119 protein-coding genes, 2 tRNA genes, 1 other RNA gene and 2 pseudogenes are annotated in these 109,123 nt (G+C 64.4%); 58 read left to right on the forward strand and 66 right to left on the reverse strand.

Features of this window, described 5'->3' with window-relative positions; genetic code table 11:
• Positions 1-5 precede the first annotated feature (5 nt).
• On the forward strand, positions 6-911 hold the full coding sequence (locus tag VSX77_RS00005) for an RcnB family protein (protein ID WP_338425662.1): 906 nt from the start codon (positions 6-8) through the stop codon (positions 909-911).
• A 62-nt stretch (positions 912-973) separates the two neighbouring features.
• Here the strand turns inward: VSX77_RS00005 and VSX77_RS00010 are convergent, their stop codons facing one another.
• Genes VSX77_RS00010 through VSX77_RS00020 form a run of 3 tightly spaced genes read right to left on the reverse strand, consistent with a single transcriptional unit; the run spans position 974 to position 2,789 of the window.
• Complete coding sequence (locus VSX77_RS00010) at positions 974-1,375, reverse strand: ribose-phosphate pyrophosphokinase (RefSeq protein WP_338425663.1); 402 nt, start codon at positions 1,373-1,375, stop codon at positions 974-976.
• Positions 1,351-2,160, reverse strand: coding sequence for a DUF1295 domain-containing protein (locus VSX77_RS00015; RefSeq protein WP_338425664.1), 810 nt, complete (start codon positions 2,158-2,160; stop codon positions 1,351-1,353). The genes VSX77_RS00010 and VSX77_RS00015 overlap by 25 nt, the downstream gene beginning before the upstream one ends.
• On the reverse strand, positions 2,157-2,789 hold the full coding sequence (locus tag VSX77_RS00020) for a lysophospholipid acyltransferase family protein (RefSeq protein WP_338425665.1): 633 nt from the start codon (positions 2,787-2,789) through the stop codon (positions 2,157-2,159). The genes VSX77_RS00015 and VSX77_RS00020 overlap by 4 nt, the downstream gene beginning before the upstream one ends.
• Before the next feature lie 123 nt (positions 2,790-2,912).
• On the opposite strand from VSX77_RS00020, the gene VSX77_RS00025 reads away from it, so the two are divergent.
• On the forward strand, positions 2,913-4,325 hold the full coding sequence (locus tag VSX77_RS00025; RefSeq protein ID WP_338425635.1) for a M20/M25/M40 family metallo-hydrolase: 1,413 nt from the start codon (positions 2,913-2,915) through the stop codon (positions 4,323-4,325).
• A 114-nt stretch (positions 4,326-4,439) separates the two neighbouring features.
• Here VSX77_RS00025 and VSX77_RS00030 read toward each other — a convergent pair whose 3' ends face one another.
• The 12 genes from VSX77_RS00030 to VSX77_RS00085 form a co-directional block, all read right to left on the reverse strand.
• Entirely contained in the window at positions 4,440-5,255 is an 816-nt protein-coding gene (locus tag VSX77_RS00030) for a ferredoxin--NADP reductase (protein ID WP_338425636.1), read from the reverse strand.
• A 618-nt stretch (positions 5,256-5,873) separates the two neighbouring features.
• On the reverse strand, positions 5,874-7,172 hold the full coding sequence (locus tag VSX77_RS00035) for a sensor histidine kinase (protein WP_338425666.1): 1,299 nt from the start codon (positions 7,170-7,172) through the stop codon (positions 5,874-5,876).
• A gap of 184 nt (positions 7,173-7,356) precedes the next feature.
• Complete coding sequence (locus tag VSX77_RS00040) at positions 7,357-8,022, reverse strand: response regulator transcription factor (protein WP_011541111.1); 666 nt, start codon at positions 8,020-8,022, stop codon at positions 7,357-7,359.
• A 115-nt stretch (positions 8,023-8,137) separates the two neighbouring features.
• A complete protein-coding gene (locus tag VSX77_RS00045) occupies positions 8,138-8,446 on the reverse strand; it encodes a hypothetical protein (protein ID WP_338425638.1) in 309 nt (102 codons plus the stop codon).
• Positions 8,447-8,541: 95 nt separating this feature from the next.
• Positions 8,542-8,616: transfer RNA gene (locus VSX77_RS00050), tRNA-Val, on the reverse strand.
• 163 nt (positions 8,617-8,779) lie between these two features.
• On the reverse strand, positions 8,780-9,052 hold the full coding sequence (locus tag VSX77_RS00055; protein WP_037510426.1) for an HU family DNA-binding protein: 273 nt from the start codon (positions 9,050-9,052) through the stop codon (positions 8,780-8,782).
• A 168-nt stretch (positions 9,053-9,220) separates the two neighbouring features.
• On the reverse strand, positions 9,221-11,563 hold the full coding sequence (gene lon / locus VSX77_RS00060; RefSeq protein ID WP_422397256.1) for an endopeptidase La: 2,343 nt from the start codon (positions 11,561-11,563) through the stop codon (positions 9,221-9,223).
• A 154-nt stretch (positions 11,564-11,717) separates the two neighbouring features.
• Entirely contained in the window at positions 11,718-12,053 is a 336-nt protein-coding gene (locus tag VSX77_RS00065) for a YbaB/EbfC family nucleoid-associated protein (RefSeq protein ID WP_338425640.1), read from the reverse strand.
• Positions 12,050-13,741: a DNA polymerase III subunit gamma/tau gene (locus tag VSX77_RS00070; RefSeq protein WP_422397255.1), complete on the reverse strand. Its 1,692-nt coding sequence runs from the start codon at positions 13,739-13,741 to the stop codon at positions 12,050-12,052. The genes VSX77_RS00065 and VSX77_RS00070 overlap by 4 nt, the downstream gene beginning before the upstream one ends.
• A gap of 43 nt (positions 13,742-13,784) precedes the next feature.
• Positions 13,785-13,882, reverse strand: an RNA gene (gene ffs, locus VSX77_RS00075) — signal recognition particle sRNA small type.
• Positions 13,883-14,133: 251 nt separating this feature from the next.
• Complete coding sequence (locus VSX77_RS00080; RefSeq protein WP_338425641.1) at positions 14,134-14,472, reverse strand: 2Fe-2S iron-sulfur cluster-binding protein; 339 nt, start codon at positions 14,470-14,472, stop codon at positions 14,134-14,136.
• Positions 14,469-15,560, reverse strand: coding sequence for a cysteine desulfurase family protein (locus tag VSX77_RS00085; RefSeq protein ID WP_338425667.1), 1,092 nt, complete (start codon positions 15,558-15,560; stop codon positions 14,469-14,471). Before VSX77_RS00085 ends, VSX77_RS00080 begins: the two co-directional genes overlap by 4 nt.
• Before the next feature lie 186 nt (positions 15,561-15,746).
• Here VSX77_RS00085 and VSX77_RS00090 point away from each other — a divergent pair, with 186 nt between their 5' ends.
• Positions 15,747-16,403 carry an alpha/beta hydrolase gene (locus VSX77_RS00090; protein ID WP_054588059.1) on the forward strand — a complete coding sequence of 219 codons (657 nt, stop codon included), beginning with the start codon at positions 15,747-15,749 and terminating at the stop codon, positions 16,401-16,403.
• 106 nt (positions 16,404-16,509) lie between these two features.
• On the opposite strand, the gene VSX77_RS00095 is transcribed toward VSX77_RS00090, so the two are convergent.
• Positions 16,510-16,674: a hypothetical protein gene (locus VSX77_RS00095; protein WP_338425642.1), complete on the reverse strand. Its 165-nt coding sequence runs from the start codon at positions 16,672-16,674 to the stop codon at positions 16,510-16,512.
• 112 nt (positions 16,675-16,786) lie between these two features.
• Between VSX77_RS00095 and rpiB the strand changes: the two genes are divergently transcribed.
• From rpiB to VSX77_RS00120, 5 genes are read left to right on the forward strand one after another with little or no spacing between them, the layout of a single operon-like run.
• Positions 16,787-17,239: a ribose 5-phosphate isomerase B gene (gene rpiB, locus VSX77_RS00100; RefSeq protein ID WP_338425643.1), complete on the forward strand. Its 453-nt coding sequence runs from the start codon at positions 16,787-16,789 to the stop codon at positions 17,237-17,239.
• Positions 17,236-18,543 (forward strand): serine hydroxymethyltransferase, encoded by a 1,308-nt coding sequence (gene glyA / locus VSX77_RS00105; protein WP_338425644.1) that lies wholly within the window; start codon positions 17,236-17,238, stop codon positions 18,541-18,543. The genes rpiB and glyA overlap by 4 nt, the downstream gene beginning before the upstream one ends.
• Before the next feature lie 6 nt (positions 18,544-18,549).
• Positions 18,550-18,768, forward strand: a complete 219-nt coding sequence (locus VSX77_RS00110; protein WP_338425645.1) for a hypothetical protein — start codon at positions 18,550-18,552, stop codon at positions 18,766-18,768.
• A gap of 3 nt (positions 18,769-18,771) precedes the next feature.
• Positions 18,772-19,239, forward strand: coding sequence for a transcriptional regulator NrdR (nrdR, locus tag VSX77_RS00115; protein ID WP_338425646.1), 468 nt, complete (start codon positions 18,772-18,774; stop codon positions 19,237-19,239).
• Positions 19,236-19,988, forward strand: a complete 753-nt coding sequence (locus VSX77_RS00120; protein WP_338425647.1) for an RNA methyltransferase — start codon at positions 19,236-19,238, stop codon at positions 19,986-19,988. Before nrdR ends, VSX77_RS00120 begins: the two co-directional genes overlap by 4 nt.
• Before the next feature lie 10 nt (positions 19,989-19,998).
• Here VSX77_RS00120 and VSX77_RS00125 read toward each other — a convergent pair.
• A pseudogene (locus VSX77_RS00125) lies at positions 19,999-20,312 on the reverse strand (chorismate mutase).
• Positions 20,313-20,512: 200 nt separating this feature from the next.
• Between VSX77_RS00125 and rpsD the strand changes: the two are divergent.
• The 4 genes and pseudogenes from rpsD to aguB all read left to right on the forward strand — a co-directional run bounded on the left by rpsD (position 20,513) and on the right by aguB (position 24,969).
• Positions 20,513-21,124, forward strand: a complete 612-nt coding sequence (rpsD, locus tag VSX77_RS00130; RefSeq protein ID WP_338425649.1) for a 30S ribosomal protein S4 — start codon at positions 20,513-20,515, stop codon at positions 21,122-21,124.
• A gap of 157 nt (positions 21,125-21,281) precedes the next feature.
• Positions 21,282-22,930: pseudogene (locus tag VSX77_RS00135) on the forward strand (M28 family metallopeptidase).
• Between the two features lie 110 nt (positions 22,931-23,040).
• On the forward strand, positions 23,041-24,024 hold the full coding sequence (locus VSX77_RS00140) for an agmatine deiminase family protein (protein ID WP_338425650.1): 984 nt from the start codon (positions 23,041-23,043) through the stop codon (positions 24,022-24,024).
• A 93-nt stretch (positions 24,025-24,117) separates the two neighbouring features.
• On the forward strand, positions 24,118-24,969 hold the full coding sequence (aguB, locus tag VSX77_RS00145; protein ID WP_338425651.1) for an N-carbamoylputrescine amidase: 852 nt from the start codon (positions 24,118-24,120) through the stop codon (positions 24,967-24,969).
• A gap of 14 nt (positions 24,970-24,983) precedes the next feature.
• Here the strand turns inward: aguB and VSX77_RS00150 are convergent, their stop codons facing one another.
• Positions 24,984-25,607, reverse strand: a complete 624-nt coding sequence (locus VSX77_RS00150) for a PilZ domain-containing protein (RefSeq protein ID WP_338425652.1) — start codon at positions 25,605-25,607, stop codon at positions 24,984-24,986.
• A gap of 487 nt (positions 25,608-26,094) precedes the next feature.
• Between VSX77_RS00150 and VSX77_RS00155 the strand changes: the two genes are divergently transcribed.
• Positions 26,095-27,231 carry a sensor domain-containing diguanylate cyclase gene (locus tag VSX77_RS00155; protein WP_338425653.1) on the forward strand — a complete coding sequence of 379 codons (1,137 nt, stop codon included), beginning with the start codon at positions 26,095-26,097 and terminating at the stop codon, positions 27,229-27,231.
• Positions 27,232-27,303: 72 nt separating this feature from the next.
• On the opposite strand, the gene VSX77_RS00160 is transcribed toward VSX77_RS00155, so the two are convergent.
• The 11 genes from VSX77_RS00160 to coxB all read right to left on the reverse strand — a co-directional run bounded on the left by VSX77_RS00160 (position 27,304) and on the right by coxB (position 37,626).
• Positions 27,304-28,599, reverse strand: coding sequence for a sugar MFS transporter (locus tag VSX77_RS00160; RefSeq protein ID WP_338425654.1), 1,296 nt, complete (start codon positions 28,597-28,599; stop codon positions 27,304-27,306).
• Between the two features lie 259 nt (positions 28,600-28,858).
• A complete protein-coding gene (locus VSX77_RS00165) occupies positions 28,859-29,737 on the reverse strand; it encodes a class I SAM-dependent methyltransferase (RefSeq protein WP_338427178.1) in 879 nt (292 codons plus the stop codon).
• A gap of 4 nt (positions 29,738-29,741) precedes the next feature.
• Positions 29,742-31,139: a threonine synthase gene (gene thrC / locus VSX77_RS00170; protein ID WP_338425655.1), complete on the reverse strand. Its 1,398-nt coding sequence runs from the start codon at positions 31,137-31,139 to the stop codon at positions 29,742-29,744.
• Positions 31,140-31,166: 27 nt separating this feature from the next.
• Positions 31,167-31,817, reverse strand: a complete 651-nt coding sequence (locus tag VSX77_RS00175) for an SURF1 family protein (RefSeq protein ID WP_338425656.1) — start codon at positions 31,815-31,817, stop codon at positions 31,167-31,169.
• Positions 31,810-32,250, reverse strand: a complete 441-nt coding sequence (locus VSX77_RS00180) for a DUF983 domain-containing protein (RefSeq protein WP_338425657.1) — start codon at positions 32,248-32,250, stop codon at positions 31,810-31,812. The genes VSX77_RS00175 and VSX77_RS00180 overlap by 8 nt, the downstream gene beginning before the upstream one ends.
• Positions 32,210-33,085 (reverse strand): cytochrome c oxidase subunit 3, encoded by an 876-nt coding sequence (locus tag VSX77_RS00185; RefSeq protein WP_338425658.1) that lies wholly within the window; start codon positions 33,083-33,085, stop codon positions 32,210-32,212. Before VSX77_RS00185 ends, VSX77_RS00180 begins: the two co-directional genes overlap by 41 nt.
• Before the next feature lie 80 nt (positions 33,086-33,165).
• Entirely contained in the window at positions 33,166-33,735 is a 570-nt protein-coding gene (locus VSX77_RS00190) for a cytochrome c oxidase assembly protein (RefSeq protein ID WP_338425668.1), read from the reverse strand.
• Positions 33,732-33,881: a hypothetical protein gene (locus VSX77_RS00195; RefSeq protein WP_338425659.1), complete on the reverse strand. Its 150-nt coding sequence runs from the start codon at positions 33,879-33,881 to the stop codon at positions 33,732-33,734. The genes VSX77_RS00190 and VSX77_RS00195 overlap by 4 nt, the downstream gene beginning before the upstream one ends.
• A complete protein-coding gene (locus VSX77_RS00200; RefSeq protein ID WP_338425660.1) occupies positions 33,878-34,804 on the reverse strand; it encodes a heme o synthase in 927 nt (308 codons plus the stop codon). The genes VSX77_RS00195 and VSX77_RS00200 overlap by 4 nt, the downstream gene beginning before the upstream one ends.
• Positions 34,805-34,848: 44 nt before the next feature.
• Entirely contained in the window at positions 34,849-36,516 is a 1,668-nt protein-coding gene (gene ctaD, locus VSX77_RS00205; protein ID WP_338425669.1) for a cytochrome c oxidase subunit I, read from the reverse strand.
• 15 nt (positions 36,517-36,531) lie between these two features.
• Positions 36,532-37,626, reverse strand: a complete 1,095-nt coding sequence (gene coxB / locus VSX77_RS00210) for a cytochrome c oxidase subunit II (protein ID WP_338425661.1) — start codon at positions 37,624-37,626, stop codon at positions 36,532-36,534.
• A 231-nt stretch (positions 37,627-37,857) separates the two neighbouring features.
• On the opposite strand from coxB, the gene pyrE reads away from it, so the two are divergent.
• The 5 genes from pyrE (at position 37,858) to VSX77_RS00235 (ending at position 41,688) form a co-directional block, all read left to right on the forward strand.
• Complete coding sequence (gene pyrE / locus VSX77_RS00215; RefSeq protein ID WP_338425670.1) at positions 37,858-38,448, forward strand: orotate phosphoribosyltransferase; 591 nt, start codon at positions 37,858-37,860, stop codon at positions 38,446-38,448.
• Entirely contained in the window at positions 38,445-39,191 is a 747-nt protein-coding gene (locus tag VSX77_RS00220; RefSeq protein WP_338425671.1) for a pyridoxine 5'-phosphate synthase, read from the forward strand. The genes pyrE and VSX77_RS00220 overlap by 4 nt, the downstream gene beginning before the upstream one ends.
• Before the next feature lie 121 nt (positions 39,192-39,312).
• Positions 39,313-39,714 carry a holo-ACP synthase gene (gene acpS, locus VSX77_RS00225; protein ID WP_338425672.1) on the forward strand — a complete coding sequence of 134 codons (402 nt, stop codon included), beginning with the start codon at positions 39,313-39,315 and terminating at the stop codon, positions 39,712-39,714.
• Positions 39,715-39,721: 7 nt separating this feature from the next.
• Positions 39,722-40,558 carry a signal peptidase I gene (gene lepB / locus VSX77_RS00230; RefSeq protein WP_338425673.1) on the forward strand — a complete coding sequence of 279 codons (837 nt, stop codon included), beginning with the start codon at positions 39,722-39,724 and terminating at the stop codon, positions 40,556-40,558.
• Positions 40,559-40,578: 20 nt separating this feature from the next.
• The gene (locus VSX77_RS00235; protein WP_338425674.1) at positions 40,579-41,688 is read left to right on the forward strand and encodes an AI-2E family transporter; all 1,110 of its coding nucleotides are present in this window, start codon (positions 40,579-40,581) and stop codon (positions 41,686-41,688) included.
• Positions 41,689-41,775: 87 nt separating this feature from the next.
• Here the strand turns inward: VSX77_RS00235 and VSX77_RS00240 are convergent, their stop codons facing one another.
• Complete coding sequence (locus VSX77_RS00240) at positions 41,776-42,321, reverse strand: FKBP-type peptidyl-prolyl cis-trans isomerase (protein WP_338425675.1); 546 nt, start codon at positions 42,319-42,321, stop codon at positions 41,776-41,778.
• Between the two features lie 165 nt (positions 42,322-42,486).
• Here VSX77_RS00240 and VSX77_RS00245 point away from each other — a divergent pair, with 165 nt between their 5' ends.
• From VSX77_RS00245 to VSX77_RS00265, 5 genes are all read left to right on the forward strand, one after another.
• Positions 42,487-43,758 carry a metal-dependent hydrolase family protein gene (locus tag VSX77_RS00245; protein WP_338425676.1) on the forward strand — a complete coding sequence of 424 codons (1,272 nt, stop codon included), beginning with the start codon at positions 42,487-42,489 and terminating at the stop codon, positions 43,756-43,758.
• 56 nt (positions 43,759-43,814) lie between these two features.
• Positions 43,815-46,553 carry an ATP-dependent DNA helicase gene (locus tag VSX77_RS00250; RefSeq protein WP_338425677.1) on the forward strand — a complete coding sequence of 913 codons (2,739 nt, stop codon included), beginning with the start codon at positions 43,815-43,817 and terminating at the stop codon, positions 46,551-46,553.
• Between the two features lie 57 nt (positions 46,554-46,610).
• Positions 46,611-47,162, forward strand: a complete 552-nt coding sequence (locus tag VSX77_RS00255) for a SixA phosphatase family protein (RefSeq protein ID WP_338425678.1) — start codon at positions 46,611-46,613, stop codon at positions 47,160-47,162.
• An 87-nt stretch (positions 47,163-47,249) separates the two neighbouring features.
• On the forward strand, positions 47,250-47,708 hold the full coding sequence (locus VSX77_RS00260) for a MerR family transcriptional regulator (protein ID WP_338425679.1): 459 nt from the start codon (positions 47,250-47,252) through the stop codon (positions 47,706-47,708).
• Entirely contained in the window at positions 47,701-48,069 is a 369-nt protein-coding gene (locus tag VSX77_RS00265) for a carboxymuconolactone decarboxylase family protein (RefSeq protein WP_338425680.1), read from the forward strand. Before VSX77_RS00260 ends, VSX77_RS00265 begins: the two co-directional genes overlap by 8 nt.
• A gap of 27 nt (positions 48,070-48,096) precedes the next feature.
• Here VSX77_RS00265 and VSX77_RS00270 read toward each other — a convergent pair whose 3' ends face one another.
• Complete coding sequence (locus tag VSX77_RS00270; protein WP_338425681.1) at positions 48,097-48,723, reverse strand: TetR/AcrR family transcriptional regulator; 627 nt, start codon at positions 48,721-48,723, stop codon at positions 48,097-48,099.
• A gap of 76 nt (positions 48,724-48,799) precedes the next feature.
• On the opposite strand from VSX77_RS00270, the gene VSX77_RS00275 reads away from it, so the two are divergent.
• Positions 48,800-49,408, forward strand: coding sequence for an NAD(P)H-dependent oxidoreductase (locus VSX77_RS00275; RefSeq protein ID WP_338425682.1), 609 nt, complete (start codon positions 48,800-48,802; stop codon positions 49,406-49,408).
• 10 nt (positions 49,409-49,418) lie between these two features.
• Here VSX77_RS00275 and VSX77_RS00280 read toward each other — a convergent pair whose 3' ends face one another.
• The 5 genes from VSX77_RS00280 to rpmF form a co-directional block, all read right to left on the reverse strand.
• Positions 49,419-49,811 carry a MerR family transcriptional regulator gene (locus tag VSX77_RS00280; protein WP_338425683.1) on the reverse strand — a complete coding sequence of 131 codons (393 nt, stop codon included), beginning with the start codon at positions 49,809-49,811 and terminating at the stop codon, positions 49,419-49,421.
• A 14-nt stretch (positions 49,812-49,825) separates the two neighbouring features.
• Complete coding sequence (locus VSX77_RS00285) at positions 49,826-50,119, reverse strand: integration host factor subunit alpha (protein ID WP_338425684.1); 294 nt, start codon at positions 50,117-50,119, stop codon at positions 49,826-49,828.
• A gap of 178 nt (positions 50,120-50,297) precedes the next feature.
• A complete protein-coding gene (locus VSX77_RS00290) occupies positions 50,298-51,263 on the reverse strand; it encodes a beta-ketoacyl-ACP synthase III (protein ID WP_338425685.1) in 966 nt (321 codons plus the stop codon).
• Complete coding sequence (gene plsX, locus VSX77_RS00295; protein WP_338425686.1) at positions 51,260-52,294, reverse strand: phosphate acyltransferase PlsX; 1,035 nt, start codon at positions 52,292-52,294, stop codon at positions 51,260-51,262. The genes VSX77_RS00290 and plsX overlap by 4 nt, the downstream gene beginning before the upstream one ends.
• 22 nt (positions 52,295-52,316) lie before the next feature.
• The gene (rpmF, locus tag VSX77_RS00300) at positions 52,317-52,496 is read right to left on the reverse strand and encodes a 50S ribosomal protein L32 (protein ID WP_011541714.1); all 180 of its coding nucleotides are present in this window, start codon (positions 52,494-52,496) and stop codon (positions 52,317-52,319) included.
• Between the two features lie 325 nt (positions 52,497-52,821).
• Here rpmF and VSX77_RS00305 point away from each other — a divergent pair, with 325 nt between their 5' ends.
• On the forward strand, positions 52,822-53,259 hold the full coding sequence (locus VSX77_RS00305) for an MAPEG family protein (protein WP_338425687.1): 438 nt from the start codon (positions 52,822-52,824) through the stop codon (positions 53,257-53,259).
• Positions 53,260-53,358: 99 nt separating this feature from the next.
• Here the strand turns inward: VSX77_RS00305 and VSX77_RS00310 are convergent, their stop codons facing one another.
• A complete protein-coding gene (locus VSX77_RS00310; protein WP_338425688.1) occupies positions 53,359-54,030 on the reverse strand; it encodes an MBL fold metallo-hydrolase in 672 nt (223 codons plus the stop codon).
• A gap of 101 nt (positions 54,031-54,131) precedes the next feature.
• Between VSX77_RS00310 and VSX77_RS00315 the strand changes: the two genes are divergently transcribed.
• Entirely contained in the window at positions 54,132-54,437 is a 306-nt protein-coding gene (locus VSX77_RS00315; RefSeq protein WP_338425689.1) for a YdeI/OmpD-associated family protein, read from the forward strand.
• Between the two features lie 14 nt (positions 54,438-54,451).
• On the opposite strand, the gene VSX77_RS00320 is transcribed toward VSX77_RS00315, so the two are convergent.
• The 3 genes from VSX77_RS00320 to VSX77_RS00330 are packed head-to-tail and all read right to left on the reverse strand — an operon-like array spanning position 54,452 to position 56,417.
• Positions 54,452-54,988, reverse strand: coding sequence for a retropepsin-like aspartic protease family protein (locus VSX77_RS00320; protein WP_338425690.1), 537 nt, complete (start codon positions 54,986-54,988; stop codon positions 54,452-54,454).
• Positions 54,989-55,044: 56 nt separating this feature from the next.
• Positions 55,045-55,659, reverse strand: coding sequence for a hypothetical protein (locus VSX77_RS00325; RefSeq protein ID WP_338425691.1), 615 nt, complete (start codon positions 55,657-55,659; stop codon positions 55,045-55,047).
• A gap of 32 nt (positions 55,660-55,691) precedes the next feature.
• Positions 55,692-56,417 (reverse strand): YgfZ/GcvT domain-containing protein, encoded by a 726-nt coding sequence (locus tag VSX77_RS00330; protein ID WP_338425692.1) that lies wholly within the window; start codon positions 56,415-56,417, stop codon positions 55,692-55,694.
• A gap of 58 nt (positions 56,418-56,475) precedes the next feature.
• Here VSX77_RS00330 and pyrC point away from each other — a divergent pair, with 58 nt between their 5' ends.
• A complete protein-coding gene (gene pyrC / locus VSX77_RS00335; RefSeq protein WP_338425693.1) occupies positions 56,476-57,498 on the forward strand; it encodes a dihydroorotase in 1,023 nt (340 codons plus the stop codon).
• 178 nt (positions 57,499-57,676) lie between these two features.
• On the opposite strand, the gene rarD is transcribed toward pyrC, so the two are convergent.
• Complete coding sequence (gene rarD, locus VSX77_RS00340; RefSeq protein WP_338425694.1) at positions 57,677-58,594, reverse strand: EamA family transporter RarD; 918 nt, start codon at positions 58,592-58,594, stop codon at positions 57,677-57,679.
• 19 nt (positions 58,595-58,613) lie between these two features.
• Positions 58,614-58,835: a hypothetical protein gene (locus VSX77_RS00345; protein WP_338425695.1), complete on the reverse strand. Its 222-nt coding sequence runs from the start codon at positions 58,833-58,835 to the stop codon at positions 58,614-58,616.
• A gap of 183 nt (positions 58,836-59,018) precedes the next feature.
• Between VSX77_RS00345 and VSX77_RS00350 the strand changes: the two genes are divergently transcribed.
• From VSX77_RS00350 to VSX77_RS00360, 3 genes are all read left to right on the forward strand, one after another.
• Positions 59,019-59,408, forward strand: coding sequence for a glycine zipper 2TM domain-containing protein (locus VSX77_RS00350; protein ID WP_338425696.1), 390 nt, complete (start codon positions 59,019-59,021; stop codon positions 59,406-59,408).
• Between the two features lie 159 nt (positions 59,409-59,567).
• Complete coding sequence (locus tag VSX77_RS00355) at positions 59,568-60,119, forward strand: GNAT family N-acetyltransferase (RefSeq protein ID WP_338425697.1); 552 nt, start codon at positions 59,568-59,570, stop codon at positions 60,117-60,119.
• 164 nt (positions 60,120-60,283) lie between these two features.
• Positions 60,284-61,033 (forward strand): hypothetical protein, encoded by a 750-nt coding sequence (locus VSX77_RS00360; RefSeq protein ID WP_338425698.1) that lies wholly within the window; start codon positions 60,284-60,286, stop codon positions 61,031-61,033.
• A 70-nt stretch (positions 61,034-61,103) separates the two neighbouring features.
• Here VSX77_RS00360 and VSX77_RS00365 read toward each other — a convergent pair whose 3' ends face one another.
• The 3 genes from VSX77_RS00365 to thiS form a co-directional block, all read right to left on the reverse strand.
• A complete protein-coding gene (locus tag VSX77_RS00365; RefSeq protein ID WP_338425699.1) occupies positions 61,104-61,286 on the reverse strand; it encodes a CsbD family protein in 183 nt (60 codons plus the stop codon).
• Between the two features lie 151 nt (positions 61,287-61,437).
• Positions 61,438-62,208, reverse strand: coding sequence for a thiazole synthase (locus VSX77_RS00370; RefSeq protein WP_338425700.1), 771 nt, complete (start codon positions 62,206-62,208; stop codon positions 61,438-61,440).
• The gene (gene thiS, locus VSX77_RS00375) at positions 62,205-62,408 is read right to left on the reverse strand and encodes a sulfur carrier protein ThiS (protein ID WP_338425701.1); all 204 of its coding nucleotides are present in this window, start codon (positions 62,406-62,408) and stop codon (positions 62,205-62,207) included. Before thiS ends, VSX77_RS00370 begins: the two co-directional genes overlap by 4 nt.
• Before the next feature lie 81 nt (positions 62,409-62,489).
• Between thiS and VSX77_RS00380 the strand changes: the two genes are divergently transcribed.
• The 4 genes from VSX77_RS00380 (at position 62,490) to VSX77_RS00395 (ending at position 66,400) form a co-directional block, all read left to right on the forward strand.
• Positions 62,490-62,930 (forward strand): type II 3-dehydroquinate dehydratase, encoded by a 441-nt coding sequence (locus tag VSX77_RS00380; RefSeq protein ID WP_338425702.1) that lies wholly within the window; start codon positions 62,490-62,492, stop codon positions 62,928-62,930.
• A 68-nt stretch (positions 62,931-62,998) separates the two neighbouring features.
• Positions 62,999-63,484, forward strand: coding sequence for an acetyl-CoA carboxylase biotin carboxyl carrier protein (accB, locus tag VSX77_RS00385; RefSeq protein WP_338425703.1), 486 nt, complete (start codon positions 62,999-63,001; stop codon positions 63,482-63,484).
• Positions 63,485-63,492: 8 nt separating this feature from the next.
• Positions 63,493-64,854 (forward strand): acetyl-CoA carboxylase biotin carboxylase subunit, encoded by a 1,362-nt coding sequence (accC, locus tag VSX77_RS00390; RefSeq protein ID WP_338425704.1) that lies wholly within the window; start codon positions 63,493-63,495, stop codon positions 64,852-64,854.
• 187 nt (positions 64,855-65,041) lie between these two features.
• Complete coding sequence (locus tag VSX77_RS00395; RefSeq protein WP_338425705.1) at positions 65,042-66,400, forward strand: L,D-transpeptidase family protein; 1,359 nt, start codon at positions 65,042-65,044, stop codon at positions 66,398-66,400.
• 159 nt (positions 66,401-66,559) lie between these two features.
• On the opposite strand, the gene VSX77_RS00400 is transcribed toward VSX77_RS00395, so the two are convergent.
• On the reverse strand, positions 66,560-67,306 hold the full coding sequence (locus VSX77_RS00400) for a murein L,D-transpeptidase catalytic domain family protein (RefSeq protein WP_338425706.1): 747 nt from the start codon (positions 67,304-67,306) through the stop codon (positions 66,560-66,562).
• A gap of 170 nt (positions 67,307-67,476) precedes the next feature.
• Between VSX77_RS00400 and VSX77_RS00405 the strand changes: the two genes are divergently transcribed.
• The gene (locus tag VSX77_RS00405) at positions 67,477-67,821 is read left to right on the forward strand and encodes an arsenate reductase family protein (protein ID WP_338425707.1); all 345 of its coding nucleotides are present in this window, start codon (positions 67,477-67,479) and stop codon (positions 67,819-67,821) included.
• 7 nt (positions 67,822-67,828) lie between these two features.
• Here the strand turns inward: VSX77_RS00405 and VSX77_RS00410 are convergent, their stop codons facing one another.
• Complete coding sequence (locus VSX77_RS00410) at positions 67,829-68,116, reverse strand: 4a-hydroxytetrahydrobiopterin dehydratase (RefSeq protein WP_338425708.1); 288 nt, start codon at positions 68,114-68,116, stop codon at positions 67,829-67,831.
• Positions 68,117-68,167: 51 nt separating this feature from the next.
• On the opposite strand from VSX77_RS00410, the gene VSX77_RS00415 reads away from it, so the two are divergent.
• From VSX77_RS00415 to VSX77_RS00430, 4 genes are all read left to right on the forward strand, one after another.
• Positions 68,168-68,587, forward strand: a complete 420-nt coding sequence (locus VSX77_RS00415) for a metallopeptidase family protein (protein ID WP_338425709.1) — start codon at positions 68,168-68,170, stop codon at positions 68,585-68,587.
• Positions 68,584-69,168 carry a heme ABC exporter ATP-binding protein CcmA gene (gene ccmA, locus VSX77_RS00420; RefSeq protein ID WP_338425710.1) on the forward strand — a complete coding sequence of 195 codons (585 nt, stop codon included), beginning with the start codon at positions 68,584-68,586 and terminating at the stop codon, positions 69,166-69,168. The genes VSX77_RS00415 and ccmA overlap by 4 nt, the downstream gene beginning before the upstream one ends.
• A 115-nt stretch (positions 69,169-69,283) precedes the next feature.
• On the forward strand, positions 69,284-69,931 hold the full coding sequence (locus VSX77_RS00425; RefSeq protein ID WP_338425711.1) for a heme exporter protein CcmB: 648 nt from the start codon (positions 69,284-69,286) through the stop codon (positions 69,929-69,931).
• Entirely contained in the window at positions 69,928-70,338 is a 411-nt protein-coding gene (locus VSX77_RS00430; protein ID WP_338425712.1) for a VOC family protein, read from the forward strand. The genes VSX77_RS00425 and VSX77_RS00430 overlap by 4 nt, the downstream gene beginning before the upstream one ends.
• A gap of 204 nt (positions 70,339-70,542) precedes the next feature.
• Here the strand turns inward: VSX77_RS00430 and rplA are convergent, their stop codons facing one another.
• From rplA to VSX77_RS00460, 6 genes are all read right to left on the reverse strand, one after another.
• Complete coding sequence (rplA, locus tag VSX77_RS00435) at positions 70,543-71,241, reverse strand: 50S ribosomal protein L1 (RefSeq protein ID WP_338425713.1); 699 nt, start codon at positions 71,239-71,241, stop codon at positions 70,543-70,545.
• A gap of 2 nt (positions 71,242-71,243) precedes the next feature.
• Entirely contained in the window at positions 71,244-71,675 is a 432-nt protein-coding gene (gene rplK, locus VSX77_RS00440; RefSeq protein WP_136173998.1) for a 50S ribosomal protein L11, read from the reverse strand.
• Positions 71,676-71,828: 153 nt separating this feature from the next.
• Positions 71,829-72,770 carry an acyl-CoA thioesterase gene (locus VSX77_RS00445; RefSeq protein ID WP_338425714.1) on the reverse strand — a complete coding sequence of 314 codons (942 nt, stop codon included), beginning with the start codon at positions 72,768-72,770 and terminating at the stop codon, positions 71,829-71,831.
• Positions 72,771-72,869: 99 nt separating this feature from the next.
• Positions 72,870-73,406 (reverse strand): transcription termination/antitermination protein NusG, encoded by a 537-nt coding sequence (gene nusG / locus VSX77_RS00450; protein ID WP_011541737.1) that lies wholly within the window; start codon positions 73,404-73,406, stop codon positions 72,870-72,872.
• Between the two features lie 35 nt (positions 73,407-73,441).
• Positions 73,442-73,639, reverse strand: coding sequence for a preprotein translocase subunit SecE (gene secE, locus VSX77_RS00455; protein WP_338425715.1), 198 nt, complete (start codon positions 73,637-73,639; stop codon positions 73,442-73,444).
• Between the two features lie 429 nt (positions 73,640-74,068).
• Positions 74,069-74,695 carry a TetR/AcrR family transcriptional regulator gene (locus tag VSX77_RS00460; protein ID WP_338425716.1) on the reverse strand — a complete coding sequence of 209 codons (627 nt, stop codon included), beginning with the start codon at positions 74,693-74,695 and terminating at the stop codon, positions 74,069-74,071.
• A 92-nt stretch (positions 74,696-74,787) separates the two neighbouring features.
• On the opposite strand from VSX77_RS00460, the gene VSX77_RS00465 reads away from it, so the two are divergent.
• On the forward strand, positions 74,788-75,585 hold the full coding sequence (locus VSX77_RS00465; RefSeq protein ID WP_338425717.1) for an SDR family oxidoreductase: 798 nt from the start codon (positions 74,788-74,790) through the stop codon (positions 75,583-75,585).
• The gene (locus VSX77_RS00470; protein ID WP_338425718.1) at positions 75,566-75,988 is read left to right on the forward strand and encodes a cupin domain-containing protein; all 423 of its coding nucleotides are present in this window, start codon (positions 75,566-75,568) and stop codon (positions 75,986-75,988) included. Before VSX77_RS00465 ends, VSX77_RS00470 begins: the two co-directional genes overlap by 20 nt.
• Positions 75,989-76,171: 183 nt before the next feature.
• On the opposite strand, the gene VSX77_RS00475 is transcribed toward VSX77_RS00470, so the two are convergent.
• Positions 76,172-76,245 (reverse strand) — tRNA-Gly (locus VSX77_RS00475).
• Between the two features lie 101 nt (positions 76,246-76,346).
• On the opposite strand from VSX77_RS00475, the gene dinB reads away from it, so the two are divergent.
• On the forward strand, positions 76,347-77,474 hold the full coding sequence (gene dinB, locus VSX77_RS00480; protein ID WP_338425719.1) for a DNA polymerase IV: 1,128 nt from the start codon (positions 76,347-76,349) through the stop codon (positions 77,472-77,474).
• Here the strand turns inward: dinB and VSX77_RS00485 are convergent.
• Together VSX77_RS00485 and VSX77_RS00490 are read right to left on the reverse strand one after the other, a co-directional pair.
• Positions 77,467-77,904, reverse strand: a complete 438-nt coding sequence (locus tag VSX77_RS00485) for a hypothetical protein (protein ID WP_338425720.1) — start codon at positions 77,902-77,904, stop codon at positions 77,467-77,469. The genes dinB and VSX77_RS00485 overlap by 8 nt on opposite strands.
• Before the next feature lie 77 nt (positions 77,905-77,981).
• A complete protein-coding gene (locus VSX77_RS00490; protein ID WP_338425721.1) occupies positions 77,982-79,574 on the reverse strand; it encodes a peptide chain release factor 3 in 1,593 nt (530 codons plus the stop codon).
• Positions 79,575-79,651: 77 nt separating this feature from the next.
• Here VSX77_RS00490 and VSX77_RS00495 point away from each other — a divergent pair, with 77 nt between their 5' ends.
• Positions 79,652-80,290 (forward strand): hypothetical protein, encoded by a 639-nt coding sequence (locus VSX77_RS00495; protein ID WP_338425722.1) that lies wholly within the window; start codon positions 79,652-79,654, stop codon positions 80,288-80,290.
• Between the two features lie 216 nt (positions 80,291-80,506).
• Here the strand turns inward: VSX77_RS00495 and VSX77_RS00500 are convergent, their stop codons facing one another.
• From VSX77_RS00500 to VSX77_RS00515, 4 genes are all read right to left on the reverse strand, one after another.
• Complete coding sequence (locus tag VSX77_RS00500) at positions 80,507-81,820, reverse strand: amidohydrolase (protein ID WP_338425723.1); 1,314 nt, start codon at positions 81,818-81,820, stop codon at positions 80,507-80,509.
• Positions 81,821-81,837: 17 nt separating this feature from the next.
• The gene (locus VSX77_RS00505) at positions 81,838-82,482 is read right to left on the reverse strand and encodes a DUF4893 domain-containing protein (RefSeq protein WP_338425724.1); all 645 of its coding nucleotides are present in this window, start codon (positions 82,480-82,482) and stop codon (positions 81,838-81,840) included.
• Positions 82,483-82,554: 72 nt separating this feature from the next.
• Positions 82,555-83,340 (reverse strand): 3-hydroxybutyrate dehydrogenase, encoded by a 786-nt coding sequence (locus VSX77_RS00510; RefSeq protein WP_338425725.1) that lies wholly within the window; start codon positions 83,338-83,340, stop codon positions 82,555-82,557.
• Between the two features lie 28 nt (positions 83,341-83,368).
• Positions 83,369-84,526: a patatin-like phospholipase family protein gene (locus VSX77_RS00515; RefSeq protein ID WP_338425726.1), complete on the reverse strand. Its 1,158-nt coding sequence runs from the start codon at positions 84,524-84,526 to the stop codon at positions 83,369-83,371.
• A 148-nt stretch (positions 84,527-84,674) separates the two neighbouring features.
• Between VSX77_RS00515 and VSX77_RS00520 the strand changes: the two genes are divergently transcribed.
• Both VSX77_RS00520 and VSX77_RS00525 read left to right on the forward strand, forming a co-directional pair.
• Positions 84,675-85,580 (forward strand): KPN_02809 family neutral zinc metallopeptidase, encoded by a 906-nt coding sequence (locus tag VSX77_RS00520; protein WP_338425727.1) that lies wholly within the window; start codon positions 84,675-84,677, stop codon positions 85,578-85,580.
• On the forward strand, positions 85,553-86,839 hold the full coding sequence (locus VSX77_RS00525; RefSeq protein ID WP_338425728.1) for a metal-dependent hydrolase family protein: 1,287 nt from the start codon (positions 85,553-85,555) through the stop codon (positions 86,837-86,839). The genes VSX77_RS00520 and VSX77_RS00525 overlap by 28 nt, the downstream gene beginning before the upstream one ends.
• A gap of 37 nt (positions 86,840-86,876) precedes the next feature.
• Here the strand turns inward: VSX77_RS00525 and VSX77_RS00530 are convergent, their stop codons facing one another.
• Positions 86,877-87,401, reverse strand: coding sequence for a PilZ domain-containing protein (locus VSX77_RS00530; RefSeq protein WP_338425729.1), 525 nt, complete (start codon positions 87,399-87,401; stop codon positions 86,877-86,879).
• A 174-nt stretch (positions 87,402-87,575) separates the two neighbouring features.
• Between VSX77_RS00530 and VSX77_RS00535 the strand changes: the two genes are divergently transcribed.
• From VSX77_RS00535 to VSX77_RS00555, 5 genes are all read left to right on the forward strand, one after another.
• Positions 87,576-89,642: a S9 family peptidase gene (locus VSX77_RS00535; RefSeq protein ID WP_338425730.1), complete on the forward strand. Its 2,067-nt coding sequence runs from the start codon at positions 87,576-87,578 to the stop codon at positions 89,640-89,642.
• Positions 89,643-89,790: 148 nt separating this feature from the next.
• Positions 89,791-92,682: a valine--tRNA ligase gene (locus VSX77_RS00540; RefSeq protein ID WP_338425731.1), complete on the forward strand. Its 2,892-nt coding sequence runs from the start codon at positions 89,791-89,793 to the stop codon at positions 92,680-92,682.
• Positions 92,679-94,142, forward strand: coding sequence for an MATE family efflux transporter (locus VSX77_RS00545; RefSeq protein ID WP_338425732.1), 1,464 nt, complete (start codon positions 92,679-92,681; stop codon positions 94,140-94,142). Before VSX77_RS00540 ends, VSX77_RS00545 begins: the two co-directional genes overlap by 4 nt.
• A 97-nt stretch (positions 94,143-94,239) precedes the next feature.
• Positions 94,240-95,412, forward strand: coding sequence for a sensor histidine kinase (locus VSX77_RS00550; protein ID WP_338425733.1), 1,173 nt, complete (start codon positions 94,240-94,242; stop codon positions 95,410-95,412).
• On the forward strand, positions 95,412-96,143 hold the full coding sequence (locus VSX77_RS00555) for a LytR/AlgR family response regulator transcription factor (protein ID WP_338425734.1): 732 nt from the start codon (positions 95,412-95,414) through the stop codon (positions 96,141-96,143). Before VSX77_RS00550 ends, VSX77_RS00555 begins: the two co-directional genes overlap by 1 nt.
• A 73-nt stretch (positions 96,144-96,216) precedes the next feature.
• Here the strand turns inward: VSX77_RS00555 and VSX77_RS00560 are convergent, their stop codons facing one another.
• Entirely contained in the window at positions 96,217-96,573 is a 357-nt protein-coding gene (locus VSX77_RS00560; protein ID WP_338425735.1) for a UrcA family protein, read from the reverse strand.
• 241 nt (positions 96,574-96,814) lie between these two features.
• Between VSX77_RS00560 and VSX77_RS00565 the strand changes: the two genes are divergently transcribed.
• The gene (locus tag VSX77_RS00565) at positions 96,815-97,300 is read left to right on the forward strand and encodes a hypothetical protein (RefSeq protein ID WP_338425736.1); all 486 of its coding nucleotides are present in this window, start codon (positions 96,815-96,817) and stop codon (positions 97,298-97,300) included.
• Here VSX77_RS00565 and VSX77_RS00570 read toward each other — a convergent pair.
• A complete protein-coding gene (locus tag VSX77_RS00570; RefSeq protein ID WP_338425737.1) occupies positions 97,281-97,682 on the reverse strand; it encodes a hypothetical protein in 402 nt (133 codons plus the stop codon). The genes VSX77_RS00565 and VSX77_RS00570 overlap by 20 nt on opposite strands.
• 127 nt (positions 97,683-97,809) lie before the next feature.
• Between VSX77_RS00570 and VSX77_RS00575 the strand changes: the two genes are divergently transcribed.
• The 6 genes from VSX77_RS00575 (at position 97,810) to VSX77_RS00600 (ending at position 105,676) form a co-directional block, all read left to right on the forward strand.
• Entirely contained in the window at positions 97,810-99,342 is a 1,533-nt protein-coding gene (locus VSX77_RS00575; RefSeq protein WP_338425738.1) for a BCCT family transporter, read from the forward strand.
• 103 nt (positions 99,343-99,445) lie between these two features.
• Complete coding sequence (uvrA, locus tag VSX77_RS00580; protein ID WP_338425739.1) at positions 99,446-102,340, forward strand: excinuclease ABC subunit UvrA; 2,895 nt, start codon at positions 99,446-99,448, stop codon at positions 102,338-102,340.
• Positions 102,341-102,386: 46 nt separating this feature from the next.
• Positions 102,387-102,830: a nuclear transport factor 2 family protein gene (locus VSX77_RS00585; protein ID WP_338425740.1), complete on the forward strand. Its 444-nt coding sequence runs from the start codon at positions 102,387-102,389 to the stop codon at positions 102,828-102,830.
• Positions 102,830-103,288: a Holliday junction resolvase RuvX gene (ruvX, locus tag VSX77_RS00590; RefSeq protein WP_338425741.1), complete on the forward strand. Its 459-nt coding sequence runs from the start codon at positions 102,830-102,832 to the stop codon at positions 103,286-103,288. Before VSX77_RS00585 ends, ruvX begins: the two co-directional genes overlap by 1 nt.
• A gap of 178 nt (positions 103,289-103,466) precedes the next feature.
• A complete protein-coding gene (locus VSX77_RS00595) occupies positions 103,467-104,462 on the forward strand; it encodes an aspartate carbamoyltransferase catalytic subunit (RefSeq protein WP_338425742.1) in 996 nt (331 codons plus the stop codon).
• A complete protein-coding gene (locus tag VSX77_RS00600) occupies positions 104,453-105,676 on the forward strand; it encodes a dihydroorotase (RefSeq protein ID WP_338425743.1) in 1,224 nt (407 codons plus the stop codon). The genes VSX77_RS00595 and VSX77_RS00600 overlap by 10 nt, the downstream gene beginning before the upstream one ends.
• Before the next feature lie 18 nt (positions 105,677-105,694).
• Here the strand turns inward: VSX77_RS00600 and VSX77_RS00605 are convergent, their stop codons facing one another.
• Both VSX77_RS00605 and VSX77_RS00610 read right to left on the reverse strand, forming a co-directional pair.
• A complete protein-coding gene (locus tag VSX77_RS00605) occupies positions 105,695-106,267 on the reverse strand; it encodes a peroxiredoxin (protein ID WP_338425744.1) in 573 nt (190 codons plus the stop codon).
• A gap of 128 nt (positions 106,268-106,395) precedes the next feature.
• On the reverse strand, positions 106,396-107,067 hold the full coding sequence (locus VSX77_RS00610) for a lysoplasmalogenase family protein (protein ID WP_338425745.1): 672 nt from the start codon (positions 107,065-107,067) through the stop codon (positions 106,396-106,398).
• Between the two features lie 75 nt (positions 107,068-107,142).
• Between VSX77_RS00610 and trmFO the strand changes: the two genes are divergently transcribed.
• The gene (gene trmFO, locus VSX77_RS00615) at positions 107,143-108,492 is read left to right on the forward strand and encodes a methylenetetrahydrofolate--tRNA-(uracil(54)-C(5))-methyltransferase (FADH(2)-oxidizing) TrmFO (RefSeq protein ID WP_338425746.1); all 1,350 of its coding nucleotides are present in this window, start codon (positions 107,143-107,145) and stop codon (positions 108,490-108,492) included.
• Positions 108,493-108,601: 109 nt separating this feature from the next.
• Here trmFO and VSX77_RS00620 read toward each other — a convergent pair whose 3' ends face one another.
• The gene (locus VSX77_RS00620; RefSeq protein WP_338425747.1) at positions 108,602-109,069 is read right to left on the reverse strand and encodes a hypothetical protein; all 468 of its coding nucleotides are present in this window, start codon (positions 109,067-109,069) and stop codon (positions 108,602-108,604) included.
• Positions 109,070-109,123 lie beyond the last annotated feature (54 nt).

Consider the following 109,123-nt stretch of genomic DNA (forward strand, 5'->3'; position numbering starts at 1 on the left):
GGTGGATGTTTGGAGGGTTGCTGATCGCTGCGACGATCCTGACCCCGATCGCCCCCGCCGCCGCGCAGGCGACGGGCGAGCGGGTGCAGATCGCGCAGCGTGGCGACCGAGGCGACCGTGGCCCGCGCGGTCCGGAGGCGCGCGGCGGCGACCGTAGCAACGAAGCCCGCCCGCAGCGCCAGCAGCGAAGCGAAATGCGCGCCGAGCGCCGCAACGATCAGCCGCGCCGTGCGGACCGCCCGCAGCGCGGCAATGATCAGCAGCGCCAGCAGTGGCAACAGCAGCGCGCTGCGCAACAGCAACGCCAGACCCAACAGCAGGTCCAGCGCCAGCGCGGCGGCACCTATGATCGCAACCGCGACGGTCGCACCGACCGCCAGTGGGACCGCAACCGCGATGGCCAGGTCGATCGCCAGTGGGATCGCAACAATAACAACCGTGTCGACCGGCGCTATGACCGCAATCGCAATGGTGACCTCGATCGCCGCTGGGATCGTAACAACAACGACCGCGTCGATCGCCGTTACGACCAAAACCGCAACGGCTATGTCGATCGCCGCTATCGCGATGGGCGCCACGACCGTTACGACCGCAACCAGAGCCGCTGGAACCGCGACTGGCGCAGTGATCGCCGCTACGACTGGCGAAACTACCGCGAGCGGAACCGCAGCTATTACCGGATGCCGCGCTACTACAACCCCTATCGCGGCTACAATTACACGCGGTTCAGCATCGGATTTACGCTCGGTTCGCTGTTTTACAGCCAGCGTTACTGGATCAATAACCCGAGCTATTACCGTCTTCCGCCCGCTTATGGGGGGTACCGCTGGGTCCGCTATTATGACGATGCGCTGCTCGTCGATACCTATAGCGGCGAGGTGGTCGACGTCATCTACGATTTTTTCTGGTAATATTCCTTTCGGTTACCGGAATGACAAACTGGGGCCGGTCCGCCGGCCCCTTTTTTTGCCGTTCAGCGGCTCTTCCAATAATCGAACACCGCCTGCTGCTGTTCGCGGATGAATCGCGCCGCGGCCGCGCCTTCCCACGGCCCGTCATAACCGAGCAGCAGCGCCGTGCCGCCGACCCACCACCCCTGCCCCGGCAGCCGGTCGCTTTCGCGCACCACCAGCACGGCAAGGTCAGGCTCGCCGTCCATCGCGCAGAGCCTGTCGACTTCGGCCAGCGTCTTGCACACGGCGCGCATCTTTGGCCGCGTAAAGCGGAATCCCAGATCGCCAAGCAGTTCGGAATAGCTCACGCGCCCCGCGCGCGCCGCGTCGGTCAGGATCGCGCGGATACGCGGTGCATCGCCCAGCGCGCCTGCGTCGGCGGCGGTGGCTGCACCGCCTAGGCCTTCGTCTTTGGCGGCCATGGCAGAAATCCCGACGTGCGCTCGACATAGGCGGCATAGTCGGGCCGCGTCTTGTGCAGCCCCTTTTCGAGCAGCGCCTTGCCCGACCATTTGGTGAGGGTGAAGGTCAGGAAGACGGGACCAATTACGCTCGCCAACGCCGGCTGCCAGCCGATGTCGAGTACGACGATCCAGATGCCCCACCAGGTCAGCGCGTCGCCGAAATAATTGGGATGACGCGTATAGCGCCACAGCCCCGTGTCGAGCACCCGGCCCTTGTTCGCGGGATTCTGGCGAAAGGCGTGAAGCTGCGCATCGCCGATACTCTCGAACGCGATTCCCGCCAGTGCCGCCGCTGCGCCGAGCCAGCCGAGGATACCCACGCCCCCGCCCGCGCTCGCCCAGATGCCGAGTTGCGCGGGCAGGCAGGTGATGAACAGCAGCGGCGCCTGCGTCAGGAACACGGTGAGCAGCGCGGTCTTGCCCCAACTCCAGCGCCGCGCCTCCATCGTTGTCGCGAGTATCTTGCGATAACGCGGATCTTCGCCCTCGCGCACCCAGCGGAGCGCGAGGTGGATCGCCAGCCGCAGCCCCCAGAGCGACGTCAGGCCGAGCAGCAGTTTCGCATGTACGCCGTCGATCCCTGCCTGCCACGCCATCCCCCAAGCGAGCAGCACCATGCCGCACCCCCAGAAGGCGTCGATGAAGGACACATCGCGGATCGTCATCGCAAACGCCCACAGCAGCAGGATTACCGCCAGAAGCCCGGCAAAATTGACCGCCAGAAGCCAAAGCGCGTGGCTCATGCCGCCCCGTTTCCTTTTTCGTCGACCCCGACGATGTCGTGGATCGAGCGCACCGCACGCTCGGGAATTTTGGGAATACAGCTTTTATAAACCTCGAACACCTTTTGCATGTCGGCGCGAAAATCGCCCGTCGGCCAGATCAGCGGCCCCAGGCCGCCCGTCTTTGTGCCATAATCCATCAGCCCGACGACCAGGGGCACCTTGGCGCCCAGCGCGATCTGATAAAATCCGGTACGCCATTTCGCCGTTTTGCCGCGCGTCCCCTCGGGCGCGACAGTCAGCATAAATTCCCTGCGCCGCGCAAACTCATCGATCATCTGCGTGACGACATCACCGCCGCCACGCCGGTCGACCGGTACCCCGCCCATCTGGCGGATAAAGCCGCCGATCGGCCAGCGGAACAGCGACAGCTTCGCCATGAAATAGGGTCGGACTTTCAGGTCCGCGGTCAGCCCCAGGAAATTGACAAAATCCCAATTGCTCGTGTGCGGCGCGGCGATGATGATGAAGCGCCGCGGTTCGGGCACGGCCCCGACCGCCTTCCATCCGCGCATCCGGTAAAGCAGCAGCAACAGGCGGCGCACACCGCGCGCCACCAGCCCCGGCGGATTGTCGTCGATCCTTGTCACGCCGGCTCCTCTCCCCAGCCGAATTGCGCGAAAGCCGCGCACAGCGCAAGAGTGCGCGCATCGCGGCTTGCTCTCCCCGCCGGTTTCTGCTCCCTTTGGCGGTACCAAACGGGGGGAAATCGCATGAAGTCACTATCCGCGCTGCTGTTGTCCGCCACGCTGTTCGCCGCGCCGGCGATCGCCGCCGAGGCGCAGCCACGCGCCGATCAGCTCGCCTTCCGCGAAATCTACAAGGAGCTGGTCGAAACCAACACGACGCTTTCGGCGGGCAGCTGCACGCTGGCCGCCGAACGCATGGCCGCGCGGCTGAAAGCGGCGGGCTTTGCGGATAGCCAGCTCACGCTTTTTGCGACTCCGGAAAAACCGAAGGAAGGCGGCCTCGTCGCCGTCTATCCGGGCACATCCAGGACCGCAAAGCCGATCCTGCTCGTCGCGCACATCGACGTCGTCGAGGCGAAGCGCGAGGATTGGGAGCGCGACCCGTTCATAATGGTTGAGGAAAACGGCTATTTCTATGGCCGCGGCACCGCCGACGACAAGGCGCAGGCGGCGGTATGGGTCGATACGTTGATCCGCTTTCAGCAAGAAGGCTATAAGCCGAAGCGCACCGTGAAGATGGCACTGACGTGCGGCGAGGAAACGAACGGCGCGTTCAACGGCGTCGAATGGCTCGCCGCGAACCGGCGCGACCTGATCGACGCCGAATTCGCGCTGAACGAAGGCGGCGGTGGCGACAGCGACGGCAAAGGCAAGGTGCTCGGCCAATCGGTGCAGGTCGGCGAAAAGACCTTCGCCAATTTCCGTTTAGAAACGCGCAATCCCGGCGGTCACAGCTCGGCGCCGGTGCCCGATAATGCGATTTACCAGCTCGCTGCCGCGCTGATGAAAATCCAGAGCCATCAATTCCCGGTCGAGATGACCGACACGACGCGCCGCTTCTTTGCCGAGGCGGGCCCGGTGCGCGGCGACGAAACCGGCAAGGCGATGGTCGCGCTCGCCAAAAACCCCGCCGACAAGGCGGCCGAGGCGATCGTCAACAAGGACCCGTTCCTGCACAGCAATTTGCGCACGACCTGCGTCGCGACGCTGCTCGACGGCGGTCACGCCCCGAACGCGCTGCCGCAGCGCGCGGGCGCGAACATCAATTGCCGCATCTTTCCGGGTCATAGCATCGAATCGATCAGGGACGAACTTGCGAAGATCATCGGCGATCCCGGCGTCACCATCACCCAGCTGCCGCCCAAGCGTCCCGCGCCGCCGGCGCCACCGCTCGACCCGAAGATCATCGGACCGATGCAGACGCTCGTCGACAAATATTGGCCGGGGCTGAAGGTGATTCCGTCGATGGCGAACGGATATACCGACGCGACATTCCTCGGCGCGGTCGGCATCCCGACCTACGGCATTCCCGGCATGTGGGGCGACCCCGACGGCAACGGCGCGCACGGCGTCAACGAACGGATGGAGGTGCGCTCCGTTTATGTTGGACGCGACTATATGTTCGATCTGGTGAAGGCTTACGCCGACAAGCCTTGAATATCGTAGGTCATTGCGAGCGTAGCGAAGCAATCTCCCGCCATCGGTATGGCGCAAGGTTGTTCGCTGGAGATTGCGGCGTCGCTTCGCTCCTCGCAATGACGACTGCAAACCCTAACCCACGAACGCGCGCTCGATCACAAAATCGCCTGGCGCCGCGTTCGATCCTTCCTCGAAACCCAGCGCCTCGAACCGCACTTCGAGGTCGCGGATCATCGCCATGCTGCCGCACATCATGACGCGGTCGGTCGCCGGATCGAAATGCGCGGGGCCGGTCAGCGGATGGCCGAACAGCCGCCCGCCGTCGATCAGGGCATCGATACGCCCCGCGGTGCGGAACGGCTCGCGCGTCACCGTCGGCAGATAGTGGAATTGCAGCAGCGCCTGATCCTGCACCAGCGGGTCGCCCGCAAGCTGGCTTTCCAGCGCGTCGCGGAACGCGAGATCATTGACCTGTCGGACGCAATGGACAAGCTGGATCTGACTGAACCGCTCGTAAATGTCGGGATCGCGCACCAGGCTCAGGAAAGGCGCAAGCCCTGTGCCCGTCGACAGCAGGAACAGGCGTTGCCCCGGCAACAGCGCGTCGGCGACCAGCGTCCCCGTCGGTTTGCGCCCAAGGTAAACCGGATCGCCCGGCTGGATTTTCTGAAGCCGCGAGGTCAACGGCCCATCGGGCACCTTGATCGACAGAAATTCCAGCTCATCCGCATAAGCAGGACTCGCGATCGAATAAGCGCGCAGCAGCGGCCGTCCCTCGCCCGGCAGCCCGATCATCACAAACTCGCCCGACCGGAAGCGGAAACTCGGCGGCCGCGTGATCGTGAAGCTGAACAGATGGTCGTTCCAGTGGCGCACCGAACGCACCTCCTCGACGGTCAACGAGGCGGAGGGGGCCAGCTTGGCGGCGGCGGCAATACGGTCACTCATTCTCTTCGGCTTTCCTGATATGTCATCGCGCGCACCGACCAGATCGGCGCCGCAAACCTCTGCGATCTCCCGAAGCGGAATCGCGGGCCCCAGTCCAAGCAGAATTGCTTGCGTCCCTTAAATCCCCAGCCACGGCGAATCTTCACCATTTGCTCAGATCAAATCTATATCATATTGAGACGCATTTGCAATAATAGTCTAAATGCGGGATTGCGGACTCGTTCCGCCCTCGGACTCCTTTTCGTCAACTACGATAGATTGTCGGCTAACGGCCGATAGTAGCGTTACCGCCTCCCCCAAACCCATTCGCATCGAGCGAAGTCGAGATGCCCCATCGGGCGGGGCGTAGCGTCGATGGGTGTCTCGACTTCGCTCGACACGAACGGAAAACGGGGATGGTCCGCTCCCCACTCCAAGGCAGACATTTAGAAAAAAACGCTGTCCTACATGACCCCGCTGTGCCAGCCTTCATCCCACCTCTTTCAAGATATGGAAAAAAAATGGGTCGTTCCCGCCCCTACGCGGGCGCAGAAGCGCGGCGCGGCATGTACCGGGGGAATGCAGATCGGCAATCAAACAGGGCTGACTTTTCCTGACCTTTGACTTGAGCCCGCAGCCCTACCCTGCTGGCAACCGCAACCTTACCAGCACTCCTCCCAAATCCTCGCTCTCTTCGAGCGCGATGCTGCCGCCATAGATTTCGGCCACATCGCGGACGATCGCGAGGCCGAGGCCGGTCCCCGGCTTGCCGCTGTCGAGCCGCACGCCGCGATCAAAAATGCGCGTACGATCCTCGGGTGAAATACCCGCCCCGTCATCCTCGACAATGATTTCCGCCATATTGCCGTCGCGGCCGATCGTGACGAAGACGCTGCCTCCACCATATTTTGCGGCATTTTCGAGGAGATTGCCGACCAGCTCGTCCAGATCCTGCCGCTCGACTTTCGCAACCACCGTCCGGTCGCCCGCGGCATCGAGCCGCGCGTCGGGATAGAGCGCGGCAACCGCGCGCAACACGCTCTGCACGCTGTCCCACACCACCGCGCGCGCCTGCGCCGCGCCGCGCCCCCGACAGCGCGCGCGCGCAAGATGATGATCGACCTGCCGCTGCATCGTCGCTGCCTCGCGCCGCACCGTGTTCGCCAGTTCTGAATCCGAACTGGTCGCGCTGTTGACCAGCACGGTCAGCGGAGTTTTGAGCGCGTGCGCGAGATTGCCCGCGTGGAGCCGCGCCTCCTCCGCCTGTTTCTCGTTATGCGCGAGCAGCGCGTTGAGCTCATCGACCATCGGCTGCACTTCCAGCGGCAGCGGCGCATCGACGCGGCGGTTCTGCCCGCCGCGCATCGCCGCGATCGCGCGCCGGATGTCGCGCAGCCAAAGGCCGTAAAAAGTCTGGAGCGCAGCCATGATGATGAGACCGAGGCCCAGCAGCGCGAGACTGGGGATCAGGGTCCGGCGCACGGCGCCCACCTGCACGTCCAGCGCCTCGCGCGACTGCGCAATCTGGTAGCGCCAACTGGTCCGGCTCCCCGGCAGGATCACGTTGCGTTCAAGGACGCGCAACTCTTCGTCGGGAAACTGATTGCTGTCATAGGTATGAATCTGATCGTCAATGTGCGGCGTCGGCGCCTTCAGCGTGCGCTCCCAGAGCGATCGCGAACGATAGGGTTCCTGCTCACCGCCGCTGATCTGCCAATACAGGCCGCTATAGGGTTCCAGAAAACGCTGATCGCCAAGCGGTTCGATCAGCCGCACCTCGCCGTCGGGGCCGATCTCCGACGAGCGGATCATCGCGATCAGCACATATTCAAGGCTCGAATCGAAATTGCGCGTGATCGCGCTCGTCAGCACGCGGTCGAGCGCAAAACCGCCGCCGATCAGCAGCACCGAAATCCACAGCGCGGCGATGGCGATCATACGCCGCGCAAGCGAGCCGGTGATGCGGCCGCGAGGCGCTGGATTCGACGGGGCGGCCGAGCTCTCCAACCTTTTTGTATCCGTCATCCCGGCGAAGGCCGGGATCTCACCCTGTCGTCACCCCGCACCGGCGGGATCCCGGCCTCCGCCGGGATAACGACAAGGAAACAGCGACGGCGCATGGTCAGCCTTGCGGATCGTCGAGCTGATAACCAAGACCGCGGATCGTGGTGATGATGTCGGCGCCCAGCTTTTTGCGGATGCGCGTCACGAACACCTCGATCGTGTTCGAATCGCGATCGAAATCCTGGTCGTAAATATGTTCGATCAGCTCGGTGCGCGACACGACCTTGCCCTTGTGATGGAGCAGGTATGACAGGAGCTTATATTCCTGCGCGGTCAGCTTCACCGGCTCGCCGGCGAGCGTAACGCGTCCCGAGCGCGTATCGAGGCGGACGTCGCCCGCGGTCAGCTCGCTCGACGCATTGCCCGACGCGCGGCGGATCAGCGCGCGCAGGCGCGCAATCAATTCCTCGGTCTGGAACGGCTTGGCCAGATAATCGTCGGCGCCCGCGTCGAGCCCCGCCACCTTGTCCGACCAACTGTCGCGCGCCGTCAGCACGAGCACAGGAAAATTGCGCTTTTCGCGCCGCCAGCGATCGAGCACGGTCAGCCCGTCGATTTCGGGCAGGCCGAGGTCAAGGATCGCGGCGTCATAGGTTTCGGTCGAGCCGAGGAAATGCCCGTCCTCGCCATCGGTCGCAAGGTCGACCGCATAACCCGCTCCCTCCAGCGTCGCTTTGAGCTGCGGACCCAGCGTGGGTTCGTCTTCGACAATCAAAATCCGCATTCAGGCGCCTTTCCTTTGCGCGCCGACGGTATCGGCCGCATGTTTCGACTATGTATCAAGTCCGGACGCCCATCGCAAAAAATGGTTGCGGGACGCGCTCGCCTTGCCTGCGATGTCAGGGGTTGCGGCCGACGATCCGGCCGGTGCGCGCATCGACATAGACGACGACGACCTGGCTGCCGTCCATGAATTTGAGCTTGTAGATCATCCGCTCCGCATCGAACTGCGGCCCGCCGAGATAGGTCATCCCGCTATAGGGCGGGCGCGAACGGACATCGGCGATCAGCTTGCCCAGCGGCACCACCTGACCCTCGGCCGCGGCCTGGCGCAGATGATTCTGGTCGCGGTCGCCACGCGCAGCCGTCGGCACGGCCGCCGAAAGCAGCAGCGCGGAGCAAAGCGAAAAGGTCAGCGTGCGGATCATGGCCGTTCCCTACCGCGATAGCATTGAATAGCCGATGAATGGCCGCGTCAGCCGCGGTTCGGGTTTCGGGACCGGTTGCCATGGCAGCGAGGCCATGGTGGGCGCGACAGGGATTGAACCTGTGACCCCACCCGTGTGAAGGGTGTGCTCTACCGCTGAGCTACGCGCCCGTCCCGGTGCGAACCTAGGTCCGCCGTCCGAAAGCCGGACGTCCAATAGCCGCTGATGCAGCGAATGCAACGCCCATTTCTCCGAAAACCCGGCCATCCATGCAAAACGGGCCGCAGCTTGCGCCACGGCCCGAGATGTTCGTATCAAAAGGCGCGGGCCAACTTAGTTGACGGCGTCCTTAAGGGCCTTGCCGGCCTTGAACTTCGGCTGGTTCGACGCCGCGATGGTCATCGTTTCGCCAGTGCGCGGGTTGCGACCGGTCGACGCCTTGCGCTTGCTGACGGCAAAGGTGCCGAAGCCAACGAGACGGACTTCGCCGCCCTTCTTGAGCGAGCCCGTGATCGCGTCGAAGACGGCTTCCACGGCCTTGCTGGCATCACCCTTGGTCAGGCCGCTCGAATCGGCGACGGCGGCGATCAGGTCTTGTTTGTTCATGCCTAAGGAACCCCTGCATTATGGTTGAATGATTCTCATGGCCCGAAGCCATGGCGCGCCACTAACGATGTTTGACCCCGGCTTGTCAAAGCAAAAAAGGGAGAAAATCGCCCCAAAACGCCGATTTTGCGACGAACTTGGGGCGAATGGTCGTCCATTCGCGACGAGTCAGTGGCGAATCGCCGTTTCGTGATCGCCGCCGGTGCCGATCGGCGGCGAGGCGGCGAGTTCGTCAGCCTCGGTCCATTCGATCGGCTCGACCGGCGAAACCAGCGCCTCGGCAAGCACTTGGTCGACATGACTGACCGGAATGATCTTCAGCTTGCCGGTGATGTTCGACGGGATTTCGACCAGGTCCTTTTCATTCTCTTCGGGAATGAAAACCGTAGTGATCCCGCCGCGCAGCGCCGCGAGCAGCTTCTCCTTGAGGCCCCCGATCGCGAGCACGCGGCCGCGCAGCGTGACTTCGCCGGTCATCGCGACATCCTTGCGCACCGCAATACCCGTCAGCGTCGACACCATCGCCGTGACCATGCCGACACCCGCCGACGGGCCATCCTTCGGAACTGCGCCTTCGGGCAGGTGGATGTGAATGTCCTTGCGCGCGAACAGGCTGGGCTTGATGCCGTAGGCCGGCGCGCGCGCCTTCACGAACGACAGCGCGGCCTGCACCGACTCGGTCATCACCTCGCCGAGCTTGCCGGTCGTCCTGACCTGACCCTTGCCCGACGCGGTCACCGCCTCGATCGTCAGCAATTCACCGCCGACCTCGGTCCAGGCAAGGCCGGTAACCGCGCCGACCTGATCCTCACGATCCGACACACCGTGGCGGAATTTCCGGACACCGGAAAATTCGGCCAGATTTTCGGGCGTGATGATCACACTTTCCGCCTGGCCCTCGAGGATCTTGCGCAGCGCCTTGCGCGCCAGACGCGCAATCTCGCGCTCGAGCGTGCGGACGCCGGCCTCACGCGTATAATAGCGGATGAGGTCGCGCAAACCGTCTTCGGTCAGCTCGAACTCGCCGTCCTTCAGGCCATGCGCCTCGACCTGCTTGGCGATCAGGTGACGCTTGGCGATCTCGACCTTCTCATCCTCGGTATAGCCCTCGAGCCGGATGATCTCCATGCGGTCGAGCAACGGCTGCGGAAGGTTGAGCGAGTTCGCCGTCGTCACGAACATGATGTCTGAAAGATCGACGTCGATCTCCAGATAATGGTCCTGGAACTTCGCATTCTGTTCGGGATCGAGCACCTCAAGCAGCGCCGACGCCGGATCGCCGCGGAAATCCTGGCCCAGCTTGTCGATCTCGTCGAGCAGGAACAACGGGTTCATCGCGCCGGCCTTTTTCAGGTTCGTCACGATTTTGCCAGGCAGCGAGCCGATATAAGTGCGGCGATGGCCGCGAATTTCGGCCTCGTCGCGCACGCCGCCGAGCGACTGGCGCACGAACTCGCGTCCCGTCGCCTTGGCGATGCTGCGGCCGAGCGACGTCTTCCCGACGCCCGGAGGGCCGACGAGGCACAGGATCGGGCCTTTGAGCTTGTTGGTGCGCGCCTGGACGGCGAGATATTCGACGATCCGGTCCTTGACCTTTTCCAGCGCATAATGGTCGTCGTCGAGGACGGCCTGCGCCTTCGCAATATCCTTCTTCAGCTTCGATTTCTTGCCCCACGGCAGGCCGATGAGCGTGTCGAGATAGTTGCGCACAACCGTTGCCTCGGCCGACATAGGAGCCATCGCGCGCAGCTTTTTCAGCTCGGCATTCGCCTTAGCCTTGGCTTCCTTCGACATTTTGAGGCTGTCGATCTTGAGCTGCAGTTCGGCCAGGTCGTCGCCGCCTTCGCCATTGTCGTTGCCGAGCTCGCGCTGAATCGCTTTCAGCTGTTCATTGAGGTAATATTCGCGCTGGCTCTTTTCCATCTGGCGCTTCACGCGGCCGCGGATCTTCTTTTCGACCTGCAATACGCCGAGTTCGCCCTCCATGAAAGCGAACACCATTTCGAGACGCTTCGACGGAGCATCCTCGACGAGCAGCGCCTGCTTTTCGGCGACCTTGATGTTGAGATTGCCCGCGACCGAGTCGGCGAGGCGCGAGGCGTCGTCGATCTGCGACAGCTGCACCGCGGTTTCGGCGGGCATCTTCTTGTTAAGCTTGGCGTAGCTTTCGAACTGATCGACGACTGATCGCATCAGCGCGGCGGTATCGACACTGTCGTCGACCGTATCGGCGATCGGCTTGACGCTCGCCATCACCGCCTTGTCTTCATCGGTGAGCGCCAAAAGCTTCGCCCGCTCCTTGCCTTCGACAAGCACGCGCACCGTACCGTCGGGCAGCTTCAGCAGCTGAAGCACTGTCGCAATCACACCGACGTCATACAGGTCATCGCGCTGCGGATCGTCCTCGCCGGGATCGAGTTGCGCGACGAGAAAAATTTCCTTGCCCGCTTCCATCGCCGCTTCAAGCGCGGCAACCGAACGGTCACGTCCGACGAACAGCGGCACGATCATATGCGGGAAAACGACAATCGCGCAGCGGCAAAAGGGGATAGGATTGCGTCATTACGGCTCCTGAACGCGCGCCGCGACCGGCGCACCGTCCTTCTTATAGGGTGGTCAACGCTAATATGGCGTAACTTGCGCTGCGTTCAATGGTGCCGCCTTTTCAAAACGGCAGCTTAAAGCCCGGTGGCAACGGCAAGCCGCTCGTCATTTTGCCCATTTCTTCGTTGCTTGCCGCGTCGGCCTTTTCGCGCGCGTCGTTGAAGGCGGCGGCGAGCAGATCTTCGAGCATCTGCTTGTCGGCGGGGACGATCAGGCTGTCGTCGATGTGAATCGCTTTGATCCGGCCCTTGGCCGTCGCCTTGATCTTCACAAGACCGCCGCCCGATACGCCTTCTACCTCGACGCTGTCGAGCTTCGCCTGCGCCTCCTGCATCTGCGCCTGCACGGTGGCGGCGGCTTCCTGCGCCGCCTTCATCATTTCTTCGATCGATTTCATGGATTGGACCTATGCTGATTGTTATCGCTCTCGACAAGCCGCGCGTCGGGAAAAGCCGCCAGGGCGGCCTTCACAACGGGCAGTTCGCGAATACGTGCGTCATTGTCGGCGAGCTTCGCCGCCTTCATCTGCCCGAGGCTCGGCCGTCCCTCGCCGGTGCCCTCGTGCACTTGCCACCGGCTGCCGGTCTGGCTGAACAGCGCCTCGCCAAGCCGCCGCGCGAAATCGCCGTCGAGTTCGGGAACTGACGCATAGACAAGCCGTCCCGGCTCGAGCTCCAAAAGCCTGACATCATCATAAACCTGCCGCGCAAGCTGATGGTGTCCGCTGCTTTCGAGCAGCTGATGAATTTGTGCGATATTAAGTGCGCCCGCCTGAGGTTCGGCCGCCGGCGCCGGGTCCAGCGCGGCAGTCCCCTGCTCCGTCACCGGCGCCGCGATCGGCATCGCCGGCACCCCGCCGGTTTCGAACAACTTTGCCAGTTCGCCGGGATCGGGGAGCGACGCGGCATAGATGACGCGCAGCAGCAGCATTTCGAGATGCTCGAGCGGATTATTCGCGCGGAGCACCTCGTCATGGCCCTTCAGCAGCAATTGCCACAGGCGATTGAGCGGCGCGAACCCAAGCTTTTGCGCCCAATCGCCGATGCGTTCGCGATCGGCTTCGGCGAGGGCGGGATCGTCATGGCGTGACACTTTCGCGAGCGTGATGGCATGGGTCAGATCCATCAGCCCGCGCACCATCGCGACGGGCTCGAACCCCAACGCATATTGTGCCCGCGCAAGGTCGATGGCGCCGCCGCTGTTGCCTTCAAGGATCGCCGCCATCAGTGCGGCAATCGACGTGCGGTCGGACAGCCCCAACATCGCCCGCACCTGATCGGCGCCGATTTTGCCGCCGCCGTCGAGGTCTGCGTGCGCGATCGCTTGATCGAGAATCGACAGGCCGTCGCGCACCGACCCTTCGGCGGCGTTGGCAATCAGCCAGATTGCGGGCGCCTCGGCCTCTACCCCTTCCTTCTGCAAAATTGCGCTGAAATGCGCGAACAGCATGTCGGGAGTGATGCGGCGAAGGTCGAAGCGCTGGCAGCGCGACAGCACCGTCACCGGAACCTTGTTGACTTCGGTGGTCGCGAACAGGAATTTGACGTGCGGCGGCGGCTCTTCGAGCGTTTTCAACAGCGCATTGAAGGCGTTACGCGACAACATATGCACTTCGTCGATGATGTAGATTTTGTAGCGCGCCGAGACTGCGGCATAGCGTACGGCCTCAATAATCTCGCGGACATCGTCAACACCGGTGTTCGACGCAGCGTCCATCTCGATCACGTCGATATGGCGGCCCTCGGTGATCGCGCGGCACGGCTCGCACACCCCGCACGGGTCGATCGTCGGCCCACCCTGCCCGTCGGGGCCGATGCAATTCAGCGCCTTGGCGATCAGGCGCGCGGTCGATGTCTTGCCGACCCCGCGCACCCCGGTCATCAGAAAGGCGTGGGCCAGCCGGTCGCGCGCGATGGCATTGCCCAGCGTCTTCACCATCGCGTCCTGCCCGATCAGCTCGGCAAAAGTCTGGGGGCGATATTTGCGCGCCAGGACGCGGTACGGGCCGGAGGACGCCGCCGGTGTGGGCGCCTCGGGCAGGTCCATGCCCAGCATCGGGGGTTCGTCGTCGGCGGAATCGCTCATGGCCCCGTCTTAGGGGGCGGCGCCGGTCTTGTCGAAGGGGGAAATGGGTGGGAGCCGGAACGACCCGCAGCGAATTCGTTGCGGCTGCTTCCTTCCGGACCTGACCGGGTTGGCGAAGACTGCGTCCGCCCGACTCCCGGGGCGCATATGGCGGGGACGCACGCGAAATGCAAGGTCGGCGCCGTATAGCACAGTTATCTCGGCTTTGGGGTGGTGAGCTGCCGCTAAATCCTCCCTGTGGCGAAGCCATGGGGAGGGGGACCGCTCGCGCAGCGAGTGGTGGAGGGGCCGCGACGGCAGCGCCAAAGCCCCTCCGTCAGCGCTTCGCGCTGCCACCTCCCCATCGCTGCGCGACAGGGAGGATTTTATTGTCCGCTTTCGGCCGGAACCAGTCAGCGCGGCCCCTGCATGTTCCGGCTCTCCGCCGGGATATGCACCGTCAGACCGTCCAAGGCCTCGGTCAGCACGATCTGGCACGACAGACGGCTCGTGCGCCGCACCCCCGCGGCGAGGTCGAGCATATCCTCTTCCTCCTCACTCGCCGGCGGCAGACGATCGAAATCTTCTTTCGCGACGATGACATGGCAGGTCGAGCATGCCATTTGCCCCTCGCATGTTCCCTCCAGCGGCATCAGATGCGCCTGCGCGACGTCGAGCAATATGTCACCGGGCTGCGCCTCCGCCTCGATGCGCCCCTTGCCGTCGGCGTGGATAAAGGTGACACGCATCAATTGACCCCTTGCAACCGCGCTGCGGCTTTGATCGCGTTCAAACCATCGCGCAATTCCTGTTCGCTGGTATAGCGCCCCCAGCCGAGGCGAATCGACGCGCGCGCATCAGCTTCATTCACGCCCATCGCGCGTAGCACATGGCTGACCTTGCCCGACCCGCTGCCGCACGCACTGCCGAGCGAAAAAGCGACGTCGCGGGCGTCGGACATCAAGCGGAGGCCGTTCACGCCGTCGCGGCGAATATTGAGATTGCCGTGATAGCGGCGCTCCGCATCACCGTTGAGCGTCCATTCGCGAAGCATCTCCATCGCCAGCGACCACAGCCGCTCGACATGTGCCACATCCTGATCGAACCGCTCGGCCGCGAGCGCCGCCGCGGCGCCCAACCCGGCGCATAATGCGGGCGATACGGTGCCCGACCGCATCCCCTGTTCCTGTGCGCCGCCGAACATCAGCGGCGGCAGATCGATGCCGTCCCTGATCCACAACGCGCCGATGCCCTTGGGCCCATGGATCTTGTGCGCCGACAGCGCAATGAGGTCCGCGCTGTCGGGGATGGGAACGCGGCCATAGCCCTGCACCGCATCGCAGAGCAGCAGGCTATTCTTCGCATGAACAGCGGCGGCGAAGTCGGCGACCGGCTGGATCGTCCCCACTTCGTTGTTCACGAGCATCACGGCGACGATGCCGTTTTCAGGGATCAGAGCCGGGTCAGGCGATCGGGCCAGTCCCGCGCCATCGACCGGCAGGACCGTAGCATTGAGACGTTCAAGGCATTGCAACGAAGCCGCATGTTCAATGCTAAGCCCCGCCACGCCGCCGGGCATCAGTTCCGCGCCGCGCAACAATGCCCAGTTGAGCGCCTCGGTCGCGCCCGAGGTGAAAAAGACGCGCCCGCCCTTTGGCAGCAGCGCCGCAACCTGATCGCGGGCGACCTCGACCGCCGCCGCGGCGGCACGACCCGCCTTGTGCGTGCTCGACGGGTTCGCAAAGCCGTCCCCTCCCCCCGGTCCTTCGAGCCAGCGCAGCATCGCCTCGCGCGCCTCGGGAGCGAGCGGCGTCGTCGCTTGGTAATCAAGGTAGATCATGGCGGGCTTGGCCGTCCTCAAATCCCGTTCGGGTTAAACGGAAAACAAAGAAAATAGCGCCTTATTGCGAACAATTCGCAAAAGTTGCAAGTCGAGACCGGTTTTCTATATAGGCACCAATCCCGCTCCGCCACCCCGCCCCTCGGCGAATCACTGGCAAGCCCAAGACATATAGAAGGTGCGCCCATGCCCGACGTCATTTTTCCCGGCCCCGAGGGCCGCATCGAAGGGCGATTCTCGCCTCCTCCGCGGCCGCGTGCGCCGGTTGCGCTGATCCTGCACCCGCATCCGCAGGGCGGCGGCACGATGAACGACCGCATCACGCAGGCGATGTACAAGAGCTTCGTCGCGCGCGGTTTCGCGGTGCTGCGCTTCAACTTCCGCGGCGTCGGCCGCAGCCAGGGCACGTTCGACAACGGGATCGGCGAACTCTCCGATGCCGCCTCGGCGCTCGACTGGGTGCAGTCGATCCACCCCGAAGCGCAGACGACATGGATCGCAGGCTTCAGCTTCGGCGCGTGGATCGGGATGCAGCTTTTGATGCGCCGCCCCGAAATCCGCGGCTTCCTGTCGGTCGCGCCGCCGGCGAACATGTATGATTTCAGCTTCCTCGCCCCCTGCCCCTCGTCGGGAATTATCGTCGCGGGCGGGCAGGACGAGATCGTGCCGCCGGGCGCGGTGCAGAAGCTGGTCGACAAGCTGCGCACCCAAAAGGGCATCACGATCCATCACGACGAGATCCCGCGCGCGAACCACTTTTTCGAGCATGAGCTCGATCAGCTGATGAAATCGCTCGATAACTATCTGGATATGCGCCTCGCGCCCGATTCGCCGATTCGGTGACATCACCGTCATTGCGAGCGAAGCGAAGCAATCTCCAGCTATCGGCTGACATGGACGCACGCTGGAGATTGCCGCGTCGCCTTCGGCTCCTCGCAATGACGAAATGCTATGTCACCGGCGCCAGCCACACCGCGACATTGGCGAACATGACCAGCGCGGCGATCAGCATCAGCAACGCGCGGCGGCGATCGCCCTTGCGAAACACATAGGCCGCGCCGCCGGTCAGCACGACGCCGGTGAGCATCAGGATCGAAATGATCGTATCGGACATGACGCGGCTTTATCGGCGCCGTCACAAATTTGCCACCTCGCTTATGGTCAATCCGCGCGGCTTGGCCTAAAGCGCGCTCATCGATTCCCTTATGCCCCGCGGGAGCCGCACCATGCGCATCGCCATCGCCTCCGACCATGCCGCTTACGACCTGAAAGCCGTGCTCGCCGACTGGCTGCGCGACAAAGGGTATGAGGTCGAGGATCTGGGCACCAACGGCCCCGACAGCGTCGATTATCCCGATTATGGCTATCGGCTGGGTGGCGCGATCGCCGATGGCCGCGCCGACCGCGGCGTTGCGCTGTGCGGATCAGGCATCGGCATCTCGATCGCGGTCAACCGCAACCCGGCGGCGCGCTGTGCCCTCGTGTCCGAACCCTTATCGGCGAAGCTGGCGCGCGAGCACAATAATGCGAATGTCATCGCTATGGGCGCGCGCCTGACCGGTATCGACATGGCGAAAGCCTGCCTCGATGCCTTCCTTACCACCGACTTCGCCGGCGATCGTCACGCGCGCCGCGTCGACAAACTTTCCAATCCGCCCCAACTGGAGACCAGCCGATGACCATAGAAACGCTCGACAAGCCCATCAAATCGGCCGGCTATTTCACCGACGGTGTCGGCACCGCCGACCCCGCAGTCGCGGCAGCGATGAAGCATGAGCTGGAACGCGAACAATATCAGATCGAACTGATCGCGTCGGAAAATATCGTTTCAAAGGCGGTCCTCGAAGCGCAGGGCAGCGTCTTCACCAACAAATATGCCGAGGGCTATCCGGGCCGCCGCTATTATCAGGGCTGCGCACCGTCGGACGAGGTCGAACAGCTCGCGATCGACCGCGCCAAACAGCTGTTCGATTGCGGTTACACGAACGTCCAGCCGCACTCGGGCGCGCAGGCGAATGGCGCCGTGATGCTGGCGCTGACCAAGCCCGGCGCGACGATCCTCGGCATGAGCCTCGACGCCGGTGGGCACCTGACCCACGGTGCCCCGCCCGCGATGTCGGGCAAATGGTTCAATGCCGTCCAGTACGGCGTGCGCGCCGACGATCATCTCGTCGATTTCGATCAGGTCGAGGCGCTGGCGAAGGAACATCGCCCTTCGCTCATCATCGCGGGCGGTTCGGCCTATCCGCGCACGCTTGATTTTGCACGCTTTCGCGCGATCGCCGATGACGTTGGCGCGCTGCTGATGGTCGATATGGCGCATTTCGCCGGGCTGGTCGCCGGCGGCGTTCATCCCTCGCCGCTCCCGCACGCGCATGTCGTCACCACGACGACGCACAAGACGCTGCGCGGCCCGCGCGGCGGCATGATCCTGACCAATGACGAAGCAATCGCCAAGCGCATCAATTCGGCGGTCTTTCCGGGGCTGCAGGGCGGCCCTTTGATGCACGTCATTGCCGCGAAGGCCGTGGCGTTCGGCGAAGCGCTGCGCCCCGATTTCAAGGATTATGCGAAAGCGACCGTCGCCAACGCACAGGCATTGGCAGCGCGCCTCAAGGCGCGTGGCGCCGATCTCGTTGCGGGCGGCACCGACACGCATCTCGCGCTGATCGACCTCCGCCCGCTCGGCATCACCGGCCGCGACGCCGACGAGGCGCTCGAGCGGAGCGCGATCACCTGCAACAAGAACGGGGTGCCCTTCGACCCGCTGCCACCGGTCAAGACCAGCGGCATCCGCGTGGGATCGCCCGCGGGGACGACGCGCGGTTTCAGCATCGCCGAATTTGAGGAGATCGGCGACATGGTGGCCGACGTGCTCGAGGCACTCCGCGACAAGGGCGAGCATGGCGACGCCGATGTCGAGGCCGACGTTCGTGGCCGCGTCCGTGCCTTGTGCGAACGCTTCCCCATCTATCAAGGTTAAGGGGCAATGGCGCGCCAACACCCCGAGGAGCCGACGCTGGTCGAGCTGACGATCGAAGAGGTCAAGGCGATGGGTCGGCAGGGGATGGACCATCCCTCGACGCCCACCGTTCTGACCGGCGGGGTGATCGGCGCGGTTGCCGGGGCGGTGCTCCCCGTCATCAGCTGGCCTGTCGGACTGCTCGCCGGCGCCGCGATCGCACTCTACACTCGGGTGAAACGCTAACCAATGCGCTGCCCCTATTGCGGACATGAAGACAGCCAGGTGAAGGACAGCCGTCCGACCGAGGACGGTGCGGCGATCCGCCGCCGCCGCCAGTGCGAGGATTGCGGCGCGCGCTTCACGACGTTCGAGCGCATCCAGCTGCGCGAAGTTGCGGTGCTCAAGGCGGGCGGCGGACGCGAACCCTTCGACCGCGAAAAACTGATGCGCAGCGTCCAGATCGCATGCCGCAAACGCCCGATCGACGGCGCGCGGATCGAGCGGCTGGTGTCGGGAATCCAGCGCCAGCTCGAAACCTCTGGCGACAATGAAGTCCAGGCACAGCAAATCGGTGCGATGGTGATGGAGGCGCTGAAGGGCTTCGACAATGTCGCCTATATCCGCTTTGCCAGCGTCTATCGCGACTTCACCGAAGCCAAGGATTTCGAGGAGTTCGCCTCGACGATCACCGAGGCGGCGCGGCCGAGCAAATGACCGCGGCATCTCCGCCCCCCGTCATCGTCCTGGTCCGTCCGCAGCTTGGCGAAAATATCGGCAAGGCGGCGCGCGCAATGCTCAACTTCGGGCTGACCGAGTTGCGACTGGTGTCCCCGCGAGACGGCTGGCCCAATCCCGACGCCGGGCCGGCGTCGGCCGGAGCCGACGTGGTGCTGGCGAACGCGGCGGTCTTTGAAACGCTGACCGATGCGGTCGCCGACTGCACGACCATTTATGCGACAACGGTACGCAAGCGCGGCGTGACCAAGCCGGTTCTGACCCCCGAAGCTGCGGCACAGGAGGTCCACGCGAGCGCCGGGCGCTCCGCCTATGTCTTCGGACCCGAGCGGTCGGGGCTCGAAACCGACGATGTCGCGCTCGCGCATACGATCGTCACCGTCCCGATCAACCCCGAGTTCGGTTCGCTCAACCTAGCGCAAGCGGTGATCCTGCTCGCCTATGAATGGTCGAAGCATGTCCCGAATGATGTGGTGGGTGGTACCGCGCTCACAAGCCCGCCCGACGTCCCGCTCGATCCGCCGGCGCCGCACGGCGAACTCGAGGAGCTGATCGGGCACCTCGTTCGCGACCTCGACAAGAGCGGCTATTTCTTTCCGCCCGAACGCCGGGACGCGACACTCCGCACGCTGCGAACCACGCTCACCAAGACCGGCTGGTCGCACAACGACATCCGCATGATGCACGGGATCGTCACCGCGCTAGGCCGGGCACCGCGGTCGCGCTGAACGAAACGCGTCAGCTGTCGGCGCGCAGGCGGTCCCACTGGATCGCTTCGTAAGCGATCGATTGTTCGACGAGTTCGTCCCACACCGCGCGAACGCGTTCGAATCCAACCCCGCCGCCGCGGCTGCGCGCGCTACGTTATCGAGCACTTCGGCCTTGCGCGCTTCATCACGAACGGTCCCGCGGTCGGTCTTGATCCGCGCCGCGGCGTCCATATAGGCAAAGCGGCGGACGAGCAGCGCGACGAGTTCGCGGTCGACCTGATCGACCCCGGCGCGAACGTCGGTCATCGTTTCGCATTGGTCGGGAAGTTTGGCGCTCGTCATGCGCGCAGCCTTTAGCGGCTTTTTCGCCGCTGTCGAGCGCGCGGCGTACCGCTTGACTTTGCGCCCTCTCCCGTCTAACCGCGCGCCTTCGCAATGGACTCCGCACCCCGGTGAAGCGGCAGTCGCGTACGGAAACCTTCCGTGCGGTGCGACCCGGGAACCGCCGAAATTCCTCGGCACACAGCAAATTGGAGACGCATATGTCGAAGCGCCAGAGCGCCAAGTATAAACTCGACCGCCGGATGGGCGAAAACATCTGGGGTCGCCCGAAAAGCCCGGTCAACCGACGCGAATATGGCCCCGGCCAGCACGGCCAGCGCCGCAAGGGCAAGATGTCCGACTTCGGCATCCAGCTCCGCGCCAAGCAGAAGCTGAAGGGCTATTACGGCGACATCACCGAAAAGCAGTTCAAGAAGAACTATATCGAAGCGTCGCGGATGAAGGGCGATACCGGCCAGAATCTGATCGGCCTGCTCGAACGCCGCCTCGACGCGGTGGTCTATCGCGCCAAGTTCACCCCTACGATCTTCTCGGCGCGCCAGCTCGTCAGCCATGGTCACGTCTACGTCAACGGCGTGAAGTGCAATATCGCGAGCCGCCTCGTGAAGCCGGGCGACGAAGTGACCCTCGGCAAGAAGGCGCAGGAAATGGCGCTGGTCGCCGAAGCGCAGAGCCTGCCCGAGCGCGACCTGCCCGAATATCTGGCGGTCGACGGCACCAAGGCAACCTATGTCCGCGTCCCGACGCTCGACGAAGTCCCCTATCCGGTGAAGATGGAACCCAATCTGGTCGTCGAATTCTATTCGCGCTGATCGGTTTTCTACCGAAAGGATTTCAGAAGGGCGGTCCGCAAGGGTCGCCCTTCTTGCATCGAGGGAGCGCGGCTGGCACAAGCCCGTAATCAAACAGGAAAACTCAAGGAATTTCCATGCTTCGTTTCCCCGCTCGACCGCAGCCTTTGCGGTTCTTCTGACCGTTGCCGCGTGCAACGCTTCCGACAAGGCTGCGAGCGATACGTCCGCCCCCGCCATCCCCGATGTCGAGATTCCCGAACTGTCGCTCGCAACGCTTCAGGAAGTGACCAAGGAATTGTCGTCGGACGCCTACGAGGCCGTGCGCCCGGCACGGCTGGCGAGGAAAAGACGGTCGCTTACATTATCAAGAAATATCAAGAAGCGGGGCTGAAGCCCGGCAACAACGGCAACTGGACGCAGGACGTGCCGCTCATCGAGATCACGGCCAAGAACGCCACCCCGCTGACCTTCACGGGCGGCAAGACGCCAGTAACCGCGCAATATGCCAAGGACTATGTCGCGTTCAGTTGGCGCGTGCAGCCCAAGACCGAGGTCAAGGACAGCGACGTCGTCTTTGTCGGCTATGGCATCAATGCCCCCGAAAAGGGTTGGAACGACTATGCCGGGCTCGATGTAAAGGGGAAGACGGTCGTCGTCCTCGTCAACGATCCCGACTGGGAAACCAAGGAAGCCAAGGGCGAGTTCAATGGTCGCGCCATGACCTATTATGGCCGCTGGTCGTATAAATATGAAGAAGCCGCGCGGCAGGGCGCGGCGGCCGTGCTGATCGTCCACGACACCGAACCCGCCGCTTACGGCTGGAATGTCGTCGAATCGAGCAATACGGGGACGCAATATCTGGCCGAGAGCAAGAATGGCGGCGCCGACCAGACCGTTGCAAATGGCTGGATCCAGCTGCCCAAGGCGAAAGAAGTTTTCGCAAGCGCAGGGCAGGATTTCGATGCAATGCGCGCGGCCGCGAAGAAAAAGGGCTTCAGGCCAGTTCCGCTGACCGGGGTGAAGGCAAACTTCGGCTTCGACAACGAAATCGCGAAGAAAATGTCGCGCAACGTCATCGGCGTTCTGCCGGGCGCCAAGCGGCCCGACGAATATGTTCTCTATACCGGCCACTGGGATCATCTCGGCCGCTGCACGCCGGTCGATGGCGACGACATCTGCAATGGTGCCGTCGATAACGCGAGCGGCATCGCGGGTCTCGTGACGCTGGCGCAAGCCTTTCACAAGGCCGGTGCGCCCGACCGCAGCATCGTCTTTCTCGCGGTGACCGCCGAAGAATCGGGGCTGCTCGGATCGAAATACTACGCCGAAAACCCGGTCTTCCCGCTTTCACAGACCGTCGGCGGCGTGAATATGGACGCGCTCAATTCGGTCGGCCCGGCAAAAGACATTGTCGTTGTCGGCGGCGGCAAGTCCGAACTCGATGCCTATGTCACCAAGCTCGCGCAGATGGAGGGCCGCACGGTCAAGGCCGAACCGACGCCGGAGAAGGGCTTCTACTATCGCTCGGACCATTTCAGCTTTGCAAAGCTCGGCGTGCCGATGTTCAACTTCGGCAGCGGCGACGATCTGGTCGATGGCGGCGTCGAGGCCGGCCAGAAAGCAGCGGAAGATTATGAAAAGAACCGCTATCACGCCCCCGGGGACGAATTTGAGGCTATTACCAACTGGGACGGCATGATGTCGGACCTGCGCCTCTATTACGCCGCCGGCCGAATGCTCGCGATGACCAGCGCATGGCCGAACTGGGTCGAGGGCGATGAATTCCGCGCCGCCCGCGACAAGTCGCGTAGCGCGGCGAAATAGGGTTTCGTCATTGCGAGCGGAGCGACGCAATCCAGGGCGGTTTACGCTACTCCAGATTGCCGCGTCGCTCCGCTCCTCGCAATGACGGAGCTGAACAGGATCGAGACCCGATGCCCCTGCACATGCCTGCCGAATGGGCACCGCACGATGCGGTGTGGATCGGCTTTCCCCATTTCGCCGAGGAATGGTCGGGGCAGATAGACGCCGCGCGGCGCGACGTCGCGGCATTCGCCAATGCCGTTCACGACGAGGGCCGCGGCGAGACGGTGCGACTGGTGGTGCGCGATCACGCGAACGCCGATCTGGCCGAAACCATGGTCGATCCGGGTGTCGAGCTGCACATCATGCCGCTTGGCGACATCTGGCTGCGCGATACCGGACCGATCGTCGTCGGTACCGGCGGTGCGCGAGCCGCGCGCAATTTCGATTTCAACTGGTGGGGCAATAAATTCGTCATGCCGGGCGACCGCGAGATCGGTTCAATCATCGCAGCCTATATGGCTTTTCCGACACGCGATTGTGACTGGGTGCTGGAGGGCGGCGGCATCGACGTCGACGGCTCCGGGCTCTGCGTCACGACCGAGGAATGCCTGCTCAACCCGAACCGCAACCCGTCGCTGACGCGCGCCGACATCGAGACGCGGCTGCACAAGTCCCTCGGCATCGATCGCGTCCTGTGGCTGGGCAACGGCCTGATCGGCGACCACACCGACGGCCATGTCGATAATCTGGCGCGCTTCGTCGGCGAAGGGCGGCTGGCGTTACCCGTTGCGGCAGGTAACGACGATCCCAATGCGCATGTCTATGCTGACGCCCGCGCGCGCGCCAAAGCTTTTGACGGGGTCGAGATCGTCGATCTGCCCTCACCCGGCCGCGTGGAAATCGACGGAGAGGTAGCGGCGGCAAGTTATATGAACTTCTATATCGGCAATAGCACCGTCGTCGTGCCCACCTATGGCGCGCCGAACGATCAGGCTGCGATCGAGACGCTCGCGGCGCTGTTCCCTGATCGCCGCGCGGTGGGCGTGCCCGCGCGGGGGATCATCGTCGGCGGCGGAAGCTTCCATTGCTCGAGCCAGCAAGTGCCGCGCTAATTCTTTGCGTCGTCCCGGCGAAGGCTGGGACGCCGAGGGTGAGGGTGCAGCTTTTGCTCTGGCAAGATGCGCTGTCCGGCCTATATCCGGCCCATGACCCGCACCATAACTATCGCAGCATTACAGCTCCCCCTGCCCGGCCCCGTCCAGCCCAATATCGAGGCCGTGATCGCGCTTATCGAGGAAGCGGCCGCCCAGGGTGCGCAGGTCATCCTGCCGCCCGAACTTTTCGAAGGCCCCTATTTCTGCCAGGTTGAGGATGAGGCGCTGTTCGCGGCGGCGCGGCCGACGTCCGAACATCCGAGCGTCATTGCAATGCAGGCATTGGCCGCAAAACTGAAGGTGGCGATCCCGACGAGCTTTTTCGAGAAGGATGGGCCGCATTATTACAATACGCTCGCGATGATCGGCCCCGACGGCGCGATCATGGGGACGTATCGCAAAAGTCACATTCCCGACGGGCCGGGGTATGAAGAGAAATATTATTTCCGCCCCGGCAACACCGGCTTCAAAGTGTGGGACCTGTTCGGGACGCGCATCGGCGTCGGCGTCTGCTGGGACCAATGGTATCCCGAATGCGCGCGCGCGATGGCCCTGATGGGCGCCGAACTGCTCTTCTATCCCACCGCGATCGGATCGGAGCCCTATGACGCCGACCTCGACACCAGCCGCATGTGGCGCCGCGCGATGCAGGGCCATGCCGTGTCGAACTGTATGCCGGTCATCGCCGCAAACCGGATCGGCACCGAGGGCGACGCCAGCTTTTACGGCCACAGCTTCATCACCGACGAGTGGGGCGACATGACGCAGGCGTTCGGCGCACACGAAACCGGCGCGCTCGTCGAGACGATCGACCTCGATCGCGCTGCGAAACACCGGGCCGGCATGGGCTTCTTCCGCGACCGGCGACCGCAGCTTTACGGCCGACTGGTCGAAGACGTCTGACCTTGAACCCGCGCTCAGTTTTCGAAGCGGTGGATGCTTTCAAGGTCCGCCCGGTCGAGCGGCTGCGTCAGCCATAGCCCGCCGCGCCCTCCGCGCGACCAGCGCACGATCGCGTGCCGCTTAACTCCGCCGGCGAGTATGAGGTCGAACTCTTTGCCGACCTCGAAATGCGTACCGTGGACAAAGCCCGCGCCATGTTGCGACAGATCAACCAGCTCAATGTCGCTGGCGGTTCCGTCGTCGGCGACAATCTGCGCCTGACTGTGAACCGGCAAACGCGGCTGGCGATAGCCCATCGCGCGCTGTTCGGCCGCCAGTTGTTTGAGCACTTCGGCGACATCGACCTCGGTATCGAATGACACCCCGCATCGGCCGCCGTCGGACCAGACGACCTTTCCGCCGAGCGTAACCGTGTCCGACAACGCGATTTCTAAATGTTCACCGACCGTGATCGGGACGTCGGCTGCAAGCATCATGCCGCGATCGGACATGTTCCGCACGCGCCACAGCCCCGCGTCACCGTTGCGGATGACTTTGGCAATCCGCCACACCGTGCGATAGCGATCGCCGCCGCGGCGGTCGTCCGCCGCGGAATGACTCGGCTCCTCAGCCGGATCGGATAAGCGACGTTGGCTCATGTCTTTTACCTTGCCGACAGCAACACGCCGGGATAACCCGTTGTATATGCTGAAAAAACGCCCCACACCATTTGAACTACTACTAGATTTTTCGTTAAAATTCAATTATATTGCAGATATATAGTTAACGTCGCTTATATGATATAAGCGCCGATCAGGATGGCCCGGTGATTTGGAGACTCGTCCTGTTTTTAACGGTTCGTCGCCCGAACCCGCGCGATTGAACAAGGCTCCGCGCGCTCATGACGCCTAACCGTCAAGGCTCTGGCTCTCAGCATGTCAATCGGTAGGCAATCATCTGATGCAAGGTAACGATGGCGATGTGCGCGAATGGGCGCCACACCAAAGAACGGGATGAAGCTAAACCGCTGATTTACCGGCTATATAATGGTTATGGCCACGAAACCGTTAAACGACGCGAAAAAAATCGCGCCAAAACGGCGTGAATCCCCTTTAAATCAGGGCCGGCCCGCTCGTTAAAGCTCGCATGACCACAAAAGCGACAGCATCGAACGAGCCGGTTGGGCGGCTCATGGGTTGGCTCGGGCTTCGCCGCACGCGCGGCGGTGCCTCCGACGGCGGTTATCCGCCCGTCGACCCCGGGGGGCCCCGCGACTTGGCGCGTGAATCGCGTTACGAGCTAGCCGCGTCGATCACCTCTTTCCTCGTCGATAATGATCTGGAAATTTCGCCTGCAAACCTGCTGATCGCACATGGCGCCTTTTCGGGCCGCAACCCGCGCCTCGCGCGGCAGATCGTCGCGCAGGCGCAAAGCCCACAGGGCATCACGCAAAAATGGCTCGACGAGGTGGAGCAACAGGAAAGCGGCCAACCGGACCGCGTCGAACTCGACAAGCTGATGAGTCGGCTCGAGGCCAATCTTGAGGCTTTTCACGCCAACACCAAGGATGCCCGCACCGCCACCAGCGATTACGGGATCGAACTGGAACAGCATGTCTCCGATCTTGAGCAGCTTCAAAAGACAGGACGCATCGTGTCGAGCCTCGCCGACCTCGCCAAGGTCATGCTCGAACGCACGCGCAAGGCCGAAGAGGACATGCGCAAGAGCGAGGATGAGGCAAAAGCGCTGCGCCGCAGCCTCGACCGCGCCAAGCGCGATGCCGAGCTCGACTATCTGACCGGGCTTCCGAACCGCCGCGCATTCGAAAACCTGCTCGACCGGCATTATAAGGAAGCGCGCGCGGCGATCGAGCCGCTGAGCGTAGCCTTCTGCGATATCGACGAGTTCAAGAAGGTCAACGACACCCACGGCCATGAGGCGGGCGACCGGGTCATCAAGGCCATCGCCGACACGCTCGCGCGCATTTCGAACGACAAGTGCCATGTTGCGCGCCACGGCGGCGAGGAATTCGTCATGCTGTTCCGCGGTCTCACCCCGACCGAAGCCGCCGAAAAGCTGGACGATGCGCGCGAGGCGCTTGCCGACCGGCGCCTCATCAACCGCAAGACCGACGAACCGTTCGGACAGATCACCTTTTCGGGCGGGGTGGCCGATGTCTTTGGTTATGGCGATGCGCGCGCCGCGCTGAAGGCGGCCGACGCGGCGCTCTACAAGGCGAAGATGAGCGGCCGCAACTGCATCCGCATTGCTGAGCCGTCCTGATTACCGGCTTTCCGCGAGGGGGCGGGCGCCGCGGACAATTGGCATGATCGCCCGTTGTCCGCGGCCTTGCCGTCAAACGGCCGGACGCCGCGCGTAATAGCCGAACGCGGCAATCACCGCATAGCATAGAGCGGGAAGCAGCAGCGCCGTGGCGAGGCTACCCGTGACATCGGCAATCACCCCGGTGGCGAGGGGGACGACCGCGCCGCCGAAGATCGCCACGTTGATGATCCCCGACCCGTCGGCTGCGCGCGGCCCGAGTTTCTCGGACGCGAGGCTGAAAATCGTCGGGAACATGATTGCGTTCATCAGCCCGATTGCGAGCAGGCTATATCCAGAGACGACCCCGCTGCTGTTGGTCGAAATCAAGATCAACGTGATCGCGCCGATCGCAACGCAGGCGAGCAGCTTGCCCGGGCTGACGACGCGCATCAGGCCCGAACCGATGAAGCGGCCGACCATCGCGCCACCCCAGTACAGCCCGATCAACTTGCCTGCGGCCTGTTCCGGCAGTGCCATCACGCCCGGCTGCATCAGATAACTGACGACGAGCGAGCCGATCGACACCTCCGCCCCCACATAAAGAAAGATGCAGAGCGCACCGAAGCCGAAACGCGGGCGCTTCAGCAGGTCGAAACCCGCAAGGCCCGCGCTTGCTTCATGCCTTTCACCCTGAAGCCGGTTGCGGAACAGCCATACCGCGCCTGCGACTACGGCGAGCGCGACGGCAATCCCCAGATACCCGTGAACGATCGCCTGGCTTTCGGCGGTTCGATAGGCATCGAGTTCGGCGCCCGACAGCTGGTCGGCGCTGACCGTCGCCAGGCTGCCGAGGATCAGTATCGATCCAACGATCGGAAAAACGGTGGTCCCCAGCGAATTGAACGCCTGCGCAAAGGTCAGGCGGCTATGCGCCGTTTCGGGTTTGCCGAGAAGCGAGATCAGCGGGTTGGCGACGACCTGGACAATCACGACGCCGCTTGCGAGCACGAACAGCGCAAGCAGGAAGAGCCCATAGACCGCCTGTTGCGATGCAGGAATGAAGAGCAAGCATCCGGCAAGCATCGTCAGCAATCCCGCGACTGCGCCGCGCATATAGCCAATCTTCTTGACCAGCTTGGCCCCTGGAATGCCGATCACTAGGTAAGCGGTAAAAAAGCAGAACTGGATCAGCATGGCCTGCGTATAGTTGAGCGTGAACAGTTCTTTGAGTTTTGGGATCAGCACGTCGTTCAGCGACGTGATGCCTCCGAAAATGAAGAACAGTCCCATGACGAACAGCCGCAGCTCGGGCGCATCGACGTGCGCGCCCTGCCCTTCGACCGCAATCGGGTCGCTGCTCGACGAATTATCCGGCGCCAAAGCCATGCCATCCCCCAATATTTTCTGATCGGGTCGTGCCCTACACGGGTCATGTCATATTGGCGGCGGCGAGCAAGCCTATTTGATACTGCGCCGTCGCGACATTCGTATGCATAGGCACGGACGCCGTTTGGCGGATGAACGGCGCCTGCCCCTTGGCCTAATCGGAATGGGAGCATCGGATAGGCGGTCCCGTGAGGGCCATAGACCCTACGGACACAATCGTCGGTACGTTAGGGTGTCTGTCGCGGGCGTAGCACGCCAGTCAGCGGCTCCAGCGCGCGAAGATCGCCGTCGGCAGCAGCAGGGCGCGCGCTTCTTCGCGCACGGCAAGCTCGCCGCATTCGACCTTGCCCGGCAAGTCGGCGAAAAGCTGGGCGAGCAGTTCGCCGATCGCGAGCGCCGACATGCGCACGGCATAGACGGTCAGGAACAGCGCGCGGCTGTCCCCGTCGAGCAACTGGCGGCAATCGGCGAGCAGCGGCGCCAGCCCCTCCTCGATCTGCCAGCGCTCACCGCCGGGACCGCGCCCGAATTTGGGGGGGTCGAGCAGGATCGCATCGTAACGCCGCCCGCGTCGCACCTCGCGCGCAGTGAATTTGCCGGCATCGTCGACGATCCAGCGCACCGGCATGTCGGCCATGCCTGCAAGCGCCGCATTTTCGCGCGCCTGCCCCACCGATTTTTTGGAGGCATCGACATGCGTCACCGACGCGCCCGCCGCCGCGAGCGCCTGGCTGCCCACGCCGGTGTAGCCAAAGAGATTCAGAAAGGCTGGGTCGGGCTTGTCGGCAACGCGTTCGCGCAGCCAGTCCCACACCGGCGCCATGTCGGGAAAGAAGCCGAGATGACGAAAGGGCGTGCAGGAGGCCGTGAAGCGCGTCTCGCGCCAGCCAAGCGGCCAGCCCTCGGCGGGCACGGGTTTATGGTAATACCAGCGGCCGCCGCCATCATCGTCGGACGCGGGCACGAACTCGCCATCAGCCGCAGCCCATTCGCTTTCGGGCAGCGCGGGTGCCCACATCGCCTGTGGTTCGGGGCGGATGAAGCGATAGCGGCCATAGCGTTCGAGCTTGCGGCCGCCGCCGCTGTCGACCAGCCCATAATCATCCCACGCCTCGCCAACGAGCGTGACGAGGGGCAACAGATCAGCCACGCGAGGCTTCCGCAAGGATGAAGGCCTTGACCGCGTCATAGTCGCCGGGAAGCTTCGTGTAACGTTCCTCGCGCTCGAACAGATTGCCCAGCCGCGCGGGCAGCGGCGGGCGCACGCCCGTCGCGCGCTCGACCGCCTCGCGGAATTTCGCGGGATGTGCGGTGGCGAGCGTGATGACCGGAATGTCGGCGTCGATGTCGAGCGAGCGCGCTGCGGCGAGCCCAACCGCGCTGTGCGGGTCGATAATCTGCCCCCCGCGTTCCTGCGCCCAGCGCAGCGCGAGCGTCATCGCGTCGCCGTCGATGCGGGCACTCGAGAACAGGTCGCGCGCGCCGCCGAGCATGTCGGCGGGGATCGTCATTGCGCGCTTGGCATCGAACTCGGCCATCATGCCCGCGATCGCGCCGCCGTCGCGGCCTGCGAGGTCAAAGAGCAGCCGCTCGAAATTGCTGCTGACCTGAATGTCCATGCTGGGCGTCGCGGTCGGCGTCACTGTACCCGCGCTATAGTCGCCGCTGGTGAGCGCGCGGTGGAGGATGTCATTGACGTTGGTCGCGACCACCAACCGAGCGATGGGCAGCCCCATCTGCGCCGCGACATAGCCCGCGAACACATCGCCGAAATTGCCGGTCGGCACGCTGAACGCCACCGGACGATCGGGGCCGCCAAGACGGACGGCCGCGTAGAAATAATAGACGATCTGCGCCATCAGCCGCGCCCAGTTGATGCTGTTGACCGCCGACAGATTGACCTGGCTCCGTGCGTCGGCATCGCCGAACAGCCGCTTCACCATCGCCTGCGCATCGTCGAAACTGCCGTCGATCGCGATATTATGGACATTGGGGGCAAGCACCGTCGTCATCTGGCGCCGCTGGACATCGCTGACGCGGCCCTCGGGATGAAGCATGAAAATCTGGATATGCTCGCGCCCCGCGACCGCCTCGATCGCCGCCGATCCGGTATCACCCGACGTTGCGCCGACAATCGTGATGTCGGTGTCGCCGCCGCTCAGGAACGTCTCGAACAATTCGCCGAGCAATTGCAGCGCGACGTCCTTGAACGCCAGCGTCGGCCCATGGAACAGTTCGAGCAGCCAGTGGCGATGGTCGAGCTGGACCAGCGGCGTCACGGCATCGTGGCTGAAGCGGCCATATGCGGCCTTGCACAGCCCGCGCAATTCATCCTCGGTCAGCGCGCCTTCGACAAAGGGTCGCATGACGCGGACCGCCGTTTCGACATAATCCAGCCCGGCGAGCGCCCGAATTTCGTCGGTCGACATCTGCGGCCATTTCGCGGGCACGTAAAGCCCGCCGTCGCTGGCGAGGCCCGCGAGCGTGGCGGCACGAAAGTCGAGGGTCGGCGCGGAGCCGCGGGTGCTGATATAGTCCATGACGCAGACGCGCCTAGCGGCGACGGCTTACGGCCGCAAGCGGCGACGGACGGCGAGGAAATAGATGACGAGCGCCGCGGCGGCGAAGAGGAACCACTGAACTGCATAAGCGAGATGATTGTTCGGCGTGTCGTCGGCCGACGGAACGGCGCTCGGCCGCAACCCCGCGACCGGCGTATCGGCGACCAGCATCGCGCGTGCTGGCGCCGCCTTGCCCATCGCCCGCGCGATCATGCTCGGCTGCTCGGGGCCGGGCACGATCGTCCCCTGGACAATCCCGCCGGTCCACTTGGGTGGCGCAAAACCGTCGCCGATACCGACATCGACCAGCACGCCCGGCCCTTCGGCGCCGGTGCGGCAGTCGGCGATCATGCGAAAGCCCGTACCGCCCTTGCGGTCGGTGCCGCTGCGCGGATCCCAGCGCACGGGTTCGAGGCAGACGACGCTGCTCTTGCGATAGAGCACAGCATCGGGCACCGGCGGCAGCTCGGGATAGGTGACGAGCGACGACATCGCCATATTGCGTTCGTACAGCGCGATCAGCGCTTCCTTGTCGGCCTTGCGCTGGAGCTGCCAGACGCCGAGGCCGATCATCGTCGCGACCGCGGCAAGTACGAGCAGCGTCGGGATCAGCGGCCAGCGGGGCGGCGGCGGCGGCGGCGAAACCGGGTCAGTCATCCTCATCCGTTCCGGCGAGTCGACCCTCCGCGGCGCTGCGCTGATGTTCTGACGCGAGCAGCGCCGCTTTGGCAACGCGCAGCCCATAGACCACCGCCGCAGCGGTCAGCGGCACCCACAGCAGGGCATGGATCCATAGCGGCGGCTCGAACGCGAAATCGAGCGCGAGCGCCAGCACGATCAGCAGCGCGCCGATGATCATCGTCAGGAAGGCTGCGGGCCCGTCGCCGACGTTATAGCGCTGGAAATCGAGCGCGCAGACGCGGCAGCGCGGCGCAAACTTCACCGGCCCGTCGAACAAGGTCTGCGCACCGCATTCGGGACAGAGGCCAAAAAGGGCAGCCCGCGCGATTGGTGGCTGCCCCTTTGGTGATGGTTCCTTGCCGGTCAAATCAGTGCGCGGCGATCGGCGCGCCCCAGCCGCCCCAGACATAGACGATGATGAAGAGGAACAGCCACACAACGTCGACGAAGTGCCAGTACCACGCCGCCGCTTCGAAACCGAAATGCTGCTGCGGGGTGAAATGCCCCTTATAGGCGCGAACAAGACAGACGATCAGGAAGATCGTACCGACCAGCACGTGGAAGCCGTGGAAACCCGTCGCCATGTAGAAGGCCGAGCTGTAATTGCTGCCGCCGAAACCCCAGGGCGCATGCATATATTCATACGCCTGGATCATCGAAAAGATCGCGCCGAGGATGATCGTCGCCCACAGGCCTTTTTTCAGGCCTTCGCGGTCGCCGTGGATCAGCGCATGGTGCGCCCAGGTGATCGTCGTGCCCGAGCAGAGCAGGATCAGCGTGTTGAGCAGCGGGAGCGAGAACGGATCGATGACCTCGATGCCCTTGGGCGGCCACATGGTGATCGCATCGGCGCCTTCTTGTCCGAAAAGCGACGTGATCGCGCCATCGGCATATTCGATCGGCACCGGAAAGAGCGAGAAGTCGAACCAGGCCCAGAACCAGCCGACGAAGAACATGACTTCGGACGCGATGAACAGGATCATGCCATAGCGCAGGTGCAGCTGCACGACGGGGGTATGATCGCCGGCATGCGCTTCGTTGATGACGTCCGACCACCAGCTGAAAAAGGTTGCGATCACGCCCATGAAGCCGAGCCCGAGCACCCATTTGCCCGCGGCACCGAAATAATCCTCGTGCATGAACATGACGAGGCCGAAGAACATCACGAGCGCCGCGAACGAGCCGATGAGCGGCCAGACGCTGGGGTTTACGAGGTGATAGTCATGATGTTTGGCACCGGCCATGTCACAATTCCCGTTTTTGCTGCCCCAGCGTGACGATTCCCCATCACCCGCCGGTCCTTGTTAGACTCTTGGATGCGGCCTTAGCTCGCCTTTTTGCCCTCGTCTACCGCCTCTACAGGGTGGAAGGTGTAGCTCAAGGTGATTTCCTGGACGTCGCGCGCGTCGGGGTCATCGACGATCGCCGGATCGACGAAGAACAGCACCGGCATCCGCATCTGCTGCCCCGGTTCCAGCCGTTGTTCGGTGAAACAGAAGCATTGGATTTTGGTGAAATATTTGCCCGCCTGCGTCGGCGTAACGTTGAAGCTGGCGGTACCGACGACCGGCGCGGCCGAATTATTCTCGGCGATGAAAATCGCCATGTCGCGCGCGCCGACGCTGACCGTGTCACGCGGATGTTCGGGATAGAATTTCCACGGCAGCGCGGGCGACACATTCGCGTCGAAACGCACCGAGATCGTCTGGTTCAGGATCTCGGGCTCGGCCGCAGCCGCGACCGCGTCGTAGCGCTGCGTCGTGCCGCCGAAACCCGTCACGCGGCAGAAAAGATCATAGAGCGGCACCGCGGCGAAGCCGAGACCGGTCATCGCGAGCGCGAGGATGCCGGCAAGGCTGGCGGTCTTGGCTTTCGGGGACAGGCTCCGGATCATGCGAAAATCTGCATTTTGGCAATGGTGATGAAGAAGAACAGGATAGCGAGCGCGCCGAGCATCCACGCCATCATATTCGCGCGGCTGCGCTGGCGCCGGCGATATTCGGCCTCATCGAACGGCTGCTGGTCGGATTCGTCGGTCATAGCGGCCACCAATGATCGGCGACGACTGCGCCGAAGAGAATGAAAAGATAGGCGATCGAAAAAGCGAACAGCCGCTTTTCAGGCTGCATCCGATCGCCCTCGCCCGCAGTGCGCGTGCCGACCCGAACCGATAGCAGGACGAAGATTGCCGACAGCAGGATCGCCGTCCAGCCATAGAGCGCGCCGGTGTAGCCGAGCGGCCAGGGCGCGATCGCCGCCGCCGCCATTACGATCGCATAGAAAAGAATCTGCCGCCGCGTCGATGTCTCGCCCGCGACGACGGGCATCATCGGAATGCCTGCGTCGGCATAATCCGAGCGGACGAAGAGCGCGAGCGCCCAGAAATGCGGCGGGGTCCACAGGAAAATAAGCAGGAACAGCATCACCGGCAGCGGCGCGATCGATCCCGTCGCCGCGACCCAGCCGATCAGCGGCGGAAACGCCCCCGCCGCGCCGCCGATGACGATATTCTGCGGCGTGCGCGGCTTCAGCCACATCGTATAGACGAAGACATAAAAGAAGATCGACACGGCGAGCAGCAGCGTCGCCTGCCAGTTCGATGCGAACAGCATCAGGAACAGCGAAAAAGCCGCGAGACCAATCCCGAACTGCAACGCAGTCTGCGGATCGAGCCGCCCGGCAGGCAGCGGGCGTCCCGCGGTGCGCTTCATCTTGGCATCGAGCCCCGCTTCATACCATTGGTTGAGTGCGCCCGACGCGCCCGCCCCGAGCGCGATGGCGAGGATCGACGAAAAGGCGAGGACCGGATGCACGTCACCCGGCGCTGCGAGCAGTCCGCAGAGCGCAGTGAACACCACCAGCGACATGACGCGCGGCTTGGTCAGCGCGAACAGGTCGCGCCAGTCCGCGGGAAGCGTCATCATATCATGGGTCAGGCTCTGCGCCATAATCACTCCGGCCATCAGGGCGGCGCCCTCTGCCGAAGGTCAGCAGAGGGCGCGGCCTGTCAGGCGATACGCGGCAGTTCGTTGAACTGGTGGAACGGCGGCGGGCTCGACAGCGTCCATTCGAGCGTCGTCGCACCCTCGCCCCACGGATTGTCGGCCGCCTTCTTGCCCGCGACCAGCGAGTAGATGATATTCACGAAGAAGATCAGCACGCCCACGCCCATGATGACATAGCCATAGGACGAGATGAGGTGCCAGAAGGCATAGGCGTCGGGATAGTCCGGATAACGGCGCGGCATCCCCTGCTGCCCCAGGAAATGCTGGGGGAAGAACAGGACGTTCACGCCGATGAAGAAGATCCAGAAGTGCAGCTGGCCCAGGACTTCGCTGTACATCCGGCCCGACATTTTCGGGAACCAGTAATAGAAACCGGCGAAGAGCGAGAAGACCGCCCCGAGCGACAGCACATAGTGGAAGTGCGCAACGACATAATAGGTGTCGTGCAGCGCCGTATCGACACCACCGTTCGCGAGAACGACACCCGTGACGCCGCCGACAGTGAACATGAAGATGAAGCCGAGCGACCAGACCATCGGGGTCTTGAAGCTCATCGATCCGCCCCACATCGTCGCGATCCAGCTGAAAATTTTGATGCCCGTGGGAACCGCGATCACCATCGTCGCCGCGGTGAAATACATCTTCAGGTTCACGCTCATGCCGACCGTGAACATGTGGTGCGCCCATACGATGAAGCCGACGACACCGATCGCGACCATGGCGTAAGCCATGCCGAGATAGCCGAACACCGGCTTGCGGCTGAAGGTCGAGATGATCTGGCTGACGATGCCGAAGCCCGGCAGGATCATGATATAGACTTCGGGGTGGCCGAAGAACCAGAACAGATGCTGGTAAAGCACGGGATCGCCGCCGCCTGCCGCATCATAGAAGGTGGTACCGAAATTGCGGTCGGTCAGCAGCATGGTGATCGCCGCAGCGAGCACGGGCAGCGCGAGCAGCAGCAGGAAGGCGGTGACGAGCACCGACCACACGAACAGCGGCATCTTGTGCAGCGTCATGCCCGGGGCGCGCATGTTGAAGATGGTGGTAATGAAGTTGATCGCACCGAGGATCGACGCCGCGCCGGCAAGGTGGAGCGAGAAGATCGCCATGTCGACCGCGGGTCCAGCCGAGCCGCTCGTCGACAGCGGCGCATACACCGTCCAGCCGGTGCCGGCACCCAGGCCACTGCCGCCCGGCACGAACATCGACCCGACGAGCATAATGAAAGCGACGGCGGTGAGCCAGAAGCTGACGTTGTTCATGCGCGGGAACGCCATGTCGGGGGCGCCGATCATCAACGGCACGAACCAGTTGCCAAAGCCGCCGATCATCGCCGGCATCACCATGAAGAACACCATGATCAGACCGTGCGCGGTGATCATCACGTTCCAGAAGTGCTTGGCCTGCACCTCGCTCGCCGAAGCGTCGAAGAATTGCGCCCAGCCGGTCAAATGCTGGATGCCGGGCTCCGCCAGTTCCCAGCGCATCATGCCTGACAGCACACCGCCGACGATCCCCGCGACGATCGCGAAGATCAGGTAGAGCGTGCCGATGTCCTTGTGGTTCGTCGACATGAACCAGCGGACGAAAAAGCCGGGCGTGTCGTGATCGTCGTGCGCATGATCGGCATGGCCGTGCGCGGGTGCAGTCGCTGCAATATCGGTCATCTGTCGGACCCCTTGTTAATTCTTGGCGGCCGGGATGGCGGCGGGAGCCGCTGCCGGCGCTGATTCGGTCGTGGCGGCAGGCGTTGCGGCCGGTGCCGGCGCCGCAGCGGCGGTCTCGTCCACCGGGCCATTCGGATTGCCACCCTTCGAGCGGACCCATGCTTCCCACTTATCCACCGGCAGCACTTCGACCGCGATCGGCATATAGCCGTGATCGACGCCGCACAGTTCCGAACATTGGCCGTAATAAACGCCGACCTTGTTCGCGGTGAAGGTCGTTTCGTTGGCGCGGCCGGGGACGGCGTCCATCTTGGTCCAGAAGGCGGGAACGGCAAAGCTGTGGATCACGTCCGCGCCGGTGATGATGAGCTTAACCTGGCGGCCAACGGGAACGACCATGCGGTTATCGACCGCCAGCTGGTGCGGCTCGCCCGCGGCGTCGGCTTGTTCCTTGCTCAACATCTTCGACACATATTCCCCGATGCCCTGATCGGGATAGGCATAGCCCCAATACCATTGGTATCCGGTGACCTTGATCGTCAGTGCGTCGGCCTTCGGCGGTTCATATTGCGCTGCCAGCAGCCGGATCGACGGCACCGCGATCACCGCGAGAATCAGCACCGGGATCGCGGTCCAGATGATTTCGATGAAAGTGTTATGCGTCGTCTTCGACGGCACCGGGTTCGCCTTGGCGCGGTAGCGCACGATCACCCAAAGCAGCAGACCAAGAACGAAGAGCGAGATGATCGTGATGATGGGCAGCAGCATCACATGGTTGAACCAATAGGCTTGCTCGCCTATCGGGCTGACCTGCGGCTGGAAGTCGATGCCGCGGTCGATCGGCTGGCCGACACCCGGGGTCGGCTTCATCGGCACGTAGGTCGCATCACCCGCGGGCGCAGCAGCGTCGGCGGTAGCCGGCGCGGCGGTGGGCGTCGCAGCAGGGGCTGCGACCGGAGCGGTCGCAGGCGCGGGATTCGCGGCGACCGTGGCCGCAGGCGCTTCCGCCGGAGCCGTTGCGGCGGTCTGTGCCTGTCCGGCGCCGACTGCGCCAAGCGACAAGGCTGCCGCAATTAACACCTTGATTACAGGGGTTTTCAAGCTCTTCATAAGGATAATGCCGCCCGTTGCCTGTTGTTCTTATGATCCGCCAGCCCACCCTTCCTTGCTGCCGAACATGCGTCCGCGCAGCCATCGGACAGGCTGAATCTCGCGGGCGCTATAGACCCGCTTGCCGCTTGCCTCAAGCATCTCTAACACTATTTTGCGGTCGGCAAATCTGCGCCGCCAAAACCCGGTCGCCCGCCGCGGGCGACGCTATGGACAAAAGACCGACCTTTCATGACCGACGATGAAATCCTGGCCGAATTTCGTGCCGCCGACGCCCTGCTCCAGGGCCACTTCCTTCTCTCCTCCGGCCGCCACAGCGAATATTATCTGCAGTGCGCGCGCGTGCTGATGGACACGAACCGCGCCGGACGCCTCGCCGCTGCGCTCGCCGCCAAGCTGCCGCGAGAACTGCGACAGTCGATCGACCTGGTCGTCTCGCCCGCGATGGGCGGCGTCATCATCGGGCATGAAATGGGCCGCGCGCTTGGCAAGCCCGCAATCTTCGTCGAACGCCCGACCGGCACTTTCGAGCTGCGCCGCGGCTTTACGATCGATCCGGGTTCGAAAGTTCTGATGGTCGAGGATGTGGTGACGACGGGCCTGTCCTCGCGCGAAGCGATGGAAGCGGTGCGCGCCGCGGGCGGCGAAGTGGTCGCCGAAGCGGCGCTCGTCGATCGCTCGGGGGGTAGCAACATCGACCTCGGTGTGCCCTTCTATCCGCTCGTCGCGATCAACTTTCCGACTTACGCCGCCGACGACCTGCCCCCCGAACTCGCGGGCACTGAGGCGATCAAGCCCGGTAGCCGGAGCGTCGCGGCTTGACCGCCGCGCCTTCCGCGCAGCGCCTGCGGCTCGGCGTCAATATCGACCATGTCGCGACGATCCGCAACGCGCGCGGCGGCGAGCATCCCGATCCGGTGCGCGCCGCCGAAATCGTTGCGGCGGTCGGCGGCGACGGCATCACCGCGCATCTGCGCGAGGACCGGCGCCATATCCGCGACGACGATCTCGCGCGCATTCAGGCGGCGACCGACCTGCCGCTCAATCTGGAAATGGCGGCGACCGACGAGATGGTCGAAATTGCGCTACGCCACAGTCCGCACGCGGCATGCATCGTTCCTGAAAAGCGCGAGGAGCGCACGACCGAGGGCGGGCTCGATGCGGCGGGCCAGCATAATCACCTTGCGCCTATCGTCGCGCGTCTGGCCGACGCGGGCATCCGTGTCAGCCTGTTCATCGAACCCGATCCGCGCCAGATCGAGGCGGCGATGCGCCTCCGCGCGCCCGTGGTCGAATTTCACACCGGCCGCTACGCGCATGTCGAAGGCGAGGCACGCGCCGCCGAACTACGCCGCCTCGCGGATGCCGCCGCGCTCGCGTGGAAGAACGGCATCGAACCGCACGCCGGCCATGGCCTCACCTATGAGAATGTCGTCCCCGTCGCCGCGATCCCGCAGCTCGCCGAGCTCAACATCGGCCATTATCTGATCGGCGAAGCGATCTTTACCGGGCTGGAAGATGCGGTGCGACGGATGCGGGCGCTGATGGACGAGGCACGGGGATGAAGAGTTTCGCCATTGCGAGCGAAGCGAAGCAATCTCCAGCCTTCGGGATTGCGCAACGACGATGGCTGGAGATTGCCGCGTCGCCTTCGGCTCCTCGCAATGACGACCCGAGGGATTTGGCGTGATCATCGGCCTCGGCTCCGATCTCTGCAATATCGAGCGCATCCAGAATTCGCTCGACCGTTTCGGTGAGCGGTTCGAGAATCGCGTCTTCACCGACGTCGAACGCGCCAAGGCCGCCCGCCGCCCCTTCACCCGCGCCGGCACCTATGCCAAGCGGTTCGCCGCGAAGGAGGCTTTCTCGAAAGCCGTCGGCACCGGCTTCAAGCGCGGCGTGTTCATGAAGGACATCGGCGTCGTCAACGCCCCTTCGGGCGCGCCGACGCTGGCGCTGACCGGGGGCGCAGCCGAGCGGCTCGCGCAGATGGTCCCGCCAGGTCATACCGCGCATATTCACCTGACATTGACCGACGACCACCCCTGGGCGCAGGCGTTCGTCATCATCGAAGCAATCAAGGACTGACGGACTAATGGCGAAGGACAAGACAAGGGATGACGGCGGCTGGGGCAAGCTGATCCGCGACATTGCGGTCATCCTGCTACTCGTGCTCGGCATCCACAGCTGTGTCGCCAAGCCCTTCTACATCCCATCCGATTCGATGATGCCGATCCTGCGCAACGGCGACCGGCTGATCGTCAGCAAATATCCCTATGGCTGGTCCTATGCCTCGGTCAGTTTTCATCTTGCTCCCAAGCGCGCGGGCCGCCTGTTCGGAAAGCTGCCCGAGCGAGGCGACATCGTCGTGCTCGAACATCCGGTGACGCGCGTCGATTATATCAAGCGCGTGATCGGCCTGCCCGGCGATACGATCCAGCTGGTGAACGGCGAACTCAGCATCAACGGGAAGCCGGTGAAGCGCGAGGTTCAACCGATGCTGGCGATCCCCGTCGATCCCAACACCCCTGGCCCCGATTCCAGCCTGTTCCGTTTCGTGACCCGCGGCGCCGACGGCAAGGAGACGCTTGAGATCCCGATCGTCCGCGAAACCCTGCCCGGCGGCGCCAGTTTCGACACGATCGACATGGGCCCCGGCTATGCGACCGACGATTATGGACCGTATGTCGTGCCCGCGGGCCATCTGTTCCTGATGGGCGACAACCGCGACGGCAGCGCCGACAGCCGCGTCGCTGCCGAGCTGAAAGGCCTGGGCGGCGCGGTGCCGTTCGATGCCATTGCCGGGCGCGCGGAGATCATCAGCTTTTCTACCGACGGGACTGCCATATGGTATAACCCGCTGAGCTGGTTCACCGCGCTGCGTTCGGGACGCGCGGGAACCGACCTTCGGCCCGTGCGTCCAAGCGAATAGCGCAGCAGGAAGGCATCGGGATGGCGGAGGAGAGCAAGGCAAGCCAGATACGCCACTCCGCGGCCTATGACGCGACCAGCGAAGCCCCCGGCCCCACCGAAATTCGCAGCCAGCTCGTCCGCACCGAATTGCTGAAAGCGGGCGCATGGCTGGGTCTCGCGCTGCTGATCGGCTTGTGCATCATCCTCATTCAGCCGATCCTGCTGATCTTTGCCGGCATTGTGCTGGCGTCGATGCTCGACGGCGGCACGCGCCTGCTCGGCCGCGTGCTGCCGATTGCGCGCGGCTGGCGGCTGCTGATCATCTGCCTGACGCTACTCGCCTTTCTTGCGTGGACGATTTTGTTTGCCGGATCGCAAATCGCCAGTCAGGCGGCGACGCTGCAAAGCGTGATCATGGTGCAGATCGAACGCATTGCCGCGTGGGCGAGCGATCATGGCATGGGCAACTTCCAGCTCGACACCAAGACGATCACCGACAATATCGCCGGCACCGTCGGCCGTGTCACTGCCGCGGTCGGCACCGTCCTCGGCGCGCTGACCAGCCTCGTGATGATCGTCGTCCTCGGCATCTTCATCGCGATCGAACCGCGGCTTTACGAACGCGGCGTCGCGTGGATGCTGCCGATGAAGGCGCGCGAGAATTTCTATATTACCACCGCGCGCATGGGCTTCACACTTCGCCGCCTGATGGCGGGGCGACTGCTTGGCATGTTTGTCGAAGGCATCGGAACGTGGCTCGCCTGCCTCGCGGTCGGCATTCCCATGGCCGCGCTGATGGGGCTGCTCACGGGCCTGCTCGCCTTCATCCCCAATATCGGCGCGATCCTATCGGGCGTGCTGCTCGTCCTCGTCGGCTTTTCGGCGGGGACCGACACGGGGCTGTGGGCAATTGCCATTTATCTGATCGTCCAGACTGTCGACGGCTATCTGATCGTGCCGATGGTGGCGAAAAAGACCGTCGATCTGGCGCCCGCGCTCGTGCTCGGCGCTCAGATTTTGTTCGGCGCGCTGCTTGGCCTGATGGGCCTGTTCCTTGCCGATCCGATCGTCGCGATGATCAAAGTCGCGCTGGAGCGCGAGGCCGAGCGCAATGCGGGGGCGGCGGACGGAAAAGCTGTGGCGAATTGATATCACGTCGCCCCCGCGAAGGCGGGGCCGCTGGCAAACCTTGCGCTATGCCGGTTGCGCCCCCCGCTTTCGCGGGGGCGACGGTTATCAGGGTTGCGGCGCGCCCGATTGCGGCGCCCCGGGCGCAGGTGCGCCACCGGGACCGCCCTGCATCTGTTGCTGCTGCATCTGTTGCATTTGCTGCATCTGCTGCTGCATCGCGCGAACCTCGGCCTCCGAACGGAAATCGAGCAGGGTGACGGTGAAGTGCAGCGTGCTATTCGCCGGTATCGGCCCGACCGCGCGGTCGCCATAACCAAGCTGCGGCGGGATGGTGATCTTGTATTCGCCGCCCTTCTGCATCCGCGTCAGCGCGTCCGAAAAGCCGGGAACGACCTGCGCAACCTGCATCGGCGCCTGTTCATTGGCGTCGAAGACGGTGCCGTCGGCAAGCTTGCCTTCATATTTGACGAGCACGACGTCGGCCTTGGTCGGGCTGGGGCCGCTGCCTTCCTTGACGACTTCGAAGCCGATGCGCGGCGTCATATGCCATGCGAAGGCAGCACCAGCCACGATCAGCGCGATCACGCCCAGCCACATCAGCCACAGTCCGCCCTTGTTCACCGGGCGCAATGGAACCGTCGTCACGCTCATCTCAGCTGATCCTTCCGCACGCGCCGTCGGCGCAAACTGTCGGCGAGGCCTATAGGCGGAGCGGTGTCGCACGGTCCAGAGGCAAATGCGCAAGGCTGGCACCATTCCCCCTTGCCCTCCCCCATGCGGCGCGCCACGATGGCTCAATCATACAGGGGAGATTCCATGCGCAAATTCGGATTGGTCGCGGCCGCGACGCTCGCGTTGCTCGGTACGGCGGCGCACGCCAAGACCACCATCGTCTATGCCGGCCGCGTCATCACCGATGCAGGCAAGGCCGCACAAGGCCCCTCGACGATCACTATCACCGACGATCGCATCACAGCGATTGCGCCGGGCCGCACCGAGCCGCCGGCGGGGGCCGAGGTCGTCGACCTTGGCGACAAGACGCTGCTCCCCGGTCTCATCGACCTGCACGTTCATCTGACGGGCGATCCCGGCGGCGACTATCGCAGCGAAGCGGTCGATCCCGCCGAGTGGGGCGTCGTTGTCGGCGCAAAGAACGCCGCGCTGACGCTCCGCGCGGGCTTTACGACGGTGCGCGAGGCGGGATCGGGGCAATATAGCGCCTATGCGCTGCGCCGCGGCACTGCCGAAGGCTTTATCGAGGGGCCGCGGATCGTCGCCGCGGGCCCGGCGCTCTCGATCATAGGCGGGCATGGCGACGTGACGGGCTTCCGCGAGGATGTGCACGATGTGCTCGATCAGGGGTACACGTGCACCGGCCCGCTCGAATGCGCCGAGAAAGTGCGCAAGGCGTCGCGCGCGGGCGCCGACGTCATCAAGATCACCGCCACCGGCGGCGTCCTGTCGCAGCAGGCGCGCGGGCTGGAGGGCCATTTCACCAGCGCCGAACTGCAAAGCATTACCGACACCGCGCATTCGCTGGGGCTGAAAGTGATGGCGCACGCGCACGGCGCGGGCGGGATCACCGCGTCGGCCGCGGCGGGGATCGACAGCATCGAACATGGCACCTTTGCCGACGATGCGACGCTGAAGGTGATGAAGGCGAAGGGGACATATCTCGTTCCCACGCTGATGGCGTTCGAAGGCATTCGCGAGAGGCTTGGCAAAGGCATTTATACGCCCACGGTCGAGGACAAGGTGCGCATGACGCTGAACGATGTCGGCAAGGCGGTGACGCGCGCCAAGGCGCTGGGCGTACCCGTCGCTTTCGGCACCGACGCGGGCGTGTTCGAACATGGCCGCAACGGGCAGGAGTTCGCGCTGCTCGTCAAATATGGGCTGACCCCGGCAGAGGCGCTGGCAAGCGCGACCACCGTGGCGGCGAAGCTTTTGTCGATGGAGAACGAGATCGGCCGCATCGCGCCGGGCATGTCCGCCGACATGATCGCGGTGGCCGGCGATCCGCTCAGCGACGCCCGCGCGCTCGAAAAGGTCGACTGGGTGATGGTGCGCGGACGAATCGCCGATTGAGGCCGTTCGCCGCGCGGCACCTTGCCGCGTTCGCCTTTTGTCCCTAGCGTGCGGGCATGGCGCCCGATCCGCTCTCCCTGCCCGCGATCCATGCGAGCCATGTCGGCATCTGGATCGCCGATGCAAAAGGGCGCGTGCAGCGCGTCGGACGCGGCGAGGCGATCGCGGCGGTCGCGGCGACGCCGCACCTGCTGCTCAACGCGACGCTGACAGGCGACCGGCTGGGCTATCCCGAATTGTCGGGGCTCGACCTGCTCGAGCTGTTCGCCTTTCTATATCCGGCGCGCTTTACGGTGCCGACGCCTGCGGGCATCGCCACCGCCCTAGGTTTGGCGGCGCCGGGGAGCGAGGAAGAAATCGCGTCATTCCTGCCGAGCGCGACTGCCGCGATGTTGGCGAGCCTCGACGACCGCGACTGGCCCGAGCGCGAAGGCGCGTGGCACGCGATTCAGGCGCTGACACGCCAGCGCTGGCCGTGGGCGCCGCTGATCCAGCCGCGACTGCCGCAGCCAAAGAGTGATGAGCGCTGGCTCTTCGCGCGCCTTCCAGAATGGGAAGAAACATCGCCGCGCCCCGCCCCGCGGCAGACGACGATCGCCGAGGCCGACGTCACGGCGCGGCTCGACCGGCTGACCGGCGACGGCGCCGAACGGCGGCCGGGGCAGCAGGATTATGCGCGCGCCGCCGCCGCGATCTTTGCCCCGCGCGAACGCAAGGATGCGCCGCAGATGCTCGTTGCCGAGGCGGGAACGGGAATCGGCAAGACGCTGGGCTATCTCGCGCCCGCGAAGCAATGGATCGACCAGTCGGCCGGCAGCGTCTGCATCTCGACCTATACCAAGGCGCTGCAACGCCAATTGGCGCGCGAGACCGAAAAACTCTACCCCGACCTCCAAACGCACCGCGAAAAGGTCGTCGTGCGCAAGGGGCGGGAAAACTACCTCTGCCTGCTCAATCTCGAGGATGCGTTGCAGGGCGGCTTTACGGGGCGGGCGGCGATCTTGGCGCAGCTCGTCGCGCGCTGGGCCGCCTATAGCCGCGACGGCGACATGGTCGGGGGCGACCTTCCCGGCTGGCTTCCCGCGCTGTTCCGCCGCAACGGCACGACGGCGATGACCGACCGGCGCGGCGAGTGCATCTATGCGGGCTGTCCGCATTTCCGCAAATGCTTCATCGAGCGCTCGGCGCGCGCAGCGACGCAGGCCGACATCGTGATCGCCAACCATGCGCTGACGATGGTGCAAGCGGCGCGGCCGCGCGAGGGTGCGGGCGCAGCGCCAAGCCGCCTGATCTTCGACGAAGGCCATCACCTGTGGGATGCGGCCGATTCGATGTTCGCCGCGGCGCTGACGGGGCAGGAAGCGGTCGAGATCCGCCGCTGGGTGCTGGGGCCGGAGGGCAAGTCGCGCGGGCGGCGGCGCGGGCTCGCGGCGCGGCTCGCCGATGTCGCGAGCTATGACGAAGCGGGCGACCGCGCGATCCAGGCGGCGATCACGGCCGCCGCCGAACTGCCCGGCGACGGCTGGCTCGCCCGCCTTTCCGAAAATGCGCCATGGGGGGCGATCGAGCGGCTGCTCGTCGCCGCGCGCGCAATGGTCTACGCGCGGGCCGTCGATACACGCACCGCGGACGCGGGCTATGGCCTTGAAACCGAGCTCGCCGATCCCGACCCCGAACTCGTTGCTGCTGCGGCAAGCGCGAGCGACGCGATCGAGGCGCTCCTGCGCCCGCTGATGGCGCTCGGCAAACGGCTCGAGGCGCTTATCGAAGACCCGCCCGACTGGCTCGACGGTCAGGCGCGCGCCCGCGTCGACGGCGCGCGGCACAGCCTTGGCACGCGAATCGACACGCTGGGCGGCTGGCTGTCGCTGCTCGGTCGTGTCGGCGGCCCGGCGGACCCCGATTTCGTCGACTGGCTCGCGGTCGATCGCTACGACGGGCGCGAGTTCGATTGCGGGTTGCACCGCCACTGGCTCGACCCCGCGCGGCCGATCGCCGACATCGTTTTCCGCCCCGCGCACGGCGTGCTTGTCACTTCGGCGACCTTGCGCAGTGGCGGTCACGGCAGTGCCGGCTGGACCGAGGCCGACATTCGCACCGGCGCGCGCCATATGGACGGCGGCGCTCGCCATTTCGCGGTGCCCAGCCCGTTCGACTACGCCCGGCAGGCCGAGGTGCTGGTCGTCACCGACATCGCGCGCGGCGACCTGCCCGCGCTCGCGGGCGCCTACAGCCGCCTGATCGAAGCGTCGGGCGGCGGCGCGCTGGGGCTATTCAGCGCGATCCGGCGGCTGCGAATCGTCCATGCGCGCATCGCCGACCGGCTCGCGCGCGCCGGGCTTCCGCTCTTTGCCCAGCATGTCGATCCGCTCGACACCGGCACGCTCATCGACATTTTCCGCGCCGATCCCCACACCTCGCTGCTCGGCACCGATGCGCTGCGCGACGGCGTCGATGTGCCCGGCGATTCGCTACGGCTCGTGGTGATGGAAGGGGTGCCCTGGCCGCGCCCGACGATCCTGCACGCGGCGCGGCGCGCGGCGCAGGGCGGCAGCGCCTATGACGACATGGTCATCCGCGGCCGTATCGCGCAGGCGTTCGGCCGCCTGATCCGCCGCACCGACGATTTCGGCCAGTTCGTGATGCTGTCGCCCGGCGTCCCGTCGCGGCTGCTCAGCGCCTTTCCCGCAGGCACGCCGATCCGGCGCCTGCCGCTCGACGAGGCGGTGAATCATGTCGCCGCAGCCAATGTCGAACGAAGAAAAAGCGCGTTTCGCGCCTTTTCACCGTCATAAGTTTGCGGCACAAGGCGCGCGAACGAGGGGACAGGCGCGGCGACGCGGGGAGATATTTTGAAGACTTTGACCATTTTGCGCCACGCCAAATCGGGTTGGGACGTTCAGGTCGAGCGCGATTTCGACCGCCCGATCAACAAGCGCGGCCGCCGCGGCGCCGAAATCATCGGCCAGTGGCTGAAGCGGCAGAGACTGCCCGTCGACCGCATCATCGCCTCGCCCGCGGTGCGCGTCACCGAAACGCTCGACATCTTTCAGCCCGCCGCCGGACTCGAAAGCATCGAGCCGCACTGGGACCGCCGCATCTATCTCGCGTCCGCCGCGACGCTGATCGACGTGATCCGGGATACCGGTCGCGATGCTGAAAATCTGTTGATTTCCGGACATAATCCCGGCCTTGAAGATCTGATTTTGATGCTCGTCCCCGAATCTGCGGACGACGAACTGCGCGCGAAGGTCGAAGAAAAGCTCCCGACCTCGGCGCTCGCGCGGCTCGAACTCGACATTGCCGACTGGCACGACCTCGACACCGGAATGGCACGCTTCGCCACCTTCATTCGCCCCCGCGACCTCGACCCCGCGCTCGCGCCCGCGATGGACGAGGATTGATCGGCGGCGCTTGAGTTGGCCCGCAAATAGCGCTTGACCTGGAGCGCGCTCCAGAAAGTAGATTCTCCCTTCAAGGAGATTCGACCTATGAAAATCGGCGATTTCGCGGCGAAGAGCGGGCTCAGTGCCGATACGCTTCGCTATTATGAGCGGATCGGACTGCTGCCGCGAACGGTTCGCGATGCGGGCGGGCGACGCAGTTACGGCATGGACGATCTCGCCTGGGCGGCTTTCCTGCGAAAGCTGCAAGCGATGGATATGCCGATGCGCGACCGGCTGGAATATAGCCGTCTGCGCGCTGAGGGCGACGCGACCTTGCAGACCCGGCGCAAGATGCTCGAAGCGCACCGCGATGCACTCGTCGCACGGCAGGTCGAACTGGCCGAGCTGGTGGCAACGCTCGATGCGAAGATCGATCATTATATCGATATGGAATCGGAAACTCAGGATGGTTTCAATGACAGTGGACAGACGCACGATGATCGCGGGAGCAGCAGCGCTCCCCCTCGCGACCGATCCAGGCGCGGTGCAAGCGCCCGTGCATAGCGAGCGCTACCAGCGCGGACTCGCGCAACTGGAAACGGTCAGCGGGCCGCATGGCGCTGCGGTGATCGACAGTCTCAATGATATCGCTCCCGATCTCGGCCGTTATGTCGTGGAATTCGCTTATGGCGACATATTCGCCCGCCCTGGACTGGACGTCAAAACGCGCGAACTCGCCACGGTCGCGGCGCTGACCGCGATGGGAACCGCCGCACCGCAGCTCAAGGTTCATATGCAGGCATCGCTCAGGGTCGGCGCGTCGCAGCAGGAGATCGTCGAAACCATCTTGCAGATGATCCCCTATGCCGGCTTTCCGGCGGCCATCAACGCGATCACCGTGGCCCGGCAGGTGTTCGCGGAGTGACGAGACGGCCTGTGGTTCGTTGGCCAACTAAATATCGATGCTTGGCTCGCCCCGGCGCACCGTCTGGACGATCGCGGTATAGAGTTCGGCGCGCGCCGCTTCCTCGGACAAATCGCCCGCCGCTGCCGCACGCGACAGCGCCTCGGCGCTACCCAACATCGCCCATAGCGCGGCAGCACTCGGTCCCCCATCGGCGGCAAAGGGCGCAAGGAGATCGCGGCACTTGGCGGTAAAAGCGCGCTCATGCTCGCGGATGATCTCGCTCATCTCCGGCGATCCCGCAAGCGCGGCGAGAATGCCTGGAATTTCCCGCCCCTGCCGCGCTACGCACTCGATATAGCTGTCGGCAAGCACCCGCGCCTTGGCATCCAGACTGGCCTCGCTCGCGGCGAGCGCAGCGTCCATCGTTTCGGTCTGTCGCCGGTCAAAGTCCCGGAACAGCGCCGCGAGCAGCCCCTCACGCGTCCCGAAATGGTCGTAAACAACCGGTTTTGTCACTCCCGCGCGTTCGGCCAACCGCCCCAGCGTAAGCGCGTCGGCGCCGTCCTGCCCCAACATTCGCCACGCCGTTTCAATGAGCTGGCGAGCGCGCTCTTCGCGCGACAGGCGCCGCCGAACGTCAGGGTTGGATGAAATCGGTTCGGCAATTGACATCATTATATACCTTAAGTAACTTACCAAAAGTATATAGAGAACTGCTTTTCATCACAAGCTCCGCGGGAACGCAGCCATGCACAGCCTGATCGTCGTGTCACATCCCAATCGCGCCTCGCTGACGCATGCGATCGGCACCGAGGTTGCCGAAGCCATTCGCGCCGCCCACAGCGGTAATAGCGCGGAAATTGCGGATCTGAGCGCCGAGGGGTTCGATCCGCGATTTTCCCTATCCGACGTTGAAACGATCAACCGTATCGCGAAACCGCCCGCCAGCATATTGGCAGAACAGGCACGCATCGACCGCGCCGATACCCTTGTGCTGGTCTATCCCGTCTATTGGTGGTCGATGCCCGCGCTTTTGAAAGGGTGGATCGACCGCGTCTTCTCCGCCGGCTGGGCCTATGACGAAAGCCCGGATGGCAAACTTGAGAAAAAGCTGCAGCGGCTGGGCGTGCATTTGATCGCGATCGGTGCGGCCGATGCCGGCACTTACGCGAAGCATGGTTATTCGGGCGCCATGAAGACGCAGATCGATCATGGAATCTTCGACTATTGTGGGGCCCGCATTCTGTCTTCGCACCTGTTAACCGTGCCGGACGCAACAGAAGCCCCGACTGCGCTGAGGGCGGCGCGGCAGATCGGCGAACGCATCGGCAATCCGGCGCTTTGCGACGCGGCCTGACCGACCGCCTTCAGTCGAGCGCGTTGGCGAGCCGCTTGCGAAGCGCAACCAGGGCCTCGACCGGAACTCCGGTGCGTGTGGAGACCGCAACATTGCCGGGAGCGGGTGCGGCCGTCGCAGCCGCAGCAGCCTTCGCGCTGCCATCCAACAACGCCTTGCGCGCGCCCTCGACGGTGAAGCCCTGCACATGCAGCAGATGGTGGATGCGCTCGGCGAGCGCGACATCTTCGGCGCGGTAATAGCGGCGGCGGCCCGATCGCTGGAGCGGCCTCAGCTGCGGAAACCGCGTTTCCCAGTATCGCAGCACATGCGTCGGCACCCCGATGCGCTCCGCCAGTTCGCCGATGGCGAGCATGGCGCCGGACGCCTTGCTGCCATCGTGGGAACCGTCAGTAGCTGCCATGCGTCAGACCCGGCCTATTTGCCTGCCACGCGGGCGCGCATCGACTGGCTCGCGCGAAAAGTCATCACCCGCCGTGGCAGGATCGGCACCTCGATACCTGTCTTGGGATTGCGGCCAATCCGCTGCGCCTTGTCGCGCAGGACGAATGTGCCGAAACCCGAAATCTTCACATTCTGCCCGGCCGCGAGTGCGTCCGCCATGTGATCGAGAATCGATTCGACGATTGCGGCCGATTCATTGCGCGAAAGCCCGATCTGCTGATGAATCCGGCTGGCTATATCGGCGCGCGTGAGCGTCCCTGCGGTCATGATGATCCCTTCCCCCTCCTGAAGCGAAAATGCGCTTTCGGCCTCCTGACAGCCCCCACCGTCACGAGTCCCGAGCGCCATATGTAACAAATCCGAATAAATCCGCCAAACTGAAACGGATGGACGGAGAAGTTGACGCGACGAGTGTCACCGCGCCAGCGTCGGCGCGAATCCGCGCTCAAACGCGCAGGACGGCAGCGCCCCAGGTAAAGCCGCCGCCCATCGCTTCGAGCACGACCAGATCGCCGCGCTTGATGCGTCCGTCGCGCACCGCCAGGTCGAGCGCGAGCGGAACCGACGCCGCCGATGTATTCGCGTGCTGATCGACGGTCAGCACGACGCGATCGGCCGGAAGTCCCAGCTTTTTTGCGGTTGCATCGATGATCCGCTTGTTCGCCTGGTGCGGCACGACCCAGTCGATGTCGTCAGGCGACAACCCGACGTCGCGCATCACCTCGCCCAGCACGGCGGCCAGGTTGGTAACCGCATGGCGAAAGACTTCGCGCCCCTGCATCCGGACATGGCCGACCGTGCCGGTGGTCGATGGGCCGCCGTCGACATAAAGCATGTCCGAATATTTGCCTTCGGCATGGAGCCGCGTCGCGAGGATCCCCCGATCATCGGTAACCTCTTCGGCCGACAGCACGATCGCCCCCGCCCCGTCGCCGAACAGGACGCAGGTCGTGCGGTCCTCCCAGTCGAGGATGCGGCTGAACGTTTCGCTGCCGATCACCAGCGCATGTTTGGCGGCGCCGGTGCGGAGCATCGAGTCAGCGACCGACACGGCGTAGAGAAAGCCCGAACATACTGCCGCGACATCGAAAGCGATGCAGTCGGGCGCGCCGAGCAATGCCTGGACCTTGGTCGCGCTCGCCGGGAATGTGTTGTCCGGTGTCGCGGTGGCGACGATGATCAGGCCGATGTCGGCGGGCCGGAGTCCAGCGGCTTCGAGTGCCTGCCGCGCGGCGTCGGCGCCAAGCGTTGCGGTTGTCTCATCGGCTTCGGCGATATGGCGGAAACGGATGCCGGTACGTTCGACGATCCACTCGTCGCTGGTATCCACACGCTCCGCCAGTTCCGCATTCGAAACGCGGGTGCGCGGCAGCGCCGATCCGGTGCCCTTCAGGACTGCGCGGCGCGTCATGCGGCGTCGCCGCGGCGGAAGTTCGCGAGATCCTCGGTCACCTGACGGGTAATATCCTTTTCGATCAGCTCGGCGCATAGGTGGACGCAGTTGGCGACCCCCTTGGCATCGGCGCTGCCATGACTTTTCAGCACTACGCCGTTGAGGCCGAGGAACACCGCGCCATTGTGGTTATTGGGATCGAGATGGTGGCGCAGCAATTCGGTCGCGGGGCGCGAGATCAGGAAGCCGATCTTCGAGCGCGTCGAGCTCGTAAAAGCCCGGCGCAGGAGGTCGGTCACGAAGCGCGCCGTCCCCTCAATCGTCTTGAGCGCGATATTGCCCGAAAAACCGTCGTGGACGATCACATCGACATCGCCGCGCGACAATTTGTCGCCCTCGATAAAGCCGGTAAATTCCATCGGCAGCCCTTGCGCTTCGCGAAGCATCGCCGCGGCATCGCGGATCTCGTCGGTGCCCTTCAGCTCTTCGGTGCCGATGTTGAGCAGCGCGACGCGCGGGCGCTGGAGCCCCATCGCGGTGCGCGCATAGGCCGCGCCCATGACGGCGAACTGGGTGAGGTTGGTCGCGTCGCACTCGGTGTTGGCGCCGAGGTCCAGCATCACGACATCGTTGTTGCCAAGCGAGGGCAGCAGCGCCGCGAGCGCGGGCCGGTCGATTCCCGGCATGGTGCGCAGCGCGAGCTTTGCCATCGCCATCAGGGCGCCGGTGTTACCCGCCGACACGGCGCCACCGGCATCGCCGCGCTTCACCGCGTCGATCGCCAGCCCCATCGAGGTGCTTTTGGCCTTGCGCAGCGCCTGGCTCGGCTTGTCCTCGCCCGATACCACGCCGTCGGTGTGGATGATGTCCGACGCCGCGCGCAGATTGGGGTGGTTGTCGAGCGCCGCCTTGATCCGCTTCTCGTCGCCGACGAGGATGAAACGCAGGCCGTCATGCTTGTGGCGCGCCATTGCGGCACCGGCGAGCATTACGCGCACGCCGACGTCACCGCCCATCGCATCGATTGCGATTCGCGGTGTCAGTGCCATCTAAAACCCTCCGGCCGAATGGTTACGCGCCGACCGACACCACTTCGCGGCCGTTATAATGACCGCAGGCGTTGCAAAGATTGTGCGGACGCTTCAGTTCGCCGCAGTTGGGGCATTCCTGAAAGGCTTCAACCTTCAGGCTGTCGTGGCTGCGACGCATTCCGCGCTTCGAGGGCGAGGTTTTTCGCTTGGGAACGGCCATGATTTTTCCTGCATTCTCAAATAGTGTGTCACGAATCGGCTACCCGGATTTGTCATGCCCGTCGCCGGAAATGACTGGCCCGCCCGCCAAGCCGAAGCCCGGCCCCGTCGCTTTGGAACGGGACAAATCTTCCGCCGGAGGGTGCCTCAACGCCAGAAGGTGTCGGGTGCCGGATCGGGCGCGGCTATAGCGTTTTCGCCCGCAAAGGCAAGTCCTGTGGATGAGATTGCGTAACCAAATGCGTTGCCCTTGCCGATCGCGCGGCGCGATGCCACACATAACCGGCACCGGGGGAGGCCAGCCGGGTGCGAACAGGGGGACGCATATGATTATCTTGCCGATCAGTCTGACGATTGCCGCCGGAGCCGCGCTCCTCAACCTGTGGCTGTCGATCCGCGTCGGCCGCGTCCGGACGAAGGAAAAGGTCTTCATCGGCGACGGCGGCAACGATCTGTTGACCCGGCGCATGCGTGCGCACAGCAATTATGTCGAAAACACCGCGTTTGTGCTGATCCTGCTCGCGTTGGTCGAGTTAGGGATTGGCTCGTCGATGTGGCTGTGGGGCGTCGGCGCGCTCTACCTTGTCGGACGGATTCTTCATGCGATCGGCATGGACGGGATGATGTGGGGCCGCATGGTCGGGACGATCATCACGATGCTGACGCAGCTCGGCCTCGCGCTCGGCGCGCTGGCGATCGTCTATCTGACGCCCACCAGCATTACGACGACCGAGATCCAGGAAACCGTCGCGGTGGCGCAATAAAATCCCCGTCATTGTGACCCCGGATTTAATCCGGGGGAAGCAATCCGGAGCCTGCGTGAATCGCTCTGAATTGCTTCGCTGCGCTCGCAGTCACGGAAATTAATCTGCTACCCCCATCGCCACATCGCCCACAAACGGGTTCGTCCGCCGCTCGTGCGCGAAATTGCTGTGCGCGCCATGCCCAGGCAAGAAGGTCGTGTCGCCGCCGAGCGGCCATAGCTTCTGCGTGATCGAATCGAGCAATTGCTGGTGATTGCCACGCGGGAAATCGGTGCGCCCAATCGATCCCTGAAAGATGACATCGCCGACGATCGCCAGCTTGGACGGCGCATGATGGAACACGACATGCCCCGGCGTGTGCCCAGGGCAGTGAATGACGTCGATCGTCAGATTGCCCACCGTCACCGTGTCGCCATCGACCAGCCAGCGGTCGGGCTCGAACGGTTCGCCGACCATGCCGAAGCGCGCGCCATCCTCGGCGAAGCGTTCGATCCAGAAGCGGTCGTCCTCATGCGGCCCTTCGATCGGCACGCCCAGCTCCTTCGCCAGCATTCCGGCCTGTCCGCAATGGTCCATATGTCCATGGGTGACGAGGATTTTCTCGACCTCGACGCCCGTCTGCTGCACTGCCTCTTTCAGCTTGGGCAGGTCGCCGCCGGGGTCGACCAACGCCGCCTTGTTGGTTTCGGTGCACCAAAGGAGCGTGCAATTTTGCTGAAAGGCGGTGACGGGCACGATCGCCGCACGCATCGGAGGGTTTGGAGCGTTCATGCCGCCGATGTGGGGAAATGCGGCGCAAATGGCAAGTCGCCACCAGGACGCGCACGCCTCCCATTTCACCCGGTGGCAGGACGGGCATATTGGTCCTCGCCATGACCGAGGCCTTTCTTCACGGCACCGTGCATCTTGCGCGCGAGGATATGCAAGCGGCGCTGACGGCTGATCCCGACGCGCTGGCACTGTGGCAGGCGCTCACCCCGCTGGGGCGCAACGAGTTTATCTGCTGGGTCGACGACGCCAAGCAGGACAAGACGCGCGCGCGCCGCATCGAGCGGACCGTCGAGGAATTGCACGAGGGCAAAAAGCGCCCGTGCTGCTGGGCCGGGTGTATCCACCGCACCGACAAGGCGCCGAGCAAGTGGCAGCAGGCGGTGCTGATCGACAAGAAGGCGAAATAAGGCGGGCGGACGCCTCAGCGCAGCGTCATCGTGTCGCCTTCGACATTCACCGCGTCGAGTTTCGACAGGAAGCTTTGTCCAAGCAGCGACACGCCCATGTCGGCGTCGATCACCGCTGCCTGGACGCCGCGCACCTCGATCCCCTGCACCTCGACGCTGTCGAGCATCACCGTGCGCATCGGCACATCGCCGCCCGCAGTTCGCGCCATGCCGCCGATAGGCAGGCGGTCGACATCGATCCCGATCGCTTCGGCATCGCGCCGCGTTAGCGCGACGATCGACGCGCCGCTGTCGACCATCATGCGGATGCTGGCGCCTTCGACCGCGGTGTCGGCATAGAAATGCGAGTCGCCCGAACGCGCGATGCGCACCTCGCCACCCGACGAAGCGGAACCGGTGCCCGGCGATGACCTGCTGCGCGTCCCGCGCTCGGTCGTCCAATTGCTGTTAGCCGATGGATCCTCGGCAGCCTCCTGAGCTTGATCGTCGTCCGTTGAGCGGCTCGCGACGCTCGCCACGCCGACCGAGACCGCCGTGATGGCGACGGCCAATACTAGAGATCGCCCGATCATGGGCGCCTTTGTCGCATATATGCGTTGGAGATTGGTTAAGCAGGGTCGCGGCTTATTGCAGCGCGGGTGGGCTTCCCATCACCCTGTTCGATGAACGCGCGCCACACGGGCGCTTCACCACGAATGCTGTAAGCAATCCGCGCACAGGCATGGGGACTCCCGGTCCGGTTGTCGGCCTCAGCTGCGGTAGCCGGCCATGAAACTTCGGCCCGCAAAGACCAGCACACCAGCGCCTCGGCCTCCTGCCCTGCCTCGATTGCCGCGCGTTCGTGGGCGCTGAGCGAAGCGGGGGCGCTCCAGCCGAAGATCGCGCGATACGGCGTCGCCCCGCCCCACAAGGCTTCACCGAACGGGCTATCGTGATCAGCAAGCATCGCCCGAATCCGCGCCCGATCGGCGGGTGCGAGCCACTGGCCCCCCAGCATCGGCGCCCAGCGCGCCTCGTCGCGCGAGCGCAGCGCCGCCGCCAGCTCGTCGGCAGCCGCCTCGAAGCGCGGCGTCCACGCCGAATCGACCGCCAAAGGCGCGAGCCGCGCCGACGGACGCACCGCTTCAGCTTCGGCCGGCAGCAAGGATTCGGGTGCCGCCGAAACGGGTGCGGTCGGGACGGACATGGCGGCGAACGCCGACAAGATCATCAAGGCGCGCATGGGCGACACATTAGCAGTTGCGCCTGCACCTGTCATGAACCGGCGAGCAGCCCCTCGCGCATCCACCGCGGCGCATTGACCGGATCGATCGTCTCGACCCGCCGATGCTCGACCGACCAGCCAAGCTCGGGATAGGCGACGACCTGGCGCTTTTCGTCGGCGTCGGCGATCGGCACGACGACAAGCCGCCGGTTGACCTTTTGCCGCCAGTTCATCCGCGCGGTGTTCTCCTGTCCGACATAGCAGCCCTTGGAAAAGCTGACGCCGTTCAGCTCAGCCGCATTGCATTCGAGCCAGAGCGTCGTCCCGTCGCCGAGCTCACCGCGCCCCTCGGTAACGCCGAGCGCTAACCGGTGCGCCCGCCACGCAGCATCGGCGCCCTCGCCTTCGTCCACAGTTGCTAGCCAGCGCTGGCCAAGTTCGGGCAGCCGCGGATCGACCACGCCCAGATCGCCCTTCGGCGCCCAATGGACGGCCAGTCCCTCCTCGCGTTCGATGACGATCGCGCGGCGCAGGCGATAGAGCGACAGCCGTTTGGCAAGCCCTTCGGTGGCCTCGCGCTCGCAATCGATCAACACATCGTCGCCGTCGCCCCAGATCAGGAAGTCGAACAGCGCCTTGCCCTGCGGGGTCAGCAGCGCTGCCCACACGGGCAGGTTTCCCGACACGTCATTGGTGACAAGGCCCTGGAGGAACCCGCGGACATCCTCGCCCGAGAGACGGATCAGGGCGCGTTCGCGAAGGGTGGTATTGGACATGCCGATAATCTAGGGACGCCCCAGCCAAAGCCAAGCCCATTTGCCACGAGTCTTTTCAATGACCGACCGCCTGACGATCCGCCGCCCCGACGATTGGCACGTCCATCTGCGCGACGGCGCGATGCTGACCCATGTCGCGCCTTACACCGCGCGCCAGTTCGCGCGCGCGATCGTCATGCCCAACCTGTCGCCGCCTGTGACGACGGCTGCGGAAGGCCGAGCCTACCGCGACCGCATCAACGCTGCGGTGCCTGCAGGGCTCGATTTCACGCCGCTGATCGTTGCCTACCTCACCGACCACAGCGACGCCGGCGAAATGGCGCGCGGCCACGCCGAGGGCGTTTTTACCGCCGCAAAGCTCTATCCCGCGCACGCTACCACCGGCAGCGCGCACGGTGTCACCGATGTCGCGAACATCATGGGCGTACTCGCGCGGATGCAGGACATCGGGATGCCGCTGCTCATCCACGGCGAGGTCACCGACCATGACGTCGACATTTTCGACCGCGAGGCGGTCTTCATCGACCGCACGCTCGAACCGCTCGTTCGCGCGCTTCCCGCGCTCAAAATCGTCTTCGAACACATTACAACGGCCGAGGCTGCGCAGTTCGTCGCCGACGCCCCCGCCAATGTCGCCGCGACGATCACGCCGCAGCATCTGCATATCAACCGCAACGCGATGCTCGTCGGGGGCATCCGCCCGCACGCCTATTGCCTGCCCGTTGCCAAGCGCGAGCATCACCGGCTCGCGGTGCGCGCCGCTGCGACATCGGGTTCGCCCAAATTCTTCCTCGGCACCGACAGCGCGCCGCACGCGGTGCACACGAAGGAAGCGTCTTGCGGCTGCGCCGGTATTTTCAACGCATCCTTTGCGCTCGAAAGCTATGCGATGGCATTCGACCAGGATGGCGCGCTCGACAAGCTCGAAGGTTTTGCCAGCGAGCATGGCCCACGCTTCTATGGCCTGCCCCTCAATCAGGGCACGGTAACATTGGAACGCGCCGATACCGTCGTCCCCGACCGGATCGGGGACATCGTGCCTTTCCACGCCGGCGAAACAATCGCCTGGCGACTGGTCTGATCCAGCGGAGTCCTTTTTGACTATATTGTCATCCCGGCGAAGGCCGGGATCTCGCCGGTGCGTCAGATCGAGAGGGAGAGATCCCGGCCTTCGCCGGGATGACAGGAAGAGATGAAGGCAACGCCTGTGCGATCGAACAAGGCCGCCAGCTGCCCTCGCCTGCGCGGGGCGACGTTGATCAAGCCACCTCGATCTTTGGCTCCGCGCGCATCTTGCGCCACATGTCGAAACTGAACACCGCGACGCTGAGCCAGATCAGCACGAAGCACGCGAGTTGCACCGGTTTCAGCGGCTCGCCGAATGCGAACAAGCTCAAGAGGAACTGGATCGTCGGCGCCAGATATTGCACAAAGCCGAGCGCGGCATAGCTCATGCGCCGCGCTGCGGTCGCAAAGAGCAGCAGCGGCACGGCGGTCACCACCCCGCCCGCCATCAGTAAAAGGGTGATCGACGTTTCGGAGGCAAATCCGCGCCCGTCGCCGATACCGATATACCAGGCGGATAGTGCGAGCGACGGAAGCAGCAGCACCGTCGTCTCGACCGACAGCCCGGGGAGCGAGCCCACCGGCACGATCTTGCGAATAAGCCCGTAAACGGCAAAGGAAAATGCAAGCGTCAGGCTGATCCACAGCGTATCGAGCGCGCCCGCGAGCAGGATCGCAACGCCGATGCCCGCGATGACGACGGCAAGCAGTTGCATCCGCGACAACCGTTCGCCGAGGAAAAGCACCCCCAGCATCACATTGACGAGCGGGTTGAGATAATAGCCGAGGCTCGCCGCGAGCACATGGTCGGTGAAGATCGCGTGGATATAGACGAGCCAGTTGACCCCGATCAGTAGCGCGCTCGCAAGCAGCAGGCGCAGTATCCGCCAATGTTTCAGCGCAGCCAGATATTCGCCGATCTGGCGGCGGAAAAGCATGATGACGACACAGAGCGGCAGCGACCAGATGATCCGCTGCGTCAACACTTCGATCGGCGGGACGCTGCTCACCAGTTTGAAGAACAAGGGGACGAAGCCCCAGATTCCATAGGCGGCGATCGCGAAGGGCAAGCCGCCTTGTGCGCTCCCCGCGGGGGCTATTGCCTGTGCCATGGGCCGGACGTCTAAAAGATCAAATGATGCCGGCGCCCAGCATCAGGCGGATAACGCCGATGATGACGACGACGATATTGAGGTTCCGTCCGCTCGTTTTGTCCGACATCGCCCCAAGCGCCAGTCCAACCACGGCGAATGGAACGATCAACCAGTTCGCCCAGCCAAGCAGCGGAATGAAGGCGAAAACCGCCAGAACCAGAGCGACTGCGCCAATGACGAGCGAAGCGATATTGAGCATGGCGCAGGTTCTCGCACGCCGACACCGATGCCGCAAGAGCCTTTCGGCTCGTCGATGCCCGCACTCGGTTCATCTTGTTGCCGAAGGTTAATGCAACGGGATTTGGAGCTTGCTCGTTTTCCTTTCCGAAGCGCCCGACCTCGCCCGGCGGGGCGGAGGCGCCGAACCAGGAAAGGATTTATTATGCGTATTCTGAGCAAAGGCTTGATGGGCGCTTTCGTCGCCGCCAGCGTCCTTGGCACCACGCCCGTTCATGCCGGCATATCGACGCCTGCCAAGGCGCCGGGCTATCATCAGCTCGAACAGGCGTCTTCGTTTCATCGTAGCAAGAAGCATCACCGTCATGATGAGCGGCTCGCTGCAAACTCGCGCGTCTGGCGCGGCGATGATGGCCGTTATTATTGCAAGAAGGATAACGGCACGACCGGCCTTTTGATCGGCGGCGCGGTTGGTGGCTTGGCAGGCCACGAAATCGCCGGGAACGGCGACAAGCTGCTCGGCACCGTGCTCGGCGCGGCGGGCGGCGCCCTGCTCGGCCGCGAGATCGACCGCGACAAATATCGCTGCCGCTAAACAGAAACCGTCTCGCGTGCGGGTTCGAGACCCCTCCACCCGCACACGCTGATGGCGAGGGCACCGGTTAGCGCCGGTGCCCTCAAGCGTGTGCTTGGCTTGCCCATCGGCCGCTCTTGCCGCAGAAGCGTCGTTCAATTCTGTCGGAAAGAGAAGTTCATGTTGAACGGCCCCCTGCTCGTGACCGAGCGCCTGATCCTCCGCCCGCCCGCGGCGGAGGATTTTGACGCCTTTGCAGCGATGTGCAGCGAGGAAGAAACGATGCGCTTCATCGGCGGCGCCTGTCCGAGTTCGGCGGCGTGGCGACAATGGTGTACGCTGGCGGGGGCCTGGCACATCCGCGGCTTTTCGATGTTTTCCGTTATCGAACGCGAAAGCGGCGAATGGGTCGGCCGCCTTGGCCCGTGGGAGCCCGACGGATGGCCTGCTCCGGAAATCGGTTATGGCGTGAGCGCCAGATTTGCGGGCAAAGGCTACGCCTTTGAAGGATGCGTCGCCGCGTGCGACTTCGCGGTCGAGTTTTTGAAATGGCCTGAGCTCATGCACAGCATCGATCCTGCCAACACGCGCTCGCAGGCGCTGGCAAAGCGGCTGGGCGCGACGAACAGTGGCCCGACCCGCCTTCCCCCCCCCTTTGAAAATGCGCCCGTCGAGGCGTGGACGCAGAGCGCCGACGCCTGGCGCGTCAAGCGCAAGCAATTCCGCCCGTAACGATTATCGTTTGGTAAAAACCCCGCGCGGCATCCGCTGCAGCCCAAAGCGTCTCGGTCCGAGACAGTTTTTGGCTAACAAAGCCTTACCCGTTAACGCATTTTCTTTGCGCCTTTTTAACCAGGATCGGGCAATCCGGGCGAAAGATTAAGGGAGTGTTAGCGATGATGTTGCGCGGAAAATGGCTGGTCACCGGTCTGCTGATGGCGGCCATACCGCTCGCCGGGTGTCGCGACCAGCCCGAGGCCAAGTCCGACCTGGCGCCTATCGACGACGAGCTCGCGAGCGGCGATCCCGCGATCAAGGGCGCGCTCGAAGACAAGATCATGGTCGATCCGAAGTTAACGGGCCAGGCCAACCGCAACGCTGCGGGCCCCGGCAACCGCCCCGTCGATGGCGGCGTCCCCGGACTTGCGGGTGGCAAGGCAGCGACCGCCGCCGAAGCCGCCGCGGCGCTCAAGGCAGGGAAGCTGCTCGCGGCGCCGAAGGCGCTCCCGCTCGAGGCCGGCTGCGACGGATGCGAGGCACCGGCGCGCCCGGTCACCATCGGCGCTCTCGCGCGCGACCAGCAAAAGGGCGGCTGCGATGCGAAGCTGACCTATGGCAACGGTTGGGCGAACCGCCTGCCCGCGGCGTTCAAACTCTATCCGCGCGCGACGCTGCGCGAGGCGGCGGGTGTGGACGGCGGCAAATGCAATCTTCGCGTCGTCAATTTCCAGACCGCTGCGTCGATGCAGGCGGTCCTCGATTATTATCACACCATGGCGATCCGCGCGGGCTATACGAGTGACCACCGCGTCAACGGCAATGAACATATGCTCGGTGGCACCAAGGGCGATCTTGCCTATGTTCTGATGCTGCGCCGCGACGGCGGCATGACCGACGTCGATCTGGTCGCATCCGGCGGCAAATAGCTAGATCGAAACGCAAAAGGCCCCGGGGAGCGATCCCCGGGGCCTTTTTCATGCGTAAGCTGAGGTGGCGTCAGACCTTGTCGCCAAGCGCGCCCTTGACCTCACCTTTCAGATTCTGGGCTTCGCCCTTGCGTTCCTGCGCTTCGCCTTCGGCGCGCAGGCGTTCATTGTCGGTCGCCTTGCCGATGGCCTGCTTGGTGTTGCCGGCGGCTTCGTTGGCGAGGCCTTTGGCTTTGTCGGTCAGTTCACCCATGGAATTTCTCCTTGTTCAAGGGACAGAGGCCGTGCGACCTCATGTCCCGACAACGAGCGACCTACCCATTATGTTGCGATTTTTGCGACTAACCGCTTGTCGTGAAATAGTTTTTTGTCGGGAACGTTGGCGGATGGCGACGCGTTTTATGTCAGATAAGGCCCGCCAGAGGGCTCGACGGGTCGGCATAGCGGCGCTGACCCATCCGCCCCGACAGATAGGCATCGCGGCCCGCCTCAACCGCCAGCTTCATCGCGCGCGCCATACGCACGGGGTCTTTTGCCTCGGCAATCGCCGTGTTCATCAACACCCCGTCGCAGCCGAGCTCCATCGCCACCGCGGCGTCGCTCGCGGTGCCGACGCCCGCGTCGACCAGCACCGGCACCGACGCGCCCTCGACGATCAGGCGGATCGTCACGCGGTTCTGGATGCCCAGCCCCGACCCGATCGGCGCGCCCAGCGGCATGATCGCGACAGCACCCGCATCCTCCAGCTGCTTCGCCGCGATCGGGTCATCGACGCAATAGACCATCGGCAGGAAGCCTTCCTTGGCGAGGGCTTCGGTCGCCTCCAGCGTCTCGCGCATGTTAGGGTAAAGCGTTTTTGCCTCGCCCAGCACCTCGAGCTTCACCAGATCCCAACCGCCCGCCTCGCGCGCCAGCCGCAGCGTGCGGATCGCGTCGTCGGCGTTGAAGCAGCCCGCAGTGTTGGGCAGGTAGGTGATCTTCTTCGGATCGATATAATCGGTCAGCATCGGCGCGGAGGGGTCCGACACATTGACGCGGCGCACCGCGACGGTGACGATCTCGGCCCCCGACGCCGCGACCGCAGCGGCATTCTGTTCGAAATCCTTATATTTGCCGGTGCCGACAATCAGGCGTGACGCAAATGTCCGCCCCGCAACGCTCCAAGTGTCGGTCAACAACCGCCTCCCACAAAATGAACAATCTCCAGCGCATCGCCCTCGGCGAGCGCGACGTCGGCAAGCGTCGAGCGCGGCACGATCGCGCGGTTGCGCTCGACCGCAACCTTCTTCACATCGAGCCCCAGCGACGCGACGAGATCGGCGATGCTGCCCTCGCGCACCTGCCGCGCTTCGCCGTTAAGAATGACCGAAATCACGTCGGTGTCCGCCTTACTTTGCCTTTTGCCGAGCAGCCCATATAGGGGGAGCGCGCATCGTAGCAACCGAAAGCCAAGCCTTTGCCCGACCTTCCTACCGTCTTCGTCCTATCCGGACCCAATCTCAATCTGCTCGGCACGCGCGAGCCCGAAATCTATGGCACCGACACGCTGAACGACATCCATGCGCGGTTGGAGACGCAGGCAGCGGAACTGGGGCTGCGGCTCGAATGCCGCCAGACGAACCACGAGGGCGTGCTGATCGACTGGCTGCACGAGGCCTATATCGCGGGCGCCAAGGCGGTGCTGCTGAACGCAGGCGGCTACACACACACCTCGATCGCGATTCACGATGCGATCAAGTCGATCAAGGTGCCGGTGATCGAGGTTCATCTGTCCGACCCGATGCAGCGCGAGGCATTCCGGCACGTCAGCTATGTCGGCATGGCGGCGGTCGCCCATTTTGCCGGGCATGGTGCCAACAGCTATACGCTGGCGCTGGACGCCGCCGCCCGTCTCTGACAATAGGGCGCATCAAAAAACGGGGTCAGGCGCCCGGATCGCGGCGCCGTAACAACAGGAATATTCTCATGGCTGACCATAAAGACCATGGCATCAACATCGATCCGGCGTTCGTGCGCGCGCTTGCCGAGCTGCTCGACGACACGCAGCTTTCGGAAATCGAGGTCGAGGACGGCGATCGCAAGGTGCGCGTCGCGCGCACGCTGACCGCGGCCGCGCCCGTCACCTACGCACCGCCGCCGGCCGCGGCCGCCCCCGCTGCCACCCCGGCCGCTCCGGCTGCCGCGCCCGCAGCGGCTGCGCCCGTCGCCGACAGCTTTGCGGACGCCGTAAAGTCGCCGATGGTCGGCACCGTCTATCTGGCGCCCGAACCCGGCGCGCCGAATTTCGCCGCGATCGGCTCTGCCGTGAAGGCCGGCGACACGATCCTGATTATCGAGGCGATGAAGGTGATGAACCCGATCGTCGCGCCGGCAGCGGGTACGCTGACCGCTGTGCATGTCGAAAACAGCCAGCCGGTCGAGTTCGACCAGCCGCTGTTTACCCTGGCCTGAGTGCGTCGATGACGATCGAAAAGCTCCTGATCGCCAACCGCGGCGAGATCGCGCTGCGCATCCACCGCGCGTGCCATGAAATGGGCATCAAGACCGTCGCGGTCCATTCGACCGCCGACACCGATGCGATGCACGTTCGCCTTGCCGACGAAGCCGTCTGCATCGGCCCGCCCGCAGCGAAGGACAGCTATCTCAACATCCCCGCAATCATCTCGGCCGCCGAGATAACCGGCGCCGACGCGATCCATCCGGGCTATGGTTTCCTGTCCGAAAACGAGCGTTTCGCCGAGATCATCGAAGCGCATGACATGGTCTTCGTCGGCCCGAAACCCGAGCATATCCGGACGATGGGCGACAAGGTCGAGGCAAAGCGCACCGCGGTCGCGCTGGGTCTTCCTGTCGTTCCCGGCTCGCCCGGCGCGGTGACGTTCGGCGAAGAGACCAAACGGCTCGCGAGGGAAATCGGCTATCCGGTGCTCATCAAGGCGGCGTCGGGCGGCGGAGGGCGCGGCATGAAAGTCGTGCCCGATGAAGACAGCCTCGAAAGCCTGATGGGTCAGGCCTCATCCGAAGCGGCGGCCGCCTTTGGCGACCCCACCGTCTACATGGAAAAATATCTCGGCAATCCGCGCCACATCGAATTTCAGGTGTTCGGCGACGGCAAGGGCAATGCCATCCATCTGGGCGAACGCGACTGCTCGCTCCAGCGCCGCCACCAGAAAGTGCTCGAGGAAGCCCCCTCGCCGATCATTTCGGCAGAGGAACGCGCGCGCATGGGCAAGGTGTGCGCCGATGCGATGGCCGCGATGAGCTATCGCGGCGCGGGGACGATCGAGTTTCTGTGGGAAAATGGCGAATTCTTCTTCATCGAGATGAACACGCGCATTCAGGTCGAACATCCGGTGACCGAAATGATCACCGGTTTCGACCTGGTCCGCGAACAGATCCGCATCGCCGGCGGCGCCGACCTGTCGGTCAAGCAGGACGAGCTCGAGTTCCGCGGCCATTCGATCGAATGCCGCATCAATGCGGAGGATCCGCGCACCTTCCTTCCCTCGCCCGGCAAGGTCACCGCCTACCATCCCGCGGGCGGGATGCATGTGCGCGTCGATAGCGGGCTTTACGCGGGATATTCGATCCCGCCCTACTACGACAGCATGATCGGCAAGCTGATCGTCTATGGCCGCAGCCGCGAAAGCTGCATGATGCGGATGCGCCGCGCGCTCGAGGAAATGGTGATCGCGGGGGTCAAAACGAACATTCCGCTGCACCAGGCACTGCTCGCCGACCCCGACGTCATCAACGGCGATTATACAATCAAATGGCTGGAGGAATGGCTCGCGAAGCAGGGAGAGGAAGCCGGGGCCTAACCGCGTCGGCGCCATATTTTTCGTCATGCTGCGCCCTTCGACTGGCTCAGGACAGGCTTGATCCGGCACCCACCCCGCACCGTCGTCATGGCTCCAGGATCAAGTCCGGCTTGGCCAAGCGGGCGATGCGCCGAGCTGTGCTCCGCTTCACTTTCGCTGCGCCGGTTTTTTGGCTATGGCCTTGGCCATGGTCAAAAATGCCCCTTTTCCGGCGCGTCCCGCCGCGATGCTTTTCCTCCCGCTGGCGTTGCTTGCGGCCCCTTCCTTCGCGCAGACGAATGTGAAGGAAGATTCGGTCGTCCTTCAGCCCGACAAGGTGACCGACGACGCGCCCGTCGTTGCCGTGCAGATGGAAATGCCGAGCTGGTCGGAGGAAAACGCGACCGCGCTTCTAAGCTTTATCGAAAAGGTCGGCGACGAGGGGCTTTTCGCCAAGGACTATAGCCCCGACGCGCTCGCCGCCGCGATCCTCGCGAACGATCAGGCAAAGCTCGACAAGCTGGCGACCGACACGTTTCTGCTGCTCGCGACGCATTTGCGCGACGGGCGCACGCCCAATGCGGCGCGCAAACAATGGTTCATGACCGACAGCGATGGCGAGAGCGAGCCGCTGCTTTCCTTGCTGACCGCCGCGCTCGGCGCGGGCACGGTGCCCGAAACGCTCGCGAGCCTGAACCCCGTCCACCCCGACTTCACGGCGCTCAAGACGTCGCTGAAAAAGGCAAAGGCGACCGCCGATGCGAATGCGATCCGCGTCAATATGGAGCGCTGGCGCTGGATGCCGCGCGACCTTGGCGAACGCTATGTCGTCAGCAATGTGCCCGAATATCTGACCCGCGTCGTCCATGGCGGCACCGTGATCGCAACGCATAAGGCCGTCGTCGGCAAACCGTCGACCGCAACGCCGCAGCTAAACCCGATGGCGACCGGGATCATCGTCAACCCGAACTGGACGCTGCCGCGCAGCATCATCAACGAGGGGATCGGCGCGACAATCGCACGCAATCCCGCTTCGGCGCGCGCGCAGGGTTATACCTGGACCGGCAGCGGCAAGACGCTGTCGGTCGTTCAGAAGCCGGGTCCGAACAACGCGCTCGGCGTGATGAAGATGGAAATGCTCAACGACCATGCCATCTATCTGCACGATACGCCGTCGAAGGGCGCGTTCAACGCCGCGGCACGCGCGTTCAGCCACGGCTGTATCCGCACCGAACGCGCGCTGCACTTTTCGGGCCTGATGGCGGTCATGTTCGCAGGCAAAAGCCCCGAAGAATTCGGCGAAGCGATCGCGAGCGGCAAGACGACGCGCTTCGGCTTCGATCAGCCCTTCCCCGTCTATGTCGCTTATTGGACCGTCGTTCCCGACGGCAAGGGCGGCGTGAAAAAGCTGGCCGACCTTTACGGCCGCGATGCGCCGGTGGTGGCGAGCTTCGCCAAGCCCGGCCGCCCGACCGCCACGATCATCGCGCCGGTGCCGCCGCCGGTCGTCCCCACGATCGAAACGACGACGCGGGTAACGACACCGGGGACCAGCGGGATTTATTGAGCCGCGGCGGTTTACGGTCGATAATTGCCGTCGCCCCCGCGAAGGCGGGGGCCGCTGTCGGTTTACGCAGCGACGCGGGGAAAGGTCGACAGCGACCCCCGCCTTCGCGGGGGCGACGGTTAATTGGACTGTCCGCTTACCATCCCACCGACGCTTCGATCAATCCGCGGTCGTCGGCATCTTGCCTCTGAACGTGCTGGCGCGCCGCAGATTTTCCATCCCCGGCAGCGGATCGGTCGGCGGCAACTGGAACGGCGTCGGCATCGGCGGCGGCACGCTCAGCCGGTCGGCGAAGAGCAGCCGCCCCGGTCCCAGCTTGTAGAGGATCATCGGCAACAATTCCTCGCCGAACACGAAACAGCCCTCGCTCCGCCCGAGCTTGCCCTGCGTCGCGATCAGCGACGGGTCGGCATACCAGGCGCCATGGACGACGATCGCGCGCACATCGGCGTTGTTGTTGTCGGGCTCCAGCCCCGCCAGCCGCATCGACGATCCGTTGGCGCCCCAATAATAGTCGCTGGTGCGATAGGCTCCGCGCGAAGTGGCGAGGCTGCCGACGCGGTTCGAGAAGCTCTTGAGCCAGCCATCATGTTGCGGGTCGGACCCGCGCCCGTGCGTGACGGGAAACATATCGACTTTGCCCGCGACCATATCGACCAGCGCAAAACGCGGGCGCGACGACGGGAGCCCGAAATCGACCACTCCGACGCGGTCAGCTTGCGGAATATTGCGGCCTTGCATCGCGAGCTGCTTCCGCGCCACGGCAAGATAATCGACCGGGGGCGGCAATGGCGCCACCGGCTGCTGTATCCAGTTTGGAAGCTGCGCACGCGCGGGTACGGCAGCCAGTGCCCCCGCTCCCGCGAGTCCCGCCAGCATCGCCCTGCGATCAATCAGTTCATTCACGTAAACAGCAACCCCGCATTGGCCGCCTTTGACGGTCCCTCGACTTCCAATAAGTCGTGTTTCCGCAGCGAAAGGCAAGCTGGTGGTTCCCCTTCATGCGGGCAAATGTGCCATATATGCCATGAATGGCGGGTTTACGCTGCGATAAGGCGGCGTTAGGACGCTGAGCGATGAAAGCAACGATCTGGCATAACCCCGCCTGCGGCACCTCGCGCAAGACGCTGGCGATCCTCGAAGAGACGCCCGGCGTCGACCTGACGGTCGTCGAATATCTCAAAAATCCCTATGACGCGGCCAAGCTGCGCCAGCTGTTCGCCGACGCCGGACTTGCCCCGCGCGAGGCGCTGCGGCTGCGTGGCACCGACGCCGCCGAGCGCGGCCTGCCCGATGCCGATCCGGATATGATCATCGCGGAAATGGCGACGAATCCCGCCTATGTCGAGCGTCCCTTCGTCGAAACTGAAAAGGGCGTGCGGCTGTGCCGACCGCAGGACAAGGTTTACGAAATCCTCTGACCGTCGGTCAGAGCAAAGCCTCGATCGCTTCCGCGAGCTTCGCGTCGCGCTCCGAAAGCCCGTCGGCATCGTGCGTTGTCAGCAATATGTCGACGCGATTATAGACGTTCGACCATTCGGGGTGGTGGTCCATCTTTTCGGCGATGATCGCGACGCTCGCCATAAAGCCGAACGCTTGCGCAAAATCGTCGAACTGGAACCGGCGGGTGATCGCGTCGCGCGAGGGTTCATGCGTCCATTCGGGAAAACGGGCGAGCAGCGCGCTTCGCTGGGCGTCGCCGAGTTTCTGCAGCATATTGTTTCTCCCGCTGGTCAATATCGAGCCCGGGCCATAAGGAAGAGCGCGATGAGCGACAAGAGCAGCCTTCTCCCCGGATGGACCGGCGCCGCCCCCGATGCCGACGCGCTGTTCGCGATGGCCGAAGCCGCGCTGGCGACAATGCCCGCCGTGTTTCTGCCGCATATTCAGGGCGTGGTGATCGCGATCGAAGAATTCGCCGAAGACGATATATTGAAATCGCTCGACATCGAGCATCCCTATGACCTGACCGGCCTGTACGAAGGGCGCCCGCTCACCGAGCGCAGCATTGGCGAAAGCGGCGGCATGCCTGATCGGGTGACACTGTACCGCATCCCCATCCTTGTCGAATGGGTCGAGACCGGTGAGAAACTGGAATGGCTGGTGCGCCATGTGCTGATCCACGAGATCGGCCATCATTTCGGCTTTTCCGACGACGACATGCACGCACTCGAGGATATGGCGTGACCGAGCTTTTGCGGATCGACCAGCTGGCCTGTATCCGCGGTGACCGGCTGCTGTTCGAAAATCTGTCGCTGACGCTCAACCGCGGCGATGCCTTGTGGCTACGCGGCCCCAATGGCGTCGGCAAATCGAGCCTGATCCGCCTTGCCGCGGGGCTGCTGCGCCCCGCCGCGGGTACCGTCGAACGCCGCGAGCGCGTTGCGCTGATCGACGATGCGGCCGCGCTCGACGCCGAGCTGCCGCTGCGCCGCGCGCTCGATTTCTGGGCGCGGGTCGATACGGTCGACGGGCATGCGGTCGACCGCGCAATGGACGCGATGGCGCTCAACAATCTGGCCGGCGTGCCGGTGGCGATGCTCTCGACCGGACAGCGCAAGCGCGCCGCGATGGTGCGGGTGGTCGCAAGCGGCGCGCCGATCTGGCTGCTCGACGAGCCCGCGAACGGCATGGACGACGCGGCGCAGGCCCGCCTCGTCGCGGCGATTGCGGCGCACCGCGCAAACGGCGGCGCTGTGCTGCTGGCGTCGCATTTCGCGCTGGAGGTGGCGGATCTGGCCGACCTGGATATGGGGGCGTTGGCATGAGGGCCCGTCCGTCATTGCGAGCGAAGCGAAGCAATCTCCAGCCATCGGCCTCGCGCAATCTTGTGAGCATGAGATCGTCGCTTCGCGTCGCTCCTCGCAATGACGGTGAGGTAAAGTGACCGCGCTCATCGCCTTGTTCTGGCGTGACCTGCGCCGCGCGTGGGGCAGCGGGGCGCTGTGGCTGCCCGTTCTGTTCTTCCTGCTCGTCGCAACCGCCTTCCCCTTCGCGGTCGGGCCCGACGCGCCCCTGCTGCGCCGTGCGGGCGGCGGGATGATATGGGTCGCGGCGCTGCTTGCCGCATTGCTGCCCATCGACCGGCTGGTGCGGCCCGACCGCGATGCAGGCGTCCTCGACCAGCTCGCGGTGCGCGGATTTGCCGACGAGGTGATCGCGGCGGTGAAGATCGGCGCGCACGCCATCGGTTTCGGTTTGCCCCTGCTGATCGCCCTCCTCCCCGCCGCCGCGCTGCTGGCGCAGAACGCCGCGCGCATCGAACTGCTCGCCACCAGCATCGCCATCGCTACCCCTGCCCTCGCCTCGCTCGCGGTGCTGAGCGCGGCGCTGACCGCGAACCACAAGGGCGGCAGCGCGATCGGCGGGCTGCTCATCCTACCGCTCGCCGTGCCGCTGCTGATCTTCGGCGCCGGGATGCTCGACCCGTCGGGCCGCGGCGCGATCAAGCTGCTTGCCGCGACGAGCCTGCTGCTCACCGTCATCGGCCCGTTCGCGGCAGGCGCGGCGCTACGGGGACTGCGCGAATGACGCGCCAGTCGCTCGCGCATATCGCGCTGGTCGTGCGCGACTATGACGAGGCGATCGACTTTTATGTCGGGACGCTCGGCTTCACGCTGGTCGCCGACGAATATCAGCCGGCACAAGACAAGCGCTGGGTGCTGGTGGCCCCGCCGGGCAATCCCGAAGGCGGGGCGACCATTCTGCTGGCGCGGGCGGCGAATGAGGAACAGGCGGCGTTCATCGGCAACCAGTCCGGCGGGCGCGTCTTCCTGTTCCTGCAAACCGACGATTTTGCCCGCGATTATCAGCGCCTGCTCGATAAAGCCGTGCGGATCGAGCGCGAGCCGCTGGAAGCCGATTATGGCACGGTCGCCGTTTTCCTCGACCTCTACGGCAACAAGTGGGATTTGATCGAGTTTCGCCAGCGGGGATGACGGCTTGCGACCGAAACCAGTCGTCGCCCCCGCGAAGGCGGGGGCCGCCGTCGGTTTACGCAGCGACGCAGGAAAAGGCCGATTGCGGCCCCCGCCTTCGCGGGGGCGACGGTCAATTTGAACGGCAGGTAACCAACCCAAAGTCCCCACAAGAAAAGGGCCGGAGTTTCCCCCGGCCCTTCCCTAAATCAGTGCTGATCGAAATCAGGCGCCGGTGAGTTCGGCCGTATCGACCTTCACGCCGGGACCCATCGACGACGACAGCGCGACCTTGCGGACATATTTGCCCTTGGCACCGGCCGGCTTCGCCTTGACGATCGCATCGACGAAGGCGTCGAAGTTCTGGCGGAGCTTTTCCTCGCCGAACGACAGCTTGCCGAGGCCGGCGTGGATGATGCCGACCTTTTCGACGCGGAATTCGATCTGACCCCCCTTGGCGGCCTTCACGGCTTCGGCGACGTTCGGGGTCACGGTGCCCAGCTTCGGGTTCGGCATCAGGCCCTTCGGACCCAGCGTCTTGCCGAGGCGGCCGACGATGCCCATCATGTCCGGCGTCGCGATGACGCGGCCATAGTCGAGGTTACCCGCGAGCATGTCTTCCATCAGGTCTTCGGCACCGACCTTGTCGGCGCCGGCGGCCAGCGCCTTTTCGGCATTGTCACCGCGCGCGAACACGGCAACCTTGACGTCCTTGCCGGTCCCGGCGGGCAGCGTGACGACGCCGCGGACCATCTGGTCGGCGTGGCGCGGATCGACGCCCAGGTTCATCGCGATTTCCAGCGTTTCGTCGAACTTGGCCGAGGCCAGGTCACGCACCAGCTTGATCGCTTCATCGACGCCGTGCAGTTTCAGCGCATCGACCTTGCCCTCAAGGGCCTTCTGCTTCTTGGTCAGCTTGGCCATGTTCAGCCCTCCGTCACTTCGAGGCCCATCGAGCGCGCGCTGCCCTCGATGATCTTCGTCGCCTGTTCCAGATCGTTCGCGTTGAGATCCTTCATCTTGATCTCGGCGATTTCGGTCAGTTTCGAACGGGCGATCTTGCCGCCGCTGATCTTGCCGGGCTCCTTCGAACCCGACTTCAGGTTCGCGGCCTTCTTGATCAGATAGGTTGCCGGGGGCGTCTTGGTGACAAAGGAAAAGCTCTTGTCGGCATAAACGGTGATGATCGTCGGCGTCGGCGTGCCCTTGTCCATGCCGTCGGTCGCGGCGTTGAACGCCTTGCAGAATTCCATGATGTTGACGCCGCGCTGGCCCAGCGCCGGCCCGAGCGGCGGCGAGGGGTTGGCGGTACCGGCGGGCACCTGCAGCTTGATATAGCCGCTGATTTTCTTGGCCATGATGGCCTCCTTTCTTTCTGTCGCCCCGAACCTTGATCCGGAGCTCAAAATAAGCGGTCAAGCAGAGGGCATCACCCCTCCTCCCGCGCGGAATCGCAACCGTATCTGATGCGAAGCGGCGCGCTTAAGCGCAAACGCCGCGAAAAACAAGCCTTATGCGTCGGCCGCGGGCGGCGTGATACGCAACAACCCTTCCTGCATGGCGGAGGCGATCAGCGTGCCGTCCTGGCGATAGACCAAGCCGCGGTTGATGCCGCGGCTGCCGCCCGTCCAGTCGCTGTCCATGACATAGACGAACCACTCATCGACGCAAATATCGTCGTGAAACCACATCGCATGATCAAGGCTGGTCGAAAACAGCCCCGGCGTCGACCAGGTGAAGCCGTGCGGTAGGAGCGACGAGGACAAGAGTCCCATGTCCGACGCATAGGCAAGGAAGGCGCGATGGAGCAGCGGATCATCGCCCGTCGGCGCCGTAAGCCGATACCATTGATAATGCGCCGTCGCCTTTTCGGTCGACGGCGGCCGGACGCTGCGGATCTCGAACGGGCGCAGCCGGGCCATACGGTCGAGCTGGGCGTCGCTGACATTGGGGTCGGCGGCCATATTCTCGACGAATTCGGTGCATTGCTCGGGCGGGAGCAGGTCGGGCATCGGCGCCTGATGCGTCACCCCGGGCTCGGGCGCATGGAACGAAGCGGTGAGGTTGAAGATCACCTTGCCATCCTGTCGCACCACGACGCGGCGATTGGCGAAGCTGCGCCCGTCGAAATCGCGGTGGACACGGAAATGCAGCGGCTTGGCCTCGTCGCCGCCGCGCAGGAAATAGGCGTGGAGCGAATGCGCCGCCTTGCCCGAATCGACGGTGCGCGCCGCGGCGACAAGCGCCTGCGCGATCACCTGTCCGCCGAAAATGCGCTGACGCGCCGGCTTGACGAAAGCAGGAAAAGTGAACTCGTCCTCCAGCCCGGGCACGGGTTCGAGGTCGAACAGCCGCGTCACCGCCGCGACGACCTTTTCGGGTGAAAAGGCGGCCTGAATTTCGCGCGCGCGGTCGATGCGCGCCTGTATCGCTTCGGGAGAAAGGGAATTCATAAGACGGCCTGCCCCTTATCCGTCGCCCCCGCGAAGACGGGGGCCGCTGTCGGCGTGGCGCAAGGCGGCCGACGACCCCCGCCTTCGCGGGGGCGACCGTTACTTCATCCGCTCGACCTGCTCGAAATCGAGCTCGACCGGGGTCGCGCGACCGAAGATCGAAACGCTGACCTTGACGCGCGCCTTGTCGAAGTCGAGTTCCTCGACGACGCCGTTGAAGCTTGCGAACGGGCCTTCGAGCACCTTGACCTGATCGCCGATTTCATAATCGACGCGGATTTCGGTCTTCGGACGCGCCGCGGCCTCTTCCTTGCTGTTCAGGATGCGCGCGGCCTCGGCCTCGCTGATCGCCTGCGGCTTGCCCGACGATCCCAGGAAACCCGTGACCTTCGGCGTGTTCTTGACGAGGTGATAGACATCGTCGGTCATCGTCAGCTTGGCGAGAACGTAACCGGGGAAGAATTTCCGCTCGGCCTGCACCTTCTTGCCGCGCTTCACTTCGGTGACGGTTTCGACGGGAACCTCGACGGCCTCGACGAAGTCGGTCAGGCCCATGCGCTCGGCCTCGGCGAGCACCGAATCGCGAACCTTGTTCTCGAAACCCGAATAGGCGTGAATGATGTACCAGCGCGCCATGTGTGTCCGTATCCTGTCCCTGAAAGCCGCGGGCGTTAGCGCGCGAGCGACGTCAGCCAGCTGACGATCGCGTTGAAAACCGTGTCGACGCCGAGGAAGAAGAGCGACAGGATCGTCGCCATGATCAGCACCAGGATCGTCGTCTGCACCGTTTCGCGGCCTGTCGGCCAGACGATCTTGCCGGATTCGGTCTTCACCTGATTGACGAATTCGCCGATTTTGACTTTCGCCATGTCCGTTCAATCCTCGTAAGCGTCAAAGTTCCCGGCCAGATGGGTTGCCGCGCCCGGCGCGTCAAGCGCGCTTTGGGCAATAGTCCGCCCACCCTCCCCGAGCATGTCGGCGAAAGGCGGAAAGAAACGGCGCAACTGTCCGAATGAAAGCGGCCTTTACTGGTGCGGCGCAGCGATTGCAAGCGCGCGGTGGGGATGAATGGAGCCGGGAACGGGCGACATCTGCAACGCCATATTGGGATCAAAAAAGATGTCCGGTCTTCGATCACGATCTGGCCCCGGGCGCGCACCAAGGCCATTTTTCGGTTAAGGGTGATTCCAAAAAGGGAATTTGAGAGCTGTCAAACACCAGTGTTTCCTCTGGGACGAGAAAAATTGCGCAGCCGATTTGGGGTGCGCCCCTTCTTCGGGTTTCGACAGGAAATCTCTTCACTCCTCAACCAGTCCCTGCTTTGCGTAGCCGACTGCAAGTCTGGTCAGTTCGGCTTCCAAATTGCACGTTGCCCACGCTTCGTTTCCACTGGAGCAATGCGCGTGAACGACTGCTTGTACTGACCTCTCGATAATGACCGCCGCAAAGCGGGGGGAGCAATCCGGAGCTAGCTCTGCATTTCGCGCGGTGAGGTAGTTGGCCAACTTATCGGTCACGTAAACGGTGGCCATCGTCATCAACTCGGAGTTGGCTTCTGCCAGCCAACTCGACGACAGGATTCTGTGCAGCCGGGGATCTACGCGACGCACGTCCGCCGCCATGCGGACGAAGCGACGCAACCCGGTCCCAAGCGGGATATCGCCGTCCGCGAGCGCGAGATCGGTAGCGGTCATGATCGCGTCCACATGCCTAGAGATCAACGCCGAGACGAGCGCATCCTTGTCGGGGAAATATTGATAGAGGGAACCGATGCTCACCCCTGCCCTCGCCGCGATGCGGGTTGTGGTAGCCGCCTCGTATCCGTCCTGAATCAAAACCTGAGCGCAGGCCTCGATGAGTGTCGCCACAGTCGATATCGAGCGCTGCTGGCGTGGCTCTTTTCTTTGTCTTTCAACTGCTTGCATGAATCGCCATGAGTCCTTGTGGAAACGCGAATGGATTAAAGCTGAGAAATTATTCACATTTCATAGCCGCTAAACGGTCGATGGAGAAGGATGTGAACAATAGAATAGCCTTGGTGACAGGCGCGTCGTCGGGAGCCGGGCGGGCGATAGCCCTACACCTGCACAAGCGTGGTTTCATCGTATATGGGACGAGCCGGGGCGAGGTGCGACCCGATCCGTTCAAGATGCTGCAGCTGGATGTCCGGATAGACGCGTCCGTCGAGGCGGCCATCTCTACCGTCCTTGAGCGGGAAGGTCGAATTGACCTTCTCGTGAACAACGCCGGCGTGGTCCTTGTCGCCGGGGTCGAGGAGACGTCGCCAGCGAATGTGCTCGAGATGCTCGATGTGAATGCGCTCGGCGCGTTCCGAATGATGCGGGCGGTGCTGCCCGGCATGCGCCGCCGCAACAGCGGGCACATCATTAACGTGAGCTCGTTGTCGGGTGTGATCGGCTACCCGTACCTGTCGGCCTACGCGGCGAGCAAGCACGCTCTCGAGGCGATCTCCGAGTGCCTCAGGTTCGAACTCTTTGATACTGACGTCCGCGTTAGCATCGTCCAGCCCGACGGTATGAGAACCGGGATATCGTTCGCCGCACCGGCGAGCGACCATCCCGTGGTCGGCCCTCGCCGCCGCGCCCTGCTCGCACGCCTTGAGCACGCCACCACGGATGGCGGCACCGATCCCGCAGCGCTCGCCCGGAAGGTTTGGGAACTGGTCGAGAGTGCGGAACCCGCGCTCCGCACGCCTTTGGGCTTGGGAGCGGAGCGGCTGATCATGGCGAAGCACTCGCTTTCGCCGACGGAGTTCGAGAAGTTGATTGTGGACGATGTTCATGCTGGATCGTGAGACGATCTGCGGCGATCGAAGCCATGTCGTGCCCTTCAGTTCAAGTATCTCGAATGTCCAGGGGCTGCATAGCCCAGCGATATTGGGATGTTATCGCGGCGGAAATTCTCACGCCCACGTCGGCGTGATCCGGATCACCAACGAGAGTGCGGCCGACATGTGGGAGCGTCATGACGATGGCGATGAGCTTCTGTTCATCGTCGAGGGCCGGATGATAATGACGGTCCGTGAGCAGGGCGGCGAGGTCGCCCTCGAGGCGGGAGCCGGGGACCTGCTTTTCATCGCCCGGGGCGCAGGACATACTGCACAGGTCCTTAGCGATGAGGTTCGCCTGGCCTTCCTGTCACCGGTGCGCGGTACGACGGTGTGGAACGAGCGACATCGGTCTCCTGCCGCGACTTGAGGGGCTCACGAACCCGATCGATATTTCACGCCCCGACAATTTGTCGCCGGATGGCACGCTCTGAAGGTACCGGCTATCGGCCGGCCTATATTCTTCTCGCGGCCGAACGCGACGAGCCGATAAAATCGTAGAATACGGAATGTTCGGAAACCCGATTATCATGGGACGCGTGTGGCAAGATGCTGGAGCGGGTAGCGGGAATCGAACCCGCCTAGCTAGCTTGGAAGGCTAGAGCATTACCACTATGCTATACCCGCTCACCCAAGGTCGGCGGCGATTGCCATTTTGCCCCGGCTTCGTCAAGCGGTCCGTACAGTGCGCCATTGAGAACATTCTGGCAACATGGTAAGGATGCGCCGTGGATGACGGCGAATCCCATTACCCCGACGACCGCGCGGACCCGCCCCGGGTGCGCAAGATCATCCATGTCGACATGGACGCCTTTTATGCGTCGGTCGAGCAGCGCGACGATCCGGCGCTGCGCGGATTGCCTGTCGCGGTCGGCGGGTCGTCCCGGCGGGGCGTCGTCGCGGCGGCGAGTTATGAGGCGCGCAGGTTCGGCGTGCGATCGGCGATGCCCAGCGTCACCGCGAAGCGCCAGTGCCCTGCCCTCATTTTCGTGCCGCCGCGCTTCGAAGTCTATCGCGAGGTATCGCATCAGATCCGCGCGATCTTTCGCGACTATGCCGACGAGGTCGAACCGCTGTCGCTCGACGAGGCCTATCTCGACGTCAGCGCCGACAGGGCGGGGCTCGGCAGCGCGACCGCGACCGCGCGGTTGATCCGCCGTCGCATCCGCGAAGAGACCGGCCTCACCGCCTCGGCGGGCGTCTCGTACAACAAGTTCATCGCCAAGCTGGCGTCGGACCAGAACAAGCCCGATGGGCTGACCGTCATTCCGCCGGGCAAGGGCGCGGCCTTTGTGCAGACGCTGTCGATCCGCCGCTTCCACGGCATCGGCCCGGTGACCGCGGCGAAGATGGAGGGGCTCGGCATCTTTTCGGGCGCCGACCTTGCCGCCAAAGAGCCGATGTGGCTGGCGGAGCATTTCGGCAACAGCGCCGAATGGCTCTATAACCTCGCGCGCGGGATCGACCATCGCCGGGTCAAGTCGAACCGGCCGCTCAAATCGCTGGGCGGCGAACGCACCTTCTTCAACGACTTGGTCACCGACACCGAAATCCGTGAGGCGCTCGCGCATGTCTGCACCGTGGTGTGGGACCGCGCGGCGAAGAAGGGCGCGCGCGGGCGCACGGTGACGCTGAAACTGCGCTACGCCGATTTTCGCACGATCACTCGCGCGAAATCGGTGCCTTCGCCGATCCTTGACGGCGCCAGCCTGCTCGCCGCGGTCGAAGCAATCCTCGCACCGCTACTCCCAACCGAACAGGGCATCCGCCTGCTCGGCGTGACCTTGAGCAAGTTTGAGGGCGAGGAAGAAGAGGATGAAGTCCCCGCCCCCGCCGACCTGCTCAGCCTTATTTAGCGAGCGCGGGCGCGAAGCGCCGCATCGCCGCCTTCATTTTGGGCGACATCGCCTGATAGGAACAGCGGATCAGCGGCTCGTCGGACACCTGAATCTCTTCGCGAAAGGGCGCGCCAACGCGATACAGCGCGCGGTCGGGGCCCGTCTCCTTGAGGCGCGAGTAGCCCGCACCGTCATAACCGCCGAATTGCATCTGGGTAAAGCCACCTGCGACAGTGCGTGTCTGCGTAATCGACTGTAGTTCGGCCGCGGGGCCGAGATTACCTGTTGGCCCGTAATAATAGACCGAACCCCAGCGCTTGCCGTCAAAGATATAACCATAGCGCGCCGTCGCGCATTTCTGGTTGTCGTTGGTCCAGAACCCCGCCGCGATCGGCAATTTGATCGCCGACTGTGCCATCGCCGGCGCACTGCTCGCCAGCACCGCCATTACTATTATCCATCCGCGCATCGATACCCCCACCATTGCCCACCATGACGTCATGGTGGCGCAAATGGCGCGCGCGATCAACCCGTGGGGGCGAACACCCGCTCCTTGGTCGCGGTGAAGCGGATCGACGGATTACGCTGGGTAACATAGCCGACCTCCCACGCATCCTTCGCCATGAACACCGGCGCGCCATCGCGGTCGGTCGCGGCAGCGCCGCGGTTGTCGGCCTGGAATGCCTTGAGCGCCGCGGCATCGTCGCTCGCGATCCAGCGCGCGGTGTCCCACGGCGACTGCTCAAGCTTCGCCTCGACCTTATATTCGGCCTCGAGTCGGCTGATGAGCACGTCGAGTTGCAGCTGGCCGACGACGCCGACGATCATGTTCGCGCCGATTTCGGGATAGAAGACCTGGATGATCCCCTCCTCGGCCATATCGTCGAGCGCTTTCCTCAGCTGTTTGGTCTTGGTCGGATCGACGAGCGCGACGCGGCGCAGAATTTCCGGGGCGAAGTTCGGCAGGCCGGTGATCATGATGTCGCTGCGTTCGGACAAGGTATCGCCGACGCGCAGCGTGCCGTGGTTCGGAATGCCGATGATGTCGCCGGGATAGGCCTCCTCGGCCATTTCGCGGTCCTGCGCGAGGAACAGCATCGGGCGGCTGATCGCGATCGCCTTGCCCGTGCCGCCCTGCATCAGCCGCATCCCGCGCTCGAACCTGCCCGAGCACAACCGCATGAACGCAATGCGGTCGCGGTGCGCCGGGTTCATATTCGCCTGCACCTTGAACACAAAGCCGGTGACGGCATCGTCGCCCGGCTGCACGGGCGTGGGTTCGGCGGGCTGCGGCTGCGGCCCCGGCGCGTGGTTGGCGAGGCCCGCGAGCAGATCGACAACGCCAAATTCCTTGAGTGCCGAGCCGAAGAACACCGGCGTCAGGTCGCCATTGCGATAGGCCGCGGCGTCAAAGGGCGCGTAACAGGCCGACGCCAGCTCGGTCTCTTCGGTCAACAGCGCCAGCGCGTCGGCGCTCAATCGTGCGGCGAGCTTGGGGTCGTCCAGCCCCGCAACCGCGATCCGCTCGCCCTCATACATGCGCGACGCGTCGCCGCTTGGTACCATCAGCGCGGGATCGACAAGATCGTAAATCCCTTCGAACTGCCCGCCCATGCCGACGGGCCAGTTCATCGGGCACACGTCGAGCGCGAGCCGGTCGGCCACCTCGTCGAGCAACTCGAACGGCGTCTGCCCTTCGCGGTCGACCTTGTTGATGAAGGTGATGATCGGCACCGAACGCAGGCGGCACACCTCGAACAGCTTCAGCGTCTGCGGCTCGATACCCTTCGCGGCATCGATCACCATCACCGCGCTGTCCACGGCGGTGAGGGTCCGATAGGTATCCTCGCTGAAATCCTCGTGCCCCGGCGTGTCGAGCAGATTGAAGATCAGCCCGGCATGTTCGAAGGTCATCACCGACGAGGTCACCGAAATCCCGCGCTGCTGCTCGATCTTCATCCAGTCGGAGCGCGCACGCCGCGCGGCGCCGCGCGCCTTGACCTCGCCCGCGATGTGGATCGCGCCGCCCGCGACCAGCAATTTTTCGGTCAAGGTCGTCTTGCCCGCGTCGGGGTGCGAGATGATGGCAAAGGTGCGGCGGTCGGGGTGCTTGGACATGGCGCGGGCGCCTAGCAGGCGTTGCGCGGTGTGGAAAGGGGCTGGCGCGTGCGCCGCGACAAGCGCATGATCCGCCAATGCGAAGCCTGCTTCTTGTCGCCGCCCTGATCGCGGCGCCCGCGGCCGCCCAGGATGCGGCGCTCATCGGCGATTATCGTCTCGCCGAAGGGCCCGACGTGGCGGGGGCGCTCCGCATCGGCGAAGACGGGCGTTTTATGTATTGGCTCGCCGCGGGCGCGCTCGACGAACGCGCCGCGGGGCGCTGGGAAGCGCGAAGCGGCATGGTGTGCCTCACCACCGATCCCAAACCCGTGCCGCCGGTCATCGAGAAAGGGCCGGCCATCGTGGTCGAGGGCACCATCCCCACCCTGCTCGTTACCTGGCCGAACGGCGAAGGCGTGCCGGGGGTCGATTTCGTGATCGGTTTCGAAAGCGGCGAGCCGCTCAGCGGCTATACCCAATATGACGGCTGGACGATGCCCGCGGGCGACCCGCGCGTTCCGACATGGGTCGAGTTCAGCGAGCCCATATATCGCATCGCCGCGCCGCGTTTCGAGTTTAAGCCGAGCGACGGCGGCAAGCTCCGCGCGATCATCGTCCCCAACGACCTAGGCATCGTCGATTTCGACGCCGCCTGCGCCGAGCAGACCGAAACGGGCCTCATCCTGCACCGCGCGGAGGGTGACATGCGGTTCGTTCGGGGTGGCGGAGAGTGAACGAAGACGGCGATGCTGGTTTTGGGATGAGAAGCGGACATCGATTATCCTCCCCGTCGCGCAGCGATGGGGAGGGGGACCGCGCCCGAAGGGCGTGGTGGAGGGGCCGCGACGTCGGTTTCCTTGCCCCTCCGTCAGCGCTTCGCGCTGCCACCTCCCCATGGCTGTGCCACAGAGAGGATATTAGGTCCGTAATCGCCCGAAACCCGACGCCCCCTACCCCTTCGCCAGCAATTTCATCGTCATTGCAGTTAGTGCCTCGGTCGCGGTCGAGATGACCGCGGGCGCGTCGGGCGCCCAGAAGGGCGAGTGCAGGCTGGGCAGCGCCCGCCCTTCCTTCTTCGCCGCGTCATATTCGGCCTGCGGCACGCCGCCGACCCAGATGATCAGGCTTTTGATGTCCTTGTCCGCGCGCGCGAAGCGGCCGAAATCCTCACCGCCCATCACCGGCGGCATCTGCACGACCCGTTCCTCGCCGAAACTCGTCTTTAGAAACGCTGCCATTTGCTCGGTAAAATCGAGCGTGTTGAAGGTCGCGGGTGTATATTCGTCCTTTTGCACCGTCACCACGGGCATCCGGTCGTCGGGCATTCCCGCCGCAATCGCCTCCCCCTTCGCAATGCGCGCGATCCCGTCCAGCAGATGATCGCGCACTTCGTCGGTATAGCTGCGCACCGTCAGTTGCAGCCGCGCTTCGTCCGAAATGATATTGTGCTTGGCACCGGCATGGAAGCTTCCCACCGTCACCACCGCGCTGTCGAGCGGGCTGATCTCGCGCGACACAAGCGTCTGGAGCGCGCCGACAATACGGCTGGCGAGCACGATCGGGTCTTTCGTCGCCTGCGGATAGGCACCATGGCCACCAACGCCCTTTACCAGCACATCGACGCTGTCGACGTTGGCCAGCGCATAGCCCGGCGTATATCCGATCCGGCCCGCGGGAAACTGCGCCGCATCGTGGAACGCCAGCACATATTCGGGCTTGGGAAAGCGCGTATACAGCCCATCTTCGAGCATCATCCGCGCGCCCGCGCCGCGTTCCTCGGCGGGCTGGCCGATCATCACCAGCGTTCCCGACCATTTATCCTTGTTCGCCGCCATCAGCCGCGCGACGCCGACCCACGCCGTCATATGCGTATCGTGGCCGCACGCGTGCATCACGCCCGTCTCGACGCCTTCGGCGGTAGTGACGCGCACCTTCGATGCACCGGGCAGGCCGGTCTGTTCGGCGACGGGCAGCCCATCCATGTCGGCGCGAACCATGACGACCGGTCCCGGCCCGTTCTTCATCACCGCGACGATGCCGGTGCCCCCAACCTTTTCGGTGACCTCGAAGCCCAGCTTGCGCGCTTCAGCCGCCAATATGCCCGCCGAGCGCACCTCCATGAAGCTGAGTTCGGGGTTGGCGTGCAAATCCTTGTAGATCGCCATCAGCGACGGCATCTGCTGCTGCACTTCGCCGCCCAGCGTTTGCGCCGACACCGGCGCCGCAAAAGCCAGTGCTGCGGCCCCCAACCAGAAACTGCGCATAGATACCCTCCCCTAAATCAGTTCGCCGGAACCAGTTCGATCACGTCGAGCAGCGATTCATACGCCGGCGCCGGCAGCACGAGCCGCCAGCGATTGTCGCCGATCCGTTCGATCAACCCGGCCATGTCGCGCATCCGGTCGCTGCCGTAATTGACCGCCATTTTTTCATCGCCAAGCTCGAGCGTGCCGAGAAAGATCTGGCGTTTCAGATTGTCGGGAAAGATCAAGCCCACGGGACGCTGCGATCCCGTGACCTTGGTCAGGCTCGACAATCCCTGCTCGACGGCCACACGGCACCGGAACCAGCCATAGGCGATATAGGATAAGCCGCCGCGCCCCTGCGCACCGACCTTGACAGTGCGGCAGCGATAGTCGCCTGGCGGCAGGTGTGCGTTGGGCAGCGCCGCGGTCGGCTGGAGCAGCACGCCCTCGCGGTCGATTTCGGCGCCATGGCCCTTCGCGCGCGCATCGGCGAGCGCGGCCTGCCAGCTGCTGTACCAGCCGCGAATCCGCTGCTTGTCGGCGTCGGTCGCCGTTGCGCGCCACGTTCCGCTCGTAGCTGGCGCGTCGGCCGCCGACGGTGGAACCGTCGGCACGACAGTTCGGCACGCGCCAAGAGTGACGCCCAGCGCCACCACCAAAACCCATATGGTGCGACCCATGATTCTCCGTTTCTCCCCGGACCCGTTTGGTTAACCTTAGGAGGGCAAAGGAGAATGCTCAAGGCCACTGCGTCACCCGGCGGTCCAGCCGCCATCGACGCTAAGGTTCGCGCCCGTGATGTTCGCCGCCTCGTCGCGCGTCAGAAACGACGCGAGCGCGGCGACCTGATCGACGGTCACAAACTGCTTGGTCGGCTGCCCCGCAAGCAGGACATCGTTGATCACCTGCTCGCGCGTCATGTGCCGAGCCTTCATGGTGTCGGGAATCTGGTTCTCGACAAGCGGCGTCCAGACATAGCCGGGGCTGATGCAGTTGACCGTGATGCCGGCTTCGGCAACCTCCAGCGCGACCGTCTTGGTCAGCCCGGCCAGCCCATGCTTCGCGGTGACATAGGCCGACTTGAAGGGCGAGGCGACGAGTGAGTGCGCCGACGCGGTGCCGATGATCCGTCCCCATTTCTTCTTACGCATACCGGGCACGGCATGGCGGATCGTGTGGAATGCCGCGGTGAGGTTGAGCGCGATGATCATGTCCCATTTTTCGGGCGGGAAATCCTCGACCGGCGACACGAACTGCATCCCCGCATTGTTGACGAGAATATCCACGCCGCCGAAATCCTTGTCCGCGCGCGCGAACATTGCCGCAATCTCATCGGGCTTGGTCAGGTCGGCGCCGTCATAGGCCGCGCTGCCGCCGCTGATCGCCTCCAGCCCCTTGCGCTCGGCCTCGATCGCATCGGCGTCGCCGAAACCATTGATGATGATATTGGCGCCATCGGCCGCAAAGGCTTTCGCGATGCCGAGCCCGATGCCCGAAGTCGATCCGGTGACAAGGGCGGTTTTTCCTTTGAGGTGCATGTCGAATTCCTTTTCGTGGGGGGAGAAATCAATTCGGCCCTGTGCCGACCTTCGGCTTCAAGCCATCGGCCTGCACGGCGAAACTGTCCGATCGGCCCTCGGCAATGCTTTCGGCGAGCAGATGGCCGTCCTTCATCGCCGCTTCGACCGCGGCGCGGCCGAGCGCCCAGTTGATCTCCATCGTCGAGCGCGAAAATTCGAAATCGCGCGCGCCGGTCTGCCAGGCAGGCGGTTCATGGATCAGTTGTACGACGTTCAGCGCCTTGCAATCGATCATCCGCTGCACAGCTTTCACCTCGGGAAGCTCGGCATATTCCGCAGGTAGTTTTTGCAGCATCCGGTCGATCAGCCGATGTTCCTTACGCCGCCGCACCAGCCCGTCGGAAATGCGCCGTGTGCGGCTCGAATAGCGAATATCCTTCTCGCGCGACCAGGCTTCCTCGAGATCGTGCGGCCGCGTCCCGCGCGCGGGAAATAGATCAACCTGGAACACCAGCATGTCCTCGTCCGCCGCCGCGACGACATGTTCGAGCGGGGTGTTCGACACCAGCCCGCCGTCCCAATACCAATGCCCGTCGATCTCGACCGGCGGCAGGCCCGGCGGCAAGGCTCCCGACGCCAATATATGCCGCGCATCGATGGCGTCGGTCGTCGTGTCGAAATAGCGGAAGTTGCCGGTCTCGACCGCAACCGCTCCCACCGACAGGCGTACCTTGCCGTGGTTCACCCGGTCCCAGTCCACAAGCCGGTTCAGCGTTTCGACCAGCGGCGCCGTGTCGTAAAAACTGACCGCCTCGGGCGTCTGCCGCTCGGCAAAGGTCGGCGGCGGAAAGCGCGGGGTGAAAAAGCCCGGCACGCCGAACGCCATCACCTGCGCAGCGGCGGCCATATGCGACCATTCGCGCGCCCAGTCATTGTCGGGAATTGGCAGCGACGGCAACGCCGAGGAGATGCCTTCCCAAAATTCGCGCATCTTGCCGACCGCCTGGTCGCGCTCGTTGCCCGCGATGATCGCGGCATTGACCGCGCCGATCGAAATACCCGCGACCCAGTCGAGTTCGATGCCCAGGTCGATCAGCGCCTCGTAAACCCCCGCCTGAAACGCACCGAGTGCGCCGCCGCCCTGCAGGACAAGTACGACAAGGTCTGGAACCGGAAGAGCGGCACGGGCGGCGCGGCGGGGCATGGACTCGCAATCCTTGGGCTACGGGCGATGATTTGTGCACCGCAGCACGCCCCATTGCAATGCTTGCCCGACGCGAAGCCCCTTCCAATTGCCCGGTGCTGCTGTAACACTCGGAGCCGAAACGACCCTTTCACGGTGGAGAAGCCCGATGCGCCTCGACGATTATGATCCCGGCGACGATATTCGCGATCTGGGCCGGGGCGGCGGTGGGTTCGGAGGCGGCGGCGGCGGCCTTGGCGGCTTGCTGGTCGGCTTCCTGCCGATGCTGCTCGGTCGCAAGATGGGTTGCGGGACGATCCTGCTGCTCGGTGCAGTCGCCTTTTTCGTGTTCGGCCCCGGCGCCAACATGTTGAGCATGGGCGGCGGCACCGCCGATCCGATGGCCGACAGCCGCGGCGCCCCGCAAGGCGTCGCCTGCGATACCGGGGCAGAGCGCTTCGCGTGCAACGTCTTCGGCTCGACGCATCGGGTGTGGGAGCAGCTTGTCAGCGGCTATCAGCAACCGACGCTCAACTTCTTCACCGATCGGAATCAGTCGGGTTGCGGCGCGGCGCAGGCTGCAATGGGCCCATTTTATTGCCCGGCCGATCAGGGCATCTATCTGGACACGAGCTTCTTCCGCGAACTCGAACAGCGGTTCGGCGCCGCGGGCGACGCCGCGCAAGCCTATGTCGTCGCGCACGAAGTCGGCCATCATATCCAGACGATCAGCGGCATTTCAAATGAGGTCCGCCAGGCGCAGGCGCGCGCTTCGCAGGCCGAGGGCAATCAGCTTCAGGTCCGCATGGAACTCCAGGCCGACTGCTACGCCGGGGTCTGGGCGGCACGCGCGCGTAACAGCGCGGGCCAGCCGGTGATGGAGGCGGGCGACATGGAAGAAGCGATGCGCGCCGCCAATGCGATCGGCGACGACACGCTGATGCGCTCCGCAGGACAGCGCCCGGTGCCCGAAAGCTTCACCCATGGGACGAGCGAACAGCGCATGACCTGGCTGCGCCGCGGCCTGCAAACGGGGGATCCGCGCCAGTGCGACACCTTCGATACGGCCATCTGAGCGCCGCGCTTGCGGCGTCGCTTTTGACGGCATCGCCGGCGTCGGCCCAAAACCTCTATATCGTGGCGGGACGGTTGATCGACGGCGTGTCGAATGACGTGCGCACGGGCCAGTGCATCACCGTCGAGGCCGAGCGCATCAAGGCGGTTGGCCCGTGCGGAGCAACGCCCGATGGCGCGAAGCGGCTCGACTGGTCGGCCTTCACCGTCCTTCCCGGCCTGATCGACCTCCACACCCACCTCGCCGACCTTGGCCAGAGCGCCGACCTCGCGGCACCGATGAAAGCCTCGCCCGCCGAAACCGCGCTCGTCGGCGCGCGCAACGCGCGCGTGACGCTCGATGCCGGTTTCACCAGCGTACGCGACGTCGGCACCTATCGCGGCCTCACCGACGTGACCCTGCGCAATGCGATCGACCGCGGCGACGTGCCCGGCCCGCGCATGTGCGTTGCGGGCGCCTATATCACCATTCCTAAGGGCGGCGGCGAGCTCAACGGCGTCGTCCCCAACGCACAATTGCCGCCCGACATGCGGCTCGGCGTCGCTGCAACGCCTGAGGAAGCGGCCAAGAAGACGACCTTTCTTCTCGACCAGGGCGCCGATTTTATCAAGGCGATCGCCACCGGCGCGGTGCTCGCGATCGGCACCGAACCCGGCGCGCCCGAACTCACCGAGGATCAGCTGCGCGCGGTCGTCAGGGTCGCCCACGCCCGCGGCAAGCGGGTGACCGCGCACGCCCACGGCGCCCAAGGGATCAAGGCCGCGATCCGCGCCGGGGTGGACAGTATCGAACACGCCAGCCTTGCCGACGAGGAGGCGCTGCAACTCGCGAAACAGCATGGAACCTGGCTCGCGATGGACATCTACAACGGCACATATATCGACGAAGAAGGCACCAAACAGGGCTGGCCCGAGGAATATCTGCGCAAGAATCGCGAGACCACCGACGCGCAGCGCGCCGCCTTTCGCCGCGCGGTCGAACTGGGGGTCAATATCGGCTACGCGACCGACGCCGGCGTCTATCCGCACGGGCTGAACGCGCGGCAATTCCGCAATATGGTCAAATATGGGATGACGCCGATGCAGGCGATTCAGTCGGCAACCGGCCGCGCTGCCGAAGAAATGGGCCGTGGTGACGTCGGCGCGATCGTCCCCGGCCGCTACGCCGATTTCGTCGCGGTAATGGCCGATCCGCTTGCCGACATCAGCGTGCTCGAAACGATCGACCATGTGATGAAGGGCGGCGCACTGGTGCGTTAGGATCAACGCGCAACGTCGCCCGACCGTCGGCTTCCCACTAATATTCGACGATGATGCGGACCCTGTCGATGCTGAGCCCGGCAGCGCGCGCGATCTGTTCGCGGCTCCGGCCGATGACCTCCTGAAGCGGCGCGGGCGCGACGTCGTCGGGGAATTCGTCGGGAGCCAATTCCGCACCCGCTCCTTCGGCGCCAGACGTTGACGCGACGGCGCTGGTCGATGATTCAAGCATCGGCGCGACCGCGCTTTTCAGTTCGACCGCGCTCAGCGTCGCCGGCGATACCGGACCTTCGAACTGGCATCCGAAGAGCCGCCCGCTGGCCCAGATGACGACGGCAGTGATGCCGCCGGCATGGGGAAGTTCGATCTCGATCCGGTCGCAGGCTTGCAGATCGATGTCGCTTTCGAACAGCAGCCCCGTTCCCGAAATATTGTGAATCTGGACCGCGATGCCGGTCCCGTCATGCTTCATGCCGCGGGCGAGCAGGCTGAGTTTGCGGCGCACGTCCTGACGTTTGTCGCCGTTCGGCGCCAAGGGGAGGAACTGTCCGTAAATCGGCATATGCTTCTGTGGGAGTTGGCTGGTTAAAAGAAGGTTAGCGCGACCGGCGACGGGCGCCATTAGGCGCAAAATATCGGCGCGTGCGCCGCGGCGGGCGGCGCGGAAGATTCGAACCAAAACCCTCTTCCGAACGAACACGCTTGAACGCGCCCACGGCTCCGCTAAACCGATTTCATGCGAAACCTTCTCCTCACCAGCGCGCTCGCGCTCGCCGCCGCCCTCTCCGCTCCCGCCCTTGCTCGCCCGATGACCGAGGTCGATCTGGCGACCTTGAAGCGCGTCGCCGCACCGACCGCATCGCCCGACGGGCGCTGGGTGGTCTTCCAGATGACCGAGACCGAAGCCGAAACCTACAAGCGCTCGACCGGCCTCTGGCTCGTCGACCGCCATGCCAAAGACGCGATGCCGATCCGGGTCGCCGACACCGCGGGCAAAAATGAAACTTCTCCTGCTTTCGACAAGGACGGCATCCTCTATTTCCTCTCGAACGCGTCGGGCAAAAACGAGGTTTGGCGCATCGACCCCAGGGTCGGCGGCGTCGGAACGCAGGTCACCGACACCAAGGCCGACGTTGCCGGATTCAAGATTTCGCCCGACGCCACAAAGCTGCTTGCATGGGGCGACATCCCGAAGGAATGCACTGATTTCGGCTGCGAGGCGAAAGACAAGGGCGCGCTCGTCGGTCCCGGCAGCGGCCGCCTTTACAAGGACGGCGTCGGCTTCGTCCGCCACTGGGACGAGTGGGAAACGCCGGGCACCTACAGCCGCCCCTTCATCTTCAATCTTGCGGACGGCAAGGCCACCACGGCGCGCCCCGCCGATGCCGGGCTGATCGGCGACACCCCGTCGAAACCCTTCGGCGGCGGCGAGGAACTCGCATGGGGCGCCGACAGCCGCACCATCTTCTTCACGCTGCGCAAGGCCGACCGGGCCGAGCCCATGTCGACCAACCTCGACATCTATCGCTGGCTCGTCGACAGCCGGATGATGCCGGTGAATCTCACCGAGGACAATCAGGCAACCGACACGCTGCCCACCCCCTCACCCGACGGCAAATGGCTCGCCTATGCCGCGATGGCGCGGACGGGCTATGAGGCCGACCGGCTGGTGCTGATGCTCCGCAACCTCGAAAGCGGCGAGACGCGCAAGCTCACCGACGCGTGGGATCGTTCGGTCGGCTCGATCGCCTGGGCGCCCGACGGCAAGTCTCTCTATGTCACCGCGCAGGACGTTCTCGAACATCCCGTGTTCCGCGTCGATGTCGCGACGGGCAAGGTCGAGAAGCTGAAGGCCTCGCCCGAAGCGCTCGAAGGCAATATCAACGACGTCACGCCGCTCCCCGGCGGCGCCTTGCTCTATTCGCGCAACAGCGCGCTGGCGCCAACCGACCTGTTCGTGCGCGACGCCAGCGGCAAGGTCCGCCAGCTCACCAGCGTCAACGCCGATCGCCTCGCCGAATTTGATCCGGTGAAGCTCGAAAAGATCCGCTTCGCGGGCGCGAATGGCGACACCGTTTGGGGCATGATCCTGAAACCCGCGAAGGCGACCGAAAAACTGCCGGTTGCCTTCATCGTCCACGGTGGTCCGCAATCGAGCTTCGGCAACAGCTGGTCGACGCGCTGGAACCCGCGCCTGTTCGCGCAACAGGGTTACGGCGTCGTCACCGTCGATTTCCATGGCTCGACGGGCTACGGACAGGCGTTCACCGACAGCATCAACCAGGATTGGGGCGGCAAGCCGCTCGAAGATCTGAAGCTCGGCCTCGCCGCCGCGGGCAAGCAGGATGCGCAGCTCGACGTGGCCAACGCCTGCGCGCTCGGCGCCTCCTATGGCGGATATATGATGAACTGGATCGCCGGCCAGTGGACCGACGGCTTCAAATGCCTCGTCCAGCACGACGGCGTCTTTGACCTCCGCGCCATGGCGTTCGAGACCGAGGAACTCTGGTTCGACGAATGGGATCATGGCGGCCCCTGGTGGGAACGGACCGACCCCGAAAAGTGGAACCCGGTCAATCATGTCGCCAAGTGGAAAACGCCGATGCTGGTTATCACGGGCGAAAAGGATTTCCGCATCGCCTACAGCCAGGGCCTCGCCGCCTTCACCGCGCTCCAGCGCCGCGGCGTCCCGTCGCAATTGCTCGTCTTTCCCGACGAAAACCACTGGGTGTTGAAGGGCGCGAACAGCGTCCAGTGGCACCAGACGGTGTTCAACTGGCTGGACAGCTATTTGAAGAAGTAAGCCCACCTCCCCCTATATCGTCACCCCGGACTTGATCCGGGGTCCATTTCCTCGCCGCAGGAATGGATGCCGGATCAAGTCCGGCATAACGAGGATGGGTTTGTTCCCCCTTGCCGCCTTGCCCCCCGGCTGGCAAAGGCGCCCCGCTATGCCGATGGAAAAAACCTTCGATCCCGCCGCTATCGAGGCGAAATGGGCCCAGGAATGGGAAAGCCGCGGGCTGTTCCGCCCCGCGCGCCCCGATGCCCAGCCGTTCACGATCGTCAACCCGCCGCCGAACGTCACCGGCGCGCTGCACATCGGCCATGCGCTCGACAATACGTTGCAGGATGTGTTGATCCGTTACGAGCGGCTGCGCGGTAAGGATGCTTTGTGGGTCGTCGGCACCGATCATGCGGGCATCGCGACGCAGATGGTCGTCGAGCGCCAATTGAACGAGCGTCAGCAGAAGCGCACCGATTTCACCCGCGACGAATTCGTCGGCAAGGTGTGGGAATGGAAAGCCGAAAGCGGCGGCCAGATCACCCGCCAGCTCCGCCGCCTCGGCTGCTCGATGGACTGGAGCCGCGAACAGTTCACGATGGACCCGCATTTCACCAAGGCGGTGGTGAAAGTGTTCGTCGATCTCCACAAAAAGGGACTGATCTACCGCGACAAGCGCCTCGTGAACTGGGACCCGGCGCTCAAGACGGCGATTTCCGACCTCGAAGTCGAATCGCGCGAAGTGTCGGGGCATATGTGGCATTTCAAATATCCGCTCGCGGGCGGCGAAACCTACACCTATGTCGAGCGCGACGCCGACGGTCGGGTCGTGTTTCAGGAAGAGCGCGACTATATTTCGATCGCGACGACGCGCCCCGAAACGATGCTGGGCGACGGAGCCGTCGCAGTGCATCCCGATGACGCGCGTTACCGGCCCATCGTCGGCAAATATTGCGAGATTCCCGTCGGGCCCAAAGAGCATCGCCGCCTGATCCCGATCATCACCGACGATTACCCCGACCCCGATTTCGGCTCGGGCGCGGTGAAGATCACCGGCGCGCACGACGAAAACGACTATGGCGTCGCGCAGCGCAACGGGATTCCGATGTACCGGCTGATGGACGAAGTCGCCGCAATGCGCGCCGACGGACCGAGCTATGCCGAAGCATCGGCGCGCGCGGTCGAAATCGCGAAGGGTGCTCCCGCCACTCCGGCCGAGATCGACGCGCTGAACCTTGTCCCCGAGGAATATCGCGGGCTCGACCGCTATGAAGCGCGGGCGCGCGTCGTCGCCGACATCGACGCCGAAGGCCTGATGGTGAAGGTCGAGGACAAGCTGATCATGCAGCCCTTCGGCGACCGCGGCGGCGTGGTGATCGAACCGATGCTCACCGACCAATGGTATGTCGATGCCAAGACGCTCGCGCAGCCGCCGATTCAAGCGGTGCGCGACGGGCGCATCAATATCGTGCCGAAAACCTGGGAAAAAACCTTCTTCAACTGGATGGAAAATATCCAGCCCTGGTGCGTGTCGCGACAGCTCTGGTGGGGGCACCGGATTCCGGCGTGGTATGCCGAGGACGGCCGCATTTTCGTCGCCGAAACCGAAGAAGAAGCCCAGGCCGAAGCGGGAGCGGGTGTCGCCCTGTCCCGCGACCCCGACGTCCTCGACACCTGGTTCTCCTCCGCCCTCTGGCCCTTCGCGACGCTCGGCTGGCCCGAAAACACCGAACTGCTGAAACGCCACTATCCCAACGACGTCGTCATCTCGGGCTTCGACATCCTCTTCTTCTGGGATGCGCGAATGGCGATGATGGGGATGGAGTTCATGGGTTCGGAGCGCGAGCGGCCCGAAGACAAGGTGCCGTGGAAGACGCTCTATCTCCACGGCCTCGTCCGCGCACCCGACGGGCAGAAAATGTCGAAGTCGAAGGGCAATGTCATCGACCCGCTCGGCCTGATCGACCAATATGGCGCCGATGCTTTGCGCTTCTTCATGTCGGCGATGGAAAGCCAGGGCCGCGATATCAAGATGGATGGCGCGCGGCTTGCGGGTTATCGCAATTTCGCGACGAAGCTCTGGAATGCCGCGCGCTTCTGCGAAGCCAATGGCATTTCGGCCTCGACCAGCCTCGAAGCCCCCGCGGCGACATTGCCCGTCAATCGCTGGATCATCGGCGAAGTCGCGGACACCGTCGCCGCGATGGAAGCGGCCTTTGCCGCCTATCGCTTCGACGATGCCGCCAACGCGATCTACAGCTTTGCCTGGGACCGCTTCTGCGACTGGTATCTGGAGCTGATCAAGCCGGTGTTGAGCCGCGGAACCGACCCCAGTTCCGTTCGGGCTGAGCCTGTCGAAGCCCCGTCCTTCTCTGCAAGCGGCGATGAAGAAAAGAACGGCCCTTCGACAAGCTCAGGGCAAACGGAGATTGGGGAAACCAAAGCCGTCGCCGGCTGGGTGCTCGACCAGATCCTCGTCATGCTCCACCCCTTCATGCCCTTCATCACCGAAGAGCTGTGGACGGGCCTTGGCGACCGCGCCGACTATCCGTTGATTACCGCCAAATGGCCCGCATCGAACGCCGCGCGCGATCCGCAAGCCGGCGCCGACATCGACTGGCTGATCAAACTGGTGAGCGAATTGCGCGCCGCCAAGGCCGAACTCGGCCTGCCCCCCGGAGCGCGCCTGGCCGCCCATTTCCCGGCATCGCTTAAGGATCGCGCCGACAAGCTGGCCGCGCAGCTCGACCGCCTCGCGCGCCTCGAGCTCGTCAGTTTCGATCCCGCGCCCGCAGGTGCGTCGGCACAACTTGTCGTCGAGGGCGAGACCATCACCGTCCCGCTTGAAGGCGTGATCGACATCGCCGCCGAGCGCGATCGCCTGAGCAAGGCACTCGCCGCTGCGGCCAAAGAGCGCGACAGCCTCGCCGGGCGGCTCAATAACCCCTCGTTCGTCGAGCGCGCCAAACCCGAAGCGGTTGAAAAAGCGCGCGCGGACCATGCCGCCAAGGAAGCCGAAGCCGATCGCCTGAGCGCCGCGCTCGCGCGTCTGGGGTGAACGAAGAGGTTTCCGTCACGCCGACGCCGGTCGCGGCGGCGGCTGATCCGGCTGCCAGCCCGGTCCCGCCGCGCCAGACTGCGCGCGGCGGCACCGGGCGGACCGATCTGACGACGGGTCCGATCACCAGGACGCTAATTCTCTTCGCGCTGCCGACGCTCGCGTCGAACATCCTCCAGACGCTCTCGGGTTCGGTGAACTCGATCTGGGTCGGACAGTTTCTGGGCAACAGCGCGCTTGCCGCAACCGCCAATGCGAACATCATCATGTTCCTGATGTTCGGCGCGTTTTTCGGTTTCGGTATGGCCGCGACGGTACTGATCGGTCAATCGATGGGCCGCGGCGACGTCGACGCCGCGCGCCGCGCGACCGGCGGCGTCATCGGCCTCGCTCTCCTCTTTTCGGTCGTCGCAGCAATCGTCGGCTGGTTCGCTTCGGATCGCATCCTCCATTGGCTCAAAACCCCGCCCGAAGCCTTCGTCCTCGCGCATGATTACCTCCGCGTCACCTTCCTGGCTGTCCCGGCCTCGATGCTCTCCGTCACGCTGATGATGGCCTCGCGCGGCGCGGGCGATGCGGTGACGCCGCTGCGCTTCATGATCCTCGCGGTTGTTCTCGACATTGTCTTCAACCCTATCCTGATCCTCGGCCTCGGCCCTTTCCCGCGGCTCGGTATCGCGGGCAGCGCGCTTGCGACGGCGCTTGCCGGGACGATCAGCCTCGTCGGCATGATCGGCTGGTTCTATGCCAAAAATCATGTCCTGCGCCTCCGCGGCCGCGAACTCGCTTACCTCCTTCCGCAATGGAGCGAGCTGCGCTTCATCATCGGCCGCGGCCTGCCAATGGGCGCACAGATGATCGTCATCTCGAGCGCCGGGCTGGTCATGGTCGGCCTCGTCAATCGCGAAGGACTTGTGACCTCCGCCGCTTATGGCGCAACGCTGCAGCTCTGGAATTATATTCAGATGCCCGCGCTGGCGGTCGGCGCGGCGGTCAGCTCAATGGCGGCGCAGAATATTGGCGCCGGGCGCTGGGACCGCGTCGCTTCGGTGACCAACAGCGGCATTGCCATCAATCTCGCGATGACGGGTGCCTTGATCATCCTCCTCCTGCTCTTCGACCGTGCTGCGCTCGCGCTGTTCCTCGGCAGCGAGAGCCCGGCGATCGACGTAGCGCGCGATATTCAGCTGATCGCAACATGGGCATTCCTGCCATTTGGCACGACGATTGTATTGATCAGCACTTTGCGCGCCAACGGCTCAGTGGTCCCGCCGCTGATCATCCTCTTCCTGTCGACGTTTCCGATCCGCCTTGGCCTCTATCATCTGGCCTATCCTTATCTCGGCGCCAATGCGCTCTGGTGGAGTTTCCTGCTTTCCATGCTCGCATCGCTGGCGATGGCCTGGGTCATATATCAACGCGGCCGCTGGCGCCGGACGCTGCCCCAGCCGGCGCGTTGACCCCGCCACCGGCTTTCGACGAAGGCGTGCGTCGTTTCGACTGGCGTCGCGCTGCGCACTGGTAAGCCAGGCGCTTTTCGCGCTAAAAGCTGGGGTAATGAACGCAAACCTCCGTAAAGACGCGCTGCGCGATCAGCGCGCAAAAATGTTGGCCGCGGCGCCCGACTGGCGCGCGTCCGATGCGCGCGTGAACCCGCGCGTCGCGATCGGGTCGATCCTCGCGATGTGGCTGATCTATTTCCTGATCACGACCGGCCTCGCAATGCTGACCGGCGCGAGCGACCAGTGGGCCTTTGCCGGACGCCGTGCGATCGTCGTCGTCGCGGGCATCCTGTGCACCTTCGTGCTCTATCAGCTGCTCCAGCGCGCGCAGCCGCGCAGTTTCGGCGCGCGCCTCGGCGCCGCGCTCGGCGCCGCGGTCCCGCTCGTCATGGTGTACGCCAGCATCAACCTGTTCGTGTTCTTCTACTGGCTACCCGCCCCCGATACGGCCAAGATCGTTGAAGAAGTGCAGTCGAAATTCCCGGTCGCGTGGGAAATGGTGCTGATCCTCGACAGCTCGATCCGCTGGTATTTCTTCTTCGCGGTCTGGGCCGCGCTCTACGTCGCCTTCGGCTATGCAAACGAGATGCGCGCGGTCGAACGCCGCGCCAATCATTTCCGCATGGAAGCGAAGAATGCGCAGCTGCGCGCGCTCCATTATCAGGTCAATCCGCATTTCCTCTTCAACACGCTGAACTCGCTGTCGACGCTCGTGCTCAAGGGGTCGAAGACCGAAGCCGAATCGATGATCATGAATCTGTCGTCCTTCCTGCGCTCGAGCCTCGCGATCGATCCCGAACAGCTCGTCAGCCTCGACGAGGAAATCGCGCTTCAACAGCTCTATCTCGACATCGAACAGGCGCGCTTTCCCGACCGGCTGCAGGTCGAGGTGTCGATGCCCGACGAACTGAAACATGCGTGCGTGCCGGTACTGATCCTGCAGCCGATCATCGAAAATGCGATCAAATACGGCGTGTCGCCCAGCAAGGGGCGGATTGCGATCCGCCTGCAAGCCAGCGCCGAATATGGCCTGCTGGTATTGCGGGTCGAAAATGACGTCGATCCCAAGGCCCCCGCCCCCGCTTCGGGAACCGGCCTCGGCCTCGGCAATGTCCGCGAACGGCTGCTGACCCGCTATGGTCCCACTGCCGGGTGCGAATGGGGTAAATCGGATAACGGCGGCTTTGTCGTCTCGCTATGGCTGCCGCTGGCACGGGAGGCTTGTTGATGCTTCAGACCTTGCGCACATTGATCGTCGATGACGAGCCGCTCGCGATCGAGCGGCTTCAGATCCTGGCCGGGCAACAGGACGGCATTTCTCTCGTCGGTACCGCCAGCGACGGCGCCTCGGCGCTCCGTATGGTCGACGCGCTCGCGCCCGACCTGCTGCTCTGCGACATCGCCATGCCCGACCTTAACGGGCTGGAAGTGGCCGCGGCGATCGAGCAGCTCGACAACCCGCCGGCCATCGTTTTCGTCACCGCCTTCGATCGCTATGCGGTCGCGGCGTTCGAGGTCGCCGCAGTCGACTATCTGCTGAAGCCCGTCGCCCCCGACCGGCTGGAGCGCGCGCTCGGCCGCGTGCGCGAATGGCGCGCGACCGAGCGTTCGCCAGCGCAGAAAAGCAAATGGATCACCGAATTCTGGGTCCAGAACCGCGGCGAAATGCTGCGGATCGACGCGGCACAGGTCGACCTGATCGAGGCCGAACGCGACTATATGCGCCTGCACGTTGGCGCGCGCAGCTGGCTGATCCACCAGACGATCAAATCATTGGAAGCGCGGATGAACCCCGATCAGTTCATGCGCATCCACCGGTCGAAGATGATCCGGCGCGAGGGCATCGTCGGGCTCAAACATCATGGCGACGGCGCGTGGAGCGTCGATCTGGGCGAAGGCGGCGTGCACCGCATCGGCCGCACCTATCTTCACGACGTCAAGGCGATCATGCACGCCTGACACTTATGCAACGACAAGGCGGCCATGCCGCCGGGGCATGACCGCCTCACCGAATGATCGCAAGGGACTGCGATCAGGGAGCGGCAGCGATAACCAGCCCGCCGGCATCGGCAAAGCGGGCGCCATCGCCGTTGAAGAGCGCGGCAAGTTTCACGTCCGCATCGGCCATCGCCGATTTCTCGCACTGAATTGCGGGCGCGCGCTCGGCGAGCGTTTGCCGGTAGTGCGGCCGGCTGCCGCACACCTGACGCACCGCAAATTTGACGCGCGATGACAGCGCCTCGCGCCCTTTCGCGGTCGAAAGGTTCAGATCACCATATTTGACGATTACGGTACGACGCTCGCCATCGTCTTCGCTTGCGGACGCAGGAACGGAAAGACCGGTCAACGCCATCGGCGCCGCCAGCAGAATGAAAGTAAGGTTCGCCATGGGGAGTCCTCTCACAGGGGATCGGATGCGGGATACGAAGGGCCCGGACCGGGGAGACCGAAGCCCTCCGCATCCCGCAGCCTTTGAATGCCCCATCGGCTATGCCGGATCACGCGGGGTTCGACCGGCCTCGACGGCACGTCGATCAGACCGACAAAACACATCTATTCTTCGACGAATGGCCGAGGGTCCGGCAATTTCATGACACAAATCTTGCGCTCCGATCGAAAAGAGACCAGATTTGGTCATCGTGCGGAAATATTCTTACTCTGCGACCCGCCGAGTGCAGGTTATGGTACTTCGCCTCACGCTACTGGCGTTTGTCGGCACCATCTGCGGCGCGCTGCTCGGCGAAATGGTCGCGGGGCAGCGTCTGGGCAACGGAGCGTATGAGCCCGCGACCTACTCCGGCTTAAGCGCCAACCCGGATGCCGCTGCACCACCGGCGATCGGTGAAGATCCGTGTCCGATGTGCCCCGACAGCTATGGTGTCGCGGCGCACCTCCGTGCCGAGCGGCAGGATCGGATGGACAATGCTTTCCGCGCGCTGGGATCGATCGAGCCCGAGATGCCGGCCGAAGAGATAGACGACGGTTATCGATATGGCGGCCGCTTCCCGGACCGCGAAATCGATAGCCGCGCCGAGTCGACCGCCGGCAGCATCGGCGCGGACGATCAGCCGATCCCGGCAGAGGACAATCTTGCGCCTAGCGCGGAGGTGCCTTGACCGGCGCGGCGCAGCGCGTCGTATCGCCCGCCTTGCACGCGGCGACATCGGCTTCCCACTTCATCCGCTCCTCGGCCGACATGGCGGCGACGCGCGCCTTTTCGGCCTCATAGGCGGCGGTTTCGTCGACAAAGACCTGCTGATCGTGCGCAACCTGCTGCGCTGCAGCCGAGACTTCCTGCGTATAGATCGTGTTGTCGGTCCTCGCCTGCGCCGCCTGTTGGGCGTTCAGCCGAGCCGTATTCGCGCGTTCTTCGGGCGTCGTGCCGTCGGGCAGTTTCTTTTCGGTCGCCGGCGGAGCTTCAGGCGTCTGCTGCGCCGCGGCCTGACCGCCAGCCAGCAGCATCAAGGCGATCGAAGCACTCATTATCGTTCTGGTCATCGAACTTCTCCTGCGATTCATGCGTCGTTCCAACGCGCCATATCGCGGCGCGTTCCGCCGGCGATTTGACCTCCTGCCGTTCAATCGCCATGCTGCGCGGCCGCTCCCTGCACCATCGGACCGCTATTTGCCCGCCCCGACGAAATATCCTCTCAATCGCCCCGTCTTTTTCGCGCCGCTTGCGGTGTTGCTCGTCGCCGTGCTGCTCAGCCTGTGGCAGGGCGCAGCGGTCGTGGCTGCCGAAACGGCGATCAACAACTGGATCCTGCGCCATTTTTCGCCGCTCTTCGCCTGGGCAGGCATCGGCTTTCTCGCGCTGCTCCTGCTCGTGGCCACGTCGCCGCTCGGCGGCCGGATCATCGGCGGCGCGAGCGCTGTTCCGGTCCTGTCGCGCTGGCGCTGGTTCGCCGTCACGCTCTGCACCACGATCGCCACCGGCATCCTGTTCTGGGGCGCGGCCGAGCCGCTGTTCCACCTCAATGATCCGCCCGCGATGCTGGGACTCGCGCCGGGCAGCGATGCCGCCGCGACCTTCGCCATGTCGACGATGTTCCTTCACTGGACGTTGACGCCCTACGCCATTTACACTGTCGCGGGGCTTGCCTTCGCGCTCGTCTATTACGACCGCCGCGAACCCTTCAGCCTTTCGTCGCTCTTCGTGCCCGTCATTGGCCAGCGCGCGCATGGTGCCGCAGGCACGATTATCGACATCGTCTGCCTCTTCGCCCTCGTCGCCGGCATGGCCGCTTCGCTCGGCGCGGGTGTGCTCGCGCTCGCGGGCGGGATCGAGGGCCTGTGGAGCGTCGCGGGCGGCGCCCCGCTGCGCTGGGGTATCGCCGCCGCGATCGTCACGACCTTCGTCATTTCGGCAGCGCTCGGCCTTCAGCGCGGCATCGCCCGGCTGTCGATCTTCAACATCTGGTTGTTTATCGCCGTGCTGTTGTTCGTCGTCGCCGCCGGTCCCGCCGCGCGTCTTCCCGGGCTCGGTTTTGCCGGCGCCGCCGACCATGCCGCAACCTTCCTTCCGCGCAGCCTCGGCATCGACGTCAATCGCGACTGGCACCAACAATGGACAATCTTCAACTGGGCCAACTGGTTTGCCTGGGCGCCGGTCACCGCGCTGTTTCTGGGCCGTCTTGCGGTGGGGTACAGCGTGCGCGCGTTCATCCTCGTCAGCCTGCTGCTGCCTGCGCTGTTCGGCGCCGCATGGATGATCATCATCGCCGGGACGACGATCACTCTCGACCAGCAAACGGGCGGCAGTCTTTACGCCGTGCTGACCAATGCCGGTCCCAATCCGCTTCTCTATCGCCTGTTCAGCGAGCTTGGCGGCGGCCTGCCCGTGCTTATGCTGCTGATCGGCGCGATCTTCATTTCCTATGTGACCGCGGCCGACAGCAATGTGTCGGCGATGAGCGCGCTGTCGACGCACGGCATTTCGCCCGAAAGCCCCGAAGCGCCGCTCGCGGTCAAACTCGCTTGGGGAATCACCGTCGGGCTCGTCGCGACCATCCTCGTCGCGGCGGCGGGGATCGACGGCATCCGCATGATGTCGGTTCTCGGCGGCTTTCCGGCGCTGTTCATCATTCTTGGCGCGGCGGTATCGCTGGGCGTGATGACGATCGATCGTCGATCGGCCGGCGCCGCAGCCAACGGCTGACCCAAGGGGCACGTTGCGGGCGCGGACACCGCGCCCTATCTAAGTCGAGGCACGGCATGACCGCTCTTGCGCCTTTAGAACAAATCTGGAACATACCCCTCCCATGAGTCTCACCCACATTAAAGTGCGCGGTGCGCGCGAGCATAATCTGAAGGGCGTCGATGTCGATCTGCCGCGCGATGCACTGATCGTCATCACCGGGCTTTCGGGGTCGGGAAAATCGTCGCTCGCCTTCGACACCATCTATGCCGAGGGACAGCGTCGCTATGTCGAGTCGCTGTCGGCCTATGCGCGCCAGTTCCTCGAAATGATGCAAAAGCCCGACGTCGAGCATATCGACGGGCTGTCGCCGGCGATCAGCATCGAGCAGAAGACGACGAGCCGCAACCCGCGCTCGACCGTCGCCACCGTCACCGAAATCTACGACTATATGCGTCTGCTCTGGGCGCGCGTCGGCATTCCCTATTCGCCCGCGACGGGCGAGCCGATCAGCGCGCAGACGGTCAGCCAGATGGTCGACCGCGTGATGCAGCTTCCCGAGGGCACGCGTGCCTATCTCCTCGCCCCCGTCGTGCGCGGACGCAAGGGCGAGTATAAGAAGGAACTCGCACAGTGGCAGAAGGAAGGCTTCACCCGCGTCCGCATCGACGGTGAGTTTTACGAGATCGAGGATGCCCCGGCGCTCGACAAGAAGTACAAGCATGATGTCGAGGTTGTCGTCGATCGCATCGTCGTGCGCGACGGCATCGAAACGCGGCTGGCCGACAGTTTCGAAACCGCGCTGAAGCTGGCCGACGGGCTTGCCTATGTCGATCTTGCCGACGGCGTGGTGCCCGGCCGCGAGGACGAGGACAGCGGAGGGGCGATGAAGGGCGCCGGCATTCCGGCCAATCGGCTGATCTTTTCGGAAAAATTCGCCTGCCCGGTCAGCGGCTTCACGATCGCCGAGATCGAACCCCGGCTGTTCAGCTTCAACGCGCCGCAGGGCGCCTGCCCCGCGTGCGACGGCCTCGGCGAACGGCTCGAGTTCGACCCCGAACTCGTCGTGCCGAACCATGCGCTCAGCCTCAAAAAGGGCGCCGTGGTGCCGTGGGCGAAATCCAACCCGCCCTCGCCCTATTATATGCAGGTGCTCGAAAGCCTTGGCAAAGCCTATGGCTTCGCGCTCGACACGCCGTGGCAGGATCTGCCCGGCGAGGTGCAGTTGATCATCCTCTATGGCACCGACGGCAAACCGGTCGAACTGACCTTCAAGGACGGCAGGCGTAGCTATACCACGCACAAGGCGTTTGAGGGGGTGATCGGTAACCTTAACCGCCGGATGCTCCAGACCGAAAGCGCGTGGATGCGCGAGGAGCTCGGCAAATATCAGACCGCGCAGCCGTGCGAGACGTGCCACGGCGCGCGCCTGCGCCCCGAACCGCTCGCGGTTAAGATCGCGGGCGAGAATATCAGCATGTCGGCACAGCGGTCGGTCGCCGACGCGCTCGCATGGTTTTCAACGCTCGACGAGAAACTGAACGACCAGCAGCGCCAGATCGCCAAGGCGATCCTGAAGGAAATCAATGAGCGGCTGGGTTTCCTCAACAATGTCGGGCTCGATTATCTCAACCTCAACCGCACGTCGGGCACGCTTTCCGGCGGGGAAAGTCAGCGCATCCGTCTGGCGAGCCAGATCGGCAGCGGCCTGTCGGGCGTGCTCTATGTGCTCGACGAGCCGAGCATCGGCCTGCACCAGCGCGACAACGACCGGCTGCTCGCCACATTGAAGCGCCTGCGCGACCTCGGCAACACCGTCATTGTCGTCGAACATGACGAGGATGCGATCCGCCATGCCGACTATGTCGTCGATATGGGCCCCGGCGCGGGCGTTCATGGCGGCGAGATCGTCGCGCAAGGAACATTGAAACAGGTCCTCGCGAGCAAGAAGAGCCTGACCGCCGCCTATCTGACCGGCGCTAAAAAGATCGAGGTGCCGAAGCACCGCCGCAAGGGCAACGGGTTCGACCTCGTTCTCAAGGGCGCGCGCGCGAACAATTTGCAGAACGTCACCGCAAAGATCCCGCTCGGCACCTTCACCTGCGTCACCGGCCTGTCGGGGTCGGGCAAGTCGAGCCTCATCATCGACACGCTTTATGCCAGCGCCGCGCGCACGCTGAACGGCGCGCGTATGGTCGCGGGGCCGCACGACAGCCTCAAGGGCCTCGAACATTGCGACAAGGTGATCGACATCGACCAGTCACCGATCGGCCGCACCCCGCGGTCGAATCCGGCGACATACACGGGCGCCTTCACCGTGATCCGCGACTGGTTCGCCGGGCTGCCCGAAAGCCAGGCACGCGGCTACAAGCCCGGCCGCTTCAGCTTCAACGTCAAGGGCGGGCGGTGCGAAACCTGCACCGGCGACGGGCTGATCAAGATCGAGATGCACTTCCTGCCCGACGTTTATGTGACGTGCGAGACGTGCCACGGCAAACGCTACAACCGCGAAACGCTGGAGGTGAAGTTCAAGGGGATGAGCATTGCCGATGTGCTCGACATGACCGTCGAGGACGCGGCCGAATTTTTCAAGGCGGTGCCTGCGATCCGCGACAAGATGGCGATGCTCGTGCGCGTCGGCCTCGGCTATATCAAGGTCGGGCAGCAGGCGACGACCTTGTCGGGGGGCGAGGCGCAGCGGGTCAAGCTTGCCAAGGAATTGTCGCGGCGCTCGACCGGGCAAACGCTCTATATTCTCGACGAGCCGACGACGGGGCTGCATTTCGAGGATGTGCGCAAACTGCTCGAAGTGCTTCAGGCGCTCGTCGACCAGGGCAACAGCGTGGTCGTGATCGAGCATAACCTCGATGTCATCAAGACCGCCGACTATATCCTCGATCTCGGCCCCGAGGGCGGCGTCAAGGGCGGCGAAATCGTTGCCGCGGGGACGCCCGAACAGGTGGTGAAGGAAAAGCGGAGTTTCACCGGGCAATATCTCAAGCCGTTGCTGGAGAAATAGCGCGTAACCGGATAGGCAAGGCGCACAATAGCCGGAGTTTCATGCAATGCCTCTCGATTCCGTGCGCCTGCTTCCTGCCTTTCTTGCTGCGCTGCTTGCCGCCGCGCCCGCAACCGCAGCATCCGCCCCCGCCTCGCCCGAGCAGGCACTCGAAGCCTATGTCGAGGGACTCCGCACCGGGCGCGTCGAGATTTTGGAGGAGTTATTCCTTCCCGACTGGCAATTTTGCGCGCTCCGTGCCAACAAGAATCCGGCGATCGATTGCCAGCGCTTTGCCGAGGTGATCGGCAGATGGGCCGCGCAGCCCGACCCCGCCACCACCGGCCGCGTGCTCGATCGCCACGACGCGGCGCCGTCGATGACCGCGGTCACCTATGAACTGCATTTCGCCGGCGACCGCTATGTCGATCAGCTGCTGCTCTATCGCACCCCGGCCGGATGGCGCGTCGTCGCAAAGACCACGACCGTCGGCCGGGAAAAAGGCGCTTGATGATCACCACTGTCGCCGCCGATTTCGCTGCCGCACTGCCGAACGGCGGCCGTCTCGCGGGACTCGATGTCGGCACCAAGACGATCGGCGTTGCGCTGTGCGATGCGGGCTGGTCGTTTGCGTCGCCCGACAAGACGATCATCCGCAAAAAATTCGCCGCCGATCTCGATGCACTGAAAGGCCTCGTCGCTGCGCAGTCCGTCGTCGGGCTGGTCGTCGGCCTGCCGCTCAACATGGACGGCAGCGATAGCCCGCGCACCCAAAGCACGCGCGCCTTTGCGCGAAACCTCGCGCCGCTCGGCCTGCCCGTGCTGCTGTGGGACGAACGCTGGTCGACCGCCGCGGTCGAACGCGCGATGATCGCCGCCGACGTCAGCCGCGCCAAACGCGCCGAGCGCATCGACAGCGCCGCCGCGGCATTCATATTGCAGGGCGCGATCGACGCGATGACAAGATGATCCTCCCTGTGGCGAAGCCATGGGGAGGTGGCAGCGCGAAGCGCTGACGGAGGGGCCATAACGCTGCCGCTGCTGCCCCTCCACCACGCCCTTCGGGCGCGGTCCCCCTCCCCATGGCTTCGCCACAGGGAGGATACGCTTGCCAAAATCGCTGCCCCTCCCTAAACGCTCCCCTTTAATGACAAGCCCTACCATCCGACCCGCCAGCGACTATCCGCCCGGCGGCGATGCCTTTCGCCATCGCCACCTCACCGGCATCGCCCAGCTCACCCCGTGGGAGATTTCCTACATATTGGATGCTGCTGAAGAATGGGTCGAACTCAATCGCAGTGGCGCGGCGAAGCATGACGACCGGCTCGCAGGGCTGACGATCATCAACGCCTTTTTCGAAAACTCCACGCGCACCCTGCTGTCGTTCGAAATCGCCGGAAAACGCCTCGGCGCCGATGTCGTCAACATGCACGCCGCGCAGTCGAGCGTGAAGAAGGGCGAGACGCTGATCGACACTGCGATGACCCTGAACGCGATGCGCGCCGATGCCATGGTCATCCGCCACGCAAGCTCGGGCGCGGTGCAGCTGATCGCCGACAAGGTCGACTGCCCCGTCCTCAACGCGGGCGACGGCCGCCACGAGCATCCGACGCAGGCGCTGCTCGACGCCCTCACCATCCGCCGCCGCCTCGGCCGCGTCGAGGGGCTGACCATTGCGATCTGCGGCGACGTCCTCCACAGCCGCGTCGCGCGCTCGAACATCCTTGCGCTGACCTTGCTCGGCAACGAGGTGCGCGTCGTCGCCCCCGCGACGCTGACCCCGCCCGCGATGGAGCGGATGCACGTTGCGACCTTCGCCGACATGGACGCGGGGCTGAAAGACGCCGACGTCGTGATGATGCTGCGCCTGCAGAACGAGCGCATGGATGGCGCCTATCTGCCCTCGGCGCGCGAGTATCACGCGCTCTACGGCCTCACGCCCCAGCGGCTTGAAAAGGCGAAGCCCGACGCCATCGTCATGCACCCCGGCCCGATGAACCGCGGTGTCGAAATCGACAGCAGCATTGCCGACGATGCCCTACGCTCGACGATCACCGAACAGGTCGAAATGGGCGTTGCGGTGCGCATGGCATGTCTCGACATTTTGACGCGCCGCCAGCGGGGAGTGCCGGGATGGAACTGAGGCCGCTCCATATCGTCAATGCGCGGCTGATCGACGGCGACACGCCGCGCGCGGGCAGCTTGCTCGCGGTGGGCGGCCGCATCGCCGCGATCGACCCGACCGACATCGCCGAAGGCGCCGAAACCGTCGATGCCAGGGGCCAGTGGCTCGCCCCAGGCATCATCGACCTCGGCGTCTTTGCGACCGACAAGCCCGCCTTTCACTTCGGCGGGATCACGCGCGCCGCGCTGATGCCCGATACCGGCCCGCTCGACGGCGCCGGCCTCGTCGAGCGGGCCGCCAAGGGCGGCAAGCCCGACCTTTGGGTCCACCCCATCGCCGCCGCGACTAAGGGCCTCGAAGGCCGCGAACTCGCCGAAATCGGCCTGATGAAGGCGGCGGGCGCGCGCGCCGTCGCCACCGGCCGCGGCCGCATCGCCGACAGCGGCGTAATGCGCCGCGTGCTTTCCTACGCGGCCTCGCTGGGCCTCGTCACGATCATCCATGCCGAGGATGAGGGGCTGACCGCCGGCGCGGTCGCGACCGACGGCGAAATGGCGACGCGGCTTGGCGTCGCCTCCGCACCCGCCGTCGCCGAAGCGATGGCGATCGCGCGCGATCTGGCGCTCGTCGAGGAAACCGGCGCCCCCGTCCATTTCCGCCAGGTCACGACCGCGCGCGGGCTCGATCTGATCCGCGCCGCCAAGGCAAAGGGGCTGCCCGTGCAATGCGGCATCACCCCCGCCCACCTGTTCCTCTCCGACACCGCGATCGGCGATTTCCGCACCTTTGCGCGCCTTTCGCCGCCGTTGCGCAGCGAGGACGATCGCCGCGCCTGCCTCGCCGCGGTCGCCGACGGCACGATCGACATATTGTCGTCGGGGCACGATCCGCGCGGGCCCGAGGACAAGCGCCTGCCCTTTGCCGAAGCACTGCCCGGCATGGCGGGCGCCGAAACGCTGCTCGCGATGGGGCTTAACCTTGTCCGCGACGGCCATATCACGCCGGGCCGCCTGTTCGAAATGCTCGCCGCCGCCCCCGCCTGCCTGCTCGGCGTCGAGACCGGGCGCCTTGCGGTGGGCATGGAAGCCGACCTCATCCTCGTCGATGACGGCGCGCCGTGGCAGGTCGATGCCAAGAAGATGGCGGCGTGGGCCGGCAATACCCCCTTCGACGGTATGCCCATGCAGGGCCGCGCGACGATGATGTGGAAGGGCGGAAAGCGGATTCGTTGAAATCGCAGCAGGACGGGATCAGCGCCGCCGCGCCTTCCACGCGCGCACCGCCGCCATCGTCTTTTCGACATGCGCCTGCGGTTTGGCGTCGGTGTAGCTGAGCAGGATGGTGCCGTCCGGCGCGATCACGAATGATGTGCGATTGGACCGCATCGTCCCGTCGGGGCGCTGTATCGCCGCGTCATATTTTGCCGCGACCTTTGCTCCCGGATCGGCGGCGACCGCGAACTTGTCACGGCATTCGGAGCGTGAAAATTCGGCCACCCGCTCGATATTCCCCGCGGTCACGCCGACCACACGCGCGCCGAGCCGACTGAAATCATCGCTCGCTTCAGCAAACAAATGCGCCTCCAGCGTGCAGCCCGGCGTAAAGGCGGCAGGAAAGAAATAGAGCACGACCGGCCCCTTCTTCAGCGCCGCTTTCAACGACAGGCTGAACGGCTTGCCGCCTTGCGCAGCGCTCAATGTGAAATCGGGGGCCTTTGCGCCTTGCTGGAGCGCGGCGATGCCCGGCGTAGGATGCACCGTCAGCGAAACGCCAACCCCGAGGGCAAGCCCCAACGGCATTACGAGCGTTTTCAGCAACGTCATCGGGCAATCCTCCATGCGGCCAACGCCGAAGATGCGGAAAAAACTCCGCCGCGTCCAGCGCGATTGACCTCGTCCCAGCGCTATGGCGCTTCACCGAGCCTGCACGCCGCCCACGCAGTGTTTCCTGATCAGCCGCGCCGGTCTTTCGCCAGCGTGCCGACGACACCCCACCCAATCAGCGCCTGTCCGCCGAAATAAAGCGGCCAGACGAACCACATCGTCACGTTCCGGGATAGCGCCCCGCCCTCCCCTGCGAAAATGAACAGGTCGCTCGCGAGGAACAGCATCGCGCCGACGCCCGTGCGATAGCGCGGGAAGCGGCTCGCCCAGGCGGTCACCGCCATCAGCGCGACGATCGCGGTGTACCCCATCGCCGCCGCCATCTGCTCGGGTGCGGCCTGTTTCGTGAGGCCCCACGCCGCCAATAACGCGAGCGGTACAACTGCAAAAACGAGCAATTTTTGCGAGCCCGTCATCGCCGCGCGCCGATTGCCGAGATAGAGGGCAATTGCAATGATATGCCCGGCCGCGAACGCTGCCGCCCCCTGCATCATCCCGATTGCATCGAGCATCCAGTCGCCGAGCGCGCCGAAAGCCAGCGCCGCAGCGATCATCCGCCCGCCAGCTCCCCGCGCGTTAACCGCCGCCCATACGGCAAGCAGCCCGACGCCCGACGCCTTCCACGCCCAGATTATCGGCCCGTCGAGGCGCAGGATCACCGCCGCGAAATAGCTGATCCCACCAACAAGCGCCGCCAGCCACAACCAGCGCGCCCGGTCCCAAAGCTGCCCCTCGTCCATCGCGCTCCCCTTTGCATCTTGCCATTAACCCGCCTAGTGCGCGGCATATTGGTCGCAAGTCAACGGACAGGGTAAATGGCGGAATACGACGTGCACATCATCGGCGGCGGGCTCGCGGGGTCCGAAGCGGCGTGGCAGCTCGCCGAGGCGGGCTATCGCGTGCGCCTCTCCGAAATGCGCGGGGGCGGCGACATGACGCCAGCGCATCAGGGCGATACGCTCGCCGAAATGGTCTGCTCGAACAGCTTCCGCAGCGACGATGGCGACAGCAATGCCGTCGGCCTGCTCCACCGCGAAATGCGCACACTGGGCTCGATCATCATGCGCGAGGCCGATGCGACCAAGGTCCCCGCGGGCTCGGCGCTCGCGGTCGATCGCGACCTTTTTTCGGGCGGCGTCACGCGCGCGCTCGAAAATCATCCCAATGTTAACATCGTTCGCGAACGCATCGACACGCTGCCGGGCGAGGGGCTGTCCATCGTCGCGACCGGCCCGCTGACCGCCGCGAGCCTTGCGGAAAGCATCGGCGCGGCGACGGGCAAGGACGCGCTCGCCTTTTTCGACGCCATCGCCCCGATCGTCTACCGCGACAGCATCGACATGGACATCGCGTGGATGGCGAGCCGCTGGGACAAGGTCGGGCCGATCGGCGACGGCAAGGATTATATCAATTGCCCGATGGACAAGGATCAATATCACGCCTTCGTTCAGGGGCTGATCGACGGCGAAAAGACCGACTTCAAGGATTGGGAAAAGGACACGCCCTATTTCGAAGGCTGTATGCCGATCGAGGTGATGGCCGAACGCGGCGTCGAAACCCTGCGCTTCGGCCCGATGAAGGGCGTCGGGCTCGACAATCCGCGCACCGGACGCTGGCCCTATGCGGTCGTCCAGCTGCGGCAGGACAATGCGCTGGGGACGCTGTGGAATATGGTCGGTTTCCAGACCAAGCTCAAACATGGCGCGCAGATCGAGCTGTTCCGCACCATCCCGGGGCTCGAAAAGGCCGAATTCGCAAGACTTGGCGGCCTCCACCGCAACAGCTTCATCCGCTCGCCCGAGCTGCTCGACGGCCAGCTTCGCCTGAAATCGGCGCCGCATATCCGGTTCGCGGGGCAGATCACCGGCTGCGAGGGCTATGTCGAAAGCGCCGCGATCGGACTCGTCGCCGCGCGCTTCGCCGCCGCGGAGCTTGGCGGCCGAACCCTGCCGCCGCCGCCGCCCGAAACCGCGCTCGGCGCGCTGCTCGGCCACATCACGGGCGGCGCCGATGCAACATCCTATCAGCCGATGAACGTCAACTTCGGCCTTTTCCCGCCGCTTGCCGAGGATGTACGCAAAAAGGATCGCAAGCTGGGTTACACGCAGCGCGCTGGCAAAGCGCTGGCTGAGTGGATGAAGGTAGCTAAAGACGTGGCGGCCTAACCACCTTCGTCATTGCGAGGAGCCGAAGGCGACGCGGCAATCTCCAGCTATCGCAATGGCGGGACGCTCGCGGGAGATTGCTTCGCTTCGCTCGCAATGACGGGGTACTTTAGCACCGACACGCCGGCTTCGCTGCCCGCTTCGGCGCCGTCGTCGCGAACTCCACGCGCGTCAGATCCCCCGACTTGTCGGCATCGGCCCCGGCGAACCGCTCGCCTGTCGCGACCGCCCATTCCTCGAAGGTCAGCAGATTATTGCCATCCTTGTCGAGCTTGCGAAACGCCGCCGTCCGCGATGACATCAGTTCGACGCGGCTGATCCTTTCGTTGCGGTCCCGGTCGAAGCGGTTAAAGCGGCGTTCCTCGCGCGACGCCTCTTTGGCGGCGGGCAGTGCCGGCGGCGCCGGCCCCCGCGTCGGCGCGTTCGCTCCGGCAACCGGGATCGCGGGCAAGGCGGGCGGCGGATCGGGCAGCACCGCTTCGTCCGCAAGCTGGCTGTGCCCCTGCCACAGGAACAGCCCGCCGGTGAGCAACAGCGCGCTCGCGACACCGCCGATCAGGAAACGCGAAACCGCCATTTGCTCCTCCGCATCGATTGATCGGACCAGCTATCACGCCCGGTGCCGCGACGC

Origin of the sequence: Sphingopyxis sp. TUF1 (assembly GCF_036687315.1) — a bacterium.
Classification (GTDB): domain Bacteria; phylum Pseudomonadota; class Alphaproteobacteria; order Sphingomonadales; family Sphingomonadaceae; genus Sphingopyxis; species Sphingopyxis kveilinensis.

What these genes read in the sequence shown, in the direction of transcription:
- VSX77_RS00065 (WP_338425640.1), bottom strand. Translation starts at nt 12,053, where the DNA reads ATGAAATCGATCGAAGAAATGATGAAGGCGGCGCAGGAAGCCGCCGCC.
- glyA (WP_338425644.1), top strand. Translation starts at nt 17,236, where the DNA reads ATGACCATAGAAACGCTCGACAAGCCCATCAAATCGGCCGGCTATTTC.
- VSX77_RS00120 (WP_338425647.1), top strand. Translation starts at nt 19,236, where the DNA reads ATGACCGCGGCATCTCCGCCCCCCGTCATCGTCCTGGTCCGTCCGCAG.
- secE (WP_338425715.1), bottom strand. Translation starts at nt 73,639, where the DNA reads ATGGCGAAAGTCAAAATCGGCGAATTCGTCAATCAGGTGAAGACCGAA.
- lon (WP_422397256.1), bottom strand. Translation starts at nt 11,563, where the DNA reads ATGATCGTGCCGCTGTTCGTCGGACGTGACCGTTCGGTTGCCGCGCTT.
- VSX77_RS00290 (WP_338425685.1), bottom strand. Translation starts at nt 51,263, where the DNA reads ATGACGCGCCGCGCAGTCCTGAAGGGCACCGGATCGGCGCTGCCGCGC.
- VSX77_RS00045 (WP_338425638.1), bottom strand. Translation starts at nt 8,446, where the DNA reads ATGATCCGCACGCTGACCTTTTCGCTTTGCTCCGCGCTGCTGCTTTCG.
- VSX77_RS00495 (WP_338425722.1), top strand. Translation starts at nt 79,652, where the DNA reads ATGCGAAGCCTGCTTCTTGTCGCCGCCCTGATCGCGGCGCCCGCGGCC.
- rarD (WP_338425694.1), bottom strand. Translation starts at nt 58,594, where the DNA reads ATGGCACAGGCAATAGCCCCCGCGGGGAGCGCACAAGGCGGCTTGCCC.
- VSX77_RS00430 (WP_338425712.1), top strand. Translation starts at nt 69,928, where the DNA reads ATGACGCGCCAGTCGCTCGCGCATATCGCGCTGGTCGTGCGCGACTAT.
- VSX77_RS00605 (WP_338425744.1), bottom strand. Translation starts at nt 106,267, where the DNA reads ATGACGTTGCTGAAAACGCTCGTAATGCCGTTGGGGCTTGCCCTCGGG.
- thrC (WP_338425655.1), bottom strand. Translation starts at nt 31,139, where the DNA reads ATGGACTATATCAGCACCCGCGGCTCCGCGCCGACCCTCGACTTTCGT.
- VSX77_RS00055 (WP_037510426.1), bottom strand. Translation starts at nt 9,052, where the DNA reads ATGAACAAACAAGACCTGATCGCCGCCGTCGCCGATTCGAGCGGCCTG.
- lepB (WP_338425673.1), top strand. Translation starts at nt 39,722, where the DNA reads ATGGCGAAGGACAAGACAAGGGATGACGGCGGCTGGGGCAAGCTGATC.
- VSX77_RS00550 (WP_338425733.1), top strand. Translation starts at nt 94,240, where the DNA reads ATGAACGCAAACCTCCGTAAAGACGCGCTGCGCGATCAGCGCGCAAAA.
- VSX77_RS00520 (WP_338425727.1), top strand. Translation starts at nt 84,675, where the DNA reads ATGCGCCTCGACGATTATGATCCCGGCGACGATATTCGCGATCTGGGC.
- VSX77_RS00025 (WP_338425635.1), top strand. Translation starts at nt 2,913, where the DNA reads ATGAAGTCACTATCCGCGCTGCTGTTGTCCGCCACGCTGTTCGCCGCG.
- VSX77_RS00395 (WP_338425705.1), top strand. Translation starts at nt 65,042, where the DNA reads ATGGTCAAAAATGCCCCTTTTCCGGCGCGTCCCGCCGCGATGCTTTTC.
- VSX77_RS00535 (WP_338425730.1), top strand. Translation starts at nt 87,576, where the DNA reads ATGCGAAACCTTCTCCTCACCAGCGCGCTCGCGCTCGCCGCCGCCCTC.
- VSX77_RS00505 (WP_338425724.1), bottom strand. Translation starts at nt 82,482, where the DNA reads ATGGGTCGCACCATATGGGTTTTGGTGGTGGCGCTGGGCGTCACTCTT.
- VSX77_RS00315 (WP_338425689.1), top strand. Translation starts at nt 54,132, where the DNA reads ATGACCGAGGCCTTTCTTCACGGCACCGTGCATCTTGCGCGCGAGGAT.
- nrdR (WP_338425646.1), top strand. Translation starts at nt 18,772, where the DNA reads ATGCGCTGCCCCTATTGCGGACATGAAGACAGCCAGGTGAAGGACAGC.
- VSX77_RS00330 (WP_338425692.1), bottom strand. Translation starts at nt 56,417, where the DNA reads ATGTCCAATACCACCCTTCGCGAACGCGCCCTGATCCGTCTCTCGGGC.
- rpiB (WP_338425643.1), top strand. Translation starts at nt 16,787, where the DNA reads ATGCGCATCGCCATCGCCTCCGACCATGCCGCTTACGACCTGAAAGCC.
- VSX77_RS00175 (WP_338425656.1), bottom strand. Translation starts at nt 31,817, where the DNA reads ATGACTGACCCGGTTTCGCCGCCGCCGCCGCCGCCCCGCTGGCCGCTG.
- uvrA (WP_338425739.1), top strand. Translation starts at nt 99,446, where the DNA reads ATGAGTCTCACCCACATTAAAGTGCGCGGTGCGCGCGAGCATAATCTG.
- pyrC (WP_338425693.1), top strand. Translation starts at nt 56,476, where the DNA reads ATGACCGACCGCCTGACGATCCGCCGCCCCGACGATTGGCACGTCCAT.
- VSX77_RS00010 (WP_338425663.1), bottom strand. Translation starts at nt 1,375, where the DNA reads ATGGCCGCCAAAGACGAAGGCCTAGGCGGTGCAGCCACCGCCGCCGAC.
- VSX77_RS00200 (WP_338425660.1), bottom strand. Translation starts at nt 34,804, where the DNA reads ATGGCCGGAGTGATTATGGCGCAGAGCCTGACCCATGATATGATGACG.
- VSX77_RS00365 (WP_338425699.1), bottom strand. Translation starts at nt 61,286, where the DNA reads ATGGGTGAACTGACCGACAAAGCCAAAGGCCTCGCCAACGAAGCCGCC.
- rplA (WP_338425713.1), bottom strand. Translation starts at nt 71,241, where the DNA reads ATGGCCAAGCTGACCAAGAAGCAGAAGGCCCTTGAGGGCAAGGTCGAT.
- VSX77_RS00560 (WP_338425735.1), bottom strand. Translation starts at nt 96,573, where the DNA reads ATGGCGAACCTTACTTTCATTCTGCTGGCGGCGCCGATGGCGTTGACC.
- VSX77_RS00515 (WP_338425726.1), bottom strand. Translation starts at nt 84,526, where the DNA reads ATGCCCCGCCGCGCCGCCCGTGCCGCTCTTCCGGTTCCAGACCTTGTC.
- trmFO (WP_338425746.1), top strand. Translation starts at nt 107,143, where the DNA reads ATGGCGGAATACGACGTGCACATCATCGGCGGCGGGCTCGCGGGGTCC.
- VSX77_RS00155 (WP_338425653.1), top strand. Translation starts at nt 26,095, where the DNA reads ATGACCACAAAAGCGACAGCATCGAACGAGCCGGTTGGGCGGCTCATG.
- pyrE (WP_338425670.1), top strand. Translation starts at nt 37,858, where the DNA reads ATGACCGACGATGAAATCCTGGCCGAATTTCGTGCCGCCGACGCCCTG.
- VSX77_RS00405 (WP_338425707.1), top strand. Translation starts at nt 67,477, where the DNA reads ATGAAAGCAACGATCTGGCATAACCCCGCCTGCGGCACCTCGCGCAAG.
- VSX77_RS00345 (WP_338425695.1), bottom strand. Translation starts at nt 58,835, where the DNA reads ATGCTCAATATCGCTTCGCTCGTCATTGGCGCAGTCGCTCTGGTTCTG.
- VSX77_RS00150 (WP_338425652.1), bottom strand. Translation starts at nt 25,607, where the DNA reads ATGAGCCAACGTCGCTTATCCGATCCGGCTGAGGAGCCGAGTCATTCC.
- VSX77_RS00250 (WP_338425677.1), top strand. Translation starts at nt 43,815, where the DNA reads ATGGCGCCCGATCCGCTCTCCCTGCCCGCGATCCATGCGAGCCATGTC.
- VSX77_RS00095 (WP_338425642.1), bottom strand. Translation starts at nt 16,674, where the DNA reads ATGTCCGATACGATCATTTCGATCCTGATGCTCACCGGCGTCGTGCTG.
- VSX77_RS00160 (WP_338425654.1), bottom strand. Translation starts at nt 28,599, where the DNA reads ATGGCTTTGGCGCCGGATAATTCGTCGAGCAGCGACCCGATTGCGGTC.
- VSX77_RS00195 (WP_338425659.1), bottom strand. Translation starts at nt 33,881, where the DNA reads ATGACCGACGAATCCGACCAGCAGCCGTTCGATGAGGCCGAATATCGC.
- VSX77_RS00555 (WP_338425734.1), top strand. Translation starts at nt 95,412, where the DNA reads ATGCTTCAGACCTTGCGCACATTGATCGTCGATGACGAGCCGCTCGCG.
- VSX77_RS00485 (WP_338425720.1), bottom strand. Translation starts at nt 77,904, where the DNA reads ATGGCGGTGCTGGCGAGCAGTGCGCCGGCGATGGCACAGTCGGCGATC.
- VSX77_RS00570 (WP_338425737.1), bottom strand. Translation starts at nt 97,682, where the DNA reads ATGACCAGAACGATAATGAGTGCTTCGATCGCCTTGATGCTGCTGGCT.
- VSX77_RS00490 (WP_338425721.1), bottom strand. Translation starts at nt 79,574, where the DNA reads ATGTCCAAGCACCCCGACCGCCGCACCTTTGCCATCATCTCGCACCCC.
- coxB (WP_338425661.1), bottom strand. Translation starts at nt 37,626, where the DNA reads ATGAAGAGCTTGAAAACCCCTGTAATCAAGGTGTTAATTGCGGCAGCC.
- VSX77_RS00245 (WP_338425676.1), top strand. Translation starts at nt 42,487, where the DNA reads ATGCGCAAATTCGGATTGGTCGCGGCCGCGACGCTCGCGTTGCTCGGT.
- VSX77_RS00270 (WP_338425681.1), bottom strand. Translation starts at nt 48,723, where the DNA reads ATGTCAATTGCCGAACCGATTTCATCCAACCCTGACGTTCGGCGGCGC.
- VSX77_RS00510 (WP_338425725.1), bottom strand. Translation starts at nt 83,340, where the DNA reads ATGCACCTCAAAGGAAAAACCGCCCTTGTCACCGGATCGACTTCGGGC.
- VSX77_RS00620 (WP_338425747.1), bottom strand. Translation starts at nt 109,069, where the DNA reads ATGGCGGTTTCGCGTTTCCTGATCGGCGGTGTCGCGAGCGCGCTGTTG.
- rplK (WP_136173998.1), bottom strand. Translation starts at nt 71,675, where the DNA reads ATGGCCAAGAAAATCAGCGGCTATATCAAGCTGCAGGTGCCCGCCGGT.
- VSX77_RS00460 (WP_338425716.1), bottom strand. Translation starts at nt 74,695, where the DNA reads ATGCAAGCAGTTGAAAGACAAAGAAAAGAGCCACGCCAGCAGCGCTCG.
- VSX77_RS00310 (WP_338425688.1), bottom strand. Translation starts at nt 54,030, where the DNA reads ATGAACGCTCCAAACCCTCCGATGCGTGCGGCGATCGTGCCCGTCACC.
- VSX77_RS00325 (WP_338425691.1), bottom strand. Translation starts at nt 55,659, where the DNA reads ATGCGCGCCTTGATGATCTTGTCGGCGTTCGCCGCCATGTCCGTCCCG.
- VSX77_RS00280 (WP_338425683.1), bottom strand. Translation starts at nt 49,811, where the DNA reads ATGGCAGCTACTGACGGTTCCCACGATGGCAGCAAGGCGTCCGGCGCC.
- aguB (WP_338425651.1), top strand. Translation starts at nt 24,118, where the DNA reads ATGACCCGCACCATAACTATCGCAGCATTACAGCTCCCCCTGCCCGGC.
- accB (WP_338425703.1), top strand. Translation starts at nt 62,999, where the DNA reads ATGGCTGACCATAAAGACCATGGCATCAACATCGATCCGGCGTTCGTG.
- VSX77_RS00190 (WP_338425668.1), bottom strand. Translation starts at nt 33,735, where the DNA reads ATGATCCGGAGCCTGTCCCCGAAAGCCAAGACCGCCAGCCTTGCCGGC.
- VSX77_RS00235 (WP_338425674.1), top strand. Translation starts at nt 40,579, where the DNA reads ATGGCGGAGGAGAGCAAGGCAAGCCAGATACGCCACTCCGCGGCCTAT.
- VSX77_RS00185 (WP_338425658.1), bottom strand. Translation starts at nt 33,085, where the DNA reads ATGGCCGGTGCCAAACATCATGACTATCACCTCGTAAACCCCAGCGTC.
- VSX77_RS00085 (WP_338425667.1), bottom strand. Translation starts at nt 15,560, where the DNA reads ATGATCTACCTTGATTACCAAGCGACGACGCCGCTCGCTCCCGAGGCG.
- VSX77_RS00090 (WP_054588059.1), top strand. Translation starts at nt 15,747, where the DNA reads ATGCCCGACGTCATTTTTCCCGGCCCCGAGGGCCGCATCGAAGGGCGA.
- VSX77_RS00180 (WP_338425657.1), bottom strand. Translation starts at nt 32,250, where the DNA reads ATGTCTGGGGCGGCTGGGGCGCGCCGATCGCCGCGCACTGATTTGACC.
- ruvX (WP_338425741.1), top strand. Translation starts at nt 102,830, where the DNA reads ATGATCACCACTGTCGCCGCCGATTTCGCTGCCGCACTGCCGAACGGC.
- ctaD (WP_338425669.1), bottom strand. Translation starts at nt 36,516, where the DNA reads ATGACCGATATTGCAGCGACTGCACCCGCGCACGGCCATGCCGATCAT.
- rpsD (WP_338425649.1), top strand. Translation starts at nt 20,513, where the DNA reads ATGTCGAAGCGCCAGAGCGCCAAGTATAAACTCGACCGCCGGATGGGC.
- VSX77_RS00015 (WP_338425664.1), bottom strand. Translation starts at nt 2,160, where the DNA reads ATGAGCCACGCGCTTTGGCTTCTGGCGGTCAATTTTGCCGGGCTTCTG.
- VSX77_RS00275 (WP_338425682.1), top strand. Translation starts at nt 48,800, where the DNA reads ATGCACAGCCTGATCGTCGTGTCACATCCCAATCGCGCCTCGCTGACG.
- VSX77_RS00110 (WP_338425645.1), top strand. Translation starts at nt 18,550, where the DNA reads ATGGCGCGCCAACACCCCGAGGAGCCGACGCTGGTCGAGCTGACGATC.
- VSX77_RS00140 (WP_338425650.1), top strand. Translation starts at nt 23,041, where the DNA reads ATGCCCCTGCACATGCCTGCCGAATGGGCACCGCACGATGCGGTGTGG.
- VSX77_RS00470 (WP_338425718.1), top strand. Translation starts at nt 75,566, where the DNA reads ATGTTCATGCTGGATCGTGAGACGATCTGCGGCGATCGAAGCCATGTC.
- VSX77_RS00610 (WP_338425745.1), bottom strand. Translation starts at nt 107,067, where the DNA reads ATGGACGAGGGGCAGCTTTGGGACCGGGCGCGCTGGTTGTGGCTGGCG.
- VSX77_RS00410 (WP_338425708.1), bottom strand. Translation starts at nt 68,116, where the DNA reads ATGCTGCAGAAACTCGGCGACGCCCAGCGAAGCGCGCTGCTCGCCCGT.
- VSX77_RS00445 (WP_338425714.1), bottom strand. Translation starts at nt 72,770, where the DNA reads ATGAATTCCCTTTCTCCCGAAGCGATACAGGCGCGCATCGACCGCGCG.
- VSX77_RS00595 (WP_338425742.1), top strand. Translation starts at nt 103,467, where the DNA reads ATGACAAGCCCTACCATCCGACCCGCCAGCGACTATCCGCCCGGCGGC.
- VSX77_RS00005 (WP_338425662.1), top strand. Translation starts at nt 6, where the DNA reads ATGTTTGGAGGGTTGCTGATCGCTGCGACGATCCTGACCCCGATCGCC.
- VSX77_RS00030 (WP_338425636.1), bottom strand. Translation starts at nt 5,255, where the DNA reads ATGAGTGACCGTATTGCCGCCGCCGCCAAGCTGGCCCCCTCCGCCTCG.
- VSX77_RS00260 (WP_338425679.1), top strand. Translation starts at nt 47,250, where the DNA reads ATGAAAATCGGCGATTTCGCGGCGAAGAGCGGGCTCAGTGCCGATACG.
- VSX77_RS00240 (WP_338425675.1), bottom strand. Translation starts at nt 42,321, where the DNA reads ATGAGCGTGACGACGGTTCCATTGCGCCCGGTGAACAAGGGCGGACTG.
- VSX77_RS00305 (WP_338425687.1), top strand. Translation starts at nt 52,822, where the DNA reads ATGATTATCTTGCCGATCAGTCTGACGATTGCCGCCGGAGCCGCGCTC.
- VSX77_RS00585 (WP_338425740.1), top strand. Translation starts at nt 102,387, where the DNA reads ATGCCTCTCGATTCCGTGCGCCTGCTTCCTGCCTTTCTTGCTGCGCTG.
- VSX77_RS00350 (WP_338425696.1), top strand. Translation starts at nt 59,019, where the DNA reads ATGCGTATTCTGAGCAAAGGCTTGATGGGCGCTTTCGTCGCCGCCAGC.
- VSX77_RS00360 (WP_338425698.1), top strand. Translation starts at nt 60,284, where the DNA reads ATGATGTTGCGCGGAAAATGGCTGGTCACCGGTCTGCTGATGGCGGCC.
- rpmF (WP_011541714.1), bottom strand. Translation starts at nt 52,496, where the DNA reads ATGGCCGTTCCCAAGCGAAAAACCTCGCCCTCGAAGCGCGGAATGCGT.
- VSX77_RS00600 (WP_338425743.1), top strand. Translation starts at nt 104,453, where the DNA reads ATGGAACTGAGGCCGCTCCATATCGTCAATGCGCGGCTGATCGACGGC.
- VSX77_RS00540 (WP_338425731.1), top strand. Translation starts at nt 89,791, where the DNA reads ATGCCGATGGAAAAAACCTTCGATCCCGCCGCTATCGAGGCGAAATGG.
- VSX77_RS00040 (WP_011541111.1), bottom strand. Translation starts at nt 8,022, where the DNA reads ATGCGGATTTTGATTGTCGAAGACGAACCCACGCTGGGTCCGCAGCTC.
- VSX77_RS00035 (WP_338425666.1), bottom strand. Translation starts at nt 7,172, where the DNA reads ATGATCGCCATCGCCGCGCTGTGGATTTCGGTGCTGCTGATCGGCGGC.
- VSX77_RS00285 (WP_338425684.1), bottom strand. Translation starts at nt 50,119, where the DNA reads ATGACCGCAGGGACGCTCACGCGCGCCGATATAGCCAGCCGGATTCAT.
- VSX77_RS00530 (WP_338425729.1), bottom strand. Translation starts at nt 87,401, where the DNA reads ATGCCGATTTACGGACAGTTCCTCCCCTTGGCGCCGAACGGCGACAAA.
- VSX77_RS00415 (WP_338425709.1), top strand. Translation starts at nt 68,168, where the DNA reads ATGAGCGACAAGAGCAGCCTTCTCCCCGGATGGACCGGCGCCGCCCCC.
- nusG (WP_011541737.1), bottom strand. Translation starts at nt 73,406, where the DNA reads ATGGCGCGCTGGTACATCATTCACGCCTATTCGGGTTTCGAGAACAAG.
- VSX77_RS00500 (WP_338425723.1), bottom strand. Translation starts at nt 81,820, where the DNA reads ATGCGCAGTTTCTGGTTGGGGGCCGCAGCACTGGCTTTTGCGGCGCCG.
- VSX77_RS00355 (WP_338425697.1), top strand. Translation starts at nt 59,568, where the DNA reads ATGTTGAACGGCCCCCTGCTCGTGACCGAGCGCCTGATCCTCCGCCCG.
- VSX77_RS00070 (WP_422397255.1), bottom strand. Translation starts at nt 13,741, where the DNA reads ATGAGCGATTCCGCCGACGACGAACCCCCGATGCTGGGCATGGACCTG.
- plsX (WP_338425686.1), bottom strand. Translation starts at nt 52,294, where the DNA reads ATGGCACTGACACCGCGAATCGCAATCGATGCGATGGGCGGTGACGTC.
- accC (WP_338425704.1), top strand. Translation starts at nt 63,493, where the DNA reads ATGACGATCGAAAAGCTCCTGATCGCCAACCGCGGCGAGATCGCGCTG.